Source organism: Pseudomonas sp. GW821-FHT07G06, from assembly GCF_058986625.1.
The window spans coordinates 192,338-304,690 of record NZ_JBYSVW010000001.1 but is presented as its reverse complement, the minus strand read 5'-3'; the positions used below and the strand labels follow the sequence as shown (position 1 = coordinate 304,690).

The window sequence follows — 112,353 nt, the reverse complement described above, 5'->3', positions numbered from 1 at the left end:
GCCACGCAAAGGCCTCGAGCAGGAAACTTCCGATCTGTGCGTTGAGGCAGCCAATGCGCTGTTTGCCAGCAACCCTGATCTGAAACGTGAATCCATCGATGCGCTGATCGTCGTCACCCAGAACGGTGATGAGGAAGGACTTCCACACACGGCGGCCATCGTGCAGGACAAGCTCGGCCTGTCGACCAATGTCGCAGCGTTCGATATTTCTCTGGGCTGTTCCGGCTACGTTTACGGTATCTACGCAATCAAGGGTTTCATGGAGGCTGCCGGCCTGAAAAATGGCCTGTTGATCACGGCCGACCCGTATTCGAAGATCGTCGATCCGGAAGATCGCAATACCACGATGTTGTTTGGCGATGCCGCCACTGCCACGTGGTTGGGTGAAGACCCGACCTGGGCACTGGGCAAGGCCAAATTCGGCACCGATGGTTCCGGCGCTCCTCACCTGAAAGTCACCGACGGTGTGTTCTTCATGAACGGTCGTCAGGTGTTCAACTTCGCTCTGCTCAAAGTGCCGGCGCATTTGCATGAGTTGCTGGGAGAGTCGGAACTGAAGGCTGACGATATCGATGCATTCTGCATTCACCAAGGCAGTGCGGCGATTGTCGATGCAGTGGCGCGGCGCTTTGAGGAGTGCCCGGAGAAGTTCATCAAGGACATGGTCGAGACCGGTAACACCGTGTCGTCGAGCATTCCATTACTGCTAGAAAAACACATGCTGGACTCCAACTGGAAGCGCGTTGCGCTCAGTGGTTTCGGCGTTGGGCTGTCCTGGGGCTCGGCAATTATCTATCGACCTGAATGAAGTTCTTTTCATAACAAAGGCCGGTACAAAAAAGCGTTCAAGGGTTAGCCTTGAGCGCTTTTTTTGCTTTAGATGAATGCAAGACACCCTGCCGCTAGACGCCCTCCACTGCATGTCTGCGGCACGGGTCTTGGGGACCTGCCGTTGGTACTTCGGGAGCGGTCCGGGCTTGAGCGTTACATCGCGGGGTATCCGCAGGTGAGTTTCCTCAACAGCAGTCGGGCAGGGGGGATGATTGTCGAGGCGGCGTTGACCATGGTCGATGTGTTCGATGAAGTGCAGACATTGGTGTTGTGCGCGCCGAAAGACGTTCGACGGTCGTGGACAAAATTGCTGAAAAACGTTGCGGTTTAACATCGATCGAACGCACTGGCCTGCGGGTTTGCGCCGTGAACGGTTTTATGACGTCATTTTTTTAGTGGTTGAGGGGGCGCTAAGCCCTTGTTTTCTAGGGGGTGGCAGGGTGATGGCAATTTTTTTCAAAAAAGCCCTCAAGCAACCTGCCAACCCGACGATAACTATTACGAAGGTTCTCTAGGCCATACCCGGCGGTTGCCAGGGCCGGAAGCCGCAGTACCCAACCAACGAGGAATTCGTCATGGCTTTAACAGTAAACACTAACACCACGTCGTTGAACGTTCAGAAGAACCTGAACCGTGCCTCCGATGCGCTTTCGACCTCGATGCAGCGCCTGTCTTCCGGCCTGAAAATCAACAGCGCCAAAGACGACGCCGCCGGCCTGCAGATCGCAACTCGCATGACCTCGCAGATCCGTGGTGGTACCCAGGCTATCCAGAACGCCAACGACGGTATCTCCGTAGCTCAGACCGCTGAAGGCGCGCTGCAAGCTTCGACCGACATTCTGCAGCGTATGCGTGAACTGGCTGTTAAAGCACGTAACGGCACCAACGGCACTGCTGACCAGACCGCTACCAACTCCGAATTCGCTCAGATGTCTGACGAATTGACCCGTATCTCGGCTTCCACCAACCTGAACGGCAAAAACCTGCTGGACGGTTCGGCTGGTGTTGTGACTCTGCAAGTGGGTGCAAACACTGGTTCGGCTAACCACATCGACTTGACCCTGACTGGCAAGTTCGACGCCACCAGCCTGTCTGTAAACAGCGGTGCTGTTGCTCTGACCGGCGCTTCCCCAAGTGCTGCTGCTGTCGCAATCGACAACGCAATCACCGCGATCGACGCTGCAATTGCGACCATCAACTCCACCCGTGCTGACCTGGGTGCTTCGCAAAACCGTCTGACCAGCACCATCTCCAACCTGCAAAACATCAACGAAAACACCACTGCTGCACAGGGTCGCGTACAAGATACCGACTTCGCCGCAGAAACTGCGAACCTGACCAAGCAGCAAACTCTGCAACAGGCTTCCACCGCTGTTCTGGCCCAGGCTAACCAGCTGCCATCCGCTGTACTGAAACTGCTTCAGTAATATCGGAGCGGGTTTTGGCGGGGGAGTGCGCTTGCGTGCTCTCTCGCTTTTTACTTTCTAGGAGGTGATGGTCATGGACATGAGCGTAAAGCTGAATTTGTCTTATCCGGCCGCGAAACCGGCAGCCAGTGTGACCGATAAACCGGCTGACAAACCTCGCGCCGACGCCATCCAGGCTGTCGCTGGAAGTAGTAGTTCGGATTCGGACAGTTCGGACAGTTCGGACAAATTGAAAGTGGCCGTTCAGGAAATCGAAAAGTTCGTCCAGTCGGTCAAGCGTAATCTTGAATTTTCCATCGACGAAACATCTGGTCAGGTCGTCGTCAAGGTGATTGCCAGCGAGTCTGGTGAAGTGGTTCGGCAGATTCCGTCTGCGGAAGCTTTGAAGTTGGCTGAAAGCCTGCACAACGCCCGCAGCGTTTTGTTCGATACCAAAGCCTGACACTGGCATGAAACGTGTTTGCATGATCATTGATTGCGTCTAGTAGTCAAATGACCGGCGACACACAAAGAGGGAGAGGCACATGGCAAGTCCAATTTTACCAGGGTCGGGACTAGGATCCGGTCTAGACATCGGTGCGATCGTGACCGCGCTGGTCAACTCCGACAAGTCGGCCAAACAGACGCAAATTGATACCCAGACTAAAGCCAACACGCTGAAAATCTCCGGTGTCGGTTCCTTGAAAAGCGCTCTGGCGGCATTCCAAGCCTCTCTAAAAAATCTTAACAGCACGACGAGTCCTGCGTTTTCAGGCTATACAGCGACTTCGAGCAATACCTCGATTCTGTCTGCTACCTCCAATAACACTGCGGTCTCGGGTTCCTACAGCGTTATTGTGCAAAACCTGGCCACAAGCTCGAAAGTAGCCAGTGCAGCTTTTGAAGACGGTGCTGCCAGTGCCATTTCGGCTGGCACTCTGACAATCACTCAGAATGGCACGCCTTACAATGTGGTAATTCCAGCGAATGCAACCTTGCAGACTACTCGGGATGCCATCAACTCCGCGCAAGCGAGCAATGGTATTTCGGCCAACATCGTGACCGATAGTGACGGTTACTCGCGCCTGGTTATCAGCTCGAACAAGACTGGCTCGGGTTCCGACTTGAAGGTCGACGGTATCCCCGAGCTGGAAATCGACGGTACTTTGCCGATGGGGGCCAATCCATCTCGTACTGATTCGGGTGCTGTGAACGGCGTCGCCATGGATGCAACTCTGTCCATCGACGGTTTGTCGGTCACCAGTAAAAGCAATACGGTTTCCGGTGCGATCAGCGGCTTGACACTCAACCTGACGTCCGTGAGTCCCGGGGCAGTCGGGAGCCAGACTGCCGCTGTCGTCACCGTCGGGACGAACACCACAGGTTTGCAGACATCGATCAAGTCGTTCGTTGATGCCTATAACACCCTGAAAAAAACCATCGACTCCCTGTCAAAGGCGACAGCGGATGCAGATGGTAACCTGACTGTTTCCGCCGCATTCACCGGCGACTCGTTGCCGCGATCGCTGATTGCAGACATGCGTGGCGTGCTGACTGCTCCGGGTGCGGGCGGGCAATTGTCGGTGCTGTCGCAGTTGGGGGTGATGACGAACGGACTTACGGGTGACCTGGCGTTCGACACGACTGCCTTCACCAACGCCATGGCAACCAACGGCATGAGTGGTCAGGTACAGCAGTTGTTCACTGGCACCGACGCAAGTAACGGTCTGCTGACCCGTATGAGTAATGCGGTGGATCCGTATGTCAAGACAGGTGGCTTGCTCGATCAGCGCAATACCAACCTGCAATCTGTCGCCAAGAATATTTCGACGCAGCAAGCGGCGCTGGATCTGCGTGTCACCAACCTGACCGCAACGTTGACCGCCAAGTACAACGCGATGGACTTGCTGGTGGGGCAAATGAAGGCTACGGCCAGCAACATTACCGGCTTCTTCGCGACATTGAACGCGCAGAAGTCCAATAACTAGTCATGAATGAATGACAAAAACCCGGCTGCGCTTTTTTGCGTGCGCCGGGTTTTTGTCTTCTGATCTAAAGTTTTTTGACTCGCTGACGATACACTGGGTATACGAGTCTTTGTGGCAATGAGGTAGAACATGAATCCAATGTTAGCCCTTCGGCAATATCAGAAAGTGGGTGCGCACGCCCAGACCTCCGAAGCGAGTCCGCACCGCTTGGTGCAAATGCTGATGGAAGGTGGGCTGGACCGTATTGCTCAGGCCAAAGGTGCCTTGGAGCGCAAGGACATTCCTGGCAAGTGCGTGTCGATCAGCAAGGCCATTGGCATCATCGGTGGCTTGCGCGAAGGTCTGGATCTTGAAAACAGCGCAGATGCCGTGGGCGAGCTCGACCGCCTTTACATCTACATGATGAAGCGCTTGGTCGAGGCAAACATCAAGAGCGATCCGAAGATCCTCGATGAGGTCGCTGGCTTGCTTCGAACAGTGAAAGAAGGCTGGGACGGTATTGCTGAGCCAGGTCCGCAGTTCTAAGGAGATCGCCATGAGTCTTGTATTGCAGCGAATAGAACACACTCGTGAAGCGCTGGTCGGTGCCCTGGCCGAGCGCAACTGGGAAGCTATCGGTCAATTGGACCTGGATTGCCGTTCCTGCATGGAAGACGTCTTGAGCGAGGCTTCGCTGGACGAGGAGGTTCTGCGCAGTAATCTTGAGGAGTTGCTGTATGTCTACAAGCAGCTGCTTGAGGTGGCGATGGGGGAGAGGCAGGCGATAGTCGACGAAATGTCTCAGATCCAGCAAGCGCGGAACGCGGCAAAGGTTTACCATCTGTTTGGTTAATTAACCCCAAGTTAATCCAGACATGTGCGCCATAAATTTGACTGTGCACGGTTTTTTGACTTAACTAGTGGCTGGTTCCAGAATTCAGTCGTCTTCAGGCATATCAGGCCTGCAAGCGTTTAGCTTGCCCCAGCATTTTGGGCATTGAGTTGACTAGGGAAGTTGCTATTGCATGTGGCGTGAAACCAAAATTCTGCTGATTGATGACGATAGCGTCCGCCGCCGCGACCTGGCGGTGATTTTAAATTTTCTCGGCGAAGAAAATTTACCCTGCGGTAGCCATGACTGGCAGCAGGCTGTCGGCTCTTTGTCGTCAAGTCGTGAAGTAATCTGTGTCCTGATCGGGACGGTCAATGCTCCTGGTGCACTTCTGGGCTTGCTAAAGACACTCTCGACCTGGGATGAGTTCCTTCCGGTTTTGTTAATGGGCGATAATTCTTCCATTGACCTGCCGGAGGACCAGCGTCGCCGGGTGCTTTCGACCCTCGAAATGCCGCCCAGCTACAGCAAGCTGCTCGACTCGCTGCATCGTGCCCAGGTCTATCGCGAGATGTACGACCAGGCCCGCGAGCGCGGTCGTCATCGCGAACCCAACCTTTTCCGCAGTCTTGTCGGCACCAGCCGGGCGATCCAGCACGTCCGCCAGATGATGCAGCAAGTCGCCGACACCGATGCCAGCGTGCTGATACTCGGTGAGTCCGGCACCGGCAAGGAAGTGGTTGCGCGCAACCTGCATTACCATTCCAAGCGCCGCGAAGCGCCGTTCGTGCCGGTCAACTGCGGGGCGATCCCGGCCGAGTTGCTGGAAAGCGAATTGTTCGGTCATGAGAAGGGCGCCTTCACCGGGGCAATCACCAGCCGTGCCGGTCGATTCGAGCTGGCCAACGGCGGCACCCTGTTCCTCGACGAAATCGGCGACATGCCGCTGCCGATGCAGGTCAAGCTGCTGCGCGTATTGCAGGAGCGCACCTTCGAGCGCGTGGGCAGCAACAAGACCCAGAGCGTCGACGTGCGCATCATTGCCGCGACCCACAAGAATCTCGAAAGCATGATCGAGATCGGCACTTTCCGCGAAGACCTGTACTACCGCCTGAATGTGTTCCCGATCGAGATGGCGCCGCTGCGAGAGCGCGTCGAGGACATCCCGCTGCTGATGAACGAGCTGATCTCGCGCATGGAGCACGAGAAGCGCGGCTCGATCCGTTTCAACTCGGCGGCGATCATGTCGCTGTGCCGGCATGGCTGGCCGGGCAACGTCCGCGAACTGGCCAACCTGGTGGAACGCATGGCGATCATGCATCCATACGGCGTGATCGGCGTGGTCGAGTTGCCGAAGAAATTCCGCTACGTCGACGATGAAGACGAGCAAATGGTCGACAGCCTGCGCACCGATCTGGAAGAGCGCGTGGCCATCAACGGTCATACGCAGGACTTCACCGCCAACGCCATGTTGCCGCCGGAGGGCCTGGACCTGAAGGACTACCTCGGTGGCCTGGAGCAAGGGTTGATCCAGCAGGCGCTGGATGATGCCAACGGCATCGTGGCGCGCGCGGCCGAGCGCCTGCGTATTCGTCGTACCACGCTGGTGGAAAAGATGCGCAAGTACGGCATGAGCCGACGCGATGGAGACGAACAGGCGGATGATTGACGCCTGTTTTTCAACCCATTCATTTATAGGAAGTTTTTTTTAGGCATGGGTATTGCTTTGTCCCTCGCAACGTTCCGTTTCACTGACGGTCAGCCAAGCGAGAGAGCACCATGCCCCCATCCGCCCAGATATCTCCTGCCTCAGATGCTTTTGGGGATGCTTCGCGGCAACCGTCGTCCGTAGAGCAGGCGAGCCGTCTGGGTCTTGAGCAGGCATTCGCGCTGTTCAATCAGATGTCCAGTCAGTTGACCGATTCCTACAGCATGCTTGAAGCTCGGGTAACCGAGCTCAAGGGTGAGCTGGCGGTGGTTAGCGCCCAGCGCATGCAGGAGCTGGCGGAAAAAGAACGCCTGGCCAACCGCCTGCAGAATCTCCTTGATCTGTTACCCGGCGGTGTCATCGTCATTGACGCCCAGGGCATCGTGCGCGAAGCCAACCCGGCGGCGTGCGAGTTGCTGGGCCTGCCGCTGGACGGTGAGTTGTGGCGCCACGTCATTGCCCGCTGTTTTGCGCCGCGCGAAGACGATGGCCATGAGGTCTCCCTCAAGGATGGCCGGCGTCTGTCGATCGCCACGCGCTCGCTGGACGCCGAGCCTGGCCAGTTGGTGTTGCTCAATGACCTGACCGAAACCCGCCATCTGCAGGATCAATTGGCTCGTCATGAGCGTCTGTCGTCGTTGGGGCGCATGGTCGCTTCCCTGGCTCATCAGATACGCACGCCGCTGTCCGCCGCGTTGCTGTACGCCAGTCATTTGACCGAGCAAGCGCTGCCGGTGGCTACCCAGCAGCGTTTTGCCGGGCGTCTCAAGGAGCGCCTGCACGAGCTCGAGCACCAGGTGCGCGACATGCTGGTGTTTGCTCGTGGTGAGCTGCCGCTGACCGATCGCATAACCCCTGGCCAACTGATGCAATCGCTGCAGGCGGCCGCACTGACCCATGTGCAGGATCTGCCGATCCGCTGGCAGTGCGACAGTCATTCGGGGGAGTTGCTGTGCAATCGCGACACCCTGGTCGGCGCGATCCTCAACCTGATCGAGAACGCCATTCAGTCCGGTGCCGGTCAATTGCGCCTGAAGATTCACCTCTACACCCGCGGCAACACCCTGCGCCTGTGTGTCAGTGACAGTGGCTCGGGTATCGATGCCGCGGTTCTGGCGCGATTGGGCGAACCCTTTTTTACCACCAAGACCACCGGTACAGGTCTTGGTCTGACCGTGGTCAAGGCGGTGGCCCGTGCGCATCAGGGAGAATTGCAGCTGCGTTCGCGGCTCGGTCGCGGCACTTGCGCGCAGGTGATCCTGCCGCTGTTCAGCAACGCTCAGGGAGCGGAGTGACATTGATGGGCATCAAGGTTCTGTTGGTCGAGGACGACCGTGCGTTGCGCGAGGCACTGGCTGATACGCTGTTGCTCGCGGGGCACGATTACAAGGCGGTGGGTTCGGCGCAAGAGGCGCTGGTAGCTGTCGGTGATGAGGCTTTCAGTCTGGTGATCAGTGACGTCAATATGCCAGGCATGGACGGCCACCAGTTGCTGGGCATGCTGCGGGCGCGGCAGCCACAGTTGCCGGTGTTGCTGATGACGGCTCACGGTGCGGTCGAGCGTGCGGTCGATGCGATGCGCCAGGGGGCGGCGGACTACCTGGTCAAGCCATTCGAACCCAAGGCGTTGCTCGATCTGGTGGCGCGCCATGCCCTGGGCAGTCTTGGCCTGGCCGAGGGTGAGGGACCGGTAGCGTTCGAGCCGGCGAGCGCGCAGTTGCTCGAGCTGGCGGCACGGGTTGCGCGCAGTGATTCCACGGTGTTGATCTCGGGTGAATCGGGCACGGGCAAGGAGGTGCTGGCGCGTTACATCCATCAGCATTCTCATCGGGCCAGTCAGCCGTTCATTGCGATCAACTGCGCCGCGATCCCGGACAACATGCTTGAAGCGACGTTGTTCGGTCACGAGAAGGGTTCCTTTACCGGCGCCATTGCCGCGCAAGCCGGCAAGTTCGAGCAGGCCGACGGCGGCACTCTATTGCTCGACGAAATTTCCGAAATGCCCCTGGGGCTCCAGGCCAAATTGTTGCGCGTGCTGCAGGAGCGCGAGGTCGAGAGGGTTGGCGCGCGTAAACCGATCGCGCTGGATATTCGCGTGGTGGCAACCACCAACCGCGACCTGGCGGGTGAAGTGGCGGCGGGGCGCTTTCGCGAAGACCTCTATTATCGCCTGTCGGTGTTTCCGCTGGCCTGGCGTCCGCTGCGTGAGCGCACCGCTGACATTCTGCCGTTGGCCGAGCGCCTGTTGGCCAAACACGTCAATAAAATGAAGCATTCGGCTGCCAGATTGTCGCCCGAGGCTCAGGCGTGCCTGATCGGTTATCCGTGGCCAGGTAACGTGCGTGAACTGGACAACGCGATTCAGCGTGCGCTGATTTTGCAACAGGGCGGTCTGATCCAGCCGCAGGACTTCTGCCTGGCCGGGCCGGTGGCCTGCGCTCCGTTGCCTGTGTTGATTCCGGCGCCGGTGCGGCCTGCGGAGGTCGAGTCCGAGTCGGCCGGTGCGCTGGGTGATGACCTGCGTCGCCGTGAGTTCCAGATGATCATCGATACCCTGCGCGCCGAGCGCGGTCGCCGCAAAGAGGCGGCCGAGCGCCTGGGAATCAGCCCGCGAACCCTGCGCTACAAGCTGGCGCAGATGCGCGATGCCGGCATGGATGTGGAAGCGTATTTGTTTGCCACCTGAAAGTAGATGCACACAACGCCGATCTAAAACTGTGGGAGCGAGCCTGCTCGCGAAGGCGGTGTGTCAGGTACATGAGTGTCGACCGACGCTCCCTCTTCGCGAGCAGGCTCGCTCCCACAGTTTTTTGCGGTGATTTGCGGGCCAAAGAGCTTTTGTTTGGAGTGGCCATGGAGCTGGCACCCTTGTTGCTAACACCTCATGACCCGCCGAGTGAGTGTCAAAAAATTGCGGGTCGTCAAAGAGAGAGACCATGAGCCAAGGTATTGAATTCAATCGGTTGATGCTGGATATGCGCGCCATGCAAATGGATGCCATGTCTGCGCCGAAATCGACTGCCGTCCCTGAAGTGGCGGGCAGCAGCTTTTCCGACATGCTCGGCCAGGCCGTCAATAAAGTGAACGACACCCAACAGGCTTCCACTCAGTTGGCCAGCGCCTTCGAAATCGGCAAAAGCGGCGTCGACCTGACAGACGTGATGATTTCCTCGCAGAAGGCCAGTGTGTCATTCCAGGCGTTGACCCAGGTGCGCAACAAGCTGGTACAGGCCTACCAAGACATCATGCAGATGCCGGTTTAAAGGACGAGATTGAGTCATGGCAGAAGCAGTCGCCGATAATGTTCCGGCCAAGGCCACTCCAATAGACGGCAAGCCGCCGCTGTTCGGGTTGTCCTTCCTGGAAAACCTCTCCGAGATGACCATGTTGCGTCAGGTGGGCCTGTTGGTCGGTCTGGCGGCGAGCGTGGCGATTGGTTTTGCCGTGGTGTTGTGGTCTCAACAGCCGGACTACCGGCCTCTGTACGGCAGCCTTGCCGGTATGGACGCCAAGCAGGTCATGGATACCCTGGCCTCCGCCGATATTCCGTACACCGTCGAACCCAATTCCGGTGCCTTGCTGGTCAAGGCCGATGACCTGTCCCGTGCGCGGCTCAAGCTCGCGGGTGCTGGTGTCACTCCCAGCGACGGCAACATCGGTTTTGAAATCCTCGACAAGGAACAGGGGCTCGGCACCAGCCAGTTCATGGAAGCGACCCGCTATCGTCGCGGCCTCGAAGGCGAACTGGCCCGCACCATTTCCAGCCTGAACAACGTCAAGGGTGCCCGCGTGCACCTGGCGATCCCGAAGAGTTCGGTGTTCGTGCGCGACGAGCGCAAGCCGAGCGCTTCGGTGTTGGTCGAACTCTATTCCGGTCGCTCCCTCGAGCCAGGCCAGGTCGTGGCGATCATCAACCTGGTCGCGACCAGCGTTCCCGAACTCAGCAAGTCGCAGATCACCGTCGTCGACCAGAAGGGCAACCTGCTCTCGGATCAGGCGGAGAACTCCGAGCTGACCATGGCCGGCAAGCAGTTCGACTACAGCCGCCGCATGGAAAGCATGCTCACCCAACGCGTGCACAACATCCTGCAGCCGGTGCTGGGTAACGATCGCTATAAAGCCGAAGTATCCGCCGATGTGGACTTCAGCGCGGTCGAGTCGACTTCCGAGCAGTTCAATCCGGATCAACCGGCATTGCGCAGCGAGCAGTCGGTGAACGAACAACGTACCGCCAGCAACGGTCCGCAAGGCGTGCCGGGTGCCTTGAGCAACCAGCCGCCATCGCCGGCCTCCGCGCCGCAAACCACGGGCGGCACGCCGGGTGCAGCTGGCATGGTGCAGCCAGGCCAGCCACTGGTTGATGCCAATGGCCAGCAAATCATGGACCCGGCCACCGGCCAGCCGATGCTCGCCCCGTACCCGGCGGACAAGCGTCAGCAATCGACCAGGAACTTCGAACTCGACCGTTCCATCAGCCACACCAAACAGCAGCAGGGCCGGTTGAATCGCCTGTCGGTGTCGGTGGTGGTCGATGATCAGGTCAAGATCAACCCGGCCAACGGCGAAACCACCCGTGCGCCGTGGACCGCCGATGAATTGGCGCGCTTCACACGCCTGGTTCAGGACGCGGTCGGCTTCGATGCCAGCCGCGGTGACAGTGTCAGTGTGATCAACATGCCGTTCTCCGCCGAGCGCGGTGAGGTGATTGCCGATATTCCGTTCTACTCCCAGCCGTGGTTCTGGGACATCGTCAAGCAAGTGCTGGGTGTGCTGTTCATTCTGGTGCTGGTGTTCGGTGTCCTGCGTCCGGTGCTCAACAACATCACCGGTGGTGGCAAAGGCAAGCAGCTGGTCGGTATCGGCAGCGACGTCGAGTTGGGTGGCATGGGCGGTCTGGATGGCGAACTGGCCAACGACCGTGTCAGCCTCGGTGGCCCGACCAGCATTCTGCTGCCGAGCCCGAGCGAGGGTTACGACGCTCAGTTGAACGCAATCAAGAGTCTGGTGGCCGAAGATCCGGGTCGTGTTGCCCAGGTCGTGAAAGAGTGGATTAACGCAGATGAGTGATAACCGAGCCGTTGCCGCCAAACTGTCCAAGGTCGACAAGGCCGCAATCCTGTTGCTGTCCCTGGGCTCCACCGACGCGGCCCAGGTGCTGCGCCACATGGGCCCCAAAGAGGTTCAGCGCGTGGGCGTGGCCATGGCCCAGATGGGTAATGTGCACCGCGAGCAGGTCGAGCAGGTGATGAGCGAGTTCGTCGATATCGTCGGCGACCAGACCAGCCTGGGCGTCGGCTCCGACGACTATGTGCGCAAAATGCTCACCCAGGCCCTGGGCGAAGACAAGGCCAACGGCCTGATCGACCGCATCCTGCTGGGTGGCAACACCAGCGGCCTCGACAGCCTGAAGTGGATGGAGCCGCGCGCCGTCGCCGACGTGATCCGTTATGAGCACCCGCAGATCCAGGCGATCGTGGTGGCCTACCTCGATCCGGACCAGGCCGGTGAAGTGCTCGGCAACTTCGACCACAAGGTGCGACTGGACATCATCCTGCGCGTGTCCTCGCTGAACACCGTGCAACCGGCGGCCCTGAAAGAACTCAACCAGATTCTCGAGAAGCAGTTCTCCGGCAACTCGAATGCCTCGCGCACCACCCTGGGAGGCATCAAGCGGGCGGCGGACATCATGAACTTCCTCGACAGTTCGATCGAAGGCCAGCTCATGGATTCGATCCGCGAAGTCGACGAAGACCTGTCCGGTCAGATCGAAGACCTCATGTTCGTGTTCAACAACCTGGCCGATGTCGACGACCGCGGCATCCAGGCGCTGCTGCGCGAGGTGTCCTCCGATGTGCTGGTGCTGGCCCTCAAAGGGTCGGACGAAGGCGTCAAGGAGAAGATTTTCAAGAACATGTCCAAGCGTGCCGCGGAACTGTTGCGCGACGACCTGGAAGCCAAGGGCCCGGTGCGCGTCAGCGACGTGGAAACCGCGCAGAAGGAAATCCTCACCATCGCCCGCCGTATGGCCGAAGCCGGAGAAATCGTTCTCGGCGGCAAGGGCGGCGAGGAAATGATCTAACACCATGGTCAAGAATGATGATGCACCCACTGACCTGATCCGGGCCAGGGATGTCAGTGGCTTCGATACCTGGGCGCTGCCCAGTTTCGACCCGCCGGAACCCGAGCCGGAGCCTGAACCGGAACCCGAGCCGCCGGAAATGGAGGAAGTGCCGCTGGAGGAAGTCCAGCCACTGACCCTCGAAGAACTCGAAAGCATTCGTCAGGAAGCCTACAACGAAGGTTTCGCGGTGGGTGAGAAGGAAGGTTTCCACAGCACCACGCTCAAGGTCCGCCAGGAAGCCGAAGTGGCCCTGACCGCCAAGATCGCGGCGCTGGAGCAATTGATGAGCCATCTGTTCGAGCCCATCGCCGAACAGGACACTCAGATCGAAAAGTCCCTGGTCGACCTCGTGCAGCACATCACCAGACAGGTGATCCAGCGTGAACTGGCCATCGACTCGACGCAGATCGAACACGTCATGCGCGATGCACTGAAGCTCTTGCCGCTGGGCGTGGGCAATGTGCGGCTGTACATCAACCCGCAGGATTTCGAACAGGTCAAAGCCCTGCGCGAACGCCATGAAGAAACCTGGCGCATCGTCGAAGACGAGTCGTTGTTGCCTGGCGGTTGCCGGGTCGAGACAGAACACAGCCGTATCGATGCCACGGTGGAAACCCGCGTCGCGCGGGTGATGGACAAGCTGTTCGACCAGTTGCACGAGCAGGCCCTGCACCCGGCCGCGCCTGACCTGAGCCTGGAACTGCCGATCGACAGCAAGCCTGCTGCCGCGCCAGAGCCGGATGCATCCGATGCGCCTTGAACGCACCAGTTTCGCCAAACGCCTGGGCAGCTACGCCGAGGCCACGGGACTGGAGGGCGCACCGATCCTCGAAGGCCGCCTGCTGCGCATGGTCGGCCTGACCCTCGAAGCCGAAGGCCTGCGCGCCGCCATGGGCAGCCGCTGCATGGTCATCAATGACGACAGCTATCACCCGGTGCAGGTGGAGGCCGAGGTCATGGGTTTCTCTGGTAGCAAAGTCTTTCTGATGCCGGTCGGCAGTGTTGCCGGCATCGCCCCCGGTGCCCGTGTGGTGCCCTTGGCCGATACCGGTCGCCTGCCCATGGGCATGAGCATGCTCGGAAGAGTGCTCGACGGTGCCGGTCGTGCACTGGACGGCAAGGGCGGGATGAAGGCCGAAGACTGGGTGCCGATGGACGGCCCGACCATCAACCCGCTCAAGCGCGAGCCGATCAGCGAACCGCTGGACGTGGGCATCCGTTGCATCAATGGCATGTTGACGGTCGGTCGTGGTCAGCGGCTCGGCCTGTTTGCCGGTACCGGTGTCGGTAAGTCGGTGTTGCTGGGGATGATGACGCGCTTTACCGAGGCCGACATTATCGTCGTCGGTCTGATCGGTGAGCGGGGTCGTGAAGTCAAGGAATTCATCGAGCACATCCTCGGTGAAGAAGGACTCAAGCGTTCCGTGGTCGTGGCATCCCCGGCGGACGATGCGCCGCTGATGCGACTGCGCGCCGCCATGTACTGCACGCGCATCGCCGAATATTTCCGCGACAAGGGCAAGAATGTCCTGTTGCTCATGGATTCCCTGACCCGTTTTGCCCAGGCCCAGCGGGAAATCGCCCTGGCCATCGGCGAGCCACCGGCGACCAAGGGCTATCCGCCATCGGTGTTCGCCAAACTGCCGAAACTGGTGGAGCGCGCCGGTAACGCGGAGAAGGGCGGCGGTTCGATCACCGCGTTCTACACCGTGCTGTCCGAAGGCGACGACCAGCAGGACCCGATTGCCGACTCGGCACGGGGTGTACTCGACGGGCACATCGTATTGTCCCGGCGCCTGGCCGAGGAAGGGCACTACCCGGCCATCGATATCGAAGCGTCCATCAGCCGGGTCATGCCGGCGGTGGTATCGCCGGAGCACATGGTTCGTGCGCAATATTTCAAGCAGCTGTGGTCGCGTTATCAACAGAGTCGCGACCTGATCAGCGTCGGCGCCTATGTCGCCGGCGGCGATCGCGAGACCGACCTGGCGATTTCCCTGCAACCGCAACTGGTCAAATACCTGCGGCAGGGCCTCAACGACAGCATCAGCCTGGGTGAAAGCGAAGCGTATCTCGCCTCGATCTTCGCGCCTGCGGCGGGCGGGTAAGCGGTCATGGCCCAGAGTCGGGCAGGAAGGCTGGCGCCGGTGGTGGAAATGGCCGAAAAGGCCGAGAAAACCGCGGTCCAGCGCCTGGGGCACTTTCAAGGGCAGGTTCGCCTGGCGGAAAGCAAGCTCGCCGACCTCGAAGCCTTCCGCCTCGACTATCAGGAACAATGGATCGTACGCGGCAGTGGCGGCGTCTCGGGCCAATGGCTGCTGGGTTATCAGGGCTTTCTCGCGCAGCTGGGCACGGCCATCGACCAGCAGCGGCAAAGCCTGGCCTGGCATCAAAACAACCTGAACAAGGCCCGGGAAACCTGGCAGCAGGCGTTTGCCCGGGTCGAAGGCCTGCGCAAGCTGGTTCAGCGCTATGCCGATGAAGCTCGGGCGCTCGAAGACCGGCGCGAACAAAAGTTGTTGGACGAATTATCCCAGCGCTTGCCACGGCAGGATCAGTATTGAATCGGGTGGACCGCGTTATCGTCCATCGCGGGCAAGCCACGCCCCCACAGGGTTTGCGCCATTTCCAGCCTTGCCCCAACCTCTATCAACTGCTAAACCTTGTACAAGCAGGTTTACAAATGACAAGGAAGCCATGACATGCCAGTTGTTACAGAAGTCTCACCCGATGGGCAAAAGCTGACGATCTCGGTCAAGGGTCGTTTCGATTTCGCCAAACATCAGGAATTTCGTCAGTCCTACGAAGATAAGGAGCTATCGGCGGTTGTGGTCGACCTGAAAGACGCCACTTACCTCGACAGCTCGGCCTTGGGCATGCTGCTTTTGCTGCGCGATCACGCTGGTGGTGATGACTCCGACATCCGCGTGGTCAACAGCAGTACCGACGTGCGCAAAATCCTCGCCATCTCCAACTTCGACAAACTGTTCGACATCAGTTGATTGCCATGCAGCCACTGGAGCCGCTGACGATCCTGATTGCCGAGGACAGCGCCGCCGATCGCCTGCTGTTGGCGAGCATCCTGCGCCGCCAGGGGCACGAAGTGCTGACGGCGGCCAACGGCGCCGAAGCGGTTGACACGTTTCGCCAGCAACGACCGCACCTGGTGTTGATGGATGCGATGATGCCGGTCATGGACGGCTTCGAGGCGGCCCGGCAAATCAAGGCCCTGGCCGGGGAAACCCTGGTGCCGATCATCTTCCTCACGTCCTTGTCCGAAAGCGAGGCGCTGGCCCGTTGTCTGGAGGTCGGCGGTGACGACTTTCTGGCGAAACCCTATAACCAGGTGATTCTCGCGGCCAAGATCAAGGCGATGGATCGCTTGCGGCGCTTGCAGGACACCGTTCTGCAGCAGCGTGACCAGATCGCCAGGCACCACGACTACCTGCTCAACGAGCAGCGCGTGGCCAAGGCGGTTTTCGACAAGGTGGCGCACGCCGGCTGCCTGAGCGCCGCGCCGAATATCCGTTATCTGCAATCACCCTATGCGCTGTTCAACGGCGACCTGTTGCTGGCCGCGTTCACCCCGGCCGGAGACATGCACGTATTGCTGGGCGACTTCACCGGCCACGGTCTGCCGGCGGCCGTGGGCGCCATGCCCCTGGCCGAAGTTTTCTACGGGATGACCGCCAAGGGCTATGGCCTGGCGGAAACCCTGCGTGAAATGAATGCCAAGCTCAAGCGCATCCTGCCGGTGGACATGTTCTGCTGCGCCACGATGCTGTGCCTGAGTTTTCAGCGTCGTGCGGTGGAGGTCTGGAACGGTGGAATGCCGGACGGTTACCTGCATCGCATTGCCAGTGGCGAGCGCACCCCTCTGCCCGCGCGGCACCTGCCTTTGGGGGTGCTGAGCCCGGAATCCTTCGATGAGCGCACCGAAGTGTTTCCCATGGCGCTCGGGGATCGGGTGTTCCTCTTGTCCGATGGGGTGATCGACACCTGCGGAGCCAATGAACAGTTGTTTGGCGTGCAGCGACTGCAGCAGGTGTTCGCTGCCAATCGTCAGCCGGATGCGCTGTTCGAAGAGATCGAGCAGGCGCTGCGCGATTTCGGTGGTGAAGCGCGCGACGATGTCAGCATGGTCGAAATCAGCCTGCTGGAGTCGGAGCAGGTCACGCCACCGGCATTGGTCTATTCCGACAGCGGCCAGTCGTGTCCGCTGGACTGGTCGGTGAGCTTCGAGTTCCGTGCCGCCACGCTCAAGCGATTCAATCCCTTGCCCTATCTGTTGCAGTTGCTGCTTGAGGTGCATGGCCTTCGGGCTCAGAGCGGTGCGCTCTACAGTGTGTTGGCGGAGCTCTATTCCAACGCGCTGGAACACGGCGTGCTGGGGCTGGATTCGAGCCTCAAGCGCAATGCGTCGGGTTTTGCGCGATATTATCAAGAGCGCAATGTTCGGCTCGACGAGCTGCAGGAAGGCTATGTGCGGGTCCATTTGCAGGTGGTGCCGACAGACGACGGCGGTTGCCTGACGATTCAGGTCGAAGACAGCGGCGAAGGGTTCGACGTCGAGCGGGTGATGGAAAGGCCTTTGGACGCCATCCGCCTGTCAGGGCGAGGGATCAGTCTGATCCGCCAGTTGGGGCGTAATGCCCACTGGACCGACAAAGGTCGAAGTGCACGCGTGGAGTTTATCTGGGAGGCTCTGGCATAATCCGCGCATTCTTGATCAAGGAGTGAGCAAGTGGACGACGAAACACATGTGGATCGCAACGTGCTGAGTGCATTGCGGGAAGTGATGGAAGAGGGTTATCCGGATCTGCTGGATATCTTTCTTGCGGACTCCGAAGAGCGCCTGAAAGTCTTGAAAGCGCCTGACAGTGCCACACGGCTCGTTGAAACCGCTCATAGCTTCAAGGGTAGCAGCAGTAACATGGGTGCCCTCAGGCTGACCGAGCTCTGCCACCAGCTTGAGCAGCAGGCCGCCAATTTGCCATGCGCGGCCGTTCTTGAACTGGTCGGCGAAATCGACCGTGAATTCGCCGGTATCCGCCCTCTGTACGAAGCTGAGCGACAGCGTTGCCCAGCAAAAATCTGAGCAAACGCTGCTTTTGGTCTCTATCGTGTGAAACTGGCTCGACCTTTGCAGTTATCTAACCCAACTGTACTTACGAGCCCTGTGCAGCGGAGACCGTTTCATGCCCGTTACCCCTAATATTCTGCTTCAGGCCTCCAGGCAGGCCAAGACTCAGGCTGCCTCCGCCAATCCTCCGGCAGTGGCCGCAGAGCCCGGGGACAAGGCCGCAAGCTTCGCCCATGTCTACGCCAATCAGGCCCCAAACAAGCCCAATGCGCTGGCGGATGCTCCGCTCAAGCCTGAGCGTGACAAAACCTCCGGTGTCGGCGCAAAGACGGACGCTGGCGACGACAAGTCTGCCGTCGGGGAGCCGGTGGTTGCCGATGGCGGCAAATCCTTGCCTGCCGACCAATCGGTGCAGGCTGACGACAAGACCGCCGGCGAAGATACGTCAGAGGCCGACCCGGCTCAGGTCGCCGATGCCGCGCCGGTCGATCCGGCGCTTGATCCTGCATTGCAGCAAGCCATACAGCCCGTGCTGCCAGCGCCAGCAGCGCCTGCGGTAGCTGATGCGGTGCCGCTAACGGTTGAAGCGCCGGTTGCTGCGGCGATCGTGGCTACAAGCGTTCCGGCGCCGCCAAGCGCTGACGGTGACTTCGATCCCGAGGCCGACCCACTCGACGCCCTGCCGGCGCTACGCCTGGCGATGGAACAGAGCGGTCACGTGTCGGCTTCCAGTCAGGCGCAGCAAAAGGCCGCACCGACACAGGCGCAAGCCCAGGCTGACGGTGAGCTGACGTCGGCGCAAAACTTTGCCGCCGGCATGGCGACCATGCTGGATGTTCAGGCCGACAAGGACGGTGCCGGGAAAGGTGACGACAAGGCTTTCAGTGGCTTGATCGATGACGGTCTGAAAGATCTCAAATCTGCCGGCAGCGACACCCGTGTCGATGATTTCGCCAATCGTCTGGCCGCGCTGACCCAGGCGGCCACACCGAAGACAGCCAATGCCTTGCCGGTGAACCAGCCGATCGCCATGCACCAGAGCGGCTGGACCGAAGAGGTGGTGAACCGGGTCATGTACCTGTCCAGCGCCAACCTCAAGGCCGCGGACATCCAGTTGCAACCCGCTGAACTGGGACGTCTGGACATCCGAGTGAACATGGTTCCCGATCAGCAGACCCAGGTCACGTTCATGAGTGCGCATCCGGGCGTCCGCGAGGCGCTGGACAGCCAGGTCCATCGCTTGCGCGACATGTTTGCGCAGCAGGGCATGGGGCAGGTCGATGTCAACGTTTCGGACCAGTCCCGTGGTTCGCAACAAGGGCAGGAACAAGCCCGGCAAAGCCAGGCCGGAGGGACCCGCGCCAGTGGCGGCCGTATCGATTCCATGGATGACGAGCATGCACCATCGGTCGCGGAAGTGGCGGCCAGCGTGACCAGCGTTATTGGTTCAAGCGCAGTCGATTATTACGCCTGATGATTCGCGGCGTCCTCTGAAAGATCGCAGCCTTCGGCAGCTCCTACGGGATGTACACATTCCAATGTAGGAGCTGCCGAAGGCTGCGATCTTTTGATTTCCGGCTTCAACCAGCCGCAGCCCATTTCCCCCTCCAACCGTTCTGGCATAACACTTGCTCTTGCCTTGCCGTGCGACTGTGAAACCCCGAATAGTGACGGATTATTGGCATGGCGAAGAGCGACGCAGCAGTAAAAGACCCCGCAACCAAAGGCAAACTCAAGCTGATCATCCTGATCGTGGTGGCCCTGCTGCTGGCGATCGGTGTATCCGTGGGCGCGACCTGGTACTTCATGCACAGCGCTCAGAACAAGCCTGCCGCCGCGGTGGTGGAAACCGCTCCCGTCGGCAAACAGCCAGCAATTTTCGAATCGATGGCGCCGGCTTTCGTGGCCAACTTCAACCAGAACGGCCGCCAGCGCTACATGCAGGTGAGCATCACCATGCTCGCGCGCAATCAGGCAGATCTGGAAGCGCTCAAGGTCCACATGCCGGTGATCCGCAACAACCTGGTCATGCTGTTCTCCGGGCAGGACTTTGCGACCCTCGCATCGCCGGTCGGTCAGGAAATGCTGCGGCAGAAGGCCACCGCCAGCGTCCAGGAAGTGGCGCAGAAAGAGCTCGGCAAAGTGGTGATCGAACAGTTGCTTTTCACTAATTTCGTATTGCAGTAGGAACACGACATGGCCGTGCAGGACCTGCTGTCCCAGGATGAGATCGACGCGCTGCTGCATGGCGTCGACGATGGTCTGGTACAGACCGAAAACGCTGCCGAACCTGGCAGTGTCAAAAGCTATGACCTGACCAGCCAGGATCGCATCGTCCGTGGACGCATGCCGACCCTGGAAATGATCAACGAGCGTTTCGCCCGCTATACCCGCATCAGCATGTTCAACATGCTGCGACGCTCGGCGGACGTGGCGGTCGGCGGCGTGCAGGTGATGAAGTTCGGCGAATACGTGCACTCGCTGTACGTGCCGACCAGTCTCAACCTGGTCAAGATCAAACCCCTGCGCGGCACCGCGCTGTTCATCCTCGATGCCAAACTGGTGTTCAAGCTGGTGGACAACTTCTTCGGTGGCGATGGCCGGCACGCCAAGATCGAAGGGCGTGAATTCACCCCGACCGAACTGCGTGTGGTGCGCATGGTGCTGGAGCAGGCGTTCGTCGATCTGAAGGAAGCCTGGCAGGCGATCATGGAAGTCAACTTCGAGTACATCAACTCCGAAGTGAACCCGGCCATGGCCAACATCGTCGGCCCGAGCGAAGCCATTGTGGTGTCGACCTTCCATATCGAACTCGATGGCGGTGGCGGCGACCTGCACGTGACCATGCCGTACTCGATGATCGAGCCGGTGCGCGAGATGCTCGACGCCGGCTTCCAGTCGGACCTCGACGATCAGGACGAGCGCTGGGTCAACGCCCTGCGCCAGGACGTGCTGGACGTCGACGTGCCGATCGGCGCGACGGTGGCCCGTCGTCAACTGCGCCTGCGCGACATCCTGCACATGCAGCCGGGGGATGTGATCCCGGTCGACATGCCGGAAGAAATGATCATGCGCGCCAACGGCGTGCCGGCCTTCAAGGTCAAGATGGGCTCGCACAAGGGCAACCTGGCGTTGCAAGTGATCGAGCCGATCGAGCGCCGTTGACCGGCGCTCCTACCCATTCGCGATTAACCGAATTCTGAACTTTTGCTCGCCGAGGACACTGACATTATGAACACGCAAGACGACCAGGCCCTGGCCGATGAGTGGGCCGCGGCCCTGGAAGAAACCGGTGATGCCGGGCAGGCCGACATCGACGCATTGCTCGCCGCCGATTCCGGCAATTCCGCGTCCAACCGCCTGCCAATGGAAGAGTTCGGCAGCGTGCCGAAAAACAACGATCCGGTGAGCCTCGAGGGCCCGAACCTGGACGTGATCCTCGATATCCCGGTGTCGATCTCCATGGAAGTGGGCAGCACCGACATCAACATCCGCAACCTGCTGCAACTGAACCAGGGGTCGGTGATCGAGCTTGATCGCCTGGCCGGCGAGCCGCTGGACGTGCTGGTCAACGGCACGCTCATCGCCCACGGCGAAGTGGTGGTGGTCAACGAGAAGTTCGGCATCCGCCTGACGGACGTGATCAGCCCAAGCGAACGCATCAAGAAGCTGCGCTGAGTGAAAAAGCTTCTCGGGTTTGTATGGGTCATGCCGTTCGACGTGCTGGCGGCCGAGCCGGTCGCTACGGCGACCACGGCTGCTGCGCCAGCGGTGAGCAGTGGTGTGGCAGGGCAACTGACGCAGTTGGTGTTCGGATTGCTGCTGGTGCTGGGGTTGATCTTCTTCCTCGCCTGGTTGCTGCGTCGGGTCCAGCAGGCCGGTCCGGCCGGCAAGGGGCAGGTGATCGAGATCGTCGGCTCCCGCGCGCTGGGGCCTCGCGACCGCCTGATGCTGGTGCAGGTCGGCAACGAGCAGATTCTGCTTGGCCTGAGCCCTGGCAGCATCACTGCGCTGCACGTCCTCAAGGAGCCGGTGCAGGTGCCGAGCACCGAGAAGCCGACGCCGGAGTTTGCGCAGCGCCTGCTGGAGATGCTGGGTAAAGATCAGAAGGATAAGAAGTAATGGGTGCGCTACGCATCGTCTTGACGCTGGCCCTGATGCTGGCTGCACCGCTGGCATTCGCCGCCGATCCGCTGTCGATCCCGGCCATCACCCTGGGCACCAATGCGCAGGGTGCGCAGGAATACTCGGTCAGCCTGCAAATCCTGCTGATCATGACCGCGCTGAGTTTTATCCCGGCGTTTGTCATGCTGATGACCAGCTTCACCCGGATCATCATTGTCTTCTCGATCCTGCGCCAGGCCCTGGGCCTGCAGCAGACGCCGTCGAACCAGATCCTCACCGGCATGGCGCTGTTCCTGACCCTGTTCATCATGGCGCCGGTGTTCGACCGGGTGAACCAGGACGCCTTGCAGCCGTATCTGGCGGAAAAACTGACGGCCCAGGATGCGGTCGCCAAGGCGCAGGTGCCGATCAAGAACTTCATGCTCGCCCAGACCCGCACCAGCGACCTGGAACTGTTCATGCGCCTGTCCAAGCGCACTGACATCGCCACACCGGATCAGGCGCCGTTGACCATCCTGGTACCGGCCTTCGTGACCTCCGAACTGAAAACGGCGTTCCAGATCGGCTTCATGATCTTCATTCCGTTCCTGATCATCGACCTGGTCGTGGCCAGTGTGCTGATGGCCATGGGTATGATGATGCTCTCGCCGCTGATCATTTCCCTGCCGTTCAAGATCATGTTGTTCGTGCTGGTGGATGGCTGGGCGCTGATCATCGGCACCCTGGCCAGCAGCTTTGGCGGTGTATCGCCATGACCCCTGAAGTCGCCGTAGACATTTTTCGCGAAGCCCTGTGGTTGACCACCATGATGGTGGCGATCCTGGTGATTCCGAGTTTGCTGGTGGGCCTGCTGGTGGCGATGTTCCAGGCCGCCACCCAGATCAACGAACAGACCCTGAGCTTCCTGCCGCGCCTGCTGGTGATGCTGGTGACGCTGATCGTGGCGGGTCCGTGGATGGTGCAGACCTTCATGGAGTACATCACCCAGCTGTACCACAACATCCCGATGGTCATCGGCTAAGCCATGTCGTCGCTGCTGCAGCTGACCGATACCCAGATCAGTACCTGGGTCGCGACATTCATGTTGCCGTTGTTTCGTGTCGGTTCCTTGCTGATGGTCATGCCGATATTCGGCACCACCCTCGTACCGCGGCGGGTTCGCCTCTATTTCACACTGGCCATTACCGTGGTCATCGCACCCGGCCTGCCACCCATGCCGCCGGTGAATGCCCTGGACTTGAGCGGGTTGCTGCTGATTGCCGAGCAAATCCTGATCGGCGCAGTGATGGGCTTCGCCTTGCAGTTGTTCTTCCAGGCCTTTGTGGTGGCCGGGCAAATCGTCGCGATTCAAATGGGCATGGCCTTCGCGTCCATGATCGACCCGGCCAACGGCGTGTCGACAGCGGTGATCGGGCAGTTTTTTACCATGCTGGTGACGCTGCTGTTTCTGTCCATGAATGGACATCTGGTGGCGTTCGAGGTCCTGACCGAGAGCTTCACCACGCTACCGGTCGGTGGCGGGCTGATGGTCAATCACTACTGGGAGCTGGCCGGCAAGCTTGGCTGGGTGCTCGGTTCGGCATTGTTGCTGGTGTTGCCGGCGGTCACCGCGCTGCTGGTGGTCAACATCGCGTTTGGTGTGATGACCCGGGCGGCGCCGCAACTCAACATCTTTTCCATCGGCTTCCCCCTGACCCTGGTACTCGGGCTGTTTATCGTCTGGGTCGGGTTGGCGGACATCCTCAACCAGTATCAACCGCTGGCCACCGAGGCTTTGCAGTTCTTACGCGAAATGGCACGGGCGAGCTGAGTCATGGCTGAGAGCGAAAGCGGTCAGGACAAAACAGAAGACCCCACGGAGAAGCGCAAGCAGGACTCACGCGAGAAAGGTGAGATTGCGCGCTCCAAGGAGCTGAACACCCTGGCGATCATGCTGGTCGGTGCGTCAGCGCTGCTGATTTTCGGCGGTACGATGGCGCAGGACATGATGGAGCTGATGCGCATTAACTTCTCGTTGCCCCGGGAAGTGATCATGGATCAGAAATCCATGAGCGCCTACCTGCTGCACTCGGGGCAAATTGCCTTGTGGTCGATCCAGCCGGTGATGATTGCGTTGGTGCTGGCTGCCATTATCGGCCCGATATCCCTCGGCGGCTGGCTGTTCGCGGCGGGTTCACTGGCGCCCAAGTTCAGCCGGATGAACCCCGGAGCAGGCATCAAGCGCATGTTCTCCGCCAAGTCGCTGGTGGAGCTGCTCAAGGCCTTTGCCAAGTTCATCATTATTTTGTTCGTGGCGTTGGCGGTGTTGTCGTCGGACATCGACGACATGCTGCGTATCGCCCATGAACCCCTGGACATGGCAATCATCCACAGTCTGCAAGTGGTGGGCTGGAGCACCTTGTGGATGGCGTGCGGGCTGATCCTCATCGCGGCGGTGGATGTGCCGGTGCAGCTCTGGGAAAGCCACAAGAAACTGTTGATGACCAAGCAGGAAGTGCGCGACGAGCACAAGGATCAGGAGGGGCGACCGGAGGTCAAGCAGCGGATTCGACAGCTGCAGCGAGAGATGTCCCAGCGGCGGATGATGGCCGCCATTCCCGAGGCCGACGTGGTCATCACCAACCCGACACACTACGCCGTGGCGCTCAAATACGATCCGGAGAAGGGTAGTGCGCCGGTGTTGCTGGCCAAGGGCTCCGACTTCCTGGCCCTGAAGATCCGCGAGATTGCTGCGGCCAACGAGATCCTGTTGCTGGAGTCACCGGCGCTGGCGCGCTCGATTTATTACTCCACCGAGCTGGAGCAGGAAATCCCCGGCGGGCTCTATCTGGCGGTTGCGCAGGTACTGGCCTACGTCTATCAGATTCGACAGTACCGGGCGGGCAAGGGCAAGCGACCGGATCCGCTCAAGGATGACCTGCCGATTCCGCCGGATTTGCGCCGCGATTCCTGATCTGAAAATCAAAAGATCGTCCGAACGCGGCCCGAGCCTTCGGCAGCTCCTACATGAGATCGGTGTGAACCTGTAGGAGCTGCCGAAGGCTGCGATCTTTTTTACCTGCGAAAACCTCTATTCCAGGCCTTTGCAAAAGTTGGAAAGCTTCTTGCAGTAGCCGCCCTGCGCCTGCTTCAGGCGTCAAAAGTTTGCTTTAAAGGAACGGGGAAAACCGGTGGATCGCTCTCAGTTAATCAACAGTGCCCGCAGCAACATTGCCGACCTCAGTCGAGGCAATCTGGGCGTGCCGCTGTTGCTGCTGGTCATGCTGGCGATGATGATGTTGCCGGTGCCGCCGTTCCTGCTGGACGTGTTCTTCACCTTCAACATTGCCCTGTCCATCGTCGTGCTGCTGGTGTGCGTCTACGCCTTGCGCCCGCTGGATTTCGCGGTGTTCCCGACCATCCTGCTGGTGGCGACGCTGTTACGCCTGGCGTTGAACGTGGCCTCCACGCGGGTGGTGATGCTCCACGGCCAGGACGGTCACGCGGCCGCCGGCAAGGTGATCCAGGCGTTCGGCGAAGTGGTGATCGGCGGTAACTACGTGGTCGGTATCGTGGTCTTCGCGATCCTGATGATCATCAACTTCGTCGTGGTGACCAAGGGTGCGGGGCGGATTTCCGAGGTGAGCGCGCGTTTCACCCTCGATGCGATGCCCGGCAAGCAAATGGCGATCGACGCCGACCTTAACGCCGGCCTGATCGATCAGGCCCAGGCCAAGGCCCGCCGCTCGGAAGTCGCCCAGGAAGCCGAGTTCTACGGCTCCATGGACGGTGCCAGCAAATTCGTCCGTGGTGACGCGATCGCCGGCCTGTTGATTCTGTTCATCAACCTGATCGGCGGCATGGCGGTCGGTATCTTCCAGCACGGCATGACCTTCGGCGATGCCGGCAAGGTGTATGCGCTGTTGACCATCGGTGACGGTTTGGTGGCGCAATTGCCATCACTGTTGTTATCGACAGCAGCGGCGATCATGGTGACCCGTGCGTCCGGTTCGGAAGACATGGGCAAACAGATCAATCGCCAGATGTTCGCCTCGCCCAAGGCGCTGGCGGTGGCGGCAGGCTTGATGGCGGTCATGGGCCTGGTGCCCGGCATGCCGCACTTCTCGTTCCTGACCATGGCGGCCCTGGCGGCCGGTGGCGCCTACCTGTTCTGGAAAAAGCAGAACGTCGCCAAGGTGCAGGCCCTGCAAGAGGTCAAGCGCCAGCAGGAGTTGCTGCCGTCGCCGGCCCGCGCCCAGGAAACCAAGGAGCTTGGCTGGGATGACGTGACGCCCATCGACATGATCGGCCTGGAAGTGGGCTATCGCCTGATTCCGCTGGTGGACCGCAACCAGGGCGGCCAGTTGCTGGCGCGGATCAAGGGGGTGCGCAAGAAGCTGTCCCAGGATCTGGGCTTCCTGATGCCGACCGTGCATATCCGCGACAACCTCGACCTGGCGCCGAGTGCCTATCGCCTGACCCTGATGGGGGTGATCCTGGCGGAGGCGGAGATTTACCCGGATCGCGAGCTGGCGATCAACCCGGGGCAGGTCTACGGTACGCTCAACGGCATTACCGCCAAAGATCCGGCTTTCGGCCTGGAGGCGGTCTGGATCGAAATCAGCCAGCGTGCCCAGGCGCAGTCCCTCGGTTACACGGTGGTCGATGCCAGCACAGTGGTGGCCACCCACTTGAACCAGATACTCTACAAGCATTCCAGTGAACTGATCGGTCACGAAGAAGTGCAGCAACTCATGCAATTGCTGGCCAAAAGCTCGCCGAAACTGGCTGAGGAGCTGGTGCCGGGCGTGGTTTCGCTGTCGCAACTGCTCAAGGTGCTGCAAGCACTGTTGGCCGAGCAAGTGCCGGTTCGCGATATCCGCAGCATTGCCGAGGCCATCGCCAACAATGCCGCCAAGAGTCAAGATACCGCCGCGCTGGTGGCTGCCGTGCGGGTTGGCGTCTCCCGTGCAATCGTGCAAAGCATTGTAGGCACTGAGTCGGAGCTGCCAGTTATCACGCTGGAGCCAAGGTTGGAACAGATATTGCTCAATAGTCTGCAAAAGGCAGGACAAGGCTCGGAAGAGGGCGTTCTGCTGGAGCCAAGCATGGCTGAGAAACTGCAGCGCTCGCTGATTGACGCGGCGCAGCGCCAGGAGATGCAAGGTCAGCCGGTGATTCTGCTGGTGGCCGGTCCGGTTCGCGCGATGCTCTCGCGATTCGGCCGGCTCGCAGTCCCGGGTTTGCACGTGTTGGCTTACCAGGAAATCCCTGACAACAAGCAAGTGACCATCGTTGCGACAGTAGGGCCCAACGGCTGAGGTAGTGGTTTATGCAAGTTAAGCGTTTTTTCGCCGCCGATATGCGTCAGGCCATGAAGCTGGTTCGCGATGAGCTGGGCGCTGATGCTGCCATTATCGGCAACCGCCGGATCGCCGGGGGCGTCGAACTGACGGCTGCGCTGGATTACAAGTTGTCGGCGCTGGCACCGCGAGTTCCGAACATGGAGCTCGAAGACGAGCTGCGCAAGACTCAGTCGCGGATCGTCACCGCCCAGGCCGAATTGAGCCTGCGCAGCGATGGCGAGAGCGACAATGCAACCAACCGCCAGTTGTTCGCCGGCTTGCCGTTGACCGCCGCCGAGCCGCTGATCGAGCCGACGTACGACGAACCCCGTCGTCCCGCACCGGCTGCTGTACCAGCGTCCGGTGGCGTGGACCCGCGCGCGTTCGACTCGATGCGCTTCGAGCTCAACAGCCTGCGCGAGCTCATGGAAGTACAACTCGGGTCCCTGGCCTGGAACCAGCTGCAAGGCAGCCGTCCGGACCAGGCCAACCTCTGGCGTCGCCTGCAACGCATTGGCCTGTCTGGCCCGCTGTCGCGCGATCTGCTGGTACTGATCAGCGAAATCCAGGAGCCTCGTCAGGCCTGGCGCATGTTGCTGGCGCACCTGGCACGCATGATCGTTACCCCGGACGTCGAGCCGCTGGAAGAGGGCGGAGTCATCGCCATGGTCGGCCCTGCCGGCATGGGCAAGACCACGACCCTGGCCAAGCTGGCTGCCCGTTACGTGCTCAAGTACGGCGCGCAGAACATCGCGCTGGTGAGCATGGACAGCTTCCGCATCGGTGCCCAGGAACAACTCAAGACCCTGGGGCGTATTCTCAATGTGCCGGTGACCCACGTCGATCCGGGCCAGTCCCTGGTGCAGGCGCTGGATCCATTGCTGCGCAAGCGCGTGGTGCTGATCGATACCGCCGGCCTGCAGGCCAGCGACCCGGCCCTGCGCATGCAGCTCGAAAGCCTGGCCGGTCGTGGCATCCGCTCAAAAAATTATCTGGTGCTGGCAACCACCAGCCAGAAACAGGTTCTAACCGCCGCTTATCACAGTTACAAGCGTTGCGGGCTTGCCGGCTGCATCCTGACTAAACTGGATGAAACGGCAAGCCTGGGCGAGGTGTTGAGCCTGGCCATCAGTCATGAGCTGCCAGTGGCGTACCTGACCGATGGCCCGCGGATTCCGGATGATCTCCATCTGCCGCGCCGTCATCAGTTGGTCAGTCGCGCCGTCAGCGTGCAAATGCAGGAAGAACCCAGCGAAGAAGCCATGGCTGACATGTTCGCTGACATCTACCACAGCCCGACCAAGCAGGTTGGCTGAGGTAATAATGAATCGTTTTTGTACCTACATCGATGGTCTGCCATGCATTGTTCCGTTTGTGAACGCGCAGCCAGTAATGTGGCCTCCGTCTATGCAAGACAAGGTAAAGAAATAACATGGGCAGCATGCATCCCGTACAGGTGATCGCGGTGACCGGCGGCAAAGGTGGCGTCGGGAAAACTAACGTGTCAGTGAACTTGTCCCTGGCTTTGGCTGAGCTTGGCCGGCGCGTCATGCTGCTGGACGCCGACCTGGGGCTGGCGAACGTCGACGTTCTGCTGGGGCTGACACCCAAACGTACCCTGGCCGACGTGATCGAGGGCCGCTGCGAACTGCGCGATGTACTGCTGCAGGGACCAGGCGGCATTCGTATCGTTCCGGCCGCATCCGGCACACAGAGCATGGTGCATCTGAGCCCTGCGCAACACGCAGGCCTGATCCAGGCCTTCAGTGATATCGGCGACAACCTCGACGTATTGGTGATCGACACCGCTGCGGGCATTGGTGAGTCGGTCGTCAGCTTCGTTCGCGCAGCCCAGGAAGTGCTGCTGGTGGTGTGCGACGAGCCGACCTCGATTACCGATGCCTACGCCTTGATCAAGTTGCTCAATCGCGACTACGGCATGAACCGCTTCCGCGTCCTGGCCAACATGGCCCAGAGCCCGCAGGAAGGGCGCAACCTGTTCGCCAAGTTGACCAAGGTCACGGATCGCTTCCTCGACGTCGCCCTACAATACGTCGGCGCGGTGCCCTACGACGAAAGCGTGCGCAAGGCTGTGCAGAAGCAGCGCGCCGTCTACGAGGCCTTCCCGCGTTCCAAGTGCTCGCTGGCGTTCAAGGCCATCGCGCAGAAGGTCGATACCTGGCCGCTGCCTGCCAACCCGCGCGGGCACCTGGAGTTTTTCGTCGAACGTCTCGTGCAGCAAACAGCAGGACCTGTGCTATGACAGCCAGCGGTTACAACCTCTACAAAAAATCGGCTCGTGATGCGCAGTACGAGCTGATCGAGCGTTACGCGCCGCTGGTTAAACGCATTGCTTACCACTTGCTGGCGCGTTTGCCGGCCAGTGTCCAGGTCGAAGACCTGATCCAGGCCGGGATGATCGGCCTGCTTGAGGTATCGACCAAATATGACGCCAGCAAAGGCGCCAGTTTCGAGACGTACGCGGGCATTCGAATCCGCGGCGCCATGCTCGATGAAGTGCGCAAGGGGGACTGGGCGCCACGCTCGGTTCACCGCAATACGCGCATGGTCAGCGACGCCATTCGCTCGATTGAAGCGAAAACCGGCCGTGACGCTAAAGATCACGAAGTTGCGGCCGAACTCCAATTGAGTCTCGACGATTACTACGGAATTTTGAACGACACCCTGGGCAGCCGGTTATTCAGTTTCGACGATCTGTTGCAGGACGGCGAACACGAAGGGCTGCACGAGGATGGCGCGAGTGCTCATACCGAGCCGTCACGCGATCTGGAAGATGAACGCTTCCAGGCTGCGCTGGCGGATGCGATTGCCAATTTGCCGGAGCGTGAGCGACTGGTGTTGGCGCTGTACTACGACGAAGAGTTGAACCTCAAGGAAATCGGTGAGGTCCTGGGGGTCAGCGAATCTCGGGTCAGCCAGTTACACAGCCAGTGCGCGGCCCGCTTGCGGGGGCGTTTGGGGGAGTGGCGAGCGCGCTGAAGGCAGTGTGGGGACACTGCGAAAGAGGCTGGTGTGGTGTTGAACTGCGCCGGTCCCGATCTGTTGTGCTCCAGACAGTCATTGAGTGCTTTGCCGGATTGATTGAAATGGCGCGTCCAGGTGCTGGGCGCGTTTAAGACTGCTTGGAGGTCGAATTGGACAAGAACATGAAAATCCTCATCGTTGATGACTTCTCAACGATGCGGCGGATCATCAAGAACCTGCTGCGTGACCTTGGGTTCACCAACACCGTCGAGGCCGACGATGGCACTACCGCCATTCCGGTGCTCAACAGCGGAAGCATCGACTTTCTGGTAACGGACTGGAACATGCCGGGCATGACCGGTATCGATCTGCTGCGCCACGTGCGTGCCGATGAAAAGCTCAAGCACCTGCCGGTGCTGATGGTGACCGCTGAAGCCAAGCGTGAGCAGATCATCGAAGCGGCCCAGGCCGGCGTTAACGGCTATGTGGTCAAACCCTTCACGGCCCAGGCGTTGAAAGAAAAAATCGAGAAGATTTTCGAACGCATCGGTTGATGACTGCGCCACGGGGGAGCTATGGGCAATAACGAAACTTCATTGGGCGATTTTGAGTCGACCCTGAAAAAACACGCCGTCGAATTGGTCGAGAGCCTTGAAAAAGGCAAGTTCGGCGACGCGGTGCAATTGATCCATGAGCTCAACCAGACCCGTGACCGCGGCCTGTATCAGGAAGTGGGCAAGCTCACTCGCGAACTGCATAGCGCGATCGTCAATTTCCAGATTGACCCGCACATGCCGCAAGCCGAAGAAGTGTCGCAGATCACCGACGCCACCGAGCGTCTGGGCTATGTGGTCAAGCTGACCGAGGCCGCGGCCAACCGCACCATGGATCTGGTGGAGAATGCCACGCCGCTGGTCAACAGCCTGGCGGATGAAGCCCAGGCCTTGAGCACGGACTGGGGGCGCTTCATGCGTCGTGAAGTCGGCGCTGAAGAGTTTCGTGAACTGGCCCGGCGGGTCGACGGCTTCCTGGTGCGCAGCGGCACGGACAATCGCGCGGTGTCGGGCAACCTGAACGACATCCTGCTCGCCCAGGATTACCAGGACCTCACGGGGCAAGTGATCAAGCGTGTGACCCAGTTGGTTACCGAAGTTGAAAGCAACCTGCTCAAGCTCGTGCTGATGGCCAGTCAGGTGGACCGCTTTGCGGGCATCGAACATGACCGTGAAGCGATGCTTGCTGAAAAAGATCCACAAAAACATCTCTCTCAGGGTGAAGGTCCGCAGATTCATGCCGATAAAAGAGAAGACGTTGTGTCCGGTCAGGACGATGTGGACGATTTGCTATCCAGCCTAGGATTTTAGAGTTTTAGGTTTTTTGGGTTTTTAGACCTTTAGGAGCACCCCCCCTGATGAGCTTCGGCGCCGATGAAGAGATCCTTCAGGATTTCCTGGTTGAGGCCGGCGAGATTCTAGAGCAACTGTCCGAGCAACTGGTCGAGCTGGAAAGCCGTCCGGATGATGCGGATTTGCTCAATGCAATTTTTCGCGGTTTTCACACTGTAAAAGGGGGCGCCGGCTTCCTCCAGCTCAACGAGCTGGTGGAGTGCTGCCACATCGCCGAGAACGTGTTCGACATCCTGCGCAAGGGTGAGCGTCGCGTCGATTCGGAATTGATGGACGTGGTTCTCGAAGCGCTGGACGCGGTGAACAGCATGTTCAGCGAAGTCCGCGAGCGCAGCCCGATCACGGCGGCGACACCTGAGCTGCTGGCGGCGCTGGCCCGTCTGGCCGAGCCGCAATCGGCTGACGAAGGGGTTGCTGCGCCTGTTGCCGCCGTGGTTGAAGCGCCGGTGGCCGAAGCCGATTCAGGCGATATTACCGATAACGAATTCGAGCAGTTGCTGGACTCGCTCAATGCCGTCAAGGCACAGGCCGAGGCGCCGGTGGTTGCCCACGCACCTGCAAGAGAGACACCTGCCAGCGATGCGGCTGCCAGCGACGAAATCACCGATGCCGAGTTCGAGTCGTTGCTCGATCAGTTGCACGGTAAAGGCCAGTTTGCCGTCGATGCGATTGCGCAGGCTCCGGCGGCGCCAGAAGCACCGAAAGCGCCGGGCGACAGTTCCGATATTACGGACGACGAATTTGAAGCACTGCTCGACCAGTTGCATGGCAAGGGCAACTTTGCTGTCGAGGCACTGGAGTCGGCCATTGCGTCGGTGCCTGCACCTGCTGCCCCCAGCGCGGCGGCGGCTGGCAGCGATCTGATTTCCGATCACGAGTTCGAAGCGCTGCTCGACGAATTGCACGGCAAGGGCAAGTTCAGCGAAGTCGGCACCGCGACAGCGGCCAACGGTTCGAACGCCGCTGTTGCGGCACCGGCACCGGCAGCCAAGGCGGCGCCGAAACCTGTGGCCAAGGCCCCCGAGCCAAAAGCCGAAGCGCCGGCAGCCGCCGCACCGGTTGCTGCCCGCGCCCCGGCCGCGCCACCGGCGGAAAAACCGGCGAGCGAAGCCGAGACCACCGTACGCGTCGATACCGCGCGTCTGGACGAGATCATGAACATGGTCGGCGAACTGGTGCTGGTGCGTAACCGCCTGGTCCGCCTGGGTCTCAACAGTGGCGACGAAGCCATGTCCAAGGCCGTGTCGAACCTCGACGTGGTCACCGCCGACCTGCAAACCGCGGTCATGAAGACCCGGATGCAACCGATCAAGAAAGTCTTCGGGCGCTTCCCGCGCCTGGTTCGCGACCTGGCTCGCCAGCTCAAGAAAGAGATCAACCTGGAACTGGTCGGCGAAGAAACCGACCTCGACAAGAACCTCGTCGAGGCCCTGGCCGACCCGCTGGTCCACTTGGTGCGCAACGCGGTCGACCACGGCATCGAGTCACCGGAAGAGCGCGAAGCATCGGGCAAGGCCCGTGGCGGCAAGGTGATCCTGGCGGCCGAGCAGGAAGGCGATCACATCCTGCTGTCGATTTCCGATGACGGTAAAGGCATGGACCCGAATGTCCTGCGTTCCATCGCGGTGAAACGCGGCGTGATGGACAAGGACGCGGCCGATCGACTGAGCGACACCGAGTGCTACAACCTGATCTTCGCCCCGGGTTTCTCGACCAAGACCGAGATCTCCGACGTATCGGGTCGCGGTGTGGGCATGGACGTGGTGAAAACCAAGATTTCCCAGCTCAACGGTTCGATCAACATCTACTCGGCCAAGGGCCAGGGTTCGAAGATCGTCATCAAGGTGCCGCTGACCCTGGCGATCATGCCGACGCTGATGGTCATGCTCGGCAACCAGGCGTTTGCGTTCCCGCTGGTGAACGTCAACGAAATCTTCCACCTCGACCTGTCGACCACCAACGTCGTGGACGGCCAGGAAGTGGTGATCGTGCGGGACAAGGCGCTGCCATTGTTCTACCTCAAACGCTGGCTGGTCAGCTCCGCCGCTCACGAAGAGCAGCGCGAGGGCCATGTGGTGATCCTTTCGGTGGGCACGCAGCGGATCGGCTTTGTCGTCGATCAACTGGTGGGCCAGGAAGAAGTGGTCATCAAGCCATTGGGCAAAATGCTCCAGGGAACGCCGGGCATGTCCGGCGCCACCATCACCGGTGACGGCCGCATCGCGCTGATTCTCGATGTTCCGAGCATGCTCAAGCGTTACGCCACACGGCGTATTTGATTCTGCTGGAGCGGGGCGCCTGGCCTCGCTCCATCTAATGGAGTGTTTATGGCAGTCAAAGTCCTGGTGGTGGACGATTCGGGGTTTTTCCGCCGCCGCGTCTCGGAAATTCTTTCAGCGGATTCGAATATCCAGGTCGTCGGCACGGCGACCAACGGCAAAGAGGCGATCGATCAGGCGCTGGCCCTCAAGCCCGACGTGATCACCATGGACTACGAGATGCCAATGATGGACGGCATTACTGCCGTGCGGCACATCATGCAACGCTGCCCGACCCCGGTCCTGATGTTCTCCTCGCTGACCCATGAAGGCGCCCGGGTCACCCTCGATGCACTGGATGCCGGTGCGGTGGACTTCCTGCCGAAGAATTTCGAAGACATCTCGCGCAACCCCGAGAAGGTCAAGCAACTGCTGTGCGAGAAGATTCTCAGCATCTCGCGCAGTAATCGTCGTGTCAGTCACTACAGCGCTCCGGCGCCTGTCGCTGCACCAGCGCCGACGCCTGCGCCCTCCAGCGTGGGCAGTTTTGCCAGCAGCGCGCCCGCGCGTCCGGCACCGGCACCGATCCCGGTGCGTACGCATGCCCCCGCTGCGTCGTCGCCCGCGCCAAAACGCAAGGCCTACAAACTGGTGGCCATCGGTACGTCCACCGGCGGCCCGGTTGCCCTGCAACGGGTGTTGACCCAATTGCCGGCCAATTTCCCGGCCCCGATCGTGCTGGTTCAACACATGCCGGCCGCCTTCACCAAGGCCTTCGCCGAGCGCCTGGACAAGCTCTGCCGCATCAGCGTCAAGGAAGCCGAGGATGGCGACATCCTGCGTCCAGGCCTGGCGCTGCTGGCGCCGGGTGGCAAGCAGATGATGATCGACGGTCGCGGCGCGGTGAAAATCCTCCCGGGTGACGAGCGCCTCAACTACAAGCCGTGCGTGGACATCACCTTCGGTTCGGCAGCCAAGTCCTACGGTGACAAAGTTCTGGCGGTCGTCCTGACCGGCATGGGCGCCGATGGCCGTGAAGGCGCGCGCCTGCTCAAGCAGGGCGGCAGTTCGATCTGGGCGCAGGACGAAGCCAGTTGCGTGATCTACGGCATGCCGATGGCCATCGTCAAAGCTGAACTCGCCGACGCGGTGTACAGCCTCGACGACATCGGCAAGCACCTGGTCGAGGCGTGCATCTGATGGATGTTCTAAGCCTGATCGGCATCATCATGGCTTTTGTCGCCATCATCGGCGGCAACTACCTTGAAGGCGGTCATCTGGGCGCCCTGGCCAACGGCCCGGCAGCGTTGATCGTGCTCGGCGGAACCATCGGCGCGGCGCTGTTGCAATCACCGATGAGCGCCTTCAAGCGCGCCATGCAGATCCTCGCCTGGATCCTGTTCCCGCCTCGCGTCGACCTGGCCGGTGGCATCGATCGCGTGGTGAACTGGAGCCTGACCGCCCGCAAGGAAGGTTTGCTGGGTCTTGAAGGTATCGCCGACGCCGAGCCTGACAATTACGCCCGCAAAGGCCTGCAGCTGCTGGTCGACGGTGCCGAGCCGGAAGCGATCCGCAGCATTCTGGAAGTGGATTTCTACACCCAGGAAAGCCGCGATATCGAAGCGGCCAAGGTCTTCGAAAGCATGGGCGGTTATGCGCCGACCATCGGCATCATCGGTGCGGTGATGGGCCTGATTCACGTCATGGGCAACCTGGGTGATCCGTCGCAACTGGGTAACGGCATCGCCGTGGCCTTCGTCGCCACTATCTACGGCGTGGCCAGTGCCAACCTGGTGCTGCTGCCGATTGCCGCCAAACTCAAGGCCATCGCGCTGCGCCAGTCGCGTTATCGCGAAATGTTGCTGGAAGGACTGCTGTCGATCGCCGAAGGTGAAAACCCTCGCTCCATCGAGTTGAAACTTCAGGGCTTCATGGATTGATGGGAGACATGGATCATGGCACGTCGTCGCCAGCATGAAGAACACGTCAACCACGAACGCTGGCTGGTGTCCTACGCGGACTTCATCACCTTGCTGTTCGCCTTTTTCGTGGTGATGTACTCCATCTCTTCGATCAACGAAGGCAAGTACAAGGTCATTTCCGAAGCCCTGATCGGCGTCTTCACCGATTCCGATCGCGCGCTCAAGCCGATCCCCATCGGTGACGAGCGGCCGAAGACCGTGACTCCGGCCAAGCCGTTGGTCAAGGACAGTGACCAGGTCGATGCCGGTGTCTCCGGCGCCAGCGATCCGCTCAAGAGCATCGCCGACGATATCAGCGCGGCGTTCGGTGACCTGATCAGCTCCAACCAGATGACCGTGCGCGGCAATGAGTTGTGGGTCGAGATCGAGCTCAATTCCAGCCTGTTGTTCGGCAGCGGCGATGCCATGCCCAGCGACATCGCGTTCAGCATCATCGACAAGGTCGCGGCGATCCTGAAGCCGTTCGACAACCCGATCCATGTCGAAGGTTTCACCGACGATCAACCGATCCGCACTGCGCAGTACCCGACCAACTGGGAGCTGTCCTCGGCCCGCTCGGCCAGCATCGTGCGCATGCTGGCGATGCAGGGGGTGAACCCCGGTCGCCTGGCGTCGGTGGGCTACGGCGAGTTTCAGCCGGTGGCCAACAACGCCACCGCCGAAGGTCGCGCACGCAACCGTCGCGTGGTGCTGGTGGTGTCGCGCAACCTCGATGTTCGCCGCAGCCTGACCGGCACCGGAACCGCCCATGCGCAACCGGATGCCGCATTGAAGCGTGCTGGCACACAAACTGCACCGACCCCGGTCAAGTCGCCGGTACGAGAGAACGCCGTCAATTCTCCGTCACCCGCATTAACACGTTGAGCTATTTCTCGGTCGATCCGTGCGACCGGGAGGAACAATCCGAATGAGAGTCTGGGCAGTCGCCAATCAAAAGGGTGGTGTCGGTAAAACCACTTCCTCCATCGCTTTAGCCGGGTTGCTGGCCGAGGCGGGCAAGCGCGTGGTCGTGGTCGATCTCGACCCCCACGGCTCCATGACCAGCTACTTCGGCTACGATCCCGACAGCCTGGAACACAGCAACTACGATCTGTTCCTGCACAAAGGCAACGTGCCGCAAGGCCTGCCGGGTCAACTGTTGCTGTCGACCAGCGACGAGCGCATTTCCCTGTTGCCGTCCAGCACCGCGCTGGCCACCCTCGAGCGCCAGTCGCCGGGGCAGAGCGGTCTGGGCCTGGTGATTGCCAAGAGCCTGGCGCAACTGTGGCAGGACTTCGATTACGCCGTGATCGACAGCCCGCCCTTGCTTGGTGTGCTGATGGTCAATGCCTTGGCGGCGAGCCAGCAACTGGTGATTCCGGTGCAGACCGAACACTTGGCGGTCAAGGGCCTCGAGCGCATGGTCAACACGCTGGCGATGATCAACCGCTCGCGCAAGCAGGCATTGCCGTTCACCATCGTGCCGACCCTGTTTGACCGCCGCACCCAGGCGTCCCTCGGCACCTTGCGCGTGCTGCGCGACAAATTCCCCGACGAAATCTGGCAAGGCTACATCCCGGTGGACACGCGCCTGCGCGATGCCAGCCGTGCCGGGCTGACGCCTTCGCAGTTCGACGGCAAGAGCCGTGGCGTTCTCGCTTACCGTGCGTTGCTCAAGCATTTGCTGGCGGCGCAACTTGTTGCGCAGGTGGCCTGACATGAGCCGGATTCCTGTAGGAGCGAGCTTGCTCGCGTTGGTCGTCAACGATGACGCGGGAAACCTGGCACCCCGTGGCGCTCTCAGGTTCATCGCGAGCAAGCTCGCTCCTACAGGTGAGCGTTCATGAATCGACTGGTAAGGACAACATCGCGCCCACAACTGGCATTGCAGTCGTATCTGGATAACTTGCTGCAAGACGCAACCGAGGAAATGGCCGAGGTTGTCGAAGCGCTGAGCGTCGTCGAAGAGCAAGGCGTGCTGGACGAGTTCCAGGCTGCCGTGCTCGAAGAACAGGCCCGGGATGCACAGCAAATCGCGGTGGCAGCCACTGCGGCGACTGCGCCTTTGGCCAGGGCTTCCGTCGTCGTGATCGATGCTCCGGAACCCGTTCTGGCACCGATATCGACCATTGCGCCGCTGTTGCAAACCCTGGTGGCACCGATCGAAGAGGCCGAAGTGCTGGAGACTCCTGTTATCGAGGAGCCTCAGGTACTTGTGCCGCCCGTCGTCGAAGTGCATCTGCCACCGAGCAATACGCCGCCACCGGTGGCCACCGAAGGTCGTCCGTCCTGGGCCGCCGAACCTTTCGAATGCCTGCTGTTCGATGTCGCCGGCTTGACCCTGGCGGTGCCGTTGGTGTGCCTGGGGTCGATCTATTCCCTGGCCGGTCACGAGCTGACGCCGTTGTTCGGCCAGCCGGAATGGTTCCTGGGCATCCTGCCCAGCCAGGCCGGCAACCTCAAGGTGCTCGATACCGCGCGTTGGGTCATGCCCGACCGTTATCGCGACGATTTCAAGCAGGGCCTGCAATACGTGATTTCGGTCCAGGGCTACGAATGGGGCCTGGCGGTGCATCAGGTCAGCCGCTCGCTGCGACTGGACCCGAATGAAATCAAATGGAGAAGTCACCGGGGTCAGCGGCCATGGCTCGCCGGCACGGTGATTGAACACATGTGCGCCTTGCTCGACGTCGCCTCCCTGGCGGAGTTGATCGCCAGTGGCGGGGCAAAGCACATGTCCGGCAGCAAGCTGAACCACAAACCGACAAACATCAAATAAACAACAGGCGACGTCACTCGATGGCGTTGCACGGAACACACACCGCCAGGGCGGTTTCTTGAGGGGTCAGGGTATGAATGACAAGGCAACGGCGGCAAAAGGTTCCGAAGATCCGATCCTGCAATGGGTCACCTTCAAGCTGGACAACGAGACCTACGGCATCAACGTGATGCGCGTCCAGGAAGTCCTGCGCTACACCGAAATCGCCCCGGTCCCGGGTGCCCCGAGCTACGTGCTGGGCATCATCAACCTGCGCGGCAACGTCGTCACCGTGATCGACACCCGCCAGCGCTTCGGCCTGATGAATGCCGAGATCAGCGACAACACCCGTATCGTCATCATCGAAGCCGACAAGCAGGTTGTCGGGATCATGGTCGACAGCGTGGCCGAAGTGGTTTACCTGCGTCAGTCGGAAATCGAAACCGCGCCGAACGTGGGTAACGAAGAGTCCGCCAAGTTCATTCAAGGCGTGTGCAACAAGAACAACGAATTGCTCATCCTGGTCGAGCTGGACAAGATGATGAGCGAAGAAGAATGGTCGGAACTGGAGAGTATCTGATTGATTCTCGAGGTTGCGGTCATTGTCCTGTTCCTGTTCTGGGCAGGTACGCTGGCGATGTTTCTGGCCTACATTCGCGCCCAGAAGCAGATCGCTGCGCAACAGGCCCAGGGCGATGCGCTGCGCGACCAGCGCATCAAGGACCTGGGCAAACGCGTTGACAACTACCAGAACGGCAACGTGCGCATGGGCGAAGACCTGCATGAACTGCGGGCGATCGTTGCGCCGTTGCCGGACAAACTCGCTCAACTGGAACAGCGCGACCCGACCAGCCTGTCGTTTGCCCAGGCAGCGCGATTGGTCGGGATGGGCGCCAGCGTCGACGAACTCACCCAGTCCTGCGGCTTGACCCAGGCTGAGGCGGAGTTGATGAGCAAAGTGCACAAGAACTAGTTACCTGTAGGTGCGAGCCTGCTCGCGATGGACGTCAACGATAACGCGGGCATTCTGAATGAACGCGTCGGACTTGAGTCCATCGCGAGCAGGCTCGCTCCTACAATGGTTCGGAGTCGTTCACAAAATCCGGGGCCATCTCCGCCCCCTGTGGGAGCGGGCTTGCTCGCGAAGGCGTCCTCGAAACTTCAATAATCATCCCCGCGTCCAGTGATGTCCTTCTCGACCATCAGCGCATCCGGACCCATTCCCACCGGAAATTTCCCCTTCAGATTCCACGCAAACGCAATGATCTCGGCAATCGTCAGATACAGCTCCTGGGGAATGCTGTCCCCCAGTTCCATGCGCGCCAGCAGCCTCACCAACTCGGCATTTTCGTAGATCGGCACTTCGCAGTCGCGGGCGATCCGCAGGATTTCTTCCGCCAGTTCTTCGTCGCCCTTGGCGGTGAGGGTGGGGGCGTGGGTGCCGTCGTATTTGAGGGCGATGGCCTGGCGTGGGGCGTTGGGGTTTTTCATGCGGTTTCGTCGACCCAGCGTTGTTCGAGGCGGGTTTGCGGGCCTTGGGGTGGTCTGCCGAGGTGGCAGTCCAGGTCGCCGACGTTCAGGCCGGCGGAGAGCAGGCGGTCGCGCAGCCCGGCCAGGTTGCTTTCGATCAGGCTGGCGGTGTACGACCGTTCGGCCCAGAGCTGGCCGCAGAGGGTGCCCTTGATCAGTTGTGCCTGGATTTGCAGGGGCCCCAACGGCTCCATGGCGAAGGCCAGTTCGACTCGCCACAGCTGTTGCTTGGGTTCGCCTTGTTCGCGACGCTCCTTTGGCTGTTCTTTCTCGGGGGCGTCCTCGCGCTGGAACTTGACCTGCAAGGGCACGATGTCCTGCAGGTTGCGCATCGGGATTTCCATTTGCCAGGTGCTCATCAGCCGTCCGTCGGCGGTGACGCCGGTTTGTTCCAGGCTCGACAGCTGATGGCTTTGCAGGCGTGAAACCGCAGCGGCGGCCAGGCGAAGCAGGTGTTCGAGGTCGTTTTCACCCTCGGCGCTTTGCAGCAGGCGGTCGGGCAGCGGGAAGCCGCCCGGCGACGGTTTGGCACTGACCTGGCCGAGCATGCCGAGGGCATTGCGGACAAAATTCGGCATGGCCTGGGCCAGGGTGTTGGCGGCGATGATCGCGCCGAGGCTGGTGTTGGCCGGCAAGCCCTGGCTCAACTGCGCAACCAGTTTGAGCAGGTCGCCTTTCATGTCCGGCGCGAGTGTCGGGTTTAGCCCGTTCAGCAGTTTGCTTTCGAGGAACGCACCACTGCTGGCCAGCGCCAGGGCCAGGCCCTTGGGGGTGCTCAGTTGCTCGACATCAGGCAGGCCGGCGAGCAACCGGGCAGCGGCGCTGCGCAGTTCGGCGGAGGTCTGGTCCGAGGGCGCAAGGTTCTGCAGGAGTTTGAGCAAGCCGTCCAGCGAGCCTTGGCGGCTTTGCTGGTCGACCAGTTGCCGGGTGACCGCCAGTTGTTCCTGGCGGCTGCTCAGGGGCACGAATTTCAATGTCTGGCTGTCTTGCACCTGCGCGCTCAACAAGGTGCCGATGCGCAAGGGCTGCGGACTGTCGATGTTCAGGGTGCTGCCGCTCAGTGCGGTGTTGAGCAGGCTCACCATCGAACGAAACACCAGGGGCTGGCCGGGCACTTGCGGCAGCACTTGCGAGGTCAGCACCTTGCCCTGCAGCAGGGTGCCAACGGGCAGTTGTGCGGTGTCGAGGCGGGTGAGGGTGGCGACGCTGGAGGCGATGGCCTGTTGCACCGTCACGGCCAGGTTGCCGGCCGAGGGCTGGGTAACGAGCAGCGTGGTGCCCTGGGCCAGCGGTTGATTGCTGGTGGTCTGGACCGTGGTCTGGCGGCCGCTGTCGAGGGTGACCTTGAGCAGCATCTGGAAAGTCTGATCCGCCTGCTTGAGCGACAACACTTCGGCCTGGGCGGTTTGACCGACGCTGATCAGCCCCTCCACCGGCGTCAGCAACTTGAGCAACTCACCGCTGAGCACCTGCGGGCGTGAGGTCGCCGGGAGGGTCTGCGGTAGCGGGAGGATGTTCATTTCGCCTGTCATACGCGGTCACAACCTGAGGAAAATGCACTCTTTAGAGTAGGGCCTGGCATGTATAATGCCGCGCCGTTGTATCCAAAAATGGCGAAAACTTTGCAATTGTTTGACGCAGCTCTCTAGAACAAGACGTCATTGCATCTATGCTGCATCTCTTTAACGGCCGCGCCAGTGCCGACTTGAACCGTATAAGGCCCGTGAACCCTTGACCAGTCCTGTCCTGCAAACCGTTGCCCTTGCCTGTGAGCGAGACCTTCGGCTGCTCTTCGAAAATCTCGATTTGAGACTGGCCAGTGGCGAAATGATGCAAATCAGTGGCCCCAACGGCAGTGGCAAGACCAGCCTGTTGCGCCTGCTCTCGGGGCTGATGCAGCCGACCGCCGGTCAAGTGCTGCTCAACGGTCAGCCGCTGAACGAGCAACGCGGCGAACTGGCGCGCAACCTGCTGTGGATCGGCCACGCGGCCGGGATCAAGGATTTGCTGACGCCGGAGGAGAATCTGAGCTGGCTGTGTGCCTTGCATCATCCCGCGACCCATGAGGCGATCTGGCAGGCCCTGGCTGCGGTCGGGCTGCGCGGATTCGAGGATGTGCCTTGCCACACCCTGTCTGCCGGTCAACAGCGTCGCGTCGCGCTGGCGCGCCTGTACCTGGACAGCCCTGCGTTGTGGATCCTCGATGAACCCTTTACCGCCCTCGACAAGCAGGGCGTGGCGCAACTTGAAGAACACCTGGCCGGCCACTGCGAACGCGGCGGCATGGTGGTGTTGACCACTCACCACACGCTGAGCCGGATGCCGGCCGGTTATCGCGACATCGATCTGGGGAGCTGGGCCGTATGAGTGTGTTCGGCCTGTTGGTCGCCCGCGAGGCGCGTCTGCTGTTCCGCCGTCCGGCGGAGCTGGCCAATCCGCTGGTGTTCTTTGCCATCGTCGTTTCGCTGTTCCCGTTGGCCGTCGGACCCGAGTCTCAATTGTTGCAAACCTTGTCTCCGGGGTTGGTCTGGGTGGCAGCACTTTTATCGGTTCTGCTCTCGCTGGACGGGCTTTTCCGCAGTGATTTCGAGGATGGATCGCTTGAGCAGTGGGTCCTTTCGCCGCACCCCCTGCCTCTTCTGGTTTTGGCCAAAGTGCTGGCACACTGGGCTTTTTCCGGCCTGGCACTGGTTTTGCTGGCCCCCTTGCTGGCGCTGATGCTCGGTTTGCCTGCCGCCTGTCTGCCGGTGTTGCTGCTTTCGTTGCTGCTCGGTACACCGGTACTGAGCCTGCTCGGTGCAGTGGGTGCGGCGCTGACGGTCGGCTTGAAGCGCGGTGGCCTGTTGCTGGCCCTGCTGATTCTGCCGTTGTACATCCCGGTGTTGATCCTTGGCAGTGGCGCTTTGCAGGCAGCCTTGCAGGGGATGCCGGCGACCGGTTATCTCCTGTGGCTTGGTAGCCTGACCGCCCTGGCGATAACCCTGACACCCTTTGCAATAGCTGCTGGCCTGAAGATCAGCGTCGGCGAATAATGAGGTCTGGTTAAAAAATGACCAGTAAAGACCCTGGCTCTTCAAAGAAAAGAGCAACCGTGATGGAAACAGTATGAACTGGACGTGGTTTCACAAGCTCGGCTCGCCCAAATGGTTTTACGGCATCAGCGGCAAAATGCTGCCCTGGCTGAGCGTCGCGGCGTTGTTGCTGATCAGCGTTGGCGTAGTCTGGGGCCTGGCCTTCGCGCCACCGGACTATCAGCAGGGCAACAGCTTCCGCATCATCTATATCCACGTTCCGGCCGCCATGCTGGCGCAGTCCATCTACGTGATGCTGGCGGTGTGCGGCATCGTCGGGCTGGTGTGGAAGATGAAACTGGCCGACGTCGCCCTGCAGTGCGCGGCACCCATCGGTGCGTGGATGACTGCCGTGGCGCTGGTCACCGGCGCGATCTGGGGCAAGCCGACCTGGGGCTCGTGGTGGGTCTGGGATGCACGCCTGACGTCCATGCTTATCCTGCTTTTCCTGTACTTCGGTCTCATTGCGCTGGGCAACGCGATCAGCAATCGTGACAGCGCGGCCAAGGCCTGTGCGGTGCTGGCGATTGTCGGCGTGATCAACATCCCGATCATCAAGTACTCGGTGGAGTGGTGGAACACCCTGCACCAGGGCGCGACTTTCACCCTCACCGAAAAACCGGCAATGCCTGCCGAGATGTGGCTGCCTTTGCTGCTGACGGCGCTGGGTTTCTACTGTTTCTTCGGCGCGGTGCTGTTGCTGCGCATGCGCCTTGAAGTGCTCAAGCGCGAAGCCCGGGCCAGTTGGGTCAAGGCCGAAGTGGAAAACAGCCTGGAGGTCGCTCGATGAGTTTTGCTTCATTCGGCGACTTCATCGCCATGGGTCATCATGGCCTGTATGTCTGGTCAGCCTATGGCATCTGCCTGGCGGTATTGGCCCTCAACGTGGCGGCGCCGATCCTGGCCCGCAAGCGGTATCTGCAACAAGAGGCGCGTCGTCTGCGCCGGGAGAACGGCAAGTGAATCCGCTGCGCAAAAAGCGTCTTATCATCATTCTGGCGATCCTGGTCGGGGTCGGCGCTGCCGTCGGCCTGGCCCTGAGCGCCCTGCAGCAGAACATCAACCTGTTCTACACACCGACCCAGATCGCCAACGGCGAAGCCCCCCATGACACGCGCATTCGCGCCGGTGGCATGGTCGAGGCCGGTTCCTTGCAACGTTCCGGCGACTCGCTGGACGTGAAGTTCGTCGTCACCGACTTCAACAAATCCGTGACCATCACTTATCGCGGCATCCTTCCGGACCTGTTCCGCGAAGGGCAGGGCATCGTCGCCCTGGGCAAGCTCAATGCCGATGGCGTGGTGGTGGCCGATGAAGTGCTGGCCAAGCACGACGAGAAGTACATGCCGCCGGAAGTGACCAAGGCGTTGAAAGACAGCGGTCAATCGGCTCCAACGCCCGCGAAGGAGGGTTGATCCATGACATCCGGCATCTTTATTCCCGAGCTTGGCCATCTGGCGATGATCCTGGCCCTGTGCTTCGCCCTGGCCCAGGCCGTGGTGCCGCTGTTCGGTGCCTGGCGCGGTGACCGCCTGTGGATGAGCCTGGCCCAGCCGGCCGCGTGGGGGCAGTTCAGCTTTTTGCTGTTTGCCTTCGGTTGCCTGACCTACGCTTTCATGGTCGATGACTTCTCCGTGGCCTATGTGGCCAACAACTCCAACAGCGCCTTGCCGTGGTACTACAAGTTCAGCGCGGTGTGGGGTGCCCACGAAGGGTCCCTGCTGTTGTGGGCCTTGATTCTCGGTGGCTGGACCTTCGCGGTGTCGGTGTTCTCCCGGCAGTTGCCGCAGGTCATGCTGGCCCGCGTGCTGGCGGTGATGGGCATGATCAGCACCGGTTTCCTGCTGTTCCTGATCATGACCTCCAACCCGTTCAAGCGCATCCTGCCGCAAATGCCCAGCGACGGTGCCGACCTCAACCCCTTGCTGCAAGACATTGGCCTGATCGTTCACCCGCCGATGCTGTATATGGGCTATGTCGGTTTCTCGGTGGCCTTCGCCTTCGCCATCGCCGCGCTGATGGGCGGTCGCCTGGATGCCGCTTGGGCGCGCTGGTCGCGTCCGTGGACGATCGTGGCCTGGGCCTTCCTCGGCATCGGCATCACCCTCGGCTCGTGGTGGGCGTACTACGAACTCGGCTGGGGCGGCTGGTGGTTCTGGGACCCGGTGGAAAACGCCTCGTTCATGCCATGGCTGGTGGGTACCGCGCTGATTCACTCGCTGGCGGTCACGGAAAAACGTGGCGTGTTCAAGAGCTGGACGGTGTTGCTGGCCATCGCTGCGTTCTCGTTGAGCCTGCTGGGCACCTTCCTCGTGCGTTCCGGCGTACTGACCTCGGTACACGCCTTTGCCTCCGATCCGGAACGCGGCGTGTTCATCCTGATTTTCCTGCTGTTCGTGGTCGGCGGTTCATTGACGCTGTTCGCCCTGCGCGCGCCGGTGGTCAAGAGCCAGGTCGGCTTCAACCTGTGGTCCCGGGAAACCCTGCTGCTGGGCAACAACCTGGTGCTGGTGGTGGCCGCCTCGATGATCCTGCTGGGCACCTTGTACCCACTGATTCTTGATGCCATGACCGGCGCCAAGCTGTCGGTCGGCCCGCCGTACTTCAACGCGCTGTTCATTCCGTTGATGGCGTTGTTGATGGTGGTGATGGCGGTCGGCGTGATCGTGCGCTGGAAAGACACCCCGGTGAAATGGCTGCTGAGCATGCTGACGCCGGTATTGCTCGGCAGTGCGGCCATGGCCGTGGTGGCTGGCGTCGCGTACGGCGACTTCAACTGGGCAGTGCTCGCGACCTTCATGCTCGCCGCCTGGGTGCTGCTGGCCGGTGCGCGTGACATTGTCGACAAGACCCGCCACAAAGGCCTGATCAAAGGCCTGCCAACCCTGACCCGCAGCTACTGGGGCATGCAGATCGCACACCTGGGCATTGCCGTGTGTGCGCTGGGTGTCGTGCTGTCGAGCCAGAACAGTGCCGAGCGTGACCTGCGCCTGGCGCCGGGCGAGTCCATGGACCTGGCCGGTTATCACTTCATCTTCGAAGGCGCCAAGCACTTCGAAGGCCCGAACTTCACGTCCGACAAGGGCACTGTCCGGGTGATCCGCAACGGCAAGGAAATCAGCGTGCTGCACCCGGAAAAACGCCTGTACACCGTGCAGAACTCGGTGATGACCGAAGCGGGCATCGACGCCGGATTCACCCGCGACCTCTATGTCGCCCTCGGTGAACCGCTGGGTAACGGTGCCTGGGCGGTGCGCGTACACGTCAAACCGTTCGTGCGCTGGATCTGGTTCGGTGGTTTGCTGACAGGCGCAGGTGGCTTGCTGGCGGCGCTGGATCGGCGTTATCGGGTCAAGGTAAAAAGCCGCGTGCGCGAAGCACTGGGCCTGTCGGGAGCCACTGCATGAAGCGTTGGTTGATGTTATTACCACTGGCGATTTTTCTGGTGGTTGCCGTGTTTCTCTACCGTGGGTTGTACCTGGATCCGGCCGAGTTGCCTTCGGCCATGATCAACAAGCCGTTCCCCGAGTTTTCCCTGCCGTCGGTGCAGGGCGACAAGACCCTGACCCGTGCCGACATTCTGGGCAAGCCGGCGCTGGTCAACGTCTGGGGCACCTGGTGCATTTCCTGCCGGGTCGAGCACCCGGTGCTGAACAAGCTGGCCCAGCAGGGCGTGGTGATCTACGGCATCAACTACAAGGACGTCAACGCCGATGCCTTGAAGTGGCTGACGGACTTCCACAACCCGTATGCACTGGACATCCGTGACGACGAAGGCTCGCTGGGCCTGAACCTCGGTGTGTACGGCGCGCCGGAGACCTTCTTCATCGACGCCAAGGGCATCATCCGGGACAAGTTCGTCGGCGTGATCGACGAGCAGGTCTGGCGCGAAAAACTGGCGGGCAAGTACCAGGCGCTGGTCGACGAGGCCAAGCCATGAAGCGCTGGATTGCTGCCGCTGTCCTGGGCTTGAGCATGGCCGGTGTGGCCCACGCGGCCATCGACACCTATGAGTTTGCCAAGGAAGGTGACCGCGAGCGTTTTCGCGAGCTGACCAAGGAGCTGCGTTGCCCCAAGTGCCAGAATCAGGACATTGCCGATTCCAACGCACCGATTGCCGCCGACCTGCGCAAAGAGATTTTCCGCATGCTCGGCGAAGGCAAGGACAACCAGCAGATCATCGACTTCATGGTCGACCGCTACGGTGATTTCGTCCGCTACAAACCTGCGTTGAACGCCAAGACTGCCTTGCTCTGGTTCGGCCCCGCCGGCCTGTTGCTGGGGGGCGTCGTGATCATCGCGGTGATCGTCCGCCGTCGTCGCGTGCAACGCGCCGGCACCCCGGACTCGCTGTCTGCCGAGGAGCGCTCGCGCCTCGACCACCTGTTGGATAAAACCAAGAATGATTGATTTCTGGCTCGCTGCAGGTCTGCTGCTTCTGGTTGCCCTGAGTTTTCTGTTGATCCCGGTGCTGCGCAGCCGTCGTGCCCAGCTTGAAGAGGATCGTACCGCCTTGAACGTCGCGCTTTATCAGGAGCGCGTGGCTGAGTTGCAGACTCAGCAGGAAGAGGGCGTGCTCGATGCGGCGCAAATGGACGCCGGTCGCGCCGAAGCCGCCCGTGAGTTGCTGGCGGACACCGAAGGCGTCGAAGCGCCGCGGGCGTCGCGACTGGGCAAACCCTTGCCGTTGCTGGCGGCGGTTCTGGTGCCGGTGCTGGGTCTGGGTCTGTACATGCATTACGGCGCCAGCGACAAGGTCGAACTGACCCGCGAATTCTCCCAGGCACCCAAGTCGATGGAAGAAATGACCCAGCGCCTGGAGCGTGTGGTTGCCGCTCAACCGGATTCCGCCGAAGGCATGTACTTCCTCGGTCGCACCTACATGGCGCAGGATCGCCCGGCGGACGCGGCGAAGATGTTCGAGCGCACGGTGAACCTGGCCGGTCGTCAGCCCGAACTGCTCGGTCAATGGGCCCAGGCGCAGTACTTCGCCGATGGCAAGAAGTGGTCGGACAAGGTCCAGGCCCTGACCGACGAAGCGCTCAAGGCCGATCCGAAAGAAGTCACCAGCCTCGGCCTGCTCGGCATTGCTGCGTTTGAAGGCGAGCGTTATCAGGACGCCATCGATTACTGGAATCGCCTGTTGGCGCAGTTGCCGCCGGACGACCCGTCCCGGGAGGCGCTGCAAGGCGGGATCACCCGGGCCACGGAGAAACTGGTGGCCAGCGGTGGCAAGGTTGCGCAAGCACCGGCGGCCAAGTCCACAGCGTTGCTCAAGGTCAGCGTCGATCTGGCGGCGGAGCTCAAAACCAAGGTCCAGCCTGGCGACAGCGTGTTCATCTTCGCCCGTGCGGTCTCCGGTCCGCCGGCCCCGCTGGCTGTCAAGCGCATGACCGTGGCCGACCTGCCGGTGACCGTCGAGCTGAGTGATGCCGACGCGATGATGCCGCAATTGAAACTGTCGAACTTCCCTGAAGTCCAACTGGTTGCGCGCGTTTCCCGTGCTGGCAAACCGACCGCCGGCGAGTGGATCGGTCGCAGCCAGCCCTTGGCCAGCAGCACCACCGCGCCGCAAACACTGACCATCGACAGCCCGGACAAATAACAGGAAAACGCCACCATGACCGCCATCGCTCGTATTGCCCTGCTCAGCGTCGTTTTGGGGTTAAGCGCTTGTGCGGTCCAGCGACCACCGGAGCAAACGGCTCCGCCGCCGATTCCGCCGTCGCAGCCCAGCCCCACGCCATCGACGTCGCCGGTACCGAGCAAGCCGTCTGTTCCGGTAAAACCCTCCAAGCCGCTGCCTCGCACGTCTGCCAGCTTTGCGCCACCACCGGGGGGCAATAGCCATTGGGATCCGAAGCTTGGGGTTTATGTGCTGGATGATCAGCCCAATACCTTTTATCGCCAGCGTACCTATTACCGCTGGGATAACGGCTGGAGCCGGTCGATCAGTCCGAAGGGGCCGTGGGAGGAGACTGATATTCACGGTGTACCGGGTGGGCTGGGACGGCAATTCGGGCAGTAACGCAAAGAGGCGACCTTCGGGTCGCCTTTTTTGTGCCTGCCGAATGTGATTGCCTGGCTGATGCTGAACCCCTGTGGGAGCGGGCTTGCTCGCGAAGGCGGCCTGACAGCCGACCTTTGCTTTGTTGATTGGGTACATATCCGTTTTTGGGGTAACGGCGGCTTATGGTTTCGCCCTTACGGCGAGTCCCTTTGGCAAACGCCGGAGTGCCGGCCCAGCCCAAAGGAACCAAAGGTCTCGCCCCTTACGTACGGCCCCTCGCTGAGGCTCGGGGTTCCTTCGCTCCGGCATTCATCCGGGGGCATTGCCCTCCGGTCGGCTTCGCTTCGACCTGCATGCAATGAGTTCGACTGCGTCGAACGGCGCTGCGCGCCCGTCCCCGGATGAACACCTCCACTCAGCCTGCCGAGGGGGCGGGTAGATCAAGATCAAGAGCTGCAGGCGAGCTAACGCTCGGCCTGATGAGTGGGGAAGAGCGTTTGTGTACGCCGTTCGGCTAAACACACTCCCCCTGTAGGAGCTGCCGAAGGCTGCGATCTTTTGATCTTGATCTTCCGCCCTTTCGACATTGTCAAAAATCAAAAGATCGCAGCCTCGTTGCACTCGACAGCTCCTACAGGGAAACACGCGTGTCAGGGCTGGAGCGAGCAATGGTGTTTAGCGTCAAGCCGATGTCAGCTCAACCTTTCACAAAACCTTCATCAAATGGTCCATCCAGCGACATGTGCAAGTCATAGGGCTGACATCCCCCGTGCCTACAGTCTGTTGAACTCAAATGCAGCCATGGACGGCTGTTCAACCAGACAGAGAAGCCCATGAACGCAGCTATCCATGTCGATCACCTGAACAAGACCTTTGCGCGTAAAACCGCACTGGTCGACCTCGAACTGACCATCGCGGCCGGTGAGATGGTCGCGCTGATCGGCGCGTCCGGCTCTGGCAAGTCCACCTTGCTGCGCCACCTTGCGGGCCTGGCCTGTTGCGATAAAAACAACGGCGGCAGCGTCAAGGTGCTGGGTCGCGAGGTGCAGGCGTCCGGCCGTTTGAATGGCAAGGTGCGCCGCCTGCGCGCCGACATCGGCTACATCTTCCAGCAGTTCAACCTGGTCAACCGTTTGAGCGTGCTCGACAACGTGCTGCTCGGCTGCCTGGGGCGCATGCCGCGCTGGCGTGGCAACTTGAGCCTGTTCAATGCCGAGGAAAAGCAGTTCGCCCTGGAGTCCCTGGACCGTGTGGGCCTGGCAGACCTGGCGGCGCAGCGGGCCTCGACCCTGTCCGGCGGTCAGCAGCAGCGCGTGGCGATTGCCCGTGCGTTGACCCAGCGGGCGGAGGTGATTCTGGCGGATGAGCCGATTGCCTCCCTTGATCCGGAATCGGCGCGCAAGGTCATGGAGATCCTCGCCGACATCAATCGCCGCGACGGCAAGACCGTGGTGGTGACCCTGCATCAAGTCGACTACGCCACCCGTTATTGCCCGCGTGCCGTGGCGCTCAAGGCCGGGCGGATTCATTTCGACGGTCCGGGCTCTGAATTGAGCGGCCGGGTCCTCAACGATTTGTACGGTGCCGACATCGACACCAGCCTCATGTGTTCCGAGTCATCCCGTCACAGTGAAACCGCGCTGCGGCTGGTGCTGGCGCGCGCGTGATCAACCTCGAACTCCCCAACCGTTCACCCTCAGGAAACCCTTCCATGTTGAACCGTATCGGTCGCGTTTTTGCTGGCGCAGCACTGCTCGCCAGCTGTGTGCTGGGCACCGCCCACGCGGAAGAAAAAGCCATCAACTTCGGCATCATGTCCACCGAGTCTTCGCAAAACCTCAAGAGCATCTGGCAGCCGTTCCTGGATGACATGCAGAAAAAGACCGGCCTGAAGATCAACGCCACGTTCGCGTCCGACTATGCCGGCCTGATCCAGGGCATGCGCTTCAACAAGGTCGATGTGGCCTGGCTGGGCAACAAGGCCGCCATCGAAGCGGTGGACCGCTCCAACGGCGAGATCTTCGCCCAGACCGCCGCCGCCAGTGGCGCCGCCGGTTACTGGAGCGTGTTGATCGTGCGCAAGGACAGCCCGATCAACTCCGTCGACGACATGCTGAAAAACGCCAGGAACCTGACCTTCGGCAATGGCGACCCGAACTCCACCTCCGGTTACCTGGTGCCGGGCTACTACGTGTTCGCCAAGAACAACGTCGATGCCGCCACCGCGTTCAAGCGCACGCTGAACTCCAGTCATGAAGTCAACGCACTGAGCGTGGCCAAAGGGCAAGTGGATGTGGCGACCTTCAACACCGAAAGCTGGGATCGCCTGGAAGTCACCCAGCCGGACAAGGCCGCACAGCTCAAGGTGATCTGGAAGTCGCCGCTGATTCCCGCCGACCCGCTGGTGTGGAGCAAAGCGCTGAGTGACAGCGAGAAGAGCAAGATCCGCGACTTCATCTTCAGCTACGGCGACACCGATGAAGAGAAAGCGGTGCTCAAGGGCATGCAACTGGGCAAGTTCCTGAAATCCAGCGACGACCAGTTGCTGCCGATCCGTCAGCTCGAACTGTTCAAGCAGCGCACCACGATCAGCGCCGACGACAAGCTGGAAGCCGCCGACAAGGCCAAAAAACTGGCCGATATCGATGCCGAGCTGGCCAAGCTGCAAGAGCGTCTGACCTTGCTGGAAAAAAACACCGACAACAAAAGCGCAGCCAACGCCGGTTGATTGATGACGCAGTAACTGTGGGAGCGAGCTTGCTCGCGATGGCGGTGGATCAGCTGGCATCAATGTTGAATTTGCGGCCCTCATCGCGAGCAAGCTCGCTCCCACAGTTTTTGCACCGGGCATAACTTTTTTAGAGAACCCTCATGACCACTCTGCACGCTGAAGCTGTCGGCAAGCGCACCTGGCCGCAGTACGTCGGTTGGGGCCTGTTCCTGGTCCTGCTGGCCTGGGCCTGGCACGGCGCCGAGATGAATCCGATGGCGCTGTACCGCGACTCGGGAAACATGGCGACCTTCGCCGCGGATTTTTTCCCGCCGGACTTCCATGAATGGCGCATGTACCTCAAGGAAATGATCGTCACCGTCCAGATCGCCCTGTGGGGCACGGTGCTGGCGATTGTCTGCTCGGTGCCGCTGGGCATTCTTTGCTCGGAAAACATCACGCCGTGGTGGATTCACCAACCCTTGCGCCGGGTGATGGACGCCTTCCGTTCGATCAATGAAATGGTCTTCGCCATGTTGTTCGTGGTGGCCGTCGGCCTGGGCCCCTTTGCCGGCGTGCTGGCGCTGTGGATCAGCACCACCGGTGTGCTCGCCAAGCTGTTCGCCGAAGCCGTGGAAGCGATTGATCCAGGCCCGGTCGAAGGCGTTCGCGCCACCGGTGCCAGTGCCTTGCAAGAAGTGATCTTCGGAGTGATCCCGCAAGTCATGCCGCTGTGGGTGTCCTACGCGCTGTACCGCTTCGAGGCCAACGTGCGCTCGGCGACGGTGGTGGGCATGGTCGGGGCCGGCGGCATCGGGGTGATCCTGTGGGAGAACATCCGCGCCTTCCAGTTTGTGCAGACCTGCGCGGTGCTGCTGGTGATCATCGTCGTCGTCAGCCTGATCGACATCCTCTCGCAACGCCTGCGCAAGCAGTTCATCTGATTTTTCGGAGGGGTGCCTGCGGGCGCTTTTTTTAAAGCATGCAGTTGTCTAGACAAGATGAGCCGGTGTACCGCGAATTGGCCGACATCCTGCGTCGGGAGCTGGCGGACTACCGCGCCGGAGATTTCCTGCCGGGGGAGGTGATGCTGGCCGAACGCTTCGGGGTCAACCGCCATACCTTGCGCCGCGCCATCGATGAACTGGTGTTCGAAGGCAGCCTGTTGCGTCGTCAGGGCAAGGGCACCCAGGTCCTGGAGCGGCCGTTGATTTACTCGATGACCGCCGACAGCGCCTACAGCCAGTCGCTCTCGGCCCAGGGGCATGGCGTCGAGGCGGTGTTGCTCAAGCGTCGCTACTGCTTCGCCAGCCGTGAAGAGGCGCAACATCTGGGTATCGCGGAAATGGCGCCGATGATCGAGTTGCAGACCTTGCGCAAGCTCGACAACCAGCCGGTCAGCCTGATCCGCCACCGCTACTGTGCCAGTCACGCGTCGCTGCTGGCCGACTACACCGGCGGTTCCCTGCGCCAGTACTGGCGCGAGCGCGACAGGCCGCTGACCCGCACCCAGAGCCTGATCGGCGCCCGTTTGCCCAACCGTGAAGAGGCCGCGCTGCTGCTGATGCCCCGGCATCTGCCGGCCCTGAGTGTGTTCACCCTTTCCCGCGATCGCGACGGCCGTGCCGTGGAGCTGGCCCAGTCCACCAGCCGTTCGGATCGCTTCCAGTACCAGGTCGTCACCTGATGGAGAACTCAATGCAAAACCCGGTTCCTCACACCGAACGGCAGCACTGGATCGGCGTGCTGGCCCGCGCCCGTCGCAGCGAATTGCAGCCCTTCGAAGCCGCCTTGCGCGACGTCGAATACCAACTGATCCGCGCCCCGGAAATCGGCATGACCCTGGTCCGTGGCCGCATGGGCGTTAATGGCGCGCCGTTCAACGTCGGTGAAATGAGCGTGACCCGCTGCGTGGTGCGCCTGGCCGATGGCCGTACCGGCTACAGCTATCTGGCGGGTCGCGACAAGGTCCATGCCGAACTGGCCGCCCTGGCCGATGCGCATTTGCAGGGCGCGCAACAGCGCCACTGGCTGGCGGAAATGATCACGCCGCTGGCGACCGTCCAGGCCGAACGCCGGGCGCAAAAAGAGGCGGAAACCGCCGCCACCAAAGTCGAATTCTTCACCCTCGTGCGAGGAGAAAACTGATGAGCGCACAGCTGTTGCAACCGGCGTTCGCCGACCCGGTGCTGGATGCCCAGCGCGGTTTTCGCGCGGCCCTGAAAGCCTTGGCCGGCCCCGGTCTGATCCAGACCTTGCAAGCCACGCCGAGCCTTGAAGGACTGGAACCCGCGACCTACGCCTTATGCCTGGCGCTGCTGGATGTCGATACGCCGCTATGGCTGGCGCCGACCTTCGACACGCCGCTGATCCGCGCCAACCTGGCGTTCCATTGCGGTTGCCCGCTGACCGCCCGGCGTGAAGACGCACGGTTTGCCTTGCTGGCTGCCGATGATGTGCTCGACCTCAGCGGTTTCGATCACGGCAACGACCGTTACCCGGACCAGTCCTGCACCGTGCTGGTTCAACTGCCGAGCCTCGGCGGCGGGGCAGGGCTGAAGTGGCGCGGACCGGGGATCGAAACCGAATACGGCGTAGCGCTGCCGGTCGCCGCTGGCTTCTGGCGTGAACGCCAACGCAGCAACGAATTCCCCCGCGGTCTGGATCTGTTTTTCACCGCCGGCCACGACCTGATCGGCCTGCCCCGCAGCACCCGCATCGCAGAGGAGCGTGCCTGATGTACGTAGCCGTCAAGGGTGGCGAACAGGCCATCGACAATGCCCACCGCCTGCTGGCGAAAAAGCGCCGGGGCGATACGTCGGTCACCGAGCTGAGTGTCGAACAGATCCGTCAGCAATTGCCGCTGGCGGTGGCGCGGGTGATGAGCGAAGGCTCGCTGTACGACGAAGAACTCGCTGCGCTGGCCATCAAGCAGGCGGCGGGGGATCTGGTGGAAGCGATCTTCCTGCTGCGCGCCTACCGCACCACGTTGCCGCGCTTCAGCCCGAGCCTGCCGATCGATACCGCGAACATGCTGCTTGGCCGGCGTTTGTCCGCCACCTTCAAGGATGTACCGGGCGGGCAACTGCTGGGACCGACCTTCGATTACACCCATCGTCTGCTGGATTTTGCGCTGCTCGCCGAAGGCGAATACCCAGGGCCGCAAGTCGCGCCGAATGCCAGCCTCGAACCCTGTCCACGAGTCCTCGGTTTGCTGGCTCAGGAAGGCTTGATCAAGACCGAATCCGACCACGGCGAAAGCGTGGCGGACATCACCCGCGACCCGCTGGAACTGCCGGCCAGTCGCGCCCAGCGCCTGCAAGCGCTGGCCCGTGGCGACGAAGGTTTCCTGCTGGCGCTGGGTTATTCGACCCAGCGCGGTTACGGCCGCAACCATCCGTTCGCCGGGGAAATCCGTATCGGTGAAGTCGAGGTGTGGATCGATCCCGAGGAGCTGGGCTTTCCGATCAACCTGGGCTGCATCGAAGTCACCGAGTGCGAGATGGTCAACCAGTTCGTCGGCTCGGCCACGGAGCTGGCGCAGTTCACCCGCGGCTACGGCCTGGCCTTCGGACACGCCGAGCGCAAGGCCATGGGCATGGCGCTGGTCGACCGTGCCTTGCGCGCCGACGAATACAACGAAGAGATCGTGTCCCCGGCGCAGCAGGAGGAGTTCGTGCTGATGCACTGCGACAACGTCGAGGCCGCCGGCTTCGTCTCGCACCTCAAGTTACCTCACTACGTCGATTTCCAGGCCGAACTGGAACTGATCCGCAAACTGCGCAAGCCTGCCGAGGGGCAACGCCATGAATGACCTGAGCAACCCCATGAAAGGCGGGGCACCGGTGCGCGACGCGGCGTACAACTTTGCCTACCTCGATGAACAGACCAAACGCATGATCCGCCGCGCCTTGCTCAAGGCCGTGGCGATCCCCGGTTATCAGGTGCCGTTCGGTGGCCGCGAGATGCCATTGCCCTACGGCTGGGGCACCGGCGGCATGCAACTGACCGCAGCGATTCTCGGTGACGACGACGTGCTCAAGGTCATCGACCAGGGTGCGGACGACACCACCAACGCCGTGTCGATCCGGCGCTTCTTCGCCCGCACCGCTGGCGTTGCAACAACCGAAAGCACGCCGGACGCGACGGTGATCCAGACCCGTCACCGCATCCCGGAAACCCCGCTGCACGCCGACCAGATCATGGTCTATCAGGTGCCGATTCCCGAGCCGCTGCGATTTATCGAGCCCTCGGAAACTGAGACCCGGACCATGCACGCCCTCAACGATTACGGGGTCATGCACGTCAAACTCTACGAAGACATCGCCACCTTCGGCCACATCGCCACGGCCTACGCCTACCCGGTGATGGTCGACGAACGCTACGTGATGGACCCGTCGCCGATCCCCAAATTCGACAACCCGAAACTGGACATGAGCCCGGCACTGATGCTGTTCGGCGCCGGTCGGGAGAAACGCTTGTACGCGGTGCCGCCGTACACCCGCGTCACCAGTCTCGACTTTGAGGATCACCCCTTCGAAGCGCAGAAATGGGAAGAGTGCTGCGCCATTTGCGGCAGTCGCGAATCGTTCCTCGACGAACTGATCCTCGACGATGCCGGTACCCAGAGCTTCGTCTGTTCCGATACCTATTACTGCGCCCAGCGCGTCTGCCAGCAGGAGCAGGGCCAATGAACCAGGCGCTGAAAAACCAATTGTCCGTGTCCACCGAGCCGCTGTTGCAGGTGCGTGATCTGTCGCTGTTGTACGGGCCGGAGAAGGGCTGCCAGGACGTCAGTTTCGACCTGTACCCCGGTGAGGTGCTGGGCATTGTCGGCGAGTCCGGCTCGGGCAAATCCACCTTGCTCTCATTGCTCAGCGGCCGCCTGCCGCCGCAACGCGGCAATATCGGCTACCGCGACAAACAGGGTCAATGGCTGGACCTGTACAGCGCCAGCGAGGCCGAGCGCCGCACCTTGCTGCGCACCGAATGGGGCTTTGTCGAGCAGAACCCGCGGGACGGCTTGCGCATGGGCGTGTCCGCCGGGGCCAACATCGGCGAACGCCTGATGGCTCAGGGCGTGCGCAATTACCGGCAACTGCGCGGTGCCGGGCTGGACTGGCTGAGCCAGGTGGAAATCGATCCGCAGCGCATCGACGACTTGCCCAGGACCTTCTCCGGCGGCATGCAGCAGCGCCTGCAAATCGCCCGCAACCTGGTGTCGAGCCCGCGCCTGGTGTTCATGGACGAGCCAACCGGCGGCCTCGATGTGTCGGTGCAGGCGCGCTTGCTCGACCTGCTGCGCGGACTGGTGCGTGAGCTGGACCTGGCCGTGGTGATCGTCACCCACGACCTGGCGGTGGCGCGGTTGCTGGCCGACCGCCTGATGGTGATGCGCCGCTCGCGGGTAGTGGAAACCGGGCTGACCGATCAGGTCCTCGACGATCCGCAGCACCCTTACTCGCAGCTGCTGGTGTCTTCGGTGTTGCAGCCGTGAAGCCCCGTTCAATAGTGGAATTCCCAGCGATGAATACCTTGATCGAGGTCCGTGACCTCTCGAAAACCTTCACCCTGCATCAACAGAACGGCGTGGTCCTCAACGTATTGCGCGGGGTGGACTTCAGTGTGGCGGCCGGCGAGTGCCTGGTGCTGCACGGCCAGTCCGGTGCGGGCAAGAGCACCCTGCTGCGCACCTTGTATGGCAACTACCTGCCGGCGGGCGGCAGCATCCGTGTACAGCACGATGGCCAATGGCGGGAGCTGGTCGGCGCCGAGCCCCGGGACGTCCTGCAAGTGCGCCAGCGCACCCTGGGTTATGTCAGTCAGTTCCTGCGGGTGATTCCCCGGGTGGCGTGCCTGGACGTGGTGATGGAGCCGGCCCTGGCCCGTGGCTGGGCGAAAGAGCAGGCACAAGCGCGGGCCGAATCGTTGCTCACTCGCCTGAACATCCCGCAACGCCTGTGGCAACTGGCGCCGGGCACCTTCTCTGGTGGCGAACAGCAGCGGGTCAACATCGCCCGGGGATTCATGGTGGCGTGGCCGGTGATGTTGCTTGATGAGCCCACGGCCTCCCTCGATGACAGCAACCGCCAGGTGGTGCTGGAGCTGATGAATGAAGCAAAAGCCGCCGGTGCCGCACTGATCGGCATCTTCCACGACCGTATCGCCCGCGAGGCGGTCGCCGACCGTCATCTCGACATGACCCCAGCCGCTGCGACCGAGAAGGAATACGCCGATGCCCGTTGAACAGATCCTCAGCAATGCCCAACTGGTCACCGCTGACCGCGTGTTCTACGGCACCGTGCTGCTGCGCGACGGCTTGATCGCCGAAGTCGCCGAAGGCCCGAGCCGCTTGCCCCAGGCCCTGGACCTCAATGGCGACTACCTGCTGCCGGGGCTTGTGGAGCTGCACACCGACAACCTGGAACGCCACATGACCCCGCGCCCCGGTGTGGACTGGCCGTCGGTGCCGGCGGTGCTCAGCCACGATGCGCAGATCATCGCGGCCGGCATCACCACGGTGTTCGACGCGGTGTCCATCGGTGACGTGAACCCCAAGGGCAATCGCATGCAGAAACTGCCGGCGATGCTCGATGCCATCTCCAGGGCGTCCGACGCCGGGCTGACCCGCGCCGAACACCGTTTGCACCTGCGCTGCGAGCTGTGCCACCCGGACACCCTCAGCGTGTTCCGCGATCTGGTGGAAAACCCGCTGGTGCAACTGGTATCGGTGATGGACCATTCGCCGGGTCAGCGCCAGTTTGTGCTGGAATCCAAGTACCGTGAGTACTACATGGGCAAGTACCACCTGACCACCACGCAGATGGACGAATTCATCACCCTGCAAATGGCCAACTCGCGCACCTACAGCGACCGCTACCGCGCGGCGATTGTCGAGCATTGCCTGGCCCTTGGGCTGTCGGTGGCCAGTCATGACGACGCGACCCTGGCCCACGTCGAGGAGTCGGCGCGCTACGGCATGACCATCGCCGAGTTTCCGACCACAGTCGAAGCTGCGCGCGGTTGCCGGGAGCACGGCATGAATGTGTTGATGGGCGCACCGAACATCGTGCGTGGCGGGTCGCACTCGGGTAACGTGGCCGCTTTCGATCTGGCCGCCGAAGGCTTGCTGGATATTCTGTCCAGCGACTACTACCCGGCGAGCCTGCTGCAATCGGCGTTCGCATTGGCGGCGCAGAGTGAGCGGATCGGTCTGGCCGAAGCGGTGCGCATGGTCAGCCTGAATCCGGCCCGGGCCGCCGGGCTGAACGATCGCGGCGAGATCGCACCGGGCCTGCGGGCTGACCTGCTACAAGCGCGCAGCCAGGACGGTCTGCCGGTGGTCCAGCAAGTATGGCGACAAGCGAAGAGGGTGTTTTGATGGCGGGCAGGTTGATCTATCTCATCGGGCCTTCAGGTTCGGGCAAGGACAGCCTGCTGGATGCCGCGCGAACGCGGTTGGCCGAACGCGGCTGCCGTATCGTGCGCCGGGTCATTACCCGCTCGGCCGAAGCCGTGGGCGAGGCGGCGCTGGGTGTCAGCGCGCAGCAATTCGCCGATATGGAAGCTCAGGGCGCGTTTGCCCTGAGCTGGCACGCCAATGGGCTGTCCTATGGCATCCCCCGGGAAATCGACGATTGGCTGGCCGCCGGCCAGGACGTGCTGGTCAATGGCTCGCGGGGGCATTTGCAGGCAACCCGTCTGCGCTATCCGAATGTGCTGGTGCTGTTGCTGACCGTGGATCAGGCGGTGTTGCGTCAACGCCTGCTGGAGCGCGGGCGTGAGTCGCTGATCGAGATCGATCAGCGCCTGGCCCGCAATGTCCGATTCAATGAGCGGCTGCTGGCAGAAGACTCGGCCGTGCACCTGCTCGACAACTCCGGGCCGCTGGAGACCACTGTTGAACGCTTGCTGGCTTGCATTGACGAGCATGCCCCATGCGCCTGACGTTGCTGGGCACCGGCGATGCCCGGCAAGTGCCGGTCTACGGTTGCGAATGTGTGGTCTGCGTTGCCGCCCGCGACGATGAGCGCTTGCAGCGTCGACCGTGCAGTGCGCTGGTCGAGTGCGCCGATCAACGCTGGTTGATCGACAGCGGCTTGCCTGACCTGTGCGAACGTTTCCCGCCGCGCAGTTTCAACGGCATTTTCCAGACCCACTACCACGCCGATCACGCCCAGGGCCTGTTGCATCTGCGCTGGGGCCAGGGCCTGGTGATTCCGGTCCACGGCCCGGTGGACCCGGAAGGCCTGGCCGACCTCTACAAACACCCCGGCATTCTCGACTTCAGCCAACCCTTCGATGGCTTCGAAACCCGGCATTTCGGCGCGCTCAGCGTCACTGCGCTGCCACTGCAACACTCGAAACCGACCCTCGGTTATTGGCTGGAAGGAGAAGGGCGGCGGATTGCCTACCTGACCGACACCGTAGGCCTGCCGCCGGACACGTTGAACTGGCTGCGGCGTGAACCACCGGACCTGCTGGTGCTGGATTGCTCCATGCCGCCGCAACCCCAGGCACCGCGCAATCACAATGACCTGAACCTGGCCTTGCAGAGCATCGATGAATTGCAGCCGAAGTTGGCGGTATTGACCCATGTCGGGCATACCCTGGATGCCTGGTTGATGCAGCATCAGGGTGAATTGCCGGCGAATGTCAGGGTCGGGTTCGATGGGTGTGTGTTGTAGCGATTGGGGGTGGCGGTTTTCAGAGCATTGCGCGGAAACTGTTCAATGCCTTGACCGACTGAACCAGGCCTTGGCGTAACAAGAGATCGAGATAAGTGTCAGTGTTCATCGGTGGGGCCTTCAGTTGCTTGCGCTGTCGTTGTGCCGCGGCGACCACCGCTGCCGGATCCAGGTCGAAAAGGTTGTCGACGAACTCGTCGGGGTGCTGGGCCTCGATGCCATAAGGTTGCAGCGCGGTGCGAGGGAAGTCTTTCTGATTGAAAGTGACAATGACGCTGGCGTTGCAACGAATGGCAGCCGCCAGGACATGTCGGTCATCCGCATCGGGCAGCGTCAGTCCTTGTATCAAAGCTTCGTACCCCGACACGCAGGCGTCGGGAATCGCCAGATCCATTAGCTCGCAGGTGCGATTCAATTGCGCGGTGTTGAGATCCGGGCGGTTTCTTAGCAGATTGCGTTTCCATTCATCGTGTATTGCCACTGACCATTTCGCCCTGAAAAGCCCGGAGAGCGCGAGCCACATCAGAAAGTCTCTCAAGGGCGCGGGGTAAAGCACGCAAGCGTCATATACAGCGGTAAATGAAGTGTGCCTCACTCGTATCCTGTCCTTAACGCCTGTGCCTGCTCGGCGAGAAGCAGCATTGCCTGCTCGCTGGCGGTGTCGCGCCGGTTTTTATAGTCCATCAAATCGGCAAAACGCACACGTCGGTGCTTGCCGGTTTTGTGGTAGGACAGTTCGCCGGATTCGAGCAGTTTGATCAGGTGTGGACGTGAGACATTGAGCAGGTCTGCTGCTTCTTGCGTAGTCAGTTCAGCGTGGACCGGGACTACTTTCACAGCGTTACCGGCGGCGAGCTCCGCCAGAATATCGACGAGCAAACGGAGCGCCGAGGTGGGCAGTTCGATGTTATGCGCTTCGTTCTGCTCATCGAATATCTGGATATGCTGAGTTTCGAACTGGGTGGCGAGATAGGCAGCCAGGGTACGTTGCCCCACGATTGCAGCCTGTATCTCGTGTTTCGCGGGCAAATTGATTGGCGGATGAATGACGGTCGACATGACGGCTTCCAATATTCTGAATAATCGATTTCAGCAGGCTATTCGAATTAATCGAAAATCGCAATAAACGAAACGCCTGCTTTCAAACATCGTTCTTCAACACCCCCTGCACATTCTCCCGGTGGGAACCGCGCCCACAGATCCAGGTGCGGCGAGGATTGAGGTATTAAGCCGTCGCCAACGATGCCTTCGGCGAAACACTCAGGAACCGCAACAACGCCAGCAGTGGAAACGCACTGCCGACGATCACGATCCACAACCAGCCGCCCTGTTCGTACACTGCGCTGGCTACCGAAGAGCCGAAGGCGCCGCCGATGAAAATGCTGGTCATGTACAGCGCATTCAGGCGGCTGCGGCTTTTACCGTCGAGCGCGTACACCGCACGCTGGCCGAGGACCATGTTCATCTGCACGCAGAAGTCCAGCACCACGCCAGTCACGGCCAAGCCGATGACGCTGTAGGCCGGATGGATGAACGCCGGCATAAAACTCAGGCTGGCGAACAGCAGGGCCAGCACCGACGCGATGCGGGTGTGGCCGGCATCCGCCAGGCGTCCGGCGATCGGGGCGGCGATGGCGCCGATGGCACCTACCAACGCGAAAATCGCGATCTCGCTTTGCGACAAGCCGTGATTGCGCGCCAATTCCAGCGGCACGGCAGTCCAGAACAGGCTGAACGTGGCAAACATGCAGCCCTGGTAAAACGCCCGCTGACGCAGCACCGGTTGCTTGCGCAGCAGCGTCCACAGCGAACCCAGCAACTGGCCATAGGAAGCGCTGTGATCAGGCTCACGCTTGGGAATGGTCATGGCCAGCACGATGCTGATGGCCGCCATCAACACCGCGGCAATCACAAACATCGCGCGCCAGCCGAAGTGGTCGGCTACCACGCTGGACACCGGCCGGGCCAGCAGAATGCCGAGCAGCAAACCGCCCATGATCCCGCCCACTACTCGGCCACGGGTTTCTTCCGGCGCCAGGTGTGCGGCCAGTGGAATCAGGATCTGCACCGAAACCGAGCTGAACCCCACCAACAGCGAAATCAGCAAGAACAGGTTCGGCTGATCGGTGAACGCCGCACCCAGCAGGCTGGCAATCGCCACCAGGGTGGTGATGATCATCAACCGGCGGTTCTCCAGCAGATCCCCCAGCGGCACCAGGAAAAACAGCCCCAGCGCATAGCCGATCTGAGTCAGGGAAACGATCAGGCTGGCCATGGTGTTGGTCAGGCCGATGTCCGGGGCGATCAGGCCGATGATCGGCTGGGCGTAGTAGATATTGGCGACAATGGCGCCGCAGCAGAAGGCGAACAGCAGCACCATGCCTCGGGTCATTGTCGCGGTGCCGTGGGGCACCTGGGTCGCTGGGTTCATAACGGTCTCGCTGTACGTAAAGGAATGCGCGCAGGCTAACGGGCTGACTGAAACGGCGGAAGCGGGATTGGAGTGATAGCTATCATTCCATTGCGGAATGACTGACGGACGCGTGTGTCGTGCGCCTGATGGCCTTGCGTCAGAAGATCGAAGGTCAATGATACATTCACTTACATCTTGTTCGATAGCGTGCTTATGTTCTCTCTCCACGTCTCATGACCCGAGGGCCGCTCCATGAATGTGAAGTTTCGTCAGCTGATTCGCCGGGTTTCAGTCCTCACCTTGATCAGCGTATTCAGCGCTGGCCTCGCGCAGGCCGAAGACGCGCCGGGCACGCGCATCGGTGTACGCGGCGAGATCACCGGTGTCAGTCCGGACGTTGTGAAAGTCCGCGCCAACAGCGGCGACAACCTGGTGATCAACCTGACCCAGGACACCAAGGTCCGCGCCGTGACCCTGGCCAATATCGAGGACATCAAGCCCGGCAGCTACATCGGCTCCGCAGCCATTCCCCAGGAGGACGGCACGCTCAAGGCCCTTGAGGTCCATGTGTTCCCGCCGGAACTGGCCGGCAGTGGTGACGGTCATCGGCCCTTCGATCTGGTCAAGGGCAGCAGTATGACCAACGGCAGCGTCGGCGACCTGGTGGTGAGCAATGGCCGGGTGCTGACCGTCAACTACAAGGGTGGCCAACAGAAGATCCTGGTGCCCGAAGACGTTCCCATCGTTAACCTGATGCCGGCCGATCGCAGCCTGTTGAAGGTGGGCGTGAAGATCGTGACCTTTGTCACGCAGGGCGCTGACGGCACGCTCACCGCTCAATCCATCTCGGCGGGCAAGGATGGCGTGACGCCGCCGATGTAGCCGACACATGGCAACCGGCCATCTGAAGAAAAGCCCGCGCAGCCCCGGCAGCTAGAATCTACAGGGGGATCACTTCAATGTGTCCTTACAAGCGGGAGTATCACGATGAAAATCGTATCTTCGCTGGCGTTAGTGGTAGCGGTCGGTTGGATCTCTGGGTGCTCGACAGTGCCTGACAGTCAGGTCACCAGCGTTCCCCTGAATGCTACATCCGATAATCCCGGGAATATTGCCCGGTTGATCATGATGCCCGGTGATAACGCAACAACGTTCTGGGTTGAGGTCAGCGGCGAGGGCATAGGCAGCACACTGCCGGGTCGATTGACGGCCTACATCTATCCGGGAAGCTGTGGGAACCTGGGTTCGAAACCAGCCTATGACATGAATGACGGTCCAAATGCCCGGTTCTATTCGCAAGCGTCGAACCAGCGCTTCTGGAAAAGCGCGCCGGTCGCCGTCGAGACCCTTAGAGCCGGCAGCTACGCCCTGGTGGTGCGTCAGAGCCCGGTCGATGGTAATCAGGCCATTTTCTGCGGCAATTTGAGCTAAAGGTGCACCCCTGTAGGAGCTGCCGCAGGCTGCGATCTTTTGATCTTGATTTTAAAAAACAGGATCAAGATCAAAAGATCGCAGCCTGCGGCAGCTCCTACAGTCGTTCGGGGGGTGTTCACAAAAAAGGCGACCTGTGCAGGTCGCCTTGTTCATTGCCGCTCAGCGATCACTGACCGCTGTAGATCTGGTCGAAAATCCCGCCATCGTTGAAGTGGGTCTTCTGCACGGTACGCCAGTCACCGAAGGTCTTCTCGACGGACAGGAAGTCCACTTTCGGGAAGCGGTCGGTGTACTTGGCCAGCACGGCGGGGTCACGCGGGCGCAGGTAATTGGCGGCAGCGATCTCCTGGCCTTGCGGCGACCACAGGTACTTCAGGTATTCCTCGGCGGCGGCGCGGGTGCCTTTCTTGTCGACGGTTTTGTCGACCACCGACACCGGTGGCTCGGCTTCGGCGGAAACGCTTGGGTAGATGACTTCGAACTGATCACGGCCAAACTCGCGGGCGATCATTTCCGCTTCGTTCTCGAAGGTCACCAGCACGTCGCCGATCTGGTTGGTCATGAAGGTGGTGGTGGCGGCACGGCCACCGGTATCCAGGACCGGCGCTTGCTTGAACAGTTTGCCGACGAAGTCCTTGGCCTTGTTCTCGTCACCGCCGTTTTTCAGCACGTAGCCCCAGGCCGAGAGGTAGGTGTAGCGACCGTTCCCCGAAGTCTTCGGGTTCGGCACGATGACTTGCACGCCATCCTTGAGCAGGTCCGGCCAGTCTTTCAGGGCTTTCGGGTTGCCCTTGCGCACGATGAACACGGTGGCCGAGGTGAACGGCGCGCTGTTGTTCGGCAGGCGCGTGACCCAGTTTTCCGGGACCAGTTTGCCGTTGTCCGCCAGGGCATTGATGTCGGTGGCCATGTTCATGGTGATGACATCCGCCGGCAGGCCGTCGATCACCGAGCGTGCCTGTTTGCTGGAGCCGCCGAAGGACATCTGCAGGGTGATGTTTTCGTTGTGCTCGGCTTGCCAGTGTTTCTGGAACGCAGTGTTGTAGTCCTTGTAGAAATCGCGCATCACGTCGTAGGAAACGTTGAGCAGCGTCGGTGCAGCCTGGGCGATGTTGCCAAGGGCAAGGCCAGCGGCGAGAAGTGAGGCGCCAAAGAGTTTTTTCACTGCGAATTCCTTGTTCTATTTGTAGGAGCTGCCGCAGGCTGCGATCTTTTGATCTTGCTTAAAAAAAACGAAAAATCAAAAGATCGCAGCCTGCGGCAGCTCCTACGGGTTATTTTTTGGTTTCAGAGCACGCGACTATAGCTGGGCTCGTTTAGTCCTTTAAAGATTAAAAAGCTCTTTGCTTATTCCAGTTTTTTGAACAGTGCATTGCCGCAACGGGAGCAGAATGCAGCACCGTGTTCGTGGCTGTTTTTCTTGCACACCGGGCAGTCGTGTTGAAGTTGATCGCCGCGCATGGCATTGGCCAGTTCAGCGGTGAAAATCCCGGTTGGCACGGCAATGATCGAGTAACCGGTGATCATCACCAGCGACGAAACAACCTGGCCCAGCGGCGTCTTCGGCACGATGTCGCCGAAGCCCACGGTGGTCAGTGTCACGATAGCCCAATAGATGCCTTTGGGAATGCTGGTGAAGCCATGTTCCGGGCCTTCGATCACATACATCAACGTGCCGAATACCGTCACCAGCGTGCAGACGCTGACCAGGAACACCACGATTTTCTGCTTGCTGCCGCGCAACGCCGACATCAGGTAGTTGGCTTGCTTGAGATAAGGGCTGAGCTTGAGCACGCGGAAGATCCGCAGCATGCGGATGATCCGGATAATCAGCAGATATTGCGCATCGGCGTAATACAGCGCGAGGATGCCGGGCACGATGGCCAGCAGGTCCACCAGTCCGTAAAAGCTGAAGGCGTAGCGCAGGGGTTTGGGCGAGCAGTACAGGCGCAGGATGTATTCGCCGAGGAAAATCACCGTGAAGCCCCACTCGATATAGGCGAGTACATCGGCGTAGTTGCGGTGAACGCTGTCGATGCTGTCGAGCATCACGATCACCAGGCTGGCGAGGATGATCAACAGCAGGATGCCGTCAAAGCGCCGACCCGCCTGGGTGTCGGTCTGGAAAATCATGACGTAAAGGTCTTCACGCCAGTGTTTGTTGCTGTCCATGGATAACGCCTGACTCGATGATCAGCGCAGCCTAGGTTGATTCTCCCCGGTAGCGCAAGGCGCGCTTTCGACCGTGGCTTTGCCGAGCATCTGAACAACCGTGCGGATCAGCCAGCAGGCAAGAATGAACGGCGCGGTCAGCGTGGGCAGGCCGATGGTGGCAAACACCGGCGTCAGCAGCAGCGCCAGGCCGATGCCGACCAGCGGCAGCCACGGTTGGCGACGCTGCGAGCTGAAGGCAAGGGCGGCGAGTACGGCGTTGTAGCCGCCGAGGCCGAGCAGTGCGGTGTAGAAGTCGTGCTGCAGCAGGCTCCAGCCCATGCCCGCGACAGACGCCAGCAACGCCCAGCAGAAGGCGCGGCGATCAGCGATGAGCAGGCCGGCGGCAATCATCGCACCGGCCAGGGGATGACCGAGGAACATCACCTGACCGATACCTTTGAAAGGGGCGGCGAGCATGTTCAGGGTGCTGACCTCGATCAAATGCGCCTCTGTCGAGGGTGTGGCGAAGCACAGCAACACCCAGCTCAGCACCACGAATGGCGTGGTGTAGGCGGGGAGGTATTGGCTGAACCGGACGCGCTTGAGCCACTGCTGGGTGAACATCGCGCTCAGGCCACCGGCGGCCAGAATCAGCGGCGGCATCATCGCCGACCAGGGGAAGTACAGGCTCAGCAACAGTCCGAGCAGAACGCCGTTGTAGCTAAACAACCCGGCCTGACGGTCAGCCTTGGCGTAGTTGCGACGTTGTGCGGTGAGCAACCCGGCGACACCACCGAGCAAGGCGCCGCCCAGCAAGGCGGGCGCAGTGAACAGGATTGCCAGGAGGCACAGCAGGCCGCACAGCGGATTACGCTGGAGAAAGATCTGGCTAAAGCCGTTGAGCAAGGCTTCGGCCCAGTCGGGGCAGTGGGTGTTGAAATGGTTGGCAGGCATGGCAGTTCTGAAAGTCAGTGAAACCGAGTTGCCTGCATCGCGAGCAAGCTCGCTCCCACATTGAGTCTTTGCTCAGTCATTGTATTTGTGCCGTACACAAATCAACTGTGGGAGCGAGCTTGCTCGCGATGAGGCCGGTATGGGCGCTAGATCAATGTCTCGATACGCAGAGAGTTAGTCGATCCCGGCTGCCCAAAGGGCACACCGGCGGTGATCAATAAGGTGTCGCCACGCTGCGCCATGCCTTGGGCCTGGGCGATCTCCAGCGCTGTGGAGCAGACTTCATCGACCTGGCGCAGGCGATCGTTGACCACCGAGTGCACACCCCACGCCACGCTCAGGCGACGGGCGGTCTGCAGGTTCGGCGTCAGGTTGAGGATCGGCACGGTCGGCCGCTCCCGCGCCGCACGCAGGCTCGACGCGCCGGATTCGCTGTAATTGACCAGCACCGCCACCGGCAGCACGTTGCTGATACGGCGAATGGCGCAACTGATCGCGTCGGAAACGGTGGCCTCGGCTTTCGGTCGGCTGACGTCGAGTTGAGTCTGGTAGTCCGGACCGTTTTCCACCTGGCGGATGATCTTGCTCATCATCTGCACGGCTTCGAGCGGGTATTCGCCGGACGCGGTTTCCGCCGACAGCATCACCGCGTCCGCACCTTCCGCCACGGCGTTGGCCACGTCTGTGACTTCGGCGCGGGTGGGCGCTGGCGAGAAGCGCATCGACTCCAGCATCTGCGTGGCCACCACCACCGGTTTGCCGAGCTGGCGGCAGGTGCTGATGATGTTCTTCTGGATCTGCGGCACGCTTTCGGCCGGCACTTCCACGCCCAGGTCACCACGGGCGACCATGATCGCATCGCTCAATTCGGCGATCTCGCGCAGTTGTTCGACAGCCGAGGGCTTCTCGATCTTGGCCATCAGGAAGGCCTTGTCGCCGATCAGGCTGCGGGCTTCGCGGATGTCGTCGGGACGTTGCACGAACGACAGCGCCACCCAGTCCACGCCCAGTTCCAGACCGAAGGTCAAGTCGCGGCGATCCTTGGCGGTCAGCGGGCTCAGGTCGAGCACCGCTTGCGGCACGTTCACGCCTTTGCGGTCCGACAGTTCGCCGCCATTGAGCACGGTGGTGTCGATGGCGTCGGCGTATTTGGTCACGACCCGCAGGCGCAACTTGCCGTCGTCCAGCAGCAGGTCCATGCCCGGCTCCAGCGCGGCAATGATTTCCGGGTGGGGCAGGTTGACCCGGCGCTCATCGCCCGGCGTGGCGTCGAGGTCCAGGCGCAGGGCCTGGCCACGTACCAGTTGCACCTTGCCTTCGGCGAACTTGCCGACCCGCAGTTTCGGGCCTTGAAGGTCCATCAGGATGCCCAATGGATAATTCAGTTGGCGCTCGACTTCACGAATCCACTGGAAACGCTGGGCGTGGTCGGCGTGATCGCCATGGCTGAAGTTCAGGCGGAAGATGTTGACCCCGGCCAGCACCAGCTCACGGATGTCGTCGATGCCGTCGATGGCCGGGCCGAGCGTGGCGAGGATTTTGACCTTTTTGTCAGGCGTCATGTTTAGTGCTCTCAAGGATCAGAATGGCGCGGAAGTCGTTGACGTTGGTTCGGGTCGGCTCGGTGACGATCAGGGCGTCGAGTGCCTCGAAATAGCCATAGCCGTTGTTGTTGTCCAACTCGTCGCTGGCGCTCAGGCCCTTTGCGGCGGCGCGGGCGTAGCTGTCCGGGGTCATGATTGCCCCGGCGTTGTCTTCCGAGCCGTCGATGCCGTCGGTGTCACCGGCCAGTGCGTAGACGCCGGGCAGGCCTTTGAGGCTGTCGGTCAGGCTCAGCAGGAACTCGGCGTTGCGCCCGCCACGGCCATTGCCGCGCACGGTGACGGTGGTTTCACCGCCCGAGAGAATCACGCAGGGCGCCGCCAGCGGCTGACCGTGCAGGACGATTTGTCGCGCGATGCCGGCGTGGACCTTCGCCACCTCGCGGGATTCGCCTTCGAGGTCGCCGAGGATCAGCGGGCTGAACCCGGCCTGGCGGCACTTCACCGCCGCCGCTTCAAGGGATTGCTGCGGACGGGCGATCAATTGGAAGTGACTGCGTGCCAGGCTCGGGTCGCCGGGTTTGACGGTTTCCGATTCGGGGCTTTGCAGCCAGGTGCGCACCGAGGCCGGGACCTCGATGGCATAACGCTTGAGGATCGCCAGGGCTTCGGCCGAGGTGCTCGGGTCGGCCACGGTAGGGCCGGAGGCGATGACCGTGGCAAGGTCGCCCGGTACATCGGAAATCGCATAGGTGTAGACAGTGGCCGGCCAGCAGGCTTTGCCCAGGCGGCCGCCCTTGATCGCCGAGAGGTGCTTGCGCACGCAGTTCATCTCGCCGATGGTCGCGCCGGACTTGAGCAGGGCTTTGTTGATCGACTGCTTGTCGGCCAGGGTGATGCCTTCGGCCGGCAGTGCCAGCAGGGCAGAGCCGCCGCCGGAGAGCAGGAAGATCACGCGGTCGGATTCGTTGAGGTCGCTGACCAGTTCCAGCACGCGCTTGGCCACGGCCAGACCTGCAGCGTCCGGTACCGGATGCGCGGCTTCGACCACTTCGATTTTTTCGCAAGGTGCGCCGTGGCCGTAACGGGTCACCACCAGGCCTGACACTTCACCCTGCCAGCAACGCTCGACCACCTGGGCCATGGCGGCTGCGGCTTTGCCGGCGCCGATGACGATCACGCGACCGCTGCGGTCGGCAGGCAGATGGGCTTCGAGGACTTGTTGCGGATGTGCCGCGTCGATGGCTGTGGCAAACAGCTCGCGCAGCAATTGTTGCGGATCGACCGACATGGCGGGCTCCCGGAATTCTTGTTATTCGAATGGGCAACTCGGATCCCTGTGGGAGCGAGCCTGCTCGCGAAGAGGTCGTGACATTCAACATCCATGCTGACTGACATTCCGCTTTCGCGAGCAGGCTCGCTCCCACAAGGTTTTGCGGCAGGGCTTACTTCTTATCGCGAATCGAGAAGTTCGCCATGTGTTCCAGACCCTTGATCAGCGCCGAGTGATCCCAGTTGCTGCCACCGATGGCCGCGCAGGTGCTGAACACTTGCTGGGTGTTGGCGGTGTTCGGCAGGTTGATGTTCAGCTCCTTGGCGCCTTGCAGGGCCAGGTTCAGGTCCTTCTGGTGCAGGCTGATGCGGAAGCCCGGATCGAAGGTGCCCTTGATCATGCGCTCGCCGTGCACTTCGAGGATCTTCGAGGAGGCGAAACCGCCCATCAGTGCTTCGCGCACCTTGGCTGGATCGGCACCGTTTTTCGAAGCGAACAGCAGGGCTTCGGCCACCGCCTGGATGTTCAGGGCCACGATGATCTGGTTGGCCACCTTGGCGGTTTGACCGTCACCGTTGCCACCGACCAGGGTGATGTTCTTGCCCATGGCCTGGAACAGCGGCAGGGCGCGTTCGAAGGCGTCGGCATCGCCGCCGACCATGATGCTCAGGGTCGCCGCCTTGGCGCCGACTTCACCACCGGAGACCGGGGCGTCGAGGTATTGCGCGCCTTTTTCGTTGATCTTCGCGGCGAAAGCCTTGGTGGCGGTCGGCGAGATCGAGCTCATGTCGATCACCACTTTGCCTTTGCCCACGCCGGCAGCGATACCGTCGGCACGGAACAGCACATCGTCGACCTGTGGGGTATCCGGCACCATGACTATGATGAACTCGGCTTCCTGGGCGACTTCTTTCGGGTTCGCCAGAGCAACGGCGCCGGCGGCAACCAGGTCGGCAGGGGCGGCGTCGTGGTGCGCCGACAGGAACAGGCTGTGACCGGCTTTCTGCAGGTTCAACGCCATTGGGTGGCCCATGATGCCGGTGCCGATAAATCCGATTTTAGCCATGAGAAAATCCTCTTGTTTTTGTGTGCCCCCCTGTAGGAGCTGCCGAAGGCTGCGATCTTTTGATGTTGCTTTTGCAGATCAAGATCAAAAGATCGCAGCCTGCGGCAGCTCCTACAGGGATTTCATGTTCGTTTAGATTGCGTTGTGGGTTTTGAGCCAGCCCAGGCCTGCTTCGGTGGTGGTCAGCGGCTTGTATTCGCAACCGACCCAACCCTGGTAACCAATGCGGTCCAGATGTTCGAACAGGAAGCGGTAGTTGATTTCACCGGTACCTGGTTCGTTGCGCCCCGGGTTGTCCGCGAGCTGCACGTGGTTGATCTCGCCCAGGTGCGATTGCAGGGTGCGGGCCAGGTCGCCTTCCATGATTTGCATGTGGTAGATGTCGTATTGCAGGAACAGGTTGGCGCTGCCGACCTGCTCGCGAATCGACAGGGCTTGCGCCGTGTTGTTCAGGTAGAAGCCTGGAATGTCACGGGTGTTGATCGCTTCCATCACCAGCTTGATGCCCGCCGCTTGCAGCTTGTCGGCCGCGTACTTGAGGTTGGCGACGAAGGTTTTCTCCACGGTGGCATCGTCAAAGCCCTGCGGCCGGATACCGGCCAGGCAGTTGACCTGGGTGTTGCCCAGCACTTGCGCGTAGGCGATGGCCAGATCGACACCGGCACGGAACTCTTCAACCCGGTCCGGCAGACACGCGATACCGCGCTCGCCCTTGGCCCAGTCACCGGCCGGCAGGTTGAACAGCACTTGGGTCAGACCGTTGGCGTCGAGCTTGGCCTTGATTTCGGCGGAGCTGAAGTCGTACGGGAACAGGTACTCGACACCACTGAAGCCGGCTTTGGCGGCCGCTTCGAAACGGGCAAGAAAGTCCTGTTCGGTGAACAGCATGGACAGGTTGGCAGCGAAACGCGGCATGGTGGTCTCCCGTTGCAAATTAATGACGATGGCGCTGTGTGTGTAGGAGCTGCCGAAGGCTGCGATCTTTTGATCTTGATCTTCCACAACAAAGATCAAAAGATCGCAGCCTTCGGCAGCTCCTACAGGGGCGAACCATCAGCAATAGTGGATCAGTCGAGCAGCGAAATCGCAGTCGGTGCGTCGTCGCCGACCAGCGCCAGGTCTTCGAATTCGTTGACGGCGTTGATCTCCGTGCCCATGGAAATGTTGGTCACGCGCTCCAGGATGATCTCGACGATCACCGGAACTTTGAACTCTTCGATCAGTTCCTGGGCCTTGCGCAGGGCTGGCTGGATCTGAGCCGGTTCGAACACACGCAGTGCCTTGCAGCCGAGGCCTTCGGCCACCGCGACGTGGTCGACACCGTAGCCGTTGAGTTCCGGCGCGTTCAGGTTGTCAAAGGACAGCTGTACGCAGTAGTCCATGTCGAAACCGCGCTGCGCCTGACGGATCAGGCCCAGATACGAGTTGTTCACCACGACATGGATGTACGGCAGCTTGAACTGCGCGCCCACCGCCAATTCCTCGATCATGAACTGGAAGTCATAGTCCCCCGACAGGGCCACGACTTTACGGTTCGGATCAGCCTTGACCACGCCCAGCGCTGCCGGAATGGTCCAGCCCAGAGGGCCTGCCTGACCGCAGTTGATCCAGTGACGCGGCTTGTAGACGTGCAGGAACTGCGCGCCGGCAATCTGCGACAGACCGATGGTGCTGACGTAGCAGGTGTCCTTGCCGAACACCTGGTTCATTTCTTCGTAAACGCGCTGCGGCTTGACCGGTACGTTGTCGAAGTGAGTCTTGCGCTGCAGGCTGGCTTTACGCTGCTGGCAGTCTTGCAGCCAGGCGCTGCGGTTCTTCAGCTTGCCAGCGGCTTGCCACTCGCGAGCGACTTCGATGAACACGGTCAGCGCGGCAGCGGCGTCGGACACGATGCCCAGGTCCGGGGTGAACACGCGGCCGATCTGAGTGCCTTCGATGTCGACGTGGATGAACTTGCGGCCTTCGGTGTAGACGTCGACCGAACCGGTGTGACGGTTGGCCCAACGGTTACCGATGCCCAGCACCACGTCGGATTTGAGCATGGTCGCGTTGCCGTAGCGGTGCGACGTCTGCAAGCCAACCATGCCCACCATCAGCGGGTGATCGTCAGGGATGGTGCCCCAGCCCATCAAGGTCGGGACAACCGGAATACCGGTCAGCTCGGCGAACTCCACCAGCAGGTCGCTGGCGTCGGCGTTGATGATGCCGCCACCGGCTACCAGCAATGGACGCTCGGCCTGATCCAGCAAGGCCAAGGCCTTCTCGACCTGAACCCGGCTAGCAGTCGGCTTGGCCAGCGGCAGTGGCTGGTAAGCGTCGATGTCGAATTCGATTTCCGCCATTTGAACGTCGAACGGCAGGTCGATCAGCACCGGGCCTGGACGGCCGGAGCGCATTTCATAGAAGGCTTTCTGGAACGCGTAAGGCACCTGGCCCGGTTCCAGAACAGTGGTTGCCCACTTGGTGACTGGCTTGACGATGCTGGTGATGTCGACAGCCTGGAAGTCTTCCTTGTGCATACGGGCGCGGGGTGCCTGGCCGGTGATGCAGAGGATTGGAATCGAGTCGGCCGAGGCGCTGTAGAGCCCGGTGACCATGTCGGTGCCGGCAGGGCCGGAAGTACCGATGCACACGCCGATGTTACCGGCCTTGGTGCGGGTGTAGCCCTCGGCCATGTGCGAGGCGCCTTCAACGTGGCGAGCGAGTACGTGATCGATGCCGCCGACCTTTTGCAGGGCGGAGTACAGCGGGTTGATGGCAGCACCCGGGATGCCAAAAGCGGTATCGACCCCTTCACGGCGCATCACCAGAACGGCGGCTTCGATTGCTCTCATTTTGCTCATGGTTTTGTGCCTCTTTACGTTTTGTAATTGTATACAAGTGGCTTTGCGCAGAGTGTATTCACGGCGGACGGCGCAGGTCAATCCATTTTCTCAAGCGCTTGTTTCATTCGTCGGAAGCCCTTTCTGCTGTGGCTTTTCGTCGCATGTGGCGCCTTTCGAGAATTATTGTATACAAAAAAATAATTCATTGTGTTCTATTTGTTGCATCGGGCTGCGGCACAAAACCGCAGCCCCACGACTTTCCCTATAACAAAATGAGGACGGCACCATGAGCGCTTTAACCTTGAAAGTCGCAGTCAACCTGGTCAACGAGGCCATCACCGCCGGGCGTGCAATCGCCGCGGCACCCTTGACCATCGCGGTACTGGATGCCGGCGGGCATCTGATCACCCTGCAACGCGAAGACGGCGCCAGCCTGCTGCGCCCGCACGTCGCCATCGGCAAGGCCTGGGGCGCCATCGCGCTGGGCAAGGGTTCACGCCTGCTGGCGCTGGACGCCCAGCAACGCCCGGCGTTTATCGCCGCGTTGAACAGCCTGGGGCAGGGCAGCGTCGTGCCGGCACCGGGTGGTGTGCTGGTGCGGGATCAGGAGGGGAACGTGCTGGGGGCGGTGGGGATCAGCGGCGATCTGTCGGATGTTGACGAGCAGTGCGCGATCAATGCCATCGAAGCGTTGGGGTTGGTGGCGGATGCGGGGGTGGCGGCTTGATCTGTACCGCCTGATCAATCGCCTTCGCGAGCAGGCTCGCTCCCACAAGGGGCGGTGGCGGACATAAAATGTCTGATCACCGCAATTTCACTGTGGGAGCGAGCCTGCTCGCGAAGGCAATCTCCCAGTCACATCCAGCTAAAAATCTGCATTACCCTCCAGCAATTCCGGGGCTAGCCTTTTCATGACTTCATCATGAGAGTGGCAAGGGAATGCCCAAGTTGTCTGCCTCACATCGCCTGCGTATCGGCCGTTGCGCAGAACAAAACCGCATCTACCTATTGACTGCCAATACCTTCGAACGCAGACCTGTCTTCAAGGATTTCACCTTGGGCAGATTAGTCGTGAACCAATTCCGTAATGCTCAGGAGCAGGGTTGCGCGAAGTCATTGGCGTGGGTCGTCATGCCCGATCATTTTCATTGGTTGATCGAGCTGCAGCGGGGTTCTCTGAGTGAATTGATGCAAAGGACCAAATCGTTAAGCACTAAGGCAATGAATCGGTCGGTCGGCGGGAAGATCTGTTTTTGGCAACAGGGGTATCACGACCGAGCATTGAGGCGAGATGAGGATTTGGTGAAGATGGCGCGGTATGTCGTGGCTAACCCATTGCGGGCTGGGCTGGTCGAGAAGCTGGGCGACTATCCACTGTGGGATGCTGTTTGGGTTTGAGTTGAAACCGTGGTGCCGCTATTCGCGAGCAGGCTCGCTCCCACAATGGATCTCCAGTGCTCACAAAACCCTTGTGGGAGCGAGCCTGCTCGCGAAGGCCGCGACTCGGTCTACCGCTCCGGCTCACACCCCTTGAGTACCAACCGGATAATCGTCTGCGCCGCCGCTTCGTAATCTTCTTCATCCAGCCTGGCCTTGCCGGTGATGGCGGTGATCTGCCAGTCGAAGTCGGCGTAGGTCTGGGTGGCGGCCCAGATGCTGAACATCAGGTGGTTGGGGTCGATGGGGGCGATTTGTCCGCGGTCGATCCAGGTCTGGATGCACTCGATGTTGTGTTTGGCCTGGCCATTGAGCTGTTCGACCAGATCGCTGCTCAGGTGGGGGGCGCCGTGCATGATTTCGCTGGCGAACACCTTGGAGGCGAAAGGCAGGTCGCGGGAGATGCGGATTTTCGAGCGAATGTAGCCGCTGAGCACTTCACCGGGTTCGCCGTCCGGATTGAACGGTGTCGAAGCCTGCAGGATGGGCTCGATGATGCTTTCCAGGACCTCGCGGTAGAGGTTTTCCTTGGATTTGAAGTAGTAGTAGACGTTGGGCTTGGGCAATCCCGCCTTGGCTGCGATGTCGCTGGTTTTGGTCGCAGCGAAGCCTTTGTCGGCGAACTCCTCACTGGCGGCACGCAGGATCAGTTGTTTGTTGCGCTCGCGGATAGTGCTCATAAACCCGGTGATTCCTTGCCTGTTCTGGCGGTTGCGCATGGTATCACCGGCCTCGCGCGGCGCTCAAGAATGCACCGCAGCCCGTGATGCCGCGCTATGCTGCTGCGCATTCATTGCAGAAGGAAACCCGATTCATGGCAGGAAGCAGTTTGCTGGTACTGATCGACGACATCGCGGCCGTGCTGGATGACGTCTCATTGATGACCCAAATGGCCGCCAAGAAAACGGCCGGCGTACTCGGTGACGACCTGGCACTCAATGCCCAGCAAGTCAGCGGCGTGCGGGCCGAGCGGGAAATCCCGGTGGTCTGGGCGGTCGCCAAGGGGTCGTTCATCAATAAACTGATCCTGGTGCCGTCGGCATTGGCGATCAGTGCGTTCATTCCGTGGCTGGTCACACCGCTGTTGATGGTTGGCGGCGCTTATCTGTGCTTCGAAGGGTTTGAGAAGCTCGCCCACAAGTTCCTGCACAGCAAGGCTGAAGACGCCGCCGAGCATGCGCAGCTGGTCGAGGCGGTGGCCGATCCTGCCACTGACCTGGTGGCGTTCGAGAAGGACAAGATCAAAGGCGCGATCCGCACCGACTTCATTCTTTCGGCGGAAATCATCGCCATCACCCTCGGCACCGTGGCCGGTGCGCCATTGACCCAGCAGATCATCGTGCTTTCGGGCATTGCCATAGTCATGACGGTCGGCGTGTACGGACTGGTGGCGGGTATCGTCAAGCTCGACGACCTTGGCCTGTGGTTGACTCAAAAAACCGGGCAGATGGCGAAAAGCATCGGCGGCGGGATTCTGCGTGCGGCACCGTACATGATGAAGAGCCTGTCGGTGATCGGCACGGCGGCGATGTTCCTGGTCGGTGGCGGGATTCTCACGCACGGTGTGCCGGTGGTGCATCACTGGATCGAAAGTGTCGGTGCGGCGGCGGGTGGCGGCGGGTTTATCGTGCCGGTGTTGCTCAATGGCGTGGCGGGGATTGTGGCGGGGGCGGTGGTGTTGGTTGGGGTTATGGCTGTCGGCAAGATCTGGAAAGCCCTGAAAGGCTGAAGACTACACATAACAAATGTGGGAGCGAGCCTGCTCGCGAAGTGGTCGTGTCAGATACCCAAAAGGTTGTCTGACACACCGCTTTCGCGAGCAAGCCCGCTCCCACATTGATTTACAGCTGCCTTGTTTACTCGGCAATCTGCAACTTGCGTGCTTCGGTGTACACGTAACGCACTTTCTCGTACTCGAACGGCGAGTTCATCTGGCCATAGCGGAAGCTGGTCTGGTTACGCTTGTCGATACCGCGCAGGACCCAGACTTCCGGATGGTTGGAGCTGACCTCGGCCACGTTGAGGAAGTTGATCGCATTCTCGGCTGTGTAATCCACCAGCAGGCCGCCGGTATCACGCAGGTTCGACGGACCGAGGATCGGCAGCACGAAGTAAGCGCCGCCCGGCACGCCGTAGAAGCCCAGCGTCTGGCCGAAGTCCTCGCTCTGGCGCGGCAGGCCCATGGCGGTAGCCGGGTCCCACAGGCCGGCGATGCCGATGGTGGTGTTGAGCAGCAGGCGCCCGGTGGTTTCCAGCGAGCGCTGGCCCTTGAGTTGCAGCAGGCTGTTCAACAGGTTCGGCACGTCGCCGAGGTTGTTGAAGAAATTGCTGACGCCGGTGCGCAGGAAGCTCGGGGTGACGTAGCGGTAACCATTGACCACCGGCAGGAACACCCATTGGTCAAAGCGGTAGTTGAAGTGATAGACGCGCCGGTTCCACTCCTCCAGCGGATCGTAGACGGCCAGCGCACCGAGCGTCGAACGCTCGAACTCGCGCTGATCCAGGCCCGGGTTGAATTTGAGTTTGCTCAACGGTTCCTTGAAGCCGTCACTGTCGACGACCACGGGGGCGTTGGCTTTGCTGTTGTCTGCATGGGCGACGCCTGCACAGAGTAACGCTGCGAAAAGCAGGAGAAATTTAGCCACGGAAGAACTCCAGCATGGCGTCGCTGTTGACGCGGTAGTTAATGTTGCCGCAGTGGCCCCCGTACGGGTAAACGGTCAGGCGGTCACCGAAGGTCTTGCGCAGGAAGCCCAGGTCGCCAGGACCGAGGATCACGTCGTCGGCGTTGTGCATGACGGCGATTTTCGGGCTTTCGCGCAGATAGTCCTTCAGTGCATACAGGCTGACCTGGTCAATCAGTTGCAGCAGGCTGCCGCCATCGGTGCGGGCGCGCCACATGGGGATGACTTGTTCGGTGATGTAGCAGTCGAAGTCGCATTGCAACGCACGCTTGAGGAACGGCGTGAGGCTGGTGCCCTCGGTTATCGGGAACTTGGGCGGGGTGATCAGACCGCGACGGTTGATCAGGTCCGAAGTGAAGGCGATGTCCGCCGCCGAAAAGCGGAACGAGGTGCCGATCAGCATGGCCATCTGTTCGTTGGTCAGGTGCTGCTTGGACTGCTGGAAGTCGTAGAGCAGGGCGTCGTTGAGGTCGATGTAGCCCTTCTGCTGGAAGTAGCGGGTCAGTTTGTTCAGTACCAGTTCATAGAACGTGGTGCTGTTGTTGATGCCCTTGACCTCGGTCTGGACCAGCTTGTCGAGGTTGGTGATCGAGGTGTAGAGGTTGACCGGCGGGTTGAGCAGCAGGACTTTCTTGAAGTTGAAGCTGCGGCGGGTTTCATCCAGGTGCGCGACGAAAGCGGCATCCAGTGCGCCCAGGCTATACCCGGTCAGGTAGTAATCGGTGACAGGCACTTTCGGATTCTGTGCCCGCACGGCCTGCATCACCCGGTACAGATCTTCGGCGTCTTCCTTGGAAACGCCCGGCGTGGCGAAGCGCGATGCGGCGCTCATGAAGTCATAGCTGGTAGGCGATGACAACTGCACCACGTGGTAGCCGGCTTTGTAATAGAGCTTCTTCAGGTATTCGTTCAGGGTGCTGTCATAGCGCGCACCGGTGCCGGCAATCAGGAAAATCAGCGGCGCGGCGTGATCCTGCGTGGCAATGCGGTAGTCGAGTTTCTTGACCGCCCAGAAATTGTCCGGCAACTCGAACGCCCGTTCCGGACGCAAGGTGACGCTGCGCACTGTCTGATCGATGTCCTCGTCCAGGGGGAGCTCCGGACGCAGGTCCGGCGGCGTGGTCGCGATGGTCGCCTCGAACGGGTTGGTCAGGGGGTAGCCATAACTGGTGGCGTCAACGTCGACCGCCAGTGCGGACGCACTCAATATAAGGCCGCCAAACAGGGCGGCGAAGGGCAAGGAACGGAGCATGACTAAATCCCTTAGGAGAAGGTGCCAAATGAATTTCGCAGGCTATGACCACCGGATTTGCGCCAAAGTGCCAACCCTCGGCACCAAACAGGCCTGATTTCGAAGTTATAGTAGCTGGACGATACACTTTGCAGCGATTGAATGCCCAGTTAACAGTTGTTATCGCTTGCGAAACGCTTAAGGGCGATTAAGCTGGCCGCCGTTTTTCGCCAATTGGAGTGTTTCATGTACCGCCGCCTGCCTGTGATCCTGCTGCTTGTTTTGCTGCCTGTTTGGCTGGCCGCCAGTTATGGCGCACGTTATGGCTTCATGGAGGATGCGCAGTGGGTCGGCATTTGCGTGGATGAGGCGAGCCGCTGGGAATGCCAGGTGCGTTCGAACCTGGGTCTGATGATTCACTTCGGGGTTCTGGGCTGGGGCGCCTTGGCTGCTGCCGTGATCGGCTTTGTGTTGTCCGGGCGTGCAGGGTGGTGGTTGGCGGTGCTGGCGCTGGTGCTCGGTTTTCCGGCGTTGGCCTTGTACAACACGACGTTGGCGGTGTTTGCGGTGGTGATTGCCGGGTTGCGGCTGGTTCGGGAAAGTTGCATCGGCTGATAAAAAGATCGCAGCCTGCGGCAGCTCCTACACAGGAATACGTGTTTCCCTGTAGGAGCTGCCGCAGGCTGCGATCTTTTGATCTATCCCTTGCGTACCCGCAAGCAGCGCCACAACGCAACCACCATCAACACGCTCACCAGCGCCCAGCCCCAGGCCTGCTGGTTCTGTAAACCTTCACGAAACAGTTGCGGTGCGATGCCGGCGCCAATGATGAAGGTCAGCAGGGCGATTTCCCGGCGCGGCCCGCTCACCGGGCGGCACAGGTAGACCATCGCCGGCACGATGAACGCGACACTCGGGAAACTGCGATAGCGCGGATCGAACACCAGCTCCAGCATTATCACGGCCGCCGCGAAACCTGCCGTTGCAACCAGCCAGCCAGCACGGCGCTCTAATAAATCGAAAGCCCGCCCGCGCCACCCGTCACGCGGGCTCAGGGCCAGTGCGGCATGGGCCAGCACCAGCAGATTCAGCACGGTCAGCAACCCAACCCACAGCCATTCACTGGTGAAGCGAGTGGTGACGCGTGCCAGGTCGCCCCAGGCGCCAATCGAGCATGCGGCCAATGCGCCGAGCAGTGGCAGCACCAGCGCCGCGCGCGTCGTGCGAACCCGGCCGCCAAGCAGCAGGGTGCCGATAAAGATCAGGCCACCCACCGCCAGCCATTGCGACCAGTACGGGACGTTTGTCACTGGCCCGGCCAGCACGCCCTTGTCCTGGCGATCGGCGTCGAACAGTCCCCAGTAGCCGCCGACCGCGCCTTCACTGGCGCGCTTCCATGGCTGGTCGAAGGCTTCGATCAGGTTGTAATGCCAGCCTTGCTGCTCGGCCATGGCGACAAAACCACGAATGAATTTGGCTTCATTGACCCGGTTTGGTACGGCCAATCTCCGTTGACGGCCCTCACTGGGCCAGCCGGTTTCTCCAATGAACACTTCTTTCGGGGCGAACATGCCTGCGAACGACTGACGTACTCCGGCAAGTTGCGACAGCGAGACCTCGACATCCCAAGGGTAATCACCCCAGTAAGGCAGCAAATGGATGGTCACGAAGTCCACCGATGGGGCGATTTCCGGGTGCTTTTGCCAGAACTCCCAGACGTCGGCGTAGGTGACGGGCTGTTTGACCTGGCTTTTGACCCGATCAATCAGTTTTACAAGCTGTGTGCTGGTGACTTCCTTGCGCAGCAGGGCCTCGTTGCCAACGATTACCGCGGTCACCACGTCCGGGTTGGCATTGGCTTCGGCGATCAGTAGCTCTACTTCCTTGGCGGTGTCTACCGGGTTGCTGTTGACCCAGGCGCCGATCATCATTTTCAGCCCGTGCTTTCGCGCAAGTTCCGGTAAAGCCTCGAGCCCCGTCATCGAGTAGGTTCGGATGCATTCGAAGCGAGTTGCCAGTAACGCGAGGTCCGCGTCCATGCGCTCGGGACGAAGGTTGAACGGCACATCGAACGGCGACTGGTCCTTGTCGAACGGCGTATAGGACGCGCATTGCAGCTTGTGCGTGGCGCTGGCCGCGTCCGGCAGGATCACCGGTTTGCCGAGGCCGTACCAGAAGCCGCCAAGGGCGAACAGCCCGAGCAGGCAAGCGAATAGATAAGCAGCAAAAGGGAAGCGGTATGTCGCGGACATGGTCAGGCCGTGTGGGAGCAAAGCGGCGCATGTTACCTGCATTTACCGCATGCTTGGTGGCCTGCATGATTTTGACATGCAAAGTTCGGGCGGTTTGGCAGGTGCGTTTGCCGTGGTCAGGATTAATGGCTTTCTGATGTCGTTTCTCGATGCCTTGAGGTCGCTGGCAGAGCAGGTCGCGATGAGCGTCAGGTTGATCATCGAAGGCGTCAGTACTCCGCTGATGTCGGGACGGGTTTGCTGTGAGGCGTGATGGGGGCGCTGTGCACCATAACAATACGTTTAAGCGACTCGGCATCCGTCGAGCGCAGCACTTTCGGGGAAGTAACGATGAAGATGCGACGACTCTTGGGCGCAGGTGCCGCTTTGGTGCTGGCGATCAGCTCTACCGTGGCCAGTGCCGCCGGAAAGGAAGTGACGCTCGGTTACGTAGACGGCTGGTCGGACAGTGTTGCCACGACCAACGTGGCCGCCGAAGTGATCAGGCAGAAACTCGGTTATGACGTGAAGCTGCAAGCCGTTGCCACCGGGATCATGTGGCAGGGCGTGGCAACCGGTAAACTCGACGCCATGCTGTCGGCCTGGCTGCCGGTGACCCACGGCGAATACTGGACGAAGAACAAGGATCAGGTCGTCGATTACGGCCCGAACTTCAAGGACGCAAAAATCGGATTGATCGTGCCGGAGTACGTCAAGGCCAAGTCGATCGAGGACCTGAAAACCGACGACACCTTCAAGAATCGCATCGTCGGCATCGACGCCGGTTCAGGCGTGATGCTCAAGACCGACCAGGCAATCAAGGACTACGACCTGAACGGTTATCAACTCAAGGCCAGTTCCGGCGCCGGCATGATTGCCGAGCTGACCCGTGCCGAGAAGAAAAACGAATCCATCGCCGTCACCGGCTGGGTACCGCACTGGATGTTCGCCAAGTGGAAACTGCGCTTCCTCGAAGACCCGAAAGGTGTGTATGGCGCGGCAGAAACCGTGAACAACATCGGCAGCAAAGGGCTTGAGGCCAAGGCACCGGAAGTGGCCAAGTTCCTGAAGAACTTTCAGTGGGAATCCAAGGATGAAATCGGCCAGGTGATGCTGGCGATTCAGGACGGTGCCAAACCTGAAGCCGCGGCGAAGGACTGGGTCGCCAAACACCCTGAGCGCGTGGCTGACTGGACCAAGTAATAACAAAGAGCACGCTTGACCCTGTGGGAGCGAGCCTGCTCGCGAAGCGTTCTGTCAGTTGACTGAGTTGTCGGCTGATCAGGCGCCTTCGCGAGCAGGCTCGCTCCCACAGTTGTTTGGTGCATGCTGGAAATTGGCGAAAACGTCATGTGGTTCTAAGACTAAGGTCGTCTGGAACCTGCCCCGCAGCCGCATAGAGTGGATACCGTTCCAACTCAATCTGTGCTGCGAGGATAAAAACAATGAACGACAGCATTTACCTCTCGATTCAAAACAGCCCGCGCTTCAAGGAGCTGGTTAGCAAGAGGGAACGATTCGCCTGGATTCTTTCGGCGATCATGCTAGGGCTTTACTCCGGATTCATTCTTCTGATTGCCTATGGGCCGCAGGTGTTGGGGGCGAAAATCAACCCTGAGTCCTCGATTACCTGGGGCATACCGATTGGCGTCGGGCTGATTGTCTCGGCCTTCGTCCTGACCGGTATCTACGTACGCCGTGCCAATGGCGAATTTGACGACCTGAACAATGCGATTCTCAAGGAGGCTCAGCAATGATCCGCCGTCTAATGGCTCTTTTGAGCATCGCAGCTTTCGCGCCTGGCGCCTGGGCGGCTGACGCCCTGACCGGTGCCGTGCAAAAGCAACCGCTTAACGTGTCGGCAATCGTGATGTTTGTCGCCTTCGTCGGTGCCACCCTGTGCATCACCTACTGGGCTTCCAAGCGTAATAATTCGGCAGCCGACTACTACGCCGCTGGCGGCAAGATCACCGGTTTCCAGAACGGCCTGGCGATTGCCGGTGACTACATGTCGGCCGCTTCCTTCCTGGGTATTTCCGCGCTGGTGTTCGCTTCAGGCTACGACGGGCTGATCTATTCGATCGGTTTCCTGGTGGGCTGGCCGATCATTCTGTTCCTGATCGCCGAGCGCCTGCGTAACCTGGGCAAGTACACCTTTGCCGACGTGGCGTCCTACCGCCTCGGGCAAACCCAGATCCGTTCGCTGTCCGCCTGCGGTTCGCTGGTGGTGGTGGCGTTCTACCTGATCGCCCAGATGGTCGGTGCCGGCAAGCTGATCCAGCTGTTGTTCGGCCTCGACTACCACGTCGCGGTGATTCTGGTGGGCGTGCTGATGTGCCTTTATGTGTTGTTCGGCGGCATGCTGGCGACCACCTGGGTGCAAATCATCAAGGCAGTTCTGCTGCTGTCCGGCGCTTCCTTCATGGCGCTGATGGTGATGAAACACGTCAACTTCGACTTCAACATGCTGTTTTCCGAGGCGATCAAGGTTCACCCTAAAGGTGAAGCGATCATGAGCCCGGGCGGTCTGGTGAAAGATCCGGTCTCGGCGTTCTCCCTGGGTCTGGCACTGATGTTCGGTACCGCGGGTCTGCCGCACATCCTGATGCGCTTCTTCACCGTGAGTGATGCAAAGGAAGCTCGCAAGAGTGTGCTGTACGCAACCGGCTTCATTGGCTACTTCTACATCCTGACCTTCATCATCGGTTTCGGCGCGATCCTGCTGGTCAGCACCAACCCGGCTTTCAAAGACGCGGCCGGTGCATTGCTCGGCGGTAACAACATGGCGGCGGTGCACCTGGCCAATGCGGTCGGTGGCAGCATCTTCCTGGGCTTCATCTCGGCGGTGGCGTTCGCGACCATTCTGGCGGTAGTGGCCGGCTTGACCCTGGCGGGCGCTTCGGCGGTGTCCCACGACCTGTATGCCAGTGTGATCAAGAAGGGCAAGGCCAACGAGAAGGATGAGATTCGTATTTCGAAGATCACCACCATTGCCTTGGCTGTGTTGGCCATCGTTCTGGGCATTCTGTTCGAAAGTCAGAACATCGCGTTCATGGTGGGCCTGGCGTTCTCCATCGCGGCGAGCTGCAACTTCCCGGTACTGCTGCTTTCCATGTACTGGAAAAAGCTGACCACTCGCGGTGCGATGATCGGCGGCTGGATGGGCCTGATCAGTGCAGTGGGCCTGATGGTCCTTGGCCCGACCATCTGGGTGCAGATCCTGCATCACGAGAAGGCTATCTTCCCGTATGAGTACCCGGCGTTGTTCTCGATGATGATTGCCTTTGTCGGGATCTGGTTCTTCTCGGTCACTGACAAGTCGACTGCGGCTGACAATGAGCGGGCGCTGTTCTTCCCGCAGTTTGTTCGTTCGCAGACTGGTCTTGGGGCGAGTGGGGCGGTATCGCACTAAGTCTTGATGCTTTGATATAGCTGGCGATGTTTTATGAAGTGCTCCGGTCGAAAGATCGGGGCACTTTTTTATTGTGCGTTAATCGAACTGAATTTTGCGGATGTACCGATTTACTGTGGGAGCGAGCTTGCTCGCGATGGCGGTCTGTCAGCCGACCTGTCTTTCGCTGATCGTGTACATATCCATTCCTGCGGTAACGGCGGCTTATGGTTTCGCCCTTACGGCGAGTCACTTTTTTTACAAGCGCCTAAAAAAAGTAACCAAAAAAACGCTCGCCCCGAACGTACGGCCCCTCGCCTGGGCTCGGCGTTCCTTCGCTCCGGCATTCATCCGGGGGCATCGCCTCCGGTCGGCTTCGCTTCGACCTCCTCTCGATGTGTTCGGCTTCGCCGAACGGCGCTGCGCGCCTAACCCCCGGATGAACGCCTCCACTCAGCCTTCCGAAGGGGCGGGTGGATCAAGATCAAGAGCGGCAGGCGAGCTAACGCTCGGCCTGTAGGAGCTGCCGCAGGCTGCGATCTTTTGATCTTGATCTTCCGCCTCTTCGACATTGTCAAAAATCAAAATCAAAAGATCGCAGCCTGCGGCAGCTCCTACAGGGAGGCACGCACGGATCACAATCAGGCCGGCCGGTAGGCCGCCTCGCTTTGCTTTTGCGGTGTACGCCCCCTCGTGAGGCCGAGCGCAGGTTCTGCGCAGTGGGCAACCCGGCATGGATGCCGGGTTAGCCGCCCCCGGCCATGGATGGCCGATGGCGGCGGGCCCACGGAGCAGGACCGGAGCGAGGGCATGCCGAGCCACGGCGAGGCACCGAATGTCAGGGGCAAGAGCCCTTTGGTTACTTTGGGGCTTTTCCAAAGTGACCCGCCGTAAGGGCGGAACCATAAGCCGCCGTTACCTAAATAACGGATATGCCCACGATCAAAAAACCGCCAAACACAAACAAAAACGGCCTCCTGCTCTTTATATAAAAAGCAGAGGCCGTTCCCGGTACAACTCAACTCGCTACAGCAAGACAGCGCTTACTTGCGGTCTTCCAGCTTGGTGATGTCACGCGACTCGTAGCCAGTGTACAGCTGGCGCGGACGGCCGATCTTGTACGGGCTGGAGAGCATTTCTTTCCAGTGGGAGATCCAGCCGACGGTCCGCGCCAGGGCGAAGATCACGGTGAACATGCTGGTTGGAATGCCGATCGCCTTGAGGATGATCCCCGAGTAGAAGTCGACGTTCGGGTACAGTGAGCGCTCGATGAAGTACGGGTCGGTCAGGGCGATCTCTTCCAGGCGCATGGCCAGTTCGAGTTGCGGATCGTTCTGGATGCCCAGTTCCTTCAATACTTCGTCGCAGGTCTGCTTCATGACGGTGGCGCGCGGGTCGCGGTTTTTGTAAACGCGGTGACCGAAGCCCATCAGTTTGAACGGATCGTTCTTGTCCTTGGCCTTGGCGATGAACTTGTCGATGTTCGAAACATCGCCGATTTCATCGAGCATGGTCAGTACGGCTTCGTTTGCACCGCCGTGGGCAGGGCCCCACAGTGCAGCGATGCCGGCGGCGATACAGGCGAACGGGTTGGCACCCGAGGAGCCCGCCAGGCGCACGGTGGACGTCGAGGCGTTCTGCTCGTGGTCGGCATGGAGGATGAAGATCCGGTCCATGGCCTTGGCGAGTACCGGGCTGATCGGTTTGATCTCGCACGGGGTGTTGAACATCATGTGCAGGAAGTTTTCCGCGTACGACAGGTCGTTGCGCGGGTACATCATGGGTTGGCCCATGGAGTACTTGTAAACCATCGCTGCCAGGGTCGGCATCTTGGCAACCAGGCGGATCGCGGAGATTTCGCGATGCTGCGGGTTATTGATGTCCAGGGAGTCGTGGTAGAAGGCCGAGAGGGCGCCGACTACGCCGCACATGACGGCCATCGGGTGGGCGTCGCGACGGAAGCCGTTGAAGAAGGTCTTCAACTGCTCGTGAACCATGGTGTGGTTCTTCACGGTGCTGACGAACTGGGCCTTCTGTTCTGCGGTCGGCAGTTCGCCGTTGAGCAGCAGATAGCAGGTTTCCAGGTAGTCCGACTTTTCAGCCAGCTGTTCGATCGGGTAGCCGCGGTGCAGCAGGATGCCGTTGTCGCCGTCGATATAGGTGATCTTCGACTCGCACGAAGCGGTCGACATGAAGCCTGGGTCAAAGGTGAAACGGCCCGTGGCCGTCAGGCCCCGAACATCGATAACATCGGGACCAACGGTGCCGGTTAAAATGGGCAGCTCGACGGGGGCTGCGCCCTCGATGATCAACTGCGCTTTTTTGTCAGCCATGTGGCCTCCTATTTATGCTTGAAATCATCAGACAGACCCCCCACGCAGGGCCCGCACCACTATAGTGAGATAAATTCGAATGTCAATTTGCCTAAAGTCTTGCTCCAGAAGGCTTTAACCGGACTTTTTTCTCGAAATTGGCTGCCATTTACGCCTTTTATGTCAGTTGCGCAATCCGCTGTTTGGGTTAGGTCTTTGCGTTGTCATTAGTAGCCTAACTGTCTATACTCGGCCACCGACCGCCAGGGGCTTTTGGGCCTGCTTTATTGGGGGTCGCATCCCTGGGTGGTGGTTACCTGACCAGTGCACTCCCCAACAACTTTGCCCTGATTGTTAGGGGCTCTTCAGTGTGAAAAAAAAGCCGTGAAAAGCCAACGACCTGTAAACCTAGACCTAAGGACCATCAAACTCCCCATCACCGGCGTTACGTCGTTTCTTCACCGTGTTTCCGGCATCATCCTCTTCCTGGGCCTCGGCTTCATGCTTTATGCATTGGGCAAATCCCTGGGTTCCGAGGAAGGTTTTGCCGAGGTGAAGGCATGCTTGACCAGCCCGCTGGCCAAGTTCGTAGCATGGGGCCTCCTGTCCGCTCTTCTGTATCACCTGGTAGCCGGTGTGCGCCACTTGATCATGGATATGGGCATCGGTGAGACGCTGGAAGGCGGCCGCCTGGGCTCGAAAATTATCATCGCCGTTTCCGTGGTGTTGATCGTTCTGGCAGGAGTTTGGATATGGTAACCAGCGTTACGAACCTTTCGCGTTCCGGTCTTTATGACTGGATGGCGCAACGTGTGTCTGCGGTCGTTCTCGCGGCTTATTTCATCTTCCTGATCGGATACCTCGCAGCGAACCCGGGCATTGGCTACGACCAATGGCACGGCCTGTTCGCCCACAACGGGATGCGTATCTTCAGTCTGCTGGCCCTCGTTGCCCTGGGCGCTCACGCCTGGGTCGGCATGTGGACCATCGCGACCGACTACCTGACGCCAATGGCGCTGGGCAAGTCCGCGACTGCAGTACGTTTCCTTTTCCAGGCGGTATGCGGCGTTGCGATGTTCGCTTACTTCGTCTGGGGTGTGCAGATTCTCTGGGGTATCTGATTCATGGCTAACATTCCAACGATTTCTTTCGACGCCATCATCATTGGTGGTGGCGGTGCCGGCATGCGCGCAGCGCTGCAACTGGCACAAGGCGGTCACAAGACTGCCGTGATCACCAAGGTGTTCCCGACCCGTTCGCACACTGTATCCGCCCAGGGCGGCATCACCTGCGCGATCGCGTCTGCGGATCCGAACGATGACTGGCGCTGGCACATGTACGATACCGTCAAGGGTTCCGACTACATCGGTGACCAGGACGCTATCGAATACATGTGTCAGGAAGGCCCGGCTGCCGTTTACGAGCTGGACCACATGGGCATGCCGTTCTCGCGTACCGAGCAAGGCCGTATCTACCAGCGTCCATTCGGCGGCCAGTCGAAGGATTACGGTAAAGGCGGGCAGGCTGCCCGTACTTGCGCTGCGTCCGACCGTACCGGTCACGCGCTGCTGCACACCCTTTATCAGGGCAACCTGAAAGCCGGTACCGTGTTCCTGAACGAGTACTACGCTGTCGACCTGGTGAAGAATGGCGAAGGCGAGTTCGTCGGCGTGATCGCCATCTGCATCGAAACCGGTGAAACCACCTATATCCGTGCGAAAGCCACCGTGCTGGCGACCGGCGGTGCAGGCCGTATCTACGCATCGACCACCAACGCCCTGATCAACACCGGTGACGGCGTTGGCATGGCGCTGCGTGCCGGCGTACCGGTACAAGACATTGAAATGTGGCAGTTCCACCCGACCGGCATCGCCGGCGCCGGTGTACTGGTTACAGAAGGCTGCCGTGGTGAAGGTGGATACCTGATCAACAAGCACGGCGAGCGTTTCATGGAGCGTTATGCTCCGAACGCCAAGGACCTTGCCGGTCGTGACGTTGTTGCCCGTTCGATGGTTAAAGAGATCATCGCCGGCAACGGTTGCGGTCCGAATGGCGACCACGTGATGCTCAAGCTCGACCATCTGGGCGAGGAAGTGCTGCACAGCCGTCTGCCAGGCATCTGCGAACTGTCGAAGACTTTCGCACACGTTGACCCGGTGGTTGCTCCGGTTCCGGTTGTTCCGACCTGCCACTACATGATGGGCGGCGTTGCCACCAACATTCATGGTCAGGCGATCACCCAGAACGCCGAAGGCGAGGATCAGATCATTCCTGGTCTGTTCGCTGTGGGCGAAGTGGCTTGCGTATCGGTTCACGGTGCCAACCGTCTGGGCGGCAACTCGCTGCTCGACCTGGTGGTATTCGGCCGCGCTGCCGGCCTGCACCTGGAAAAAGCGCTGACCGACGGTATCGAATACGACGACGCCACCGACGCCGACATCAATGCCGCCCTGGCCCGTCTGTCCGCCCTGAACGAGCGTACCGAAGGCGAAGACGTGGCTACCCTGCGTCGCGAGCTGCAAAGCTGCATGCAGAACTACTTCGGTGTATTCCGTACCGGCGAATACATGCAGAAGGGTATTGCCCAGCTGGCTGACCTGCGCAAGCGCATCGCCAACGTCAAGATCAACGATAAGTCGCAGGCGTTCAACACTGCCCGTATCGAAGCGCTGGAACTGCAAAACCTGCTGGAAGTGGCCGAAGCTACCGCCATCGCTGCCGAAGTACGTAAAGAGTCCCGCGGCGCTCACGCCCGTGAAGACTTCGAAGACCGTGACGACGAAAACTGGCTGTGCCACACCCTGTACTTCCCGGGTGACAAGCGCGTCACCAAGCGTGCCGTGAACTTCTCGCCGAAGACTGTTCCGACTTTCGAACCTAAAGTCCGGACTTATTAAGGGTGACCGCCATGTTGCAAGTCAGTGTTTATCGTTACAACCCTGATCAGGACGCTGCGCCGTTCATGCAGGAATTCCAGGTCGATACCGGTGGTAAAGACCTGATGGTGCTGGACGTGCTGGCCCTGATCAAAGAGCAGGACGAAGGTTTCTCCTATCGTCGCTCTTGCCGTGAAGGTGTTTGCGGTTCCGACGGCATGAACATCAACGGCAAAAACGGCCTGGCGTGCATCACGCCGCTGTCTGCTGTCGTAAAAGGTAACAAGTTGATCGTTCGTCCTCTGCCAGGTTTGCCGGTTATCCGTGACCTGGTCGTCGATATGAGCATCTTCTACAAGCAATACGAGAAGGTTAAGCCATACCTGCAGAACGACACGCCGGCTCCGGCCATCGAGCGTCTGCAGTCCCCTGAAGAGCGTGAAAAGCTGGACGGTCTGTACGAGTGCATCCTGTGCGCTTGCTGCTCGACTTCCTGCCCGTCCTTCTGGTGGAACCCGGACAAGTTCCTGGGCCCGGCCGCCCTGCTGCAAGCATACCGCTTCCTGGCAGACAGCCGTGACACCAAGACGTCCGAGCGCCTGGCTTCGCTGGATGACCCGTTCAGCGTATTCCGCTGCCGCGGGATCATGAACTGCGTCAACGTATGTCCGAAAGGCCTGAACCCGACTAAGGCCATCGGTCACATCCGTAACATGTTGCTCTCGAGCGGCGTGTGATTCAGCTGCTGTACCCGTAGGACCGCTGTACCCGTAGATGCTACGGCGCAGGCTTCAACCGGCGCCGTAGTTTTAACCTGAGCAGCAGCTTAAAAGGCTGCGGCTCTTATTTTGAAGAAATGAGACAAGCAGGGGCATCCGGGCTGGTACCCGGACTATCAGTGTGATCCTAGTGGCTTGTTTTGGTCGCTGCATTCGGACTTCTGCAAGTTTGCTCGGTGTCGACACCGGTGGTGTTCCCCTAACCGAGGGTGACCAAGCATGCAAGAAAGCGTGATGCAGCGCATGTGGAACAGTGCCTACCTATCCGGTAGTAACGCTGCCTATGTGGAAGAGCTTTATGAGCTCTACCTGCACGACCCTAACGCTGTGCCAGAAGAGTGGCGCACCTACTTCCAGAAGTTGCCTGCTGACGGCAACTCTGCCACCGATGTTTCGCACTCCACAATTCGCGATCATTTCGTCTTGCTGGCAAAGAACCAGCGCCGCGCCCAACCGGTTTCCGCCGGCAGCGTGAGCAGTGAGCACGAGAAGAAGCAAGTTGAAGTGCTGCGATTGATCCAGGCCTACCGTATGCGTGGCCACCAGGCAGCCCAGCTTGACCCGCTGGGACTGTGGCAGCGTCCTGCACCTGCAGACCTGTCGATCAATCATTACGGCTTGACCAATGCCGATCTTGATACGACCTTCCGTGCCGGCGACCTGTTCATCGGCAAAGAGGAAGCGAGCCTACGCGAAATTCACGAAGCGTTGCAGCAGACATATTGCCGCACCATCGGCGCTGAATTCACGCATATCACCGATTCCGAGCAGCGCCAGTGGTTCCAGCAGCGTCTGGAAAGCGTGCGTGGCCGTCCGACGTACTCCGCCGACATCAAGAGCCACCTGCTCGAGCGCGTGACCGCCGGTGAAGGCCTGGAAAAATACCTGGGCACCAAATACCCGGGTACCAAGCGTTTCGGTCTGGAAGGCGGCGAAAGCCTGATTCCGATGCTCGACGAGCTGATCCAGCGTTCCGGTTCCTACGGCACCAAGGAAATCGTCATCGGCATGGCCCACCGTGGCCGTCTGAACGTGCTGGTCAACACCTTCGGCAAGAACCCGCGCGAGCTGTTCGACGAGTTCGAAGGCAAGAAGAAGGTCGAGCTCGGTTCCGGTGACGTGAAATACCACCAGGGCTTCTCGTCCAACGTGATGACCACCGGCGGTGAAGTTCACCTGGCGATGGCGTTCAACCCGTCCCACCTGGAAATCGTTTCCCCGGTGGTCGAAGGTTCGGTTCGCGCCCGTCAGGATCGTCGCAACGACCCGACCGGCGAGAAGGTTCTGCCGATCTCCATCCACGGTGACGCTGCTTTCGCAGGTCAGGGCGTGGTCATGGAAACCTTCCAGATGTCGCAGACCCGCGGTTTCAAGACCGGCGGTACCGTGCACATCGTGATCAACAACCAGGTCGGTTTCACCATCAGCAACCCGCTGGACTCGCGTTCCACCGAGTACGCGACCGACGTTGCGAAAATGATCCAGGCGCCGATCCTCCATGTGAATGGTGATGATCCGGAAGCCGTATTGTTCGTGACCCAGCTGGCCATCGACTACCGCATGCAGTTCAAGCGTGACGTGGTGATCGACCTGGTCTGCTACCGTCGTCGCGGCCACAACGAGGCCGACGAGCCAAGCGGCACCCAGCCTCTGATGTATCAGCAGATCACCAAGCAGCGCACCACCCGTGAGCTGTATGCCGATCGTCTGACTCAGGCCGGTGTGCTGGATGCAGAGCGTGTTCAGGCGAAAGTCGACGAATACCGCAACGCGCTGGACAACGGTCTGCACGTTGTGAAAAGCCTGGTCAAGGAGCCGAACAAGGAACTGTTCGTGGACTGGCGTCCGTACCTGGGTCACACCTGGACCGCGCGTCACGACACTCGCTTCGATCTGAAGACCTTGCAGGAACTGTCCGCCAAGCTGCTGGAAATCCCGGAAGGCTTCGTGGTTCAGCGCCAGGTTGCCAAGATCTACGAAGACCGCCAGAAGATGCAAGCCGGTGGCCTGCCGATCAACTGGGGCTACGCCGAAACCATGGCGTACGCGACCCTGGCGTTCGAAGGTCACCCGATTCGCATGACTGGCCAGGACATCGGCCGCGGTACGTTCTCGCACCGTCACGCTGTCCTGCACAACCAGAAAGACGCGGGCACCTACATCCCGCTGCAGAACCTGTACGACGGTCAGCCGCGTTTTGACCTGTACGACTCGTTCCTGTCCGAAGAAGCGGTATTGGCGTTCGAGTACGGTTACTCGACCACCACGCCGAATGCCCTGGTTATCTGGGAAGCCCAGTTCGGCGACTTCGCCAACGGCGCCCAGGTTGTAATCGACCAGTTCATCACCAGTGGCGAGCACAAGTGGGGCCGTCTGTGCGGTCTGACCATGCTGCTGCCGCACGGTTATGAAGGTCAGGGGCCGGAGCACTCCTCGGCTCGTCTGGAGCGTTACCTGCAGTTGTGCGCCGAGCACAACATTCAGGTGTGCATGCCGACGACGCCGGCTCAGATCTACCACTTGCTGCGCCGTCAGGTGATTCGCCCGCTGCGCAAGCCACTGGTAGTCCTGACTCCGAAGTCGCTGCTGCGCCACAAGCTGGCCATCTCGACGCTGGAAGATCTGGCCGAAGGTTCGTTCCAGACCGTCATCCCGGAAATCGATGCCCAAGACCCGAAAAAGGTCGAGCGCGTTGTTCTGTGTAGCGGCAAGGTCTACTACGACCTGCTGGAAAAACGCCGTGCCGAAGGTCGTGACGACATCGCCATCGTGCGTATCGAGCAGCTGTACCCATTCCCTGAGGACGACTTGAAAGAAGTCCTGGCTCCTTATACCAACGTCAAGCATGCCGTCTGGTGTCAGGAAGAGCCGATGAACCAGGGTGCGTGGTACTGCAGCCAACACCACATGCGTCGCAGCATCAGCAACCTCAACAAGTCTCTCGTACTCGAGTACGCGGGCCGTGAGGCTTCTGCTGCACCTGCATGCGGTTACGCATCGATGCACGCCGAACAGCAGGAAAAACTGCTGCAAGACGCCTTTACTGTTTAACGCCTTCGCGCACCTGAAACCGAATTTAAGGAACCACAGACAATGGCTATCGAGATCAAAGCCCCCACTTTCCCGGAATCGGTTGCCGATGGCACCGTTGCCACCTGGCACAAACAACCGGGCGATGCGGTCAAGCGCGACGAACTGATCGTCGACATCGAAACCGACAAAGTCGTGCTGGAAGTGCTGGCTACCGCTGACGGCGTGCTGGGCGCTATCGTCAAGAACGAAGGCGACACCGTTCTGTCCGACGAAGTCCTGGGCTCCATCGTTGAAGGCGGCGCTGCTGCCGCAGCTCCAGCTGCCGCTGCTGCTCCGGCCGCTGCCGCCGCAGCTCCAGCTGCCGGCGCTGACGAAGACGCTATCGCCGCTCCAGCCGCTCGCAAGCTGGCCGAAGAAAACGGCATCAACCTGGCTTCCGTCAAAGGCACCGGCAAAGATGGCCGTGTCACCAAGGAAGACGTGGTTGCCGCTGTCGAAGCGAAGAAAGCCGCTCCTGCTGCCGCACCTGCCAAGGCTGCTGCTCCGGCTGCCGCTGCTCCTGTGTTCGCTGCTGGCGACCGCATCGAGAAGCGCGTGCCGATGACCCGCGTTCGTGCCACCGTGGCCAAGCGTCTGGTTGAAGCCCAGTCGAACATGGCGATGCTGACCACTTTCAACGAAGTCGACATGACCGAAGTCATGGCGCTGCGTTCGAAGTACAAGGATCTCTTCGAGAAGTCCCACAACGGCGTGCGCCTGGGCTTCATGTCCTTCTTCGTGAAAGCGGCCACCGAAGCACTGAAACGCTTCCCGGCTGTCAACGCCTCGATCGACGGCGGCGACATCGTTTACCACGGTTACGCTGACGTCGGCGTTGCAGTTTCCAGCGATCGCGGCCTGGTAGTACCGGTTCTGCGTAACGCCGAACTGATGAGCCTGGCTGAAATCGAAGGCGGCATCGCCACCTTCGGCAAGAAAGCCCGCGACGGCAAACTGTCGATGGACGAAATGACCGGTGGTACGTTCACCATCACCAACGGCGGTACTTTCGGTTCGATGATGTCGACCCCGATCGTCAACCCGCCACAAGCCGCCATCCTGGGCATGCACAACATCATCCAGCGTCCTATGGCCATCAACGGTCAGGTCGTTATCCGTCCGATGATGTACCTGGCACTGTCCTACGATCACCGTCTGATCGATGGCAAAGAAGCTGTGACCTTCCTGGTGACCATCAAGAACCTGCTGGAAGATCCGGCTCGTCTGTTGCTGGATATCTGATAGAAGCAGCCATGAGCTGCAAGCCCGTGCTGTCGGAAAACCCGCAGCCTGGCTTGCCGCTCGCGGCTTGAAGCTTTTCGCTAAAGAGGATTTTTTGAATGTCGCAGAAATTTGACGTAGTAGTGATCGGTGCGGGCCCTGGCGGTTACGTCGCTGCCATCAAGGCCGCGCAGTTGGGTCTCTCCACTGCCTGCATCGAGAAGTACACCGACAAGGAAGGCAAACTGGCTCTGGGCGGTACTTGCCTGAACGTCGGCTGCATTCCATCCAAGGCCCTGCTGGACAGCTCGTGGAAATTCCACGAAGCCCAGGACGGTTTCGCGATCCACGGTATCAATCACGCTGGCGTGACCATGGACGTGCCAGCGATGGTCGGCCGTAAAGCCAACATCGTCAAAGGCCTGACCTCCGGCGTTGCGACCCTGTTCAAAGCCAACGGTGTGACCTCCATCCAGGGTCACGGCAAGCTGCTGGCCGGCAAGAAAGTCGAAGTCACCAAGCCTGATGGCTCGGTAGAAATCATCGAAGCCGAAAACGTCATCCTGGCACCAGGTTCGCGTCCGATCGACATTCCGCCAGCTCCGGTTGACCAGAATGTGATCGTCGATTCGACTGGCGCCCTGGAATTCCAATCCGTTCCAAAACGTCTGGGCGTGATCGGCGCTGGCGTGATCGGTCTGGAACTGGGTTCGGTCTGGTCGCGCCTGGGTGCAGAAGTGACTGTCCTGGAAGCCCTGGACACCTTCCTGATGGCAGCCGACACCGCTGTTTCCAAGGAAGCGCTGAAAACCCTGACCAAGCAAGGTCTGGACATCAAGCTGGGCGCTCGCGTCACCGGTTCCAAAGTGAACGGCGACGAAGTCGTGGTGAACTACACCGATGCCAACGGCGAACAGAACATCACTTTCGACAAGCTGATCGTAGCCGTTGGTCGCCGTCCGGTGACCACTGATCTGTTGGCTGCCGACTGCGGCGTGACCCTGGACGAGCGCGGTTTCGTGCACGTTGACGATCACTGCGCCACCACCGTACCGGGCGTTTACGCCATCGGCGACGTGGTTCGCGGCATGATGCTGGCGCACAAGGCGTCCGAAGAAGGCATCATGGTTGTCGAGCGCATCAAGGGCCACAAGGCCCAGATGAACTATGATTTGATCCCTTCGGTTATTTATACTCACCCGGAAATCGCGTGGGTTGGTAAAACCGAGCAGGCCTTGAAAGCCGAAGGCGTTGAAGTTAACGTCGGCACCTTCCCGTTCGCAGCCTCCGGCCGTGCCATGGCTGCCAACGACACCGGTGGTTTCGTCAAGGTCATCGCAGATGCCAAGACGGACCGCGTACTGGGCGTCCACGTGATTGGCCCAAGCGCTGCCGAACTGGTTCAGCAGGGCGCGATCGGTATGGAATTCGGCACCAGCGCTGAAGACCTGGGCATGATGGTTTTCTCCCATCCGACCCTGTCTGAAGCCTTGCACGAAGCTGCTTTGGCAGTGAATGGCGGCGCCATCCACATCGCCAACCGCAAGAAGCGTTGAGGGCTTTGTGAAAACGTAGCGAGCGACGGAAAGACAAGGCAAAAACAGGTGAGGAAGCGGAGTTGACGTCAGTCAATGAGCATTTCGAACCTGTTTTTAACGCAGTATTTCCTAGCGCAGCAGTTTTCACATGTCCGAAAGAGATAATAAGAAACCACGGCGGCGTGGCCCGTCGTGAGCCTTGCATGCAAGACTCACCGCGGAATATCCGCTGGACGCAGTCTTGCGTAGCTGCACCGGTTGTCCGGAAAGGCTACGCAAGCAGCAGTCACAGGTGGTGCGGCACTGAACAGTGCAGCACCGAATGCGCAGTACCTAACGAAGACGGTAATAAGCATGAATCTTCACGAGTATCAGGGTAAGCAGCTGTTCGCTGAGTACGGCCTGCCAGTATCCACCGGTTACGCGGTAGACACCCCGGAAGCAGCAGCAGAAGCTTGCGACAAAATCGGCGGCAGCGAGTGGGTTGTCAAAGCCCAGGTCCACGCCGGTGGTCGCGGTAAAGCGGGCGGCGTCAAGCTGGTTCGCAACAAAGAAGACGCCAAAGCCTTCGCACAGCAGTGGCTGGGCAAGCGTCTGGTGACTTACCAGACTGACGCCAATGGTCAGCCAGTCACCAAGATCCTGGTTGAATCGTGCACTGATATCGCTAAAGAGCTGTACCTGGGCGCTGTCGTTGACCGTTCGAGCCGTCGCATCGTGTTCATGGCTTCCACCGAAGGTGGCGTGGACATCGAGAAAATCGCTCACGACACTCCAGAAAAAATTCTGAAGGCCACTATCGATCCACTGGTTGGCGCTCAGCCATTCCAGGGTCGCGAACTGGCTTTCCAGCTGGGTCTGGAAGGCAAGCAAGTTGCCCAGTTCGCCAAGATCTTCGTAGGTCTGGCCAAACTGTTCCAGGATCACGATCTGGCCCTGCTGGAAGTGAACCCGCTGGTGATCAAGGCTGACGGCGATCTGCACTGCCTGGACGCCAAGATCAACATCGACGCCAACGCCATGTACCGTCAGCCTAAGCTGAAGACTTTCCACGATCCGTCGCAGGACGATCCGCGCGAAGCGCACGCTGCCAAGTTCGAACTGAACTACGTAGCCCTGGAAGGCAACATCGGTTGCATGGTCAACGGTGCTGGCCTGGCCATGGGTACCATGGACATCGTCAACCTGCATGGCGGCAAGCCAGCCAACTTCCTCGACGTGGGCGGCGGTGCTACCAAGGAACGCGTTACCGAAGCGTTCAAGATCATCCTGTCCGACACTAACGTCGCTGCAGTACTGGTCAACATCTTCGGCGGCATCGTTCGTTGCGACATGATTGCCGAAGGCATCATCGGTGCAGTGAAAGAAGTCGGCGTGAAAATCCCGGTTGTTGTTCGCCTTGAAGGCAACAACGCTGAGCTGGGCGCTAAAGTACTGGCAGAAAGCGGTTTGAACATCATCGCTGCTACCAGCCTGACCGACGCTGCTCAACAAGTTGTCAAAGCTGCGGAGGGCAAATAATGAGCGTCCTGATCAATAAAGACACCAAAGTTATCTGCCAGGGTATTACCGGTTCGCAAGGTAGTTTCCACACCCAGCAAGCCATCGAGTACGGCACCAAGATGGTTGGTGGTGTAACTCCAGGCAAAGGCGGCACCGAGCACCTGGGCCTGCCAGTGTTCAACACCGTGAAAGACGCCGTAGCTGCCACTGGCGCCACCGCCAGCGTGATCTACGTTCCGGCTCCTTTCTGCAAGGACTCGATCCTGGAAGCTGCTTTCGGCGGCATCAAGCTGATCGTCTGCATCACCGAAGGCATTCCTACCCTGGACATGCTGGACGCTAAAGTTAAGTGCGACGAGCTGGGTGTTACCCTGATCGGCCCTAACTGCCCAGGCGTGATCACTCCAGGCGAATGCAAGATCGGCATCATGCCAGGTCACATTCACTTGCCAGGCAAGGTCGGTATCGTTTCCCGTTCCGGCACCCTGACCTACGAAGCTGTGAAGCAGACTACTGACGCCGGTTTCGGTCAGTCGACTTGCGTCGGCATCGGTGGTGACCCGATCCCGGGTTCGAACTTCATCGACATCCTGAAGCTGTTCCAGGAAGACCCGAAGACCGAAGCGATCGTGATGATCGGTGAGATCGGCGGTTCGGCTGAAGAAGAAGCGGCTGCCTACATCAAGGCACACGTGACCAAGCCGGTTGTTTCCTACATCGCTGGTGTGACTGCTCCTCCGGGCAAGCGCATGGGCCATGCTGGCGCAATCATTTCTGGCGGCAAAGGCACTGCAGACGAGAAATTCGCTGCTCTGCAAGACGCAGGCGTTAAAACCGTGCGTTCGCTGGCAGACATCGGCAAGGCCCTGGCCGAGCTGACTGGTTGGGCTGTCAAGTAAGCCTCGCGCTTGACTGACGCTTCACCAAACAAAGGCCACCTTCGGGTGGCCTTTGTCATTTCCGGGGTTTATGCGTTGTTTGGCAGGGCCTCATCGCGAGCAAGCTCGCTCCCACAGTTTTTGCGGTATGGATCAGATTGCATGACCACTACAAATCCCTGTGGGAGCGAGCTTGCTCGCGATGACGGACTTACAGGCACCAACCATTTACATGCATAAACGCGACACAAAAATGTCGCGTATCGGATAGTTCGCCCTCTAACAGTGCGTTTCTGGTCCAAATTCGTTAGTCTACGCGCCATTTTTGCGTCCGCGGCCCACAAGGCACCAACGCGCTAAAAGGGTTGGTCTTATACGGACTGACAGCATTTCCCTCACCCATAGGGAAATCCCTCTCTAAATTCCGATTCAGTAGTGTGGTATTTCCTTAATGAAAGTGTTGAAAGGCCAGGACATCCTGGCACTTGGTTTTATGACGTTTGCCCTGTTCGTCGGGGCTGGCAACATCATCTTCCCGCCTATCGTCGGTTTGCAGTCCGGGCCCAATGTCTGGATGGCGGCGCTGGGTTTCCTGGTCACGGCCGTTGGTCTGCCGGTGATCACCGTTGTGGCGCTGGCGAAGGTCGGCGGCGCAATGGATGCCTTGAGCAGCCCGATCGGTAAAGTCGCCGGTGGCCTGTTGGCAGCCGCCTGCTACCTCGCTGTCGGCCCGCTGTTCGCGACGCCACGTACCGCGACGGTATCCTTCGAAGTGGGCCTGGCGCCGCTGACCGGCGAGAGCCCGCTGGCATTGTTCCTGTACAGCTCGGTCTACTTCCTGCTGGTGTTCTTCATCTCGCTGTACCCAGGCCGTTTGCTGGATACCGTAGGGCGCTTCCTCGCTCCGCTGAAGATCATCGCCCTGGCCGTGCTGGGCATTGCAGCATTCGCCTTGCCGGCCGGAGACATTGGCCAAGCCACGCCTGAATACGTGGCGGCACCGTTTTCCCAAGGCTTCATCAATGGTTACCTGACCATGGATACCCTGGGCGCCCTGGTGTTCGGCATCGTCATCGTCAACGCCATCCGTTCCCGCGGCGTCGAGTCGCCGGCACTGATCACCCGTTATGCGATCATCGCCGGCCTGATCGCCGGCATCGGCCTGGCACTGGTTTACGTCAGCCTGTTCCGTCTCGGTTCGGGCAGCCATGAAGTGGCCGCTGGCGCTACCAATGGCGCGGCGGTATTGCACGCCTACGTGCAGCACACCTTCGGTTCGCTGGGCAGCGGTTTCCTGGCCGTGCTGATTTCCCTGGCGTGCCTGGTGACCGCGGTCGGCCTGACCTGTGCCTGCGCCGAGTACTTCAGCCGAGTGCTGCCACTGTCCTACAAGACACTGGTGATCGTCCTCGCGGCGTTCTCGCTGCTGGTGTCCAACCTGGGCCTGACCAAGCTGATTGCGTTCTCGATCCCGGTGCTCACCGCGATCTACCCACCGTGCATCGTTCTGGTGGCGTTGAGCTTCTGCAAGGACTTCTGGCATGAGCAGGGTCGTATCCTCGGCCCGGTCATGCTGGTGTCGTTCATCTTCGGCCTGATCGACGCCCTCAAGGGTGCAGGCCTGGCGGACTGGATGCCGACGCAAATGGCGCACCTGCCGCTGAGCGAGCAGGGCCTGGCCTGGCTGGTGCCTTCGGTGATGACCCTGGTGGTTGCCGTTGTCTGCGACCGTCTGCTGGGCAAGCGCGAAGAAGCGCTGGCTTAAGCTTTACCGGCCCGTCACAAGCGGGCCTGTGAACACAACAGAAATGCCCCGTATCAATCGATACGGGGCATTTTTTTATGGGGTGATGCGGTGTCTTTTGCGTTGAGCTAACGTCGAAGCACTGCAACATCCTTTGTGGGAGCGAGCCTGCTCGCGAAGGCGTCGCTTCATTCAACGTAAATGTTGATTGATCTACCGCTTTCGCGAGCAGGCTCGCTCCCACAGGATTTCAGTGTTCCGTTACTACATCACAAGGACCTGCATGTCGTTCATCCAAGCCAACCTGATCCACATCCTTGCCGCCATCTGGTTCGTCATCTGCTGGGGCGGGTACACCCGCTATGCCACCTGGAAAGGCCGTGACACCGCGTGCCTGGCCAGTGTGCTGCACCTCTATCGTGAAGACTGGATGCGCCGCATGCTGCTGCGCGACAACCGCATCGCCGATGCCAGCGTGATCGGCAACCTGGAACGCAACGCTTCGTTCTTCGCCTCCAGTACGCTGATTATCCTGGCCGGTATTCTCACGGTGCTGGGGGCTTCGGAAAGGGCGGTATCGTTGCTGGCGGATATCCCGATGGTGCAACAGGCGTCCCAGGGCATGTCGGAAATCAAGTTGCTGTGCCTGGCGCTGGTGTTTGTCTATGCGTTCTTTACCTTTAGCTGGTGCATGCGTCAGTACAACTTCGCGGCCATCCTGGTGGGCTCGGCACCCATGGTCGGTGAGCGTCATGTCTCGGAGCAGGAGCGTAAAGCCTTTGCGAACCGGGCAGCCCGAGTCATCTCCATGGCCGCCAACCAGTTCAACTTCGGGCTGCGTTCCTACTACTTCGGCATGACCATGCTGGCCTGGTTTGTCAGCCCCTGGTTGTTCATGTTGATGAGCGCCGGCGTGGTATTCGTGTTGTACCGTCGCGAGTTTCACTCTGACGTTCTCGACGTGATGGTCTATACCCTTACAGAGGCGCCATTGCCCGAGGTGATCAAAGAGGCTGCTTGATGAGTATTCCGTTCTGGTGCGTGTTTGTCAGTGCCGTGCTGATTTACGTGGCGCGTATGCCCGTGACCAAGGCCATGAAAGAGCAGGGCGGTTACAACAATCACCTGCCGCGCCAGCAGCAGGGCCAACTCACAGGTTTCGGCGCCCGTGCGCTGGCGGCGCATCAGAATAGTTTTGAAGCCTTCATATTGTTTGCGGTGGGTGTGTTGATGGCGCATACAACGCAGACGGCAGGCTGGCTCATCGATTTGCTCGCGATCATCTTTGTGATCGCTCGGGTTATTTATCTGGTGTGTTACTGGAAGGACCTGGCCTGGCAACGCAGTCTGGTCTGGCTGGTGGGATTAATCTGCTCGCTGTTGCTGATGATTAGTCCGACTTTTCGAACGATTCTGCTCTAAGCATTTTTTGAAGGCAAAAGAAAACCCGCACTTGGCGGGTTTTCTTTTATCACGCTAAAAACCGGATTAGTTCTTAGGCGCTTCCGGAGCGGCTGGAGTGGCCGGAGCAGCCGGAGCAGCCTCTTTTGCCGCTTCCGCGTTCGATTCAGCCTGAGCTTTGGCGGCTTCGGCGTTTTCCTTCGCCGCGTCGTTCACTTTATCCTGAGCTTCGTTCATTTTTTGCTGGGCTTGCTCAGCATGTTGGTTAGCATCTTGAGCTTTGTCCTCGGATTTTTTATCGCAGGCAGCGAGACCGAGGGAAGCGGTCAACATCAAGGCAATAGCTAAAGTCTTACGCATGGGGTGTTTCTCCTGATGAAAAGCATGTACTGGCATTAAGAGCTCACACATCAGGGTTAAGTTCCTTAATTCTTTCAGATATATAAGTTTTGTTCTAATGCGGAACTTTTACCCGGACTGCCACCGCATTGCACGAACGTAAACAAGAGTGTTTATCAAATGGCTGAAAACCCCGTTTTTGAGCAAGCGAAGCGCTTTCTGTCGGCGTTGCGACATTGTCAGGTACTTGGACTAAGCGTTCACAGCGCCAGCAGCGAAGGGCTGACAATTGTGCTGCCGTACAGCCCGCAGATCGTTGGCAATCCCGAAACCGGTGTGATTCATGGCGGGGCACTGACCTCGCTGATGGACACGGCCTGTGGCATGGCGACGCTCTGTGTGCTCCCGGAGTTCGAAGTCTGTCCGACCCTCGACCTGCGCATCGACTACATGCACGCCGCCGAACCGCACAAGGATGTCTATGGCTTCGCCCAGTGCTACCGGGTCACCACCGACGTGATTTTTGCCCGTGGCTTCGCCTATCAGGATGATCCCGGGCAACCCATTGCCCATGTGATGGGCACATTCATGCGCATGGGCAAGGGCATCAAAGGCACCAAAGGCTTTGGTAGCGCCGTCGCCGGAGGTGCGCAATGAGCGAGTCGCTGAAGGATCAATTGCAAAAGGCCCATGAGCAGGGCGATTACGCCTCGCTGCTGGGTTTGATTCCCTATGCCCGGCTGATTGGCGTCGAATGTTCACGGGTGGGCGATGAGCTGCTGTTCAAGCTGCCGGCGAACAAGGACAACATCGGCAACCCTTTGCTTCCGGCGATTCATGGCGGTGTGATCGCCGGGTTCATGGAATTGGCCGCAGCGTTGCACCTGTTGGTGTTTACCGGATCGCCCGGGGTGCCGAAGATCATCGACTTCTCCCTGGATTACCTGCGAGCCGGGCAGTTTCGCGACACCTGGGCCCGATGCCAGGTTTGCCGCCAGGGGCGGCGGGTTGCCAACGTGGCGATTACCGCCTGGCAAAGCACTGAGGCCGAACCCATTGCCACGGCCCGTGCACATTTCAAACTCGAGGAGCCCTTGAAATCCTGAACTCAGCCCCAAACTCTGATGACAACCCGCCGCCGACCCTCAAGGTCGCGGCTTATGCCATCTGATTGGAGTTTGATGACCATGAGTGTGGAAACTCAAAAGGAAACCCTGGGCTTCCAGACCGAGGTGAAGCAGCTGCTGCATCTCATGATCCATTCGTTGTATTCCAACAAGGAAATTTTCCTTCGCGAATTGATCTCGAACGCCTCTGACGCTGTCGACAAATTACGTTTCGAAGCCCTGGCCAAGCCAGAGCTGCTGGAAGGCGGCGCCGAACTGAAAATCCGCGTTAGTTTCGACAAGGACGCTAAAACCGTCACCCTCGAAGACAACGGTATCGGCATGAGCCGCGAAGACGCGATCACCCACCTGGGTACCATCGCCAAGTCCGGCACCGCCGATTTCATGAAGCACCTGACCGGCGACCAGAAGAAAGACTCGCACCTGATCGGCCAGTTCGGTGTCGGTTTCTACTCCGCCTTCATCGTCGCCGACAAAGTCGATGTGTACAGCCGTCGTGCCGGCAGCGCTGCCAGCGAAGGCGTGCACTGGTCGTCCAAGGGCGAAGGTGACTTCGAAGTCGCGACCATCGACAAGGCCGAGCGCGGCACTCGCATTGTCCTGCACCTGAAATCCGGTGAAGACGAATTCGCCGATGGCTGGCGCCTGCGCAACATCATCAAGAAGTACTCCGACCACATCGCCTTGCCGATCGAGTTGCCGAAAGAAGTGGCGGCCGCTGAAGGCGAAGAGAAGCCTGCCGTTGAATGGGAAACCGTCAACCGTGCCAGCGCTCTGTGGACCCGTCCGCGTACCGAGATCAAGGACGAGGAATACCAGGAGTTCTACAAGCACATCGCTCACGATTTCGAGAACCCGCTGAGCTGGAGCCACAACAAGGTCGAAGGCAAGCTGGAATACAGCTCGCTGCTCTACGTACCGACCCGTGCTCCGTTCGATCTGTACCAGCGTGAAGCACCAAAAGGCCTGAAGCTGTACGTGCAGCGCGTATTCGTCATGGATCAGGCCGAGTCCTTCCTGCCGCTGTACCTGCGCTTCATCAAGGGTGTGGTCGACTCCAATGACCTGTCGCTGAACGTATCGCGGGAAATCCTGCAGAAAGATCCGATCATCGACTCCATGAAGTCGGCGCTGACCAAGCGCGTACTGGACATGCTGGAAAAACTGGCGAAGAACGAGCCTGAGCAATACAAGGGCTTCTGGAAAAACTTCGGTCAGGTCATGAAGGAAGGCCCGGCAGAAGATTTCGCCAACAAGGAAAAAATCGCCGGTCTGTTGCGTTTCGCTTCGACCCATGGCGACGATGGCGAGCAGGTTGTCGGCCTGGCCGAGTACCTGGCGCGCGCCAAGGAAGGTCAGGACAAGATCTACTACCTGACCGGCGAAACCTACGCGCAGGTCAAGAACAGCCCGCACCTGGAAGTCTTCCGCAAGAAAGGCATCGAAGTGCTGCTGTTGACCGACCGCATCGACGAGTGGCTGATGAGCTACCTCAGCGACTTCGACGGCAAGAGCTTCGTCGACGTGGCGCGCGGTGACCTGGACCTCGGCAACCTGGACTCGGAAGAGGACAAGAAGGCCGCGGAAGAAGTCGCGAAGTCCAAAGAAGGTCTGGTTGAGCGTCTGAAAACCGCGCTGGGCGAATCCGTTGCGGAAGTTCGTGTGTCCCATCGCCTGACCGATTCGCCGGCGATCCTGGCCATCGGCGAGCAGGACCTGGGCCAGCAGATGCGCCAGATCCTCGAAGCCAGCGGGCAGAAGGTTCCGGATTCGAAGCCGATCTTCGAATTCAACCCGGCTCATCCGCTGATCGAGAAGCTCGACAACGAGCAGAGCGACGAGCGCTTCGGCGATCTGTCGCACATCCTCTTCGATCAGGCGGCCCTGGCGGCCGGCGACAGTTTGAAAGATCCGGCGGCCTATGTGCGTCGTCTGAACAAACTGTTGGTCGAGCTATCGGCTTAACTGTGTTGCAGAAAACCCGCTTCGGCGGGTTTTTTCATTCTGGTGTTCAACAATCAGGAGTCAGAAATGAGCCAAATCACTGTACGTTCCGTTGCCTATCAGATTGACGGCCAGGCCTACGAAAGCCGTCTGGCCTTCGATGCCGACCATAAAGGCCCGCGTCCCGGATTGTTGATGGCGCCGAACTGGATGGGCGTCAGCGCCGGTGCCGAGGAGATCGCCAGGTCCGTGGCGGCCAAGGGCTACGTGGTGCTGATCGCCGACCTTTACGGGCAATCGGTTCGTCCGTCGAACAATGACGAGGCCGGGGCGGCAATGATGCCGTTGAAGAATGACCGTGGATTACTGCGCAAGCGCATGCAGGTGGCGTTCGAGCAGTTGCAGAGCCAGGGCGAGGCGGCAGTCGATACGTCGAAGCTGGCGACCTACGGTTTCTGTTTTGGCGGCTGCTGTGCCCTGGAGTTTGCCCGTACCGGTGCGCCGGTGAAGGCCGCGGTTTCCTTCCACGGCACGCTGGACACACCGAATCCGGCCGACGCGAAAAACATCAAGGGTAAGGTCCTGGTCCTGCACGGTGCTTCCGATCCATTGGTGCCGAAGGAGCAGTTGCCGGCGTTCGAAGATGAAATGAACGCGGCCGGTGTGGACTGGCAGTTGCTGAGCTACGGCGGTGCGTTTCACTCGTTCACCGACCCGCACGCCAAGGTGCCGGGGATGATGATGTATGACGCCAAGGTGGCTGCCCGGGCCTTCACGTCGATGCACAATCTGCTGGATGAAGTGTTCAAGGGCTGATTGCCCCAGGATCAAGAGATCGCAGCCTGCGGCAGCTCCTACAGGAGAAGGCATTTCCCTGTAGGAGCTGCCGAAGGCTGCGATCTTTTGCTTTAAGGCAGTTCAATCCGCTCAACTTCCCCCGGCACTGTCGGCCAGTCCCCGGCCGCCCAACGCCGGCGCGCTTCATCAATCGCCGCCGGATCGCTCGCGACAAAGTTCCAGTTGATCCGCCGTGGCCCGTCCAGCGGCGCGCCGCCAAACAACACGGCGTGACTGTCGCTTTCAGCAAACAGGGTCAACTCTTCTCCGGCAGGCAGTACCACCAGCGAATACGGTTCTATCAGCTCGCCATCCAGTTGCACCTCGCCGCTCAACACATACAGCGCACGTTCTTCATGCTCGGTGGGAATCAGCAATGTCGTCGCCGTTTGCAGGTGCAATTCCGCGTACAACGTAGGAGAAAGCACCGGCACCGGTGACTCCAGGCAAAAGCCCGATCCGGCAATCATGCGGATCTTCACCCCCAGGTTTTCGCTGACCGGCAAGGTGGACGCCGGATGGTGGCTGTAGTGCCCCGGACCCTGTTCTTTGTCCTTGGGCGATGCCAGCCAGATCTGCAAGCCGTGCATCGTGAAGCCGCTCTCCTTGAGTGCCTCTGGCGTGCGTTCGACGTGGGCAATGGCGCTGCCGGCCGTCATCCAGCTGACATCGCCAGTATCAACAACCTGATCGGAACCCAGGCTGTCCTTGTGCTGGATTTGCCCCTGGAACAAATAGGTCAGGGTGGACAGGCCAATGTGCGGATGCTGGCGGATATTCATGCCTTTGCCCGGCGGATAACGGGTTTCCAGCATGTGATCGAAAAACACGAATGGCCCGACGCTGCGGCACTTGGCGGATGGCAGTGGGCGCAGGATCGGCTGGCCTTCGACGTCTTCAGTGCGGGGGCGGATCACGAGCGGAGTGGTCATGGTGCGTTCCAGGCGAGCGGGTGATGCGTTCGAGCATAACCCGCTTGCGCAGCCTTTGCCGCTATTGGCTGAAGGCGCCTTCGGACAAATGCGTTTCGATGCTGACTTCAGACGTGGTCATCAGCTTGTGGATCGGGCAGCGATCGGCCACGCGATGCAGCTCGTCGCGCTGGGCGTCAGTGAGTACGCCCTTGAGGGTCAGTTTGACGTGCAGCGTGTATTGGCCTTTCTGCTCCAGGCTGTTGTCGCGCTTGACCTCGACGCCGACACCGGTCAACGGGATGTCCTTCTTCTTCGCATAGAGCTTGAGGGTCAGGGCCTTGCAGGCGCCGAGCGCGGCATCGAAATAATCGTGCGGTTCCGGCGCGGTGCCTTCACCGCCAGTCGTGACGGGCACGTCGGCGAAGAGTTCATGGTCATCGATTTGTACGCTGTGGCGAAAGCCTTCGGCAGAAACGGTGTTGACGGTAACGGTCATGGGAAACCTCGCAGGCGACAGGATATTTATTCGATCAAAAAGACCTTGAAGGTATAGAGCATGGTGCCGGATATGCGTTCCGGTTTTCTTGTAAGGTGGGGCTTTTTCGCTGAATCGTTACCGTAGCAGTGATGGTGTTTTGCATGCAGCAACGTCGCAAGCTTCGGCGAGTCCGACCGCATTGCCCAATACGGCCGCGAACAAGTGCATCAGACAGTGCTGTCGACAGAGCTCGGCCGGAGCGAATCAGACCCGTGCGGCGAGCCAGGAGTTGTCGCGGTTGGCGGTGGACCTCAATGCATCAAAAGATCGCAGCCTTCGGCAGCTCCTACAGGTTTATGCGATCCATGTAGGAGCTGCCGAAGGCTGCGATCTTTTGATTCAAAAAAAGCCCCGCAATGGCGGGGCTTTTCGTGTCGATCCGGATCAGTTGCCTTTGACAGTCTTGCCGTTGACCTTGCCGTCCAGGAGCATGATGTTGTACTCCTTGCCGTCGGTTTCGACCTGTTGCAGGCGGACCAGCAGGTAATCCCAGTCCTTGGCGAACCACATCACGGTGATGCGTTTGCTCTGCGTCGGGTCGCGCACGCGCTCAACCTTGATCGCATCGATCTGACCGGCCTTGGTGTCGACTTTTTCAGAGCCCAGCACGCGGAAGTCATAGGTGTCGACTTCGCCGCCATCGACCACTTGATAGCTCATGGTCTTTTTGCCGGCAGCAACATCATGTTGCAGTGCCAACTGGTAGGTGGACTTGTCGACCATGCCGCGGTTGAGAGGGAGCTTGACGGCGTCACCGCGATCGGTGCCGGTGATCATCTTGGTGTTCCAGTCGAAATCCAGATCCGATTTCTTGGCCTTGCCCAGGCCGCCACGTTCAAAGTGGTACGACTCCGGAAGCAGCGTGTCCTTGTCCAGGGTCAGGGTGCTTTCCTCGGACAGGCTGGCAATCATCATCGATGCCTTGAAACTCAGTTTCCATTTGCCGTCGCTGGTTTTTTCGAGGCTGCGCTCGGCAGTGCCGCTCATGGGGAGCTGTTTCCAGTCGGCGGTGTAGCTGGCGGAGAAGGGTTGAAGTTCTGCCGCCTGAGCGAAGGGCAAAGCGAGCAGAGCGCAAGCGAAGAGCAGGGCGCGACGCATAAAATCTCCTAGTTTCGAATCAAGTGGCCGCTGGCCGCGAGTAGCTGTCCATCCAGTAAAGCACCTTGCTCACCGAGGGCCAGACGACCTTCGGCAAACCAGCGTACGGCCATCGGGTAGATCAGGTGTTCCTGAACATGGACCCGCTGCGCCAGACTCTGCGGCGAATCCTGTAACTCTACCGGTATTACAGCCTGTACGACCAGTGGTCCGCCATCGAGTTCCTCGGTGACGAAGTGCACGGAGCAGCCGTGCTCGGCGTCGCCGGCCTCCAGCGCGCGCTGATGAGTGTGTAACCCTTTGTATTTGGGTAGCAGCGAGGGGTGGATATTGAGCAGGCGGCCCTGATAGTGGCGTACGAAACCCGCGCTGAGAATGCGCATGAATCCGGCCAGTACCACGAGTTTGGGGTTGAAGGCGTCGATCAGTTCGATCAGCGCGGCATCGAAGGCCTCGCGACCTTCGAAAGCCTTGTGATCCAGGGTGCGGGTGTCGATACCCGCGTCCCTGGCGCGTTGCAGGCCGTAGGCGTCGGCGCGGTTGGAAATCACCGCAGCGATGCGGACCGGGCTGTCGCCGGTCCGCGTGCTGTCGATCAGGGCCTGCAAGTTACTGCCGGTGCCGGACAACAGCACCACGACATCACAGGTCTTAGGCATCAGTGAGCCTTGAGGTTCTTCAGTTCTACCTGAGCCGCGCCTTCGGCAGCGGTGGAGATCTGGCCGATGACCCAAGGCTGCTCGCCCGCTTCGCGCAGAACGTTCAGGGCGGCTTCAACGTGCTCCTGGGCCACGCAGATGACCATGCCCACACCGCAGTTCAGCACGCGGTGCATTTCGTTCTCGTCGACGTTGCCTTTCTCTTGCAGCCAGTCGAACACGGCCGGACGGGTCCAGCTGGCCACGTCAACCACAGCCTGCGCGCCTTTTGGCAGAACGCGCGGGATGTTGTCCAGCAGGCCGCCACCGGTGATGTGGGCCATGGCTTTGACCGCGCCGGTTTCCTTGATCAGCTTGAGCAGCGGCTTCACGTAGATGCGGGTCGGGGCCATCAGCAGGTCGGTCAGCGGCTTGCCGTCGAGCTGGGTGTTTTCGATGTCGGCGCCGGACACTTCGATGATCTTGCGGATCAGCGAATAGCCGTTGGAGTGCGGGCCGGAAGACGGCAGGGCGAGCAGGGCGTCGCCGGCAGCAACCTTGGAGCCGTCGATGATTTCGGATTTTTCCACGACGCCGACGCAGAAGCCGGCCAGGTCGTAGTCTTCGCCTTCGTACATGCCCGGCATTTCAGCGGTTTCACCGCCCACCAGCGAGCAGCCCGACAGTTCGCAGCCAGCGCCGATGCCGGTAACAACCTGGGCAGCGGTGTCGACGTTCAGTTTGCCGGTGGCGTAGTAGTCGAGGAAGAACAGTGGCTCGGCGCCGCACACCACCAGGTCGTTCACGCACATGGCAACCAGGTCGATGCCGATGCTGTCGTGCTTGTTCAGGTTCAGTGCCAGGCGCAGCTTGGTGCCAACGCCGTCGGTACCGGAAACCAGCACAGGCTGCTTGTAGCCGGCCGGGATTTCGCAGAGGGCGCCGAAACCGCCCAGGCCGCCCATGACTTCCGGGCGCGCAGTGCGCTTGGCGACGCTCTTGATGCGTTCGACCAATGCTTCACCGGCGTCGATGTCTACACCGGCGTCCTTGTAGCTCAGGGAGGGTTGCTTGCTCATGATCCAGGCCTTTAGGGGGGATTCAGGGGTAACGACCGAGTTCAGCGGGGCCGCCGAAATCGACGAAGGCGATTGCCTCACGCGAATTTCGAAAGTGCCCGGCTGTTGCCGGTCTGCGAAGGCGCGCGATTTTATCAGGCTTGAGCCGCAGCGGCCATCCTCAGGCCGACAGCAGGGCCATATCCGTTAAAAAAAACCGTTGATGCGCGGTGTCGGTGGCATCCTGCCTGGCTGTATAAGGTGTCGCGATTAACCGTCTATCGTTATGACAGTGCGAAAACTTACCCGGAACGTGTGAATGTTTTGCATCGGGCAATGGTCACAGCCTTGCTCGATCGTCTTCATGCGGTCTGTTCCAGCCGCTCTTGTCGTCAGGAATCTTCCATGCGTTTTTGTAAATTCTTGCTTGTGAGTTGTTTGTCAGTGGTCAGCCTGGTCAGTCATGCCGAAACCGTCAAAGGCCTTTATCAGGTACGCGAGCCGGTGAATGGCCAGTCGCCCGAGGAGCGTGAGCAGGCGACTCAACGTGCATTGGACACTTTGGTGTTGCGCCTGACCGGCGACCCCAAGGCCGCTCAGAATCCGGGGCTGGCGGCGATTCGCAAAGATCCGCAACAGATCATCAGCCAATACGGCTTTGAAGCCGGTCCGCCGGAAGTCCTGAAAGTCGATTTCGACCCGGGTACCACCGAGCAGGCCTTGCGCCGCGCCGGCCTGGCCATGTGGGGGGCCAATCGGCCGTCGATCCTCGGCTGGTGGCTCAACGATTCCACCGAGGGTTCAAGCCTGGTGGGCGACGGCCAGGCCAGCGCGGCGCCACTGCGGCGGGCTGCCCAGCACCGGGGCTTGCCATTGCGCTTGCCATTGGCGGACCTGAACGAACAGATCGTCGCCACCGCGCCGAATCTGGAAGGCGCAGATTCCGGCCCTTTGCTTGCGGCATCGGAACGCTACAACGCCGACGCCCTGCTCGCGGTACACGCCAAAGAGGAGGGCGGGCAGTGGCAAGCCAAGTGGCAATTGTGGCTGGGGGATAAAAAAGAGGCAGGTAGCGTGCAGGGCGCCGATCAGGCCGCCGTGGCCGATGCGGTGATGCTGGCGGTCAATG

Annotated in this window: 115 protein-coding genes (2 of these 115 only partly in view); 91 read left to right on the top strand and 24 right to left on the bottom strand. The window is 60.4% G+C overall.

What is annotated here, in order from left to right:
• From AC3WJW_RS01315 to AC3WJW_RS01115, 41 genes are all read left to right on the top strand, one after another.
• Positions 1 to 808, top strand: the 3' portion of a protein-coding gene (locus AC3WJW_RS01315) for a ketoacyl-ACP synthase III (RefSeq protein WP_493724857.1). The gene continues 122 nt to the left of window position 1, outside the view; the window shows 808 of its 930 coding nt (coding positions 123-930); its start codon lies off the left edge, out of view; its stop codon occupies positions 806 to 808.
• 598 nt (positions 809 to 1,406) lie between these two features.
• Positions 1,407 to 2,258 carry a flagellin domain-containing protein gene (locus AC3WJW_RS01310; protein ID WP_493724856.1) on the top strand — a complete coding sequence of 284 codons (852 nt, stop codon included), beginning with the start codon at positions 1,407 to 1,409 and terminating at the stop codon, positions 2,256 to 2,258.
• A 73-nt stretch (positions 2,259 to 2,331) separates the two neighbouring features.
• A complete protein-coding gene (locus AC3WJW_RS01305; RefSeq protein WP_218481621.1) occupies positions 2,332 to 2,700 on the top strand; it encodes a flagellar protein FlaG in 369 nt (122 codons plus the stop codon).
• Between the two features lie 82 nt (positions 2,701 to 2,782).
• Positions 2,783 to 4,225: a flagellar filament capping protein FliD gene (fliD, locus tag AC3WJW_RS01300; protein WP_493724855.1), complete on the top strand. Its 1,443-nt coding sequence runs from the start codon at positions 2,783 to 2,785 to the stop codon at positions 4,223 to 4,225.
• 129 nt (positions 4,226 to 4,354) lie between these two features.
• Positions 4,355 to 4,750, top strand: coding sequence for a flagellar export chaperone FliS (gene fliS, locus AC3WJW_RS01295; protein ID WP_493724854.1), 396 nt, complete (start codon positions 4,355 to 4,357; stop codon positions 4,748 to 4,750).
• Positions 4,751 to 4,760: 10 nt separating this feature from the next.
• On the top strand, positions 4,761 to 5,057 hold the full coding sequence (gene fliT / locus AC3WJW_RS01290) for a flagellar protein FliT (RefSeq protein ID WP_218501872.1): 297 nt from the start codon (positions 4,761 to 4,763) through the stop codon (positions 5,055 to 5,057).
• A gap of 172 nt (positions 5,058 to 5,229) precedes the next feature.
• Positions 5,230 to 6,705, top strand: coding sequence for a sigma-54 dependent transcriptional regulator (locus AC3WJW_RS01285; RefSeq protein ID WP_102699435.1), 1,476 nt, complete (start codon positions 5,230 to 5,232; stop codon positions 6,703 to 6,705).
• A gap of 128 nt (positions 6,706 to 6,833) precedes the next feature.
• A complete protein-coding gene (locus AC3WJW_RS01280) occupies positions 6,834 to 8,039 on the top strand; it encodes a sensor histidine kinase (RefSeq protein ID WP_493725139.1) in 1,206 nt (401 codons plus the stop codon).
• Positions 8,040 to 8,044: 5 nt separating this feature from the next.
• Entirely contained in the window at positions 8,045 to 9,430 is a 1,386-nt protein-coding gene (gene fleR / locus AC3WJW_RS01275) for a sigma-54-dependent response regulator transcription factor FleR (protein ID WP_493724853.1), read from the top strand.
• Between the two features lie 250 nt (positions 9,431 to 9,680).
• The gene (gene fliE, locus AC3WJW_RS01270) at positions 9,681 to 10,007 is read left to right on the top strand and encodes a flagellar hook-basal body complex protein FliE (protein ID WP_008021337.1); all 327 of its coding nucleotides are present in this window, start codon (positions 9,681 to 9,683) and stop codon (positions 10,005 to 10,007) included.
• A gap of 16 nt (positions 10,008 to 10,023) precedes the next feature.
• Positions 10,024 to 11,811, top strand: coding sequence for a flagellar basal-body MS-ring/collar protein FliF (gene fliF, locus AC3WJW_RS01265; protein WP_493724852.1), 1,788 nt, complete (start codon positions 10,024 to 10,026; stop codon positions 11,809 to 11,811).
• The gene (fliG, locus tag AC3WJW_RS01260) at positions 11,804 to 12,823 is read left to right on the top strand and encodes a flagellar motor switch protein FliG (RefSeq protein WP_007983391.1); all 1,020 of its coding nucleotides are present in this window, start codon (positions 11,804 to 11,806) and stop codon (positions 12,821 to 12,823) included. Before fliF ends, fliG begins: the two co-directional genes overlap by 8 nt.
• Positions 12,824 to 12,827: 4 nt before the next feature.
• A complete protein-coding gene (fliH, locus tag AC3WJW_RS01255; RefSeq protein ID WP_493724851.1) occupies positions 12,828 to 13,625 on the top strand; it encodes a flagellar assembly protein FliH in 798 nt (265 codons plus the stop codon).
• Positions 13,615 to 14,973 carry a flagellar protein export ATPase FliI gene (fliI, locus tag AC3WJW_RS01250; RefSeq protein WP_104449912.1) on the top strand — a complete coding sequence of 453 codons (1,359 nt, stop codon included), beginning with the start codon at positions 13,615 to 13,617 and terminating at the stop codon, positions 14,971 to 14,973. Before fliH ends, fliI begins: the two co-directional genes overlap by 11 nt.
• 6 nt (positions 14,974 to 14,979) lie before the next feature.
• Entirely contained in the window at positions 14,980 to 15,429 is a 450-nt protein-coding gene (gene fliJ, locus AC3WJW_RS01245) for a flagellar export protein FliJ (protein ID WP_102699429.1), read from the top strand.
• Between the two features lie 138 nt (positions 15,430 to 15,567).
• Positions 15,568 to 15,867 (top strand): STAS domain-containing protein, encoded by a 300-nt coding sequence (locus tag AC3WJW_RS01240; RefSeq protein WP_493724850.1) that lies wholly within the window; start codon positions 15,568 to 15,570, stop codon positions 15,865 to 15,867.
• Positions 15,868 to 15,872: 5 nt separating this feature from the next.
• Entirely contained in the window at positions 15,873 to 17,579 is a 1,707-nt protein-coding gene (locus tag AC3WJW_RS01235) for an ATP-binding SpoIIE family protein phosphatase (RefSeq protein WP_493724849.1), read from the top strand.
• Positions 17,580 to 17,663: 84 nt separating this feature from the next.
• Positions 17,664 to 17,963: an Hpt domain-containing protein gene (locus AC3WJW_RS01230; RefSeq protein WP_493725138.1), complete on the top strand. Its 300-nt coding sequence runs from the start codon at positions 17,664 to 17,666 to the stop codon at positions 17,961 to 17,963.
• Between the two features lie 100 nt (positions 17,964 to 18,063).
• Positions 18,064 to 19,422 (top strand): flagellar hook-length control protein FliK, encoded by a 1,359-nt coding sequence (locus AC3WJW_RS01225; RefSeq protein WP_493724848.1) that lies wholly within the window; start codon positions 18,064 to 18,066, stop codon positions 19,420 to 19,422.
• A 209-nt stretch (positions 19,423 to 19,631) separates the two neighbouring features.
• Positions 19,632 to 20,135: a flagellar basal body-associated protein FliL gene (fliL, locus tag AC3WJW_RS01220; RefSeq protein ID WP_493724847.1), complete on the top strand. Its 504-nt coding sequence runs from the start codon at positions 19,632 to 19,634 to the stop codon at positions 20,133 to 20,135.
• Between the two features lie 9 nt (positions 20,136 to 20,144).
• A complete protein-coding gene (gene fliM / locus AC3WJW_RS01215; RefSeq protein WP_015096242.1) occupies positions 20,145 to 21,113 on the top strand; it encodes a flagellar motor switch protein FliM in 969 nt (322 codons plus the stop codon).
• A gap of 66 nt (positions 21,114 to 21,179) precedes the next feature.
• Positions 21,180 to 21,626 (top strand): flagellar motor switch protein FliN, encoded by a 447-nt coding sequence (fliN, locus tag AC3WJW_RS01210; protein WP_015096241.1) that lies wholly within the window; start codon positions 21,180 to 21,182, stop codon positions 21,624 to 21,626.
• Between the two features lie 30 nt (positions 21,627 to 21,656).
• Complete coding sequence (fliO, locus tag AC3WJW_RS01205; RefSeq protein WP_218501899.1) at positions 21,657 to 22,070, top strand: flagellar biosynthetic protein FliO; 414 nt, start codon at positions 21,657 to 21,659, stop codon at positions 22,068 to 22,070.
• Entirely contained in the window at positions 22,070 to 22,828 is a 759-nt protein-coding gene (fliP, locus tag AC3WJW_RS01200) for a flagellar type III secretion system pore protein FliP (RefSeq protein ID WP_015096239.1), read from the top strand. The genes fliO and fliP overlap by 1 nt, the downstream gene beginning before the upstream one ends.
• Entirely contained in the window at positions 22,825 to 23,094 is a 270-nt protein-coding gene (fliQ, locus tag AC3WJW_RS01195) for a flagellar biosynthesis protein FliQ (protein ID WP_093225108.1), read from the top strand. The genes fliP and fliQ overlap by 4 nt, the downstream gene beginning before the upstream one ends.
• A gap of 3 nt (positions 23,095 to 23,097) precedes the next feature.
• Positions 23,098 to 23,883, top strand: a complete 786-nt coding sequence (gene fliR / locus AC3WJW_RS01190) for a flagellar biosynthetic protein FliR (RefSeq protein WP_493724846.1) — start codon at positions 23,098 to 23,100, stop codon at positions 23,881 to 23,883.
• 3 nt (positions 23,884 to 23,886) lie between these two features.
• Positions 23,887 to 25,026 (top strand): flagellar biosynthesis protein FlhB, encoded by a 1,140-nt coding sequence (gene flhB, locus AC3WJW_RS01185; RefSeq protein WP_493724845.1) that lies wholly within the window; start codon positions 23,887 to 23,889, stop codon positions 25,024 to 25,026.
• Between the two features lie 217 nt (positions 25,027 to 25,243).
• A complete protein-coding gene (gene flhA, locus AC3WJW_RS01180) occupies positions 25,244 to 27,373 on the top strand; it encodes a flagellar biosynthesis protein FlhA (protein WP_102699422.1) in 2,130 nt (709 codons plus the stop codon).
• An 11-nt stretch (positions 27,374 to 27,384) separates the two neighbouring features.
• A complete protein-coding gene (gene flhF / locus AC3WJW_RS01175; RefSeq protein ID WP_493724844.1) occupies positions 27,385 to 28,713 on the top strand; it encodes a flagellar biosynthesis GTPase FlhF in 1,329 nt (442 codons plus the stop codon).
• 116 nt (positions 28,714 to 28,829) lie between these two features.
• Entirely contained in the window at positions 28,830 to 29,660 is an 831-nt protein-coding gene (gene fleN / locus AC3WJW_RS01170; RefSeq protein WP_007975361.1) for a flagellar synthesis regulator FleN, read from the top strand.
• A complete protein-coding gene (gene fliA / locus AC3WJW_RS01165; protein ID WP_007975362.1) occupies positions 29,657 to 30,397 on the top strand; it encodes an RNA polymerase sigma factor FliA in 741 nt (246 codons plus the stop codon). The genes fleN and fliA overlap by 4 nt, the downstream gene beginning before the upstream one ends.
• Positions 30,398 to 30,564: 167 nt before the next feature.
• Positions 30,565 to 30,936: a chemotaxis response regulator CheY gene (locus AC3WJW_RS01160; protein ID WP_003183998.1), complete on the top strand. Its 372-nt coding sequence runs from the start codon at positions 30,565 to 30,567 to the stop codon at positions 30,934 to 30,936.
• A 21-nt stretch (positions 30,937 to 30,957) separates the two neighbouring features.
• The gene (locus AC3WJW_RS01155; RefSeq protein WP_104449902.1) at positions 30,958 to 31,746 is read left to right on the top strand and encodes a protein phosphatase CheZ; all 789 of its coding nucleotides are present in this window, start codon (positions 30,958 to 30,960) and stop codon (positions 31,744 to 31,746) included.
• Positions 31,747 to 31,793: 47 nt separating this feature from the next.
• Positions 31,794 to 34,067 carry a chemotaxis protein CheA gene (locus tag AC3WJW_RS01150; RefSeq protein WP_493724843.1) on the top strand — a complete coding sequence of 758 codons (2,274 nt, stop codon included), beginning with the start codon at positions 31,794 to 31,796 and terminating at the stop codon, positions 34,065 to 34,067.
• A 48-nt stretch (positions 34,068 to 34,115) separates the two neighbouring features.
• Positions 34,116 to 35,246, top strand: a complete 1,131-nt coding sequence (locus AC3WJW_RS01145; RefSeq protein WP_007980737.1) for a protein-glutamate methylesterase/protein-glutamine glutaminase — start codon at positions 34,116 to 34,118, stop codon at positions 35,244 to 35,246.
• A complete protein-coding gene (locus AC3WJW_RS01140; protein ID WP_007980738.1) occupies positions 35,246 to 35,986 on the top strand; it encodes a flagellar motor protein in 741 nt (246 codons plus the stop codon). The genes AC3WJW_RS01145 and AC3WJW_RS01140 overlap by 1 nt, the downstream gene beginning before the upstream one ends.
• A gap of 15 nt (positions 35,987 to 36,001) precedes the next feature.
• The gene (motD, locus tag AC3WJW_RS01135) at positions 36,002 to 36,892 is read left to right on the top strand and encodes a flagellar motor protein MotD (protein WP_008052273.1); all 891 of its coding nucleotides are present in this window, start codon (positions 36,002 to 36,004) and stop codon (positions 36,890 to 36,892) included.
• Positions 36,893 to 36,935: 43 nt separating this feature from the next.
• Positions 36,936 to 37,724, top strand: a complete 789-nt coding sequence (locus AC3WJW_RS01130; protein WP_007980740.1) for a ParA family protein — start codon at positions 36,936 to 36,938, stop codon at positions 37,722 to 37,724.
• A gap of 126 nt (positions 37,725 to 37,850) precedes the next feature.
• On the top strand, positions 37,851 to 38,786 hold the full coding sequence (locus tag AC3WJW_RS01125) for a CheW domain-containing protein (RefSeq protein WP_493724842.1): 936 nt from the start codon (positions 37,851 to 37,853) through the stop codon (positions 38,784 to 38,786).
• A gap of 73 nt (positions 38,787 to 38,859) precedes the next feature.
• The gene (locus tag AC3WJW_RS01120) at positions 38,860 to 39,345 is read left to right on the top strand and encodes a chemotaxis protein CheW (protein ID WP_007980742.1); all 486 of its coding nucleotides are present in this window, start codon (positions 38,860 to 38,862) and stop codon (positions 39,343 to 39,345) included.
• A complete protein-coding gene (locus tag AC3WJW_RS01115) occupies positions 39,346 to 39,738 on the top strand; it encodes a DUF2802 domain-containing protein (protein ID WP_116580361.1) in 393 nt (130 codons plus the stop codon).
• Positions 39,739 to 39,926: 188 nt separating this feature from the next.
• Here the strand turns inward: AC3WJW_RS01115 and AC3WJW_RS01110 are convergent, their stop codons facing one another.
• Together AC3WJW_RS01110 and fliK are read right to left on the bottom strand one after the other, a co-directional pair.
• Positions 39,927 to 40,256, bottom strand: a complete 330-nt coding sequence (locus AC3WJW_RS01110) for an EscU/YscU/HrcU family type III secretion system export apparatus switch protein (protein WP_493724841.1) — start codon at positions 40,254 to 40,256, stop codon at positions 39,927 to 39,929.
• Positions 40,253 to 41,827 (bottom strand): flagellar hook-length control protein FliK, encoded by a 1,575-nt coding sequence (gene fliK, locus AC3WJW_RS01105; protein WP_493724840.1) that lies wholly within the window; start codon positions 41,825 to 41,827, stop codon positions 40,253 to 40,255. Before fliK ends, AC3WJW_RS01110 begins: the two co-directional genes overlap by 4 nt.
• 199 nt (positions 41,828 to 42,026) lie before the next feature.
• On the opposite strand from fliK, the gene ccmA reads away from it, so the two are divergent.
• The 23 genes from ccmA (at position 42,027) to phnP (ending at position 60,773) form a co-directional block, all read left to right on the top strand.
• Entirely contained in the window at positions 42,027 to 42,662 is a 636-nt protein-coding gene (gene ccmA, locus AC3WJW_RS01100; RefSeq protein ID WP_102702636.1) for a cytochrome c biogenesis heme-transporting ATPase CcmA, read from the top strand.
• A complete protein-coding gene (ccmB, locus tag AC3WJW_RS01095; protein WP_007983326.1) occupies positions 42,659 to 43,327 on the top strand; it encodes a heme exporter protein CcmB in 669 nt (222 codons plus the stop codon). Before ccmA ends, ccmB begins: the two co-directional genes overlap by 4 nt.
• A 73-nt stretch (positions 43,328 to 43,400) precedes the next feature.
• Complete coding sequence (locus AC3WJW_RS01090; RefSeq protein WP_007980756.1) at positions 43,401 to 44,156, top strand: heme ABC transporter permease; 756 nt, start codon at positions 43,401 to 43,403, stop codon at positions 44,154 to 44,156.
• Positions 44,153 to 44,329 carry a heme exporter protein CcmD gene (gene ccmD / locus AC3WJW_RS01085; protein WP_007980758.1) on the top strand — a complete coding sequence of 59 codons (177 nt, stop codon included), beginning with the start codon at positions 44,153 to 44,155 and terminating at the stop codon, positions 44,327 to 44,329. Before AC3WJW_RS01090 ends, ccmD begins: the two co-directional genes overlap by 4 nt.
• Positions 44,326 to 44,781 carry a cytochrome c maturation protein CcmE gene (ccmE, locus tag AC3WJW_RS01080; RefSeq protein WP_007980760.1) on the top strand — a complete coding sequence of 152 codons (456 nt, stop codon included), beginning with the start codon at positions 44,326 to 44,328 and terminating at the stop codon, positions 44,779 to 44,781. The genes ccmD and ccmE overlap by 4 nt, the downstream gene beginning before the upstream one ends.
• A 3-nt stretch (positions 44,782 to 44,784) precedes the next feature.
• Positions 44,785 to 46,773: a heme lyase CcmF/NrfE family subunit gene (locus tag AC3WJW_RS01075; RefSeq protein ID WP_218501933.1), complete on the top strand. Its 1,989-nt coding sequence runs from the start codon at positions 44,785 to 44,787 to the stop codon at positions 46,771 to 46,773.
• The gene (locus tag AC3WJW_RS01070) at positions 46,770 to 47,306 is read left to right on the top strand and encodes a DsbE family thiol:disulfide interchange protein (RefSeq protein WP_493724839.1); all 537 of its coding nucleotides are present in this window, start codon (positions 46,770 to 46,772) and stop codon (positions 47,304 to 47,306) included. The genes AC3WJW_RS01075 and AC3WJW_RS01070 overlap by 4 nt, the downstream gene beginning before the upstream one ends.
• Positions 47,303 to 47,776, top strand: a complete 474-nt coding sequence (locus AC3WJW_RS01065; RefSeq protein WP_116580369.1) for a cytochrome c-type biogenesis protein — start codon at positions 47,303 to 47,305, stop codon at positions 47,774 to 47,776. Before AC3WJW_RS01070 ends, AC3WJW_RS01065 begins: the two co-directional genes overlap by 4 nt.
• On the top strand, positions 47,769 to 48,971 hold the full coding sequence (gene ccmI, locus AC3WJW_RS01060; RefSeq protein WP_493724838.1) for a c-type cytochrome biogenesis protein CcmI: 1,203 nt from the start codon (positions 47,769 to 47,771) through the stop codon (positions 48,969 to 48,971). Before AC3WJW_RS01065 ends, ccmI begins: the two co-directional genes overlap by 8 nt.
• 15 nt (positions 48,972 to 48,986) lie before the next feature.
• On the top strand, positions 48,987 to 49,394 hold the full coding sequence (locus AC3WJW_RS01055; protein ID WP_015096214.1) for a hypothetical protein: 408 nt from the start codon (positions 48,987 to 48,989) through the stop codon (positions 49,392 to 49,394).
• Positions 49,395 to 50,209: 815 nt separating this feature from the next.
• Entirely contained in the window at positions 50,210 to 51,043 is an 834-nt protein-coding gene (gene phnC, locus AC3WJW_RS01050) for a phosphonate ABC transporter ATP-binding protein (protein WP_493724837.1), read from the top strand.
• Positions 51,044 to 51,087: 44 nt separating this feature from the next.
• Complete coding sequence (phnD, locus tag AC3WJW_RS01045; protein WP_493724836.1) at positions 51,088 to 52,104, top strand: phosphonate ABC transporter substrate-binding protein; 1,017 nt, start codon at positions 51,088 to 51,090, stop codon at positions 52,102 to 52,104.
• Positions 52,105 to 52,247: 143 nt separating this feature from the next.
• Positions 52,248 to 53,030, top strand: coding sequence for a phosphonate ABC transporter, permease protein PhnE (gene phnE / locus AC3WJW_RS01040; protein WP_347911230.1), 783 nt, complete (start codon positions 52,248 to 52,250; stop codon positions 53,028 to 53,030).
• Between the two features lie 38 nt (positions 53,031 to 53,068).
• A complete protein-coding gene (gene phnF / locus AC3WJW_RS01035; protein WP_493724835.1) occupies positions 53,069 to 53,773 on the top strand; it encodes a phosphonate metabolism transcriptional regulator PhnF in 705 nt (234 codons plus the stop codon).
• A gap of 11 nt (positions 53,774 to 53,784) precedes the next feature.
• On the top strand, positions 53,785 to 54,234 hold the full coding sequence (gene phnG, locus AC3WJW_RS01030; protein WP_493724834.1) for a phosphonate C-P lyase system protein PhnG: 450 nt from the start codon (positions 53,785 to 53,787) through the stop codon (positions 54,232 to 54,234).
• Positions 54,234 to 54,824, top strand: coding sequence for a phosphonate C-P lyase system protein PhnH (gene phnH, locus AC3WJW_RS01025; protein WP_493724833.1), 591 nt, complete (start codon positions 54,234 to 54,236; stop codon positions 54,822 to 54,824). The genes phnG and phnH overlap by 1 nt, the downstream gene beginning before the upstream one ends.
• On the top strand, positions 54,824 to 55,900 hold the full coding sequence (locus tag AC3WJW_RS01020) for a carbon-phosphorus lyase complex subunit (RefSeq protein ID WP_493724832.1): 1,077 nt from the start codon (positions 54,824 to 54,826) through the stop codon (positions 55,898 to 55,900). The genes phnH and AC3WJW_RS01020 overlap by 1 nt, the downstream gene beginning before the upstream one ends.
• Before the next feature lie 13 nt (positions 55,901 to 55,913).
• Entirely contained in the window at positions 55,914 to 56,780 is an 867-nt protein-coding gene (locus AC3WJW_RS01015) for an alpha-D-ribose 1-methylphosphonate 5-phosphate C-P-lyase PhnJ (RefSeq protein ID WP_493725137.1), read from the top strand.
• The gene (phnK, locus tag AC3WJW_RS01010) at positions 56,777 to 57,583 is read left to right on the top strand and encodes a phosphonate C-P lyase system protein PhnK (protein WP_493724831.1); all 807 of its coding nucleotides are present in this window, start codon (positions 56,777 to 56,779) and stop codon (positions 57,581 to 57,583) included. Before AC3WJW_RS01015 ends, phnK begins: the two co-directional genes overlap by 4 nt.
• Before the next feature lie 29 nt (positions 57,584 to 57,612).
• The gene (phnL, locus tag AC3WJW_RS01005; RefSeq protein WP_493724830.1) at positions 57,613 to 58,332 is read left to right on the top strand and encodes a phosphonate C-P lyase system protein PhnL; all 720 of its coding nucleotides are present in this window, start codon (positions 57,613 to 57,615) and stop codon (positions 58,330 to 58,332) included.
• Positions 58,322 to 59,467, top strand: coding sequence for an alpha-D-ribose 1-methylphosphonate 5-triphosphate diphosphatase (locus tag AC3WJW_RS01000; protein ID WP_493724829.1), 1,146 nt, complete (start codon positions 58,322 to 58,324; stop codon positions 59,465 to 59,467). The genes phnL and AC3WJW_RS01000 overlap by 11 nt, the downstream gene beginning before the upstream one ends.
• On the top strand, positions 59,467 to 60,033 hold the full coding sequence (gene phnN, locus AC3WJW_RS00995; RefSeq protein ID WP_493724828.1) for a phosphonate metabolism protein/1,5-bisphosphokinase (PRPP-forming) PhnN: 567 nt from the start codon (positions 59,467 to 59,469) through the stop codon (positions 60,031 to 60,033). The genes AC3WJW_RS01000 and phnN overlap by 1 nt, the downstream gene beginning before the upstream one ends.
• The gene (gene phnP, locus AC3WJW_RS00990) at positions 60,024 to 60,773 is read left to right on the top strand and encodes a phosphonate metabolism protein PhnP (RefSeq protein ID WP_493724827.1); all 750 of its coding nucleotides are present in this window, start codon (positions 60,024 to 60,026) and stop codon (positions 60,771 to 60,773) included. The genes phnN and phnP overlap by 10 nt, the downstream gene beginning before the upstream one ends.
• Positions 60,774 to 60,792: 19 nt before the next feature.
• Here phnP and AC3WJW_RS00985 read toward each other — a convergent pair whose 3' ends face one another.
• The 3 genes from AC3WJW_RS00985 to AC3WJW_RS00975 form a co-directional block, all read right to left on the bottom strand.
• The gene (locus tag AC3WJW_RS00985; RefSeq protein WP_493724826.1) at positions 60,793 to 61,368 is read right to left on the bottom strand and encodes a VapC50 family PIN domain-containing toxin; all 576 of its coding nucleotides are present in this window, start codon (positions 61,366 to 61,368) and stop codon (positions 60,793 to 60,795) included.
• Positions 61,365 to 61,832 carry a helix-turn-helix domain-containing protein gene (locus AC3WJW_RS00980; RefSeq protein WP_493724825.1) on the bottom strand — a complete coding sequence of 156 codons (468 nt, stop codon included), beginning with the start codon at positions 61,830 to 61,832 and terminating at the stop codon, positions 61,365 to 61,367. Before AC3WJW_RS00980 ends, AC3WJW_RS00985 begins: the two co-directional genes overlap by 4 nt.
• A gap of 166 nt (positions 61,833 to 61,998) precedes the next feature.
• Entirely contained in the window at positions 61,999 to 63,204 is a 1,206-nt protein-coding gene (locus tag AC3WJW_RS00975) for an MFS transporter (RefSeq protein WP_493724824.1), read from the bottom strand.
• A gap of 234 nt (positions 63,205 to 63,438) precedes the next feature.
• Here AC3WJW_RS00975 and AC3WJW_RS00970 point away from each other — a divergent pair, with 234 nt between their 5' ends.
• Both AC3WJW_RS00970 and AC3WJW_RS00965 read left to right on the top strand, forming a co-directional pair.
• Entirely contained in the window at positions 63,439 to 64,068 is a 630-nt protein-coding gene (locus AC3WJW_RS00970) for a hypothetical protein (RefSeq protein ID WP_493724823.1), read from the top strand.
• A gap of 105 nt (positions 64,069 to 64,173) precedes the next feature.
• On the top strand, positions 64,174 to 64,617 hold the full coding sequence (locus AC3WJW_RS00965; RefSeq protein WP_493724822.1) for a hypothetical protein: 444 nt from the start codon (positions 64,174 to 64,176) through the stop codon (positions 64,615 to 64,617).
• A 169-nt stretch (positions 64,618 to 64,786) separates the two neighbouring features.
• Here AC3WJW_RS00965 and AC3WJW_RS00960 read toward each other — a convergent pair whose 3' ends face one another.
• The 8 genes from AC3WJW_RS00960 to gcl form a co-directional block, all read right to left on the bottom strand.
• Entirely contained in the window at positions 64,787 to 65,785 is a 999-nt protein-coding gene (locus AC3WJW_RS00960; RefSeq protein ID WP_493724821.1) for a sulfate ABC transporter substrate-binding protein, read from the bottom strand.
• Positions 65,786 to 65,967: 182 nt separating this feature from the next.
• Positions 65,968 to 66,792, bottom strand: coding sequence for an ion transporter (locus AC3WJW_RS00955; protein WP_493724820.1), 825 nt, complete (start codon positions 66,790 to 66,792; stop codon positions 65,968 to 65,970).
• Positions 66,793 to 66,813: 21 nt separating this feature from the next.
• Positions 66,814 to 67,728, bottom strand: coding sequence for an urea transporter (locus AC3WJW_RS00950; RefSeq protein WP_493724819.1), 915 nt, complete (start codon positions 67,726 to 67,728; stop codon positions 66,814 to 66,816).
• Positions 67,729 to 67,874: 146 nt separating this feature from the next.
• Entirely contained in the window at positions 67,875 to 69,290 is a 1,416-nt protein-coding gene (gene pyk / locus AC3WJW_RS00945) for a pyruvate kinase (protein WP_007971417.1), read from the bottom strand.
• Positions 69,280 to 70,560, bottom strand: a complete 1,281-nt coding sequence (locus AC3WJW_RS00940) for a glycerate kinase type-2 family protein (protein WP_007971416.1) — start codon at positions 70,558 to 70,560, stop codon at positions 69,280 to 69,282. Before AC3WJW_RS00940 ends, pyk begins: the two co-directional genes overlap by 11 nt.
• Positions 70,561 to 70,714: 154 nt before the next feature.
• Positions 70,715 to 71,608, bottom strand: a complete 894-nt coding sequence (locus AC3WJW_RS00935; protein WP_095963879.1) for a 2-hydroxy-3-oxopropionate reductase — start codon at positions 71,606 to 71,608, stop codon at positions 70,715 to 70,717.
• Positions 71,609 to 71,740: 132 nt separating this feature from the next.
• Positions 71,741 to 72,523, bottom strand: a complete 783-nt coding sequence (hyi, locus tag AC3WJW_RS00930) for a hydroxypyruvate isomerase (RefSeq protein ID WP_007971414.1) — start codon at positions 72,521 to 72,523, stop codon at positions 71,741 to 71,743.
• A 152-nt stretch (positions 72,524 to 72,675) separates the two neighbouring features.
• A complete protein-coding gene (gene gcl, locus AC3WJW_RS00925; protein ID WP_007971413.1) occupies positions 72,676 to 74,451 on the bottom strand; it encodes a glyoxylate carboligase in 1,776 nt (591 codons plus the stop codon).
• Between the two features lie 268 nt (positions 74,452 to 74,719).
• On the opposite strand from gcl, the gene AC3WJW_RS00920 reads away from it, so the two are divergent.
• Together AC3WJW_RS00920 and AC3WJW_RS00915 are read left to right on the top strand one after the other, a co-directional pair.
• Entirely contained in the window at positions 74,720 to 75,160 is a 441-nt protein-coding gene (locus AC3WJW_RS00920) for a GlcG/HbpS family heme-binding protein (RefSeq protein WP_095963882.1), read from the top strand.
• 212 nt (positions 75,161 to 75,372) lie between these two features.
• Positions 75,373 to 75,831 (top strand): REP-associated tyrosine transposase, encoded by a 459-nt coding sequence (locus AC3WJW_RS00915; RefSeq protein ID WP_493724818.1) that lies wholly within the window; start codon positions 75,373 to 75,375, stop codon positions 75,829 to 75,831.
• Positions 75,832 to 75,941: 110 nt separating this feature from the next.
• Here the strand turns inward: AC3WJW_RS00915 and AC3WJW_RS00910 are convergent, their stop codons facing one another.
• Positions 75,942 to 76,550 (bottom strand): TetR/AcrR family transcriptional regulator, encoded by a 609-nt coding sequence (locus tag AC3WJW_RS00910; protein ID WP_015096199.1) that lies wholly within the window; start codon positions 76,548 to 76,550, stop codon positions 75,942 to 75,944.
• A 134-nt stretch (positions 76,551 to 76,684) separates the two neighbouring features.
• Between AC3WJW_RS00910 and AC3WJW_RS00905 the strand changes: the two genes are divergently transcribed.
• Positions 76,685 to 77,599, top strand: a complete 915-nt coding sequence (locus tag AC3WJW_RS00905) for a DUF808 domain-containing protein (RefSeq protein ID WP_493724817.1) — start codon at positions 76,685 to 76,687, stop codon at positions 77,597 to 77,599.
• Between the two features lie 127 nt (positions 77,600 to 77,726).
• Here AC3WJW_RS00905 and AC3WJW_RS00900 read toward each other — a convergent pair whose 3' ends face one another.
• Together AC3WJW_RS00900 and AC3WJW_RS00895 are read right to left on the bottom strand one after the other, a co-directional pair.
• On the bottom strand, positions 77,727 to 78,515 hold the full coding sequence (locus tag AC3WJW_RS00900; RefSeq protein ID WP_493724816.1) for an MlaA family lipoprotein: 789 nt from the start codon (positions 78,513 to 78,515) through the stop codon (positions 77,727 to 77,729).
• Complete coding sequence (locus tag AC3WJW_RS00895) at positions 78,508 to 79,806, bottom strand: serine/threonine protein kinase (RefSeq protein ID WP_493724815.1); 1,299 nt, start codon at positions 79,804 to 79,806, stop codon at positions 78,508 to 78,510. The genes AC3WJW_RS00900 and AC3WJW_RS00895 overlap by 8 nt, the downstream gene beginning before the upstream one ends.
• Positions 79,807 to 80,031: 225 nt before the next feature.
• On the opposite strand from AC3WJW_RS00895, the gene AC3WJW_RS00890 reads away from it, so the two are divergent.
• A complete protein-coding gene (locus AC3WJW_RS00890; RefSeq protein ID WP_493724814.1) occupies positions 80,032 to 80,400 on the top strand; it encodes a hypothetical protein in 369 nt (122 codons plus the stop codon).
• An 83-nt stretch (positions 80,401 to 80,483) separates the two neighbouring features.
• Here the strand turns inward: AC3WJW_RS00890 and AC3WJW_RS00885 are convergent, their stop codons facing one another.
• The gene (locus AC3WJW_RS00885; protein WP_493724813.1) at positions 80,484 to 82,079 is read right to left on the bottom strand and encodes a glycoside hydrolase family 17 protein; all 1,596 of its coding nucleotides are present in this window, start codon (positions 82,077 to 82,079) and stop codon (positions 80,484 to 80,486) included.
• Positions 82,080 to 82,086: 7 nt separating this feature from the next.
• On the opposite strand from AC3WJW_RS00885, the gene AC3WJW_RS00880 reads away from it, so the two are divergent.
• The 4 genes from AC3WJW_RS00880 (at position 82,087) to AC3WJW_RS00865 (ending at position 85,428) form a co-directional block, all read left to right on the top strand.
• Positions 82,087 to 82,290: a hypothetical protein gene (locus AC3WJW_RS00880; RefSeq protein ID WP_256358887.1), complete on the top strand. Its 204-nt coding sequence runs from the start codon at positions 82,087 to 82,089 to the stop codon at positions 82,288 to 82,290.
• Between the two features lie 77 nt (positions 82,291 to 82,367).
• Positions 82,368 to 83,219 carry a glycine betaine ABC transporter substrate-binding protein gene (locus tag AC3WJW_RS00875; RefSeq protein ID WP_493724812.1) on the top strand — a complete coding sequence of 284 codons (852 nt, stop codon included), beginning with the start codon at positions 82,368 to 82,370 and terminating at the stop codon, positions 83,217 to 83,219.
• Between the two features lie 242 nt (positions 83,220 to 83,461).
• Entirely contained in the window at positions 83,462 to 83,773 is a 312-nt protein-coding gene (locus tag AC3WJW_RS00870) for a DUF485 domain-containing protein (RefSeq protein ID WP_007971395.1), read from the top strand.
• Positions 83,770 to 85,428 carry a cation acetate symporter gene (locus AC3WJW_RS00865; RefSeq protein WP_493724811.1) on the top strand — a complete coding sequence of 553 codons (1,659 nt, stop codon included), beginning with the start codon at positions 83,770 to 83,772 and terminating at the stop codon, positions 85,426 to 85,428. The genes AC3WJW_RS00870 and AC3WJW_RS00865 overlap by 4 nt, the downstream gene beginning before the upstream one ends.
• Positions 85,429 to 86,450: 1,022 nt before the next feature.
• Here the strand turns inward: AC3WJW_RS00865 and gltA are convergent.
• Positions 86,451 to 87,740, bottom strand: a complete 1,290-nt coding sequence (gltA, locus tag AC3WJW_RS00860; RefSeq protein ID WP_007977501.1) for a citrate synthase — start codon at positions 87,738 to 87,740, stop codon at positions 86,451 to 86,453.
• Between the two features lie 363 nt (positions 87,741 to 88,103).
• Between gltA and sdhC the strand changes: the two genes are divergently transcribed.
• From sdhC to AC3WJW_RS00800, 12 genes are all read left to right on the top strand, one after another.
• The gene (gene sdhC, locus AC3WJW_RS00855) at positions 88,104 to 88,478 is read left to right on the top strand and encodes a succinate dehydrogenase, cytochrome b556 subunit (RefSeq protein WP_015096190.1); all 375 of its coding nucleotides are present in this window, start codon (positions 88,104 to 88,106) and stop codon (positions 88,476 to 88,478) included.
• Positions 88,472 to 88,840, top strand: a complete 369-nt coding sequence (sdhD, locus tag AC3WJW_RS00850; RefSeq protein WP_007977503.1) for a succinate dehydrogenase, hydrophobic membrane anchor protein — start codon at positions 88,472 to 88,474, stop codon at positions 88,838 to 88,840. Before sdhC ends, sdhD begins: the two co-directional genes overlap by 7 nt.
• A gap of 3 nt (positions 88,841 to 88,843) precedes the next feature.
• Entirely contained in the window at positions 88,844 to 90,616 is a 1,773-nt protein-coding gene (sdhA, locus tag AC3WJW_RS00845; RefSeq protein WP_102701986.1) for a succinate dehydrogenase flavoprotein subunit, read from the top strand.
• Positions 90,617 to 90,627: 11 nt separating this feature from the next.
• A complete protein-coding gene (locus tag AC3WJW_RS00840; protein ID WP_003223007.1) occupies positions 90,628 to 91,332 on the top strand; it encodes a succinate dehydrogenase iron-sulfur subunit in 705 nt (234 codons plus the stop codon).
• A 261-nt stretch (positions 91,333 to 91,593) separates the two neighbouring features.
• Complete coding sequence (locus AC3WJW_RS00835) at positions 91,594 to 94,425, top strand: 2-oxoglutarate dehydrogenase E1 component (RefSeq protein WP_007977512.1); 2,832 nt, start codon at positions 91,594 to 91,596, stop codon at positions 94,423 to 94,425.
• A 42-nt stretch (positions 94,426 to 94,467) separates the two neighbouring features.
• Complete coding sequence (gene odhB / locus AC3WJW_RS00830) at positions 94,468 to 95,688, top strand: 2-oxoglutarate dehydrogenase complex dihydrolipoyllysine-residue succinyltransferase (RefSeq protein WP_007977514.1); 1,221 nt, start codon at positions 94,468 to 94,470, stop codon at positions 95,686 to 95,688.
• A 98-nt stretch (positions 95,689 to 95,786) separates the two neighbouring features.
• The gene (gene lpdA / locus AC3WJW_RS00825; protein WP_007977515.1) at positions 95,787 to 97,223 is read left to right on the top strand and encodes a dihydrolipoyl dehydrogenase; all 1,437 of its coding nucleotides are present in this window, start codon (positions 95,787 to 95,789) and stop codon (positions 97,221 to 97,223) included.
• 336 nt (positions 97,224 to 97,559) lie between these two features.
• A complete protein-coding gene (sucC, locus tag AC3WJW_RS00820; protein WP_003223015.1) occupies positions 97,560 to 98,726 on the top strand; it encodes an ADP-forming succinate--CoA ligase subunit beta in 1,167 nt (388 codons plus the stop codon).
• Positions 98,726 to 99,607: a succinate--CoA ligase subunit alpha gene (sucD, locus tag AC3WJW_RS00815; RefSeq protein WP_003223019.1), complete on the top strand. Its 882-nt coding sequence runs from the start codon at positions 98,726 to 98,728 to the stop codon at positions 99,605 to 99,607. Before sucC ends, sucD begins: the two co-directional genes overlap by 1 nt.
• Positions 99,608 to 100,037: 430 nt before the next feature.
• The gene (brnQ, locus tag AC3WJW_RS00810; protein ID WP_493724810.1) at positions 100,038 to 101,351 is read left to right on the top strand and encodes a branched-chain amino acid transport system II carrier protein; all 1,314 of its coding nucleotides are present in this window, start codon (positions 100,038 to 100,040) and stop codon (positions 101,349 to 101,351) included.
• Between the two features lie 262 nt (positions 101,352 to 101,613).
• Complete coding sequence (locus AC3WJW_RS00805) at positions 101,614 to 102,351, top strand: DUF599 domain-containing protein (protein WP_493724809.1); 738 nt, start codon at positions 101,614 to 101,616, stop codon at positions 102,349 to 102,351.
• Positions 102,351 to 102,752, top strand: coding sequence for an MAPEG family protein (locus tag AC3WJW_RS00800; protein ID WP_493724808.1), 402 nt, complete (start codon positions 102,351 to 102,353; stop codon positions 102,750 to 102,752). Before AC3WJW_RS00805 ends, AC3WJW_RS00800 begins: the two co-directional genes overlap by 1 nt.
• 66 nt (positions 102,753 to 102,818) lie before the next feature.
• Here AC3WJW_RS00800 and AC3WJW_RS00795 read toward each other — a convergent pair whose 3' ends face one another.
• Positions 102,819 to 103,091 (bottom strand): hypothetical protein, encoded by a 273-nt coding sequence (locus AC3WJW_RS00795; protein ID WP_095964056.1) that lies wholly within the window; start codon positions 103,089 to 103,091, stop codon positions 102,819 to 102,821.
• A gap of 159 nt (positions 103,092 to 103,250) precedes the next feature.
• On the opposite strand from AC3WJW_RS00795, the gene AC3WJW_RS00790 reads away from it, so the two are divergent.
• From AC3WJW_RS00790 to AC3WJW_RS00775, 4 genes are all read left to right on the top strand, one after another.
• Positions 103,251 to 103,727, top strand: coding sequence for a PaaI family thioesterase (locus AC3WJW_RS00790; protein ID WP_493724807.1), 477 nt, complete (start codon positions 103,251 to 103,253; stop codon positions 103,725 to 103,727).
• Complete coding sequence (locus AC3WJW_RS00785; RefSeq protein ID WP_102701798.1) at positions 103,724 to 104,176, top strand: PaaI family thioesterase; 453 nt, start codon at positions 103,724 to 103,726, stop codon at positions 104,174 to 104,176. The genes AC3WJW_RS00790 and AC3WJW_RS00785 overlap by 4 nt, the downstream gene beginning before the upstream one ends.
• Before the next feature lie 81 nt (positions 104,177 to 104,257).
• A complete protein-coding gene (gene htpG / locus AC3WJW_RS00780; protein WP_493724806.1) occupies positions 104,258 to 106,162 on the top strand; it encodes a molecular chaperone HtpG in 1,905 nt (634 codons plus the stop codon).
• Between the two features lie 66 nt (positions 106,163 to 106,228).
• Positions 106,229 to 106,957, top strand: coding sequence for a dienelactone hydrolase family protein (locus AC3WJW_RS00775; protein WP_428604557.1), 729 nt, complete (start codon positions 106,229 to 106,231; stop codon positions 106,955 to 106,957).
• A 92-nt stretch (positions 106,958 to 107,049) separates the two neighbouring features.
• Here AC3WJW_RS00775 and AC3WJW_RS00770 read toward each other — a convergent pair whose 3' ends face one another.
• From AC3WJW_RS00770 to purM, 5 genes are all read right to left on the bottom strand, one after another.
• On the bottom strand, positions 107,050 to 107,910 hold the full coding sequence (locus AC3WJW_RS00770; RefSeq protein WP_493724805.1) for a pirin family protein: 861 nt from the start codon (positions 107,908 to 107,910) through the stop codon (positions 107,050 to 107,052).
• Positions 107,911 to 107,971: 61 nt separating this feature from the next.
• Positions 107,972 to 108,388, bottom strand: coding sequence for an OsmC family protein (locus tag AC3WJW_RS00765; protein ID WP_493724804.1), 417 nt, complete (start codon positions 108,386 to 108,388; stop codon positions 107,972 to 107,974).
• A gap of 426 nt (positions 108,389 to 108,814) precedes the next feature.
• Entirely contained in the window at positions 108,815 to 109,528 is a 714-nt protein-coding gene (locus AC3WJW_RS00760) for a DUF3108 domain-containing protein (RefSeq protein WP_493724803.1), read from the bottom strand.
• Positions 109,529 to 109,536: 8 nt separating this feature from the next.
• On the bottom strand, positions 109,537 to 110,187 hold the full coding sequence (gene purN / locus AC3WJW_RS00755) for a phosphoribosylglycinamide formyltransferase (RefSeq protein ID WP_493724802.1): 651 nt from the start codon (positions 110,185 to 110,187) through the stop codon (positions 109,537 to 109,539).
• Positions 110,187 to 111,245: a phosphoribosylformylglycinamidine cyclo-ligase gene (gene purM, locus AC3WJW_RS00750; protein WP_007977543.1), complete on the bottom strand. Its 1,059-nt coding sequence runs from the start codon at positions 111,243 to 111,245 to the stop codon at positions 110,187 to 110,189. The genes purN and purM overlap by 1 nt, the downstream gene beginning before the upstream one ends.
• A 384-nt stretch (positions 111,246 to 111,629) precedes the next feature.
• On the opposite strand from purM, the gene AC3WJW_RS00745 reads away from it, so the two are divergent.
• Positions 111,630 to 112,353: the 5' portion of a DUF2066 domain-containing protein gene (locus AC3WJW_RS00745; RefSeq protein WP_493724801.1), read on the top strand. Its footprint extends 329 nt past the window's final position; 724 of the gene's 1,053 nt are visible here — the first part of the coding sequence; the start codon lies at positions 111,630 to 111,632; its stop codon lies beyond the right edge, outside the window.

Coding starts and splice junctions, on each gene's coding strand:
- AC3WJW_RS01310 (WP_493724856.1), top strand. CDS start 1,407: ATGGCTTTAACAGTAAACACTAACACCACGTCGTTGAACGTTCAGAAG.
- AC3WJW_RS01305 (WP_218481621.1), top strand. CDS start 2,332: ATGGACATGAGCGTAAAGCTGAATTTGTCTTATCCGGCCGCGAAACCG.
- fliD (WP_493724855.1), top strand. CDS start 2,783: ATGGCAAGTCCAATTTTACCAGGGTCGGGACTAGGATCCGGTCTAGAC.
- fliS (WP_493724854.1), top strand. CDS start 4,355: ATGAATCCAATGTTAGCCCTTCGGCAATATCAGAAAGTGGGTGCGCAC.
- fliT (WP_218501872.1), top strand. CDS start 4,761: ATGAGTCTTGTATTGCAGCGAATAGAACACACTCGTGAAGCGCTGGTC.
- AC3WJW_RS01285 (WP_102699435.1), top strand. CDS start 5,230: ATGTGGCGTGAAACCAAAATTCTGCTGATTGATGACGATAGCGTCCGC.
- fleR (WP_493724853.1), top strand. CDS start 8,045: ATGGGCATCAAGGTTCTGTTGGTCGAGGACGACCGTGCGTTGCGCGAG.
- fliE (WP_008021337.1), top strand. CDS start 9,681: ATGAGCCAAGGTATTGAATTCAATCGGTTGATGCTGGATATGCGCGCC.
- fliF (WP_493724852.1), top strand. CDS start 10,024: ATGGCAGAAGCAGTCGCCGATAATGTTCCGGCCAAGGCCACTCCAATA.
- fliG (WP_007983391.1), top strand. CDS start 11,804: ATGAGTGATAACCGAGCCGTTGCCGCCAAACTGTCCAAGGTCGACAAG.
- fliH (WP_493724851.1), top strand. CDS start 12,828: ATGGTCAAGAATGATGATGCACCCACTGACCTGATCCGGGCCAGGGAT.
- fliI (WP_104449912.1), top strand. CDS start 13,615: ATGCGCCTTGAACGCACCAGTTTCGCCAAACGCCTGGGCAGCTACGCC.
- fliJ (WP_102699429.1), top strand. CDS start 14,980: ATGGCCCAGAGTCGGGCAGGAAGGCTGGCGCCGGTGGTGGAAATGGCC.
- AC3WJW_RS01240 (WP_493724850.1), top strand. CDS start 15,568: ATGCCAGTTGTTACAGAAGTCTCACCCGATGGGCAAAAGCTGACGATC.
- AC3WJW_RS01235 (WP_493724849.1), top strand. CDS start 15,873: ATGCAGCCACTGGAGCCGCTGACGATCCTGATTGCCGAGGACAGCGCC.
- AC3WJW_RS01230 (WP_493725138.1), top strand. CDS start 17,664: ATGGAAGAGGGTTATCCGGATCTGCTGGATATCTTTCTTGCGGACTCC.
- AC3WJW_RS01225 (WP_493724848.1), top strand. CDS start 18,064: ATGCCCGTTACCCCTAATATTCTGCTTCAGGCCTCCAGGCAGGCCAAG.
- fliL (WP_493724847.1), top strand. CDS start 19,632: ATGGCGAAGAGCGACGCAGCAGTAAAAGACCCCGCAACCAAAGGCAAA.
- fliM (WP_015096242.1), top strand. CDS start 20,145: ATGGCCGTGCAGGACCTGCTGTCCCAGGATGAGATCGACGCGCTGCTG.
- fliN (WP_015096241.1), top strand. CDS start 21,180: ATGAACACGCAAGACGACCAGGCCCTGGCCGATGAGTGGGCCGCGGCC.
- fliO (WP_218501899.1), top strand. CDS start 21,657: ATGCCGTTCGACGTGCTGGCGGCCGAGCCGGTCGCTACGGCGACCACG.
- fliP (WP_015096239.1), top strand. CDS start 22,070: ATGGGTGCGCTACGCATCGTCTTGACGCTGGCCCTGATGCTGGCTGCA.
- fliQ (WP_093225108.1), top strand. CDS start 22,825: ATGACCCCTGAAGTCGCCGTAGACATTTTTCGCGAAGCCCTGTGGTTG.
- fliR (WP_493724846.1), top strand. CDS start 23,098: ATGTCGTCGCTGCTGCAGCTGACCGATACCCAGATCAGTACCTGGGTC.
- flhB (WP_493724845.1), top strand. CDS start 23,887: ATGGCTGAGAGCGAAAGCGGTCAGGACAAAACAGAAGACCCCACGGAG.
- flhF (WP_493724844.1), top strand. CDS start 27,385: ATGCAAGTTAAGCGTTTTTTCGCCGCCGATATGCGTCAGGCCATGAAG.
- fleN (WP_007975361.1), top strand. CDS start 28,830: ATGGGCAGCATGCATCCCGTACAGGTGATCGCGGTGACCGGCGGCAAA.
- fliA (WP_007975362.1), top strand. CDS start 29,657: ATGACAGCCAGCGGTTACAACCTCTACAAAAAATCGGCTCGTGATGCG.
- AC3WJW_RS01160 (WP_003183998.1), top strand. CDS start 30,565: ATGAAAATCCTCATCGTTGATGACTTCTCAACGATGCGGCGGATCATC.
- AC3WJW_RS01155 (WP_104449902.1), top strand. CDS start 30,958: ATGGGCAATAACGAAACTTCATTGGGCGATTTTGAGTCGACCCTGAAA.
- AC3WJW_RS01150 (WP_493724843.1), top strand. CDS start 31,794: ATGAGCTTCGGCGCCGATGAAGAGATCCTTCAGGATTTCCTGGTTGAG.
- AC3WJW_RS01145 (WP_007980737.1), top strand. CDS start 34,116: ATGGCAGTCAAAGTCCTGGTGGTGGACGATTCGGGGTTTTTCCGCCGC.
- AC3WJW_RS01140 (WP_007980738.1), top strand. CDS start 35,246: ATGGATGTTCTAAGCCTGATCGGCATCATCATGGCTTTTGTCGCCATC.
- motD (WP_008052273.1), top strand. CDS start 36,002: ATGGCACGTCGTCGCCAGCATGAAGAACACGTCAACCACGAACGCTGG.
- AC3WJW_RS01130 (WP_007980740.1), top strand. CDS start 36,936: ATGAGAGTCTGGGCAGTCGCCAATCAAAAGGGTGGTGTCGGTAAAACC.
- AC3WJW_RS01125 (WP_493724842.1), top strand. CDS start 37,851: ATGAATCGACTGGTAAGGACAACATCGCGCCCACAACTGGCATTGCAG.
- AC3WJW_RS01120 (WP_007980742.1), top strand. CDS start 38,860: ATGAATGACAAGGCAACGGCGGCAAAAGGTTCCGAAGATCCGATCCTG.
- AC3WJW_RS01110 (WP_493724841.1), bottom strand. CDS start 40,256: ATGAAAAACCCCAACGCCCCACGCCAGGCCATCGCCCTCAAATACGAC.
- fliK (WP_493724840.1), bottom strand. CDS start 41,827: ATGACAGGCGAAATGAACATCCTCCCGCTACCGCAGACCCTCCCGGCG.
- ccmB (WP_007983326.1), top strand. CDS start 42,659: ATGAGTGTGTTCGGCCTGTTGGTCGCCCGCGAGGCGCGTCTGCTGTTC.
- AC3WJW_RS01090 (WP_007980756.1), top strand. CDS start 43,401: ATGAACTGGACGTGGTTTCACAAGCTCGGCTCGCCCAAATGGTTTTAC.
- ccmD (WP_007980758.1), top strand. CDS start 44,153: ATGAGTTTTGCTTCATTCGGCGACTTCATCGCCATGGGTCATCATGGC.
- AC3WJW_RS01075 (WP_218501933.1), top strand. CDS start 44,785: ATGACATCCGGCATCTTTATTCCCGAGCTTGGCCATCTGGCGATGATC.
- AC3WJW_RS01070 (WP_493724839.1), top strand. CDS start 46,770: ATGAAGCGTTGGTTGATGTTATTACCACTGGCGATTTTTCTGGTGGTT.
- AC3WJW_RS01065 (WP_116580369.1), top strand. CDS start 47,303: ATGAAGCGCTGGATTGCTGCCGCTGTCCTGGGCTTGAGCATGGCCGGT.
- ccmI (WP_493724838.1), top strand. CDS start 47,769: ATGATTGATTTCTGGCTCGCTGCAGGTCTGCTGCTTCTGGTTGCCCTG.
- AC3WJW_RS01055 (WP_015096214.1), top strand. CDS start 48,987: ATGACCGCCATCGCTCGTATTGCCCTGCTCAGCGTCGTTTTGGGGTTA.
- phnC (WP_493724837.1), top strand. CDS start 50,210: ATGAACGCAGCTATCCATGTCGATCACCTGAACAAGACCTTTGCGCGT.
- phnD (WP_493724836.1), top strand. CDS start 51,088: ATGTTGAACCGTATCGGTCGCGTTTTTGCTGGCGCAGCACTGCTCGCC.
- phnE (WP_347911230.1), top strand. CDS start 52,248: ATGACCACTCTGCACGCTGAAGCTGTCGGCAAGCGCACCTGGCCGCAG.
- phnF (WP_493724835.1), top strand. CDS start 53,069: ATGCAGTTGTCTAGACAAGATGAGCCGGTGTACCGCGAATTGGCCGAC.
- phnG (WP_493724834.1), top strand. CDS start 53,785: ATGCAAAACCCGGTTCCTCACACCGAACGGCAGCACTGGATCGGCGTG.
- phnH (WP_493724833.1), top strand. CDS start 54,234: ATGAGCGCACAGCTGTTGCAACCGGCGTTCGCCGACCCGGTGCTGGAT.
- AC3WJW_RS01020 (WP_493724832.1), top strand. CDS start 54,824: ATGTACGTAGCCGTCAAGGGTGGCGAACAGGCCATCGACAATGCCCAC.
- AC3WJW_RS01015 (WP_493725137.1), top strand. CDS start 55,914: ATGAAAGGCGGGGCACCGGTGCGCGACGCGGCGTACAACTTTGCCTAC.
- phnK (WP_493724831.1), top strand. CDS start 56,777: ATGAACCAGGCGCTGAAAAACCAATTGTCCGTGTCCACCGAGCCGCTG.
- phnL (WP_493724830.1), top strand. CDS start 57,613: ATGAATACCTTGATCGAGGTCCGTGACCTCTCGAAAACCTTCACCCTG.
- AC3WJW_RS01000 (WP_493724829.1), top strand. CDS start 58,322: ATGCCCGTTGAACAGATCCTCAGCAATGCCCAACTGGTCACCGCTGAC.
- phnN (WP_493724828.1), top strand. CDS start 59,467: ATGGCGGGCAGGTTGATCTATCTCATCGGGCCTTCAGGTTCGGGCAAG.
- phnP (WP_493724827.1), top strand. CDS start 60,024: ATGCGCCTGACGTTGCTGGGCACCGGCGATGCCCGGCAAGTGCCGGTC.
- AC3WJW_RS00980 (WP_493724825.1), bottom strand. CDS start 61,832: ATGTCGACCGTCATTCATCCGCCAATCAATTTGCCCGCGAAACACGAG.
- AC3WJW_RS00975 (WP_493724824.1), bottom strand. CDS start 63,204: ATGAACCCAGCGACCCAGGTGCCCCACGGCACCGCGACAATGACCCGA.
- AC3WJW_RS00970 (WP_493724823.1), top strand. CDS start 63,439: ATGAATGTGAAGTTTCGTCAGCTGATTCGCCGGGTTTCAGTCCTCACC.
- AC3WJW_RS00965 (WP_493724822.1), top strand. CDS start 64,174: ATGAAAATCGTATCTTCGCTGGCGTTAGTGGTAGCGGTCGGTTGGATC.
- AC3WJW_RS00955 (WP_493724820.1), bottom strand. CDS start 66,792: ATGGACAGCAACAAACACTGGCGTGAAGACCTTTACGTCATGATTTTC.
- AC3WJW_RS00950 (WP_493724819.1), bottom strand. CDS start 67,728: ATGCCTGCCAACCATTTCAACACCCACTGCCCCGACTGGGCCGAAGCC.
- pyk (WP_007971417.1), bottom strand. CDS start 69,290: ATGACGCCTGACAAAAAGGTCAAAATCCTCGCCACGCTCGGCCCGGCC.
- AC3WJW_RS00940 (WP_007971416.1), bottom strand. CDS start 70,560: ATGTCGGTCGATCCGCAACAATTGCTGCGCGAGCTGTTTGCCACAGCC.
- AC3WJW_RS00935 (WP_095963879.1), bottom strand. CDS start 71,608: ATGGCTAAAATCGGATTTATCGGCACCGGCATCATGGGCCACCCAATG.
- hyi (WP_007971414.1), bottom strand. CDS start 72,523: ATGCCGCGTTTCGCTGCCAACCTGTCCATGCTGTTCACCGAACAGGAC.
- gcl (WP_007971413.1), bottom strand. CDS start 74,451: ATGAGCAAAATGAGAGCAATCGAAGCCGCCGTTCTGGTGATGCGCCGT.
- AC3WJW_RS00920 (WP_095963882.1), top strand. CDS start 74,720: ATGAGCGCTTTAACCTTGAAAGTCGCAGTCAACCTGGTCAACGAGGCC.
- AC3WJW_RS00915 (WP_493724818.1), top strand. CDS start 75,373: ATGCCCAAGTTGTCTGCCTCACATCGCCTGCGTATCGGCCGTTGCGCA.
- AC3WJW_RS00910 (WP_015096199.1), bottom strand. CDS start 76,550: ATGAGCACTATCCGCGAGCGCAACAAACAACTGATCCTGCGTGCCGCC.
- AC3WJW_RS00905 (WP_493724817.1), top strand. CDS start 76,685: ATGGCAGGAAGCAGTTTGCTGGTACTGATCGACGACATCGCGGCCGTG.
- AC3WJW_RS00895 (WP_493724815.1), bottom strand. CDS start 79,806: ATGCTCCGTTCCTTGCCCTTCGCCGCCCTGTTTGGCGGCCTTATATTG.
- AC3WJW_RS00890 (WP_493724814.1), top strand. CDS start 80,032: ATGTACCGCCGCCTGCCTGTGATCCTGCTGCTTGTTTTGCTGCCTGTT.
- AC3WJW_RS00885 (WP_493724813.1), bottom strand. CDS start 82,079: ATGCAGGTAACATGCGCCGCTTTGCTCCCACACGGCCTGACCATGTCC.
- AC3WJW_RS00880 (WP_256358887.1), top strand. CDS start 82,087: ATGCTTGGTGGCCTGCATGATTTTGACATGCAAAGTTCGGGCGGTTTG.
- AC3WJW_RS00875 (WP_493724812.1), top strand. CDS start 82,368: ATGAAGATGCGACGACTCTTGGGCGCAGGTGCCGCTTTGGTGCTGGCG.
- AC3WJW_RS00870 (WP_007971395.1), top strand. CDS start 83,462: ATGAACGACAGCATTTACCTCTCGATTCAAAACAGCCCGCGCTTCAAG.
- AC3WJW_RS00865 (WP_493724811.1), top strand. CDS start 83,770: ATGATCCGCCGTCTAATGGCTCTTTTGAGCATCGCAGCTTTCGCGCCT.
- gltA (WP_007977501.1), bottom strand. CDS start 87,740: ATGGCTGACAAAAAAGCGCAGTTGATCATCGAGGGCGCAGCCCCCGTC.
- sdhD (WP_007977503.1), top strand. CDS start 88,472: ATGGTAACCAGCGTTACGAACCTTTCGCGTTCCGGTCTTTATGACTGG.
- sdhA (WP_102701986.1), top strand. CDS start 88,844: ATGGCTAACATTCCAACGATTTCTTTCGACGCCATCATCATTGGTGGT.
- AC3WJW_RS00840 (WP_003223007.1), top strand. CDS start 90,628: ATGTTGCAAGTCAGTGTTTATCGTTACAACCCTGATCAGGACGCTGCG.
- AC3WJW_RS00835 (WP_007977512.1), top strand. CDS start 91,594: ATGCAAGAAAGCGTGATGCAGCGCATGTGGAACAGTGCCTACCTATCC.
- odhB (WP_007977514.1), top strand. CDS start 94,468: ATGGCTATCGAGATCAAAGCCCCCACTTTCCCGGAATCGGTTGCCGAT.
- lpdA (WP_007977515.1), top strand. CDS start 95,787: ATGTCGCAGAAATTTGACGTAGTAGTGATCGGTGCGGGCCCTGGCGGT.
- sucC (WP_003223015.1), top strand. CDS start 97,560: ATGAATCTTCACGAGTATCAGGGTAAGCAGCTGTTCGCTGAGTACGGC.
- sucD (WP_003223019.1), top strand. CDS start 98,726: ATGAGCGTCCTGATCAATAAAGACACCAAAGTTATCTGCCAGGGTATT.
- brnQ (WP_493724810.1), top strand. CDS start 100,038: ATGAAAGTGTTGAAAGGCCAGGACATCCTGGCACTTGGTTTTATGACG.
- AC3WJW_RS00805 (WP_493724809.1), top strand. CDS start 101,614: ATGTCGTTCATCCAAGCCAACCTGATCCACATCCTTGCCGCCATCTGG.
- AC3WJW_RS00800 (WP_493724808.1), top strand. CDS start 102,351: ATGAGTATTCCGTTCTGGTGCGTGTTTGTCAGTGCCGTGCTGATTTAC.
- AC3WJW_RS00795 (WP_095964056.1), bottom strand. CDS start 103,091: ATGCGTAAGACTTTAGCTATTGCCTTGATGTTGACCGCTTCCCTCGGT.
- AC3WJW_RS00790 (WP_493724807.1), top strand. CDS start 103,251: ATGGCTGAAAACCCCGTTTTTGAGCAAGCGAAGCGCTTTCTGTCGGCG.
- AC3WJW_RS00785 (WP_102701798.1), top strand. CDS start 103,724: ATGAGCGAGTCGCTGAAGGATCAATTGCAAAAGGCCCATGAGCAGGGC.
- htpG (WP_493724806.1), top strand. CDS start 104,258: ATGAGTGTGGAAACTCAAAAGGAAACCCTGGGCTTCCAGACCGAGGTG.
- AC3WJW_RS00775 (WP_428604557.1), top strand. CDS start 106,229: ATGAGCCAAATCACTGTACGTTCCGTTGCCTATCAGATTGACGGCCAG.
- AC3WJW_RS00770 (WP_493724805.1), bottom strand. CDS start 107,910: ATGACCACTCCGCTCGTGATCCGCCCCCGCACTGAAGACGTCGAAGGC.
- AC3WJW_RS00765 (WP_493724804.1), bottom strand. CDS start 108,388: ATGACCGTTACCGTCAACACCGTTTCTGCCGAAGGCTTTCGCCACAGC.
- AC3WJW_RS00760 (WP_493724803.1), bottom strand. CDS start 109,528: ATGCGTCGCGCCCTGCTCTTCGCTTGCGCTCTGCTCGCTTTGCCCTTC.
- purN (WP_493724802.1), bottom strand. CDS start 110,187: ATGCCTAAGACCTGTGATGTCGTGGTGCTGTTGTCCGGCACCGGCAGT.
- purM (WP_007977543.1), bottom strand. CDS start 111,245: ATGAGCAAGCAACCCTCCCTGAGCTACAAGGACGCCGGTGTAGACATC.